This window comes from Archangium sp. Cb G35 (assembly GCF_001896145.1).
GTDB lineage: Bacteria > Myxococcota > Myxococcia > Myxococcales > Myxococcaceae > Archangium > Archangium violaceum.
This window is the reverse complement of the sequence record NZ_MPOI01000009.1, coordinates 287,740-401,541: the sequence shown is the minus strand read 5'-3', so window position 1 is coordinate 401,541 and position 113,802 is coordinate 287,740. Positions and strand designations below refer to the sequence as shown.

The window sequence follows — 113,802 nt, the reverse complement described above, 5'->3', positions numbered from 1 at the left end:
GCCCAGCGGGTGATGCCCTGGATGACGTAGGTGGAGTCCGTGTGGATGTGCAGGGGCCCGGGGGAGCGCTCCAGGTGGCGCAGCGCCTTGCCCACGGCGGTCAGCTCCATCCGGTTGTTGGTGGTGTCCGGCTCGTGGCCTCCGAGCTCCGTCACCATTCCATCGGGAGTGACGATGATGGTGCCCCAGCCTCCCGGGCCGGGGTTGCCGGAACATGCACCATCAGCGAAGACCAGGGTGGGGCGGTTCTCCATGCCGCCACCCTATAGCCGTCACGGCCTCCACCCGCCAGGATGACGTCCGAGACTGCTTCATGCCCCCCGGCGTCCAATGAACCCATTCCTCCTTTTTTCAGGTCAGTTGGTCACAGCCAGCCAGCATCGTCATGTCGCCGCCGTGTGCTTGCTACTGGTGCCGCTCGTGGTTCGAGCAACCCCAATCGAGAGTCCATCGGGATCCATTCTCAAGACCGTCACGGTGCGCGAGTACCACGAGCGTCACGAGCGATTCGGCCTCGAACTCTCGTTTCCCACTCTCGGACCGGATCCGAAGTTGGCGGCCCTGACCATTGAGGAGGCACGGGCGTTGGTAGTGGCCCTGGAGAAGGAATTCGACGCTCCGAAGTCGAGACGAAAACCCTTGACCCTCGCGGCGTGGTCCCTGGGAACGGTGGCAACAGGCCTGCCGGTTACAACTCCCGCGGGCGCGGAACTGACAGGACTGGAGAGGCGTGTCCGTTCGGAGTACCTGAAGTTCTACGGGTCACCCATGCAGGGCTTTCCGTTACCGGACAACCTCGCGAGTGCCAGATGGTTTCAGGCTCTCAAGCTCTCCCCGCGATACATGGGCGAGAGCGTGCATGACGCAGCCGTGGAGTTGTTCTCCTCCCCCACGTTCAGCCTCTCCGTGGGCTTCTCCCTCATGCTGTACGGTCTTGCGTGGGCAGCACCGGAGCCGCTGTTTTCCAAGGCGTTCGCGGCGGCGGTCACGGTGACCCTGCTGATGACCTATACCATCGCGGAGGTCATCAATGTGGGCAGGGCCTGTCTGCAACTGTATCGGGAGGCGGAAGCTGCGCGGAACCTCCTGGAGTTGGAGGAGGCTGCCCGGAACTTCGCGCGGGCCATGAGCGGGGTCGGGTTGCGGGTGCTGGTGACCATGGCGGGGGCAAAGCTGGCGAAAGCACTTCCGGATGTGCCCAAGGGAGGCCTTGGGGGACTGCTCTCGACTCCGCGCTATTCCCTCGGAGGATCCGCGCGCGGGAGCCTCTCGTTCAGCCCCGGTTCCAGTGCACACGTCTCCGTGGCCAATGGAACCGTCGTGCTCATGGGGGTCACGGCGAACACGGCGGCCGCAGCGGCCGGTGTGGCCTTCAATCCACGGACGGCCGGTGCCTGCGCCGAGTCCAAGCAGGACGACAACCAGGCACACCACATCGCCACGAACAAGAATGACACTTCGGAGGTTGCCGGAGGCCCCTGGACGCCACGGTTCAAGAAGCTCTTCGAGCAGGCAGGGATGAGCCTCGACGACCCCGCGAACATCATCTACCTCCAGGGCCACAAAGGTCCTCATCCCGAGGATTACCATGTGGAGGTTTTCAAGCGGCTCCAGGATGCACTCAGGGACTGCGGGACACGGCCCGAGTGCAGACGTAATTTCATGAACGCACTGGATGAGCTCGCAGGTGACATCTGCACGCCCGGCTCGAGGCTCAACAAACTCGCCACGAGGAACCCATGAGTGCCCCGAATCGATATTTCGAGCTCCGGGACGACATGCTCTTTCCTGACCGGTGGGTCTTGGAGCAGACCGGCTTCGATGATCAGGGCCGCCAGTCGGACGTCTGGCAATTCACGAGGGGAACACCCCTTGAGCTGGAGGGAAGGCCCGTTCTGGGCATCGCCCATCCCGGACAGGCACTTGAGTTCAGCCTGACCGCCATGGGCACGCCCGTGGTCGCCCAGCGGGTGGTCTCACTCTTCGAGCCGCTGGGTCTCCAGCATGAGGTCCAGTTCATTCCAGCGCTGCTGGAGGGCCGCCCGGAGCCCTACTTCCTCCTCAACGCCCTGCGGATCATCCGGTGCATCGACGATGCGCGATGCGAGGAGGTCCGGCGCTGGGAGCCCATGCATGGGAATCCCAGGAGGGTAGGGGAGTACCGCAATGTGGTGGGGCTGAGAGTTGACCCGGCGAAGATGGAGGGCGCCCAGGTCCTACGTCCCTGGGGCTGGAGAGGAACGCTCATCGTCTCCGAGCGGATCAAGCAGGTCATGGAGCAGGCGGGCATCACCGGGACGAAGTTCGTCGAGGTCTGATGCCCGGCCAAGAGGTCCATGGTGCTCCCAGGGAGCCGGCCCGGAACTCCAGACCGGCTCTCCGGAAGGTGAATCAGTGCGCGAAGAGCACCGGCCGGTCCAGGCGGCGGATCAAGCACGACTGGTTGGCGGCGCTGTCCAGGTGCTGGGCGCGCTCACGGATCTCGAAGAAGCTGCGCACCTGGCCGCTCACCGGGTCCGTGACGTTGTAGGGCGTGTTCATGTTGGTCATGCCCGTGGCCAGGAAGGGCGAGAGGGCACCCGCGGCGTCCACGTGCGTGAAGTTGGTGGTCGTCTCCCTCGCGTGGCAGCCGTTGCAGGTGTTCAGCGAGAACTTGTGACGCGCGTTGAAGCCGTTGGGCACCGTGCTCAGGCTGGGCGCGTTCCAGTAGAAGCCGTTGTTGGGCATCTGCGGGAAGGCCCCCAGGAAGTTGAGGGTGGCGCCGAAGTCCAGGGGCACGTCGTGTGTGCCGGCGAGGATGGCCGGGTTGTTGGCCGTCAGGAAGTTGGTGATCGTCGCCGTGTTGTTGAACATGTCGAACGGCGTGCGCACGGTGACGTGCTCGACCAGGTGACCCGGCGCCGGGGTGGTGGTGGTGAAGTTGCGCGGGTTGGTCGCCGTCGAGAAGAGGCGGAACTCACGCATCTCCCACCAGGGGGTGGTGAGCATGATCTCGTTGGTGCGCACCTGGTTGATGGCGCTGCCGTTGGGCTTGCCCGGCGCCATGTTGCGCATCACCACCTGCTGGGTGAGGTTCTGCAGCTGCGTGTTGTAGGCGGGGCTGCCCAGGACCAGCGACGAGCTGGACAGGGCTTGCCAGGACTGGGCCCACGTCTTCACCTGGGCGCACTGGTTCTGCGGCACGCCGTACTCGAAGATGACCAGGAAGCCGTTGTAGGGGCGCAGGCAGGTCTGCGAGTTCATCACCGAGAAGACGAAGCGCAGCTCGCCCGCGCCGCTGGAGCCGTACGGGCCCCCGTTGCCCCGGCCCAGATCCAGCCGGTTGACGATGGCCACCAGCTTGAAGGGCGAGCGGTTCAGGTCCAGCTCACCCGTGCTCAGCCGCGGCCAGGCGTTGAGGATCTGCGTGGCCATGGCCCCGCGCGCCGGCACGGTCCGCCCGTTCACCGTCTGGTTGACCAACCACTGCCGCAGCCAGCGCTCGGTGAAGGCCGGCGCGGGGGCCGTGGTGTTGGCCATCTCCGTCATCAGGTGCTTGAACGTCCACACGCCGTTCGGATTGCCCGAGTTGGTGCAGGGATTCCAGGTGCGGGTGGGATCTCCGACCACGGAGGGGTTGTTGATGATGAGGGACTTGCTGGGGTTGACGGCCCGGGAGATGCCCGAGGACGGCAGGGGAATGACCTGGCCCGGCGTGAAGATGCTCACCGGCAGCGGGGTGAGCGCGCTCTCGCGCACCAGCACGCGGTCATTGAAGGTGGCGACGGTGAGCGGCTCGGTGGTCTCCTTCTGGAACGCGGCGATGCGATCCTGCGTGGCGCGGTGCTCGTTGAGGTCCACGATACCGGGGCCGGAGAAGAGGCCGTCGCCGGCCTTCTCGTCGCCGTTGAGGCCGTTGTCGCTCAGGGTCACCGGCTTGCCGTCATCGCCCGTGAGCTGGATGGAGGTGGCCTGCTCACCCTGGGCCAGCCGCGCCCGCAGGAGGCCGGGGGTGGCGGACGAGGGCGTCTGGGATGGGATGAACTCCAGGTTCTCCAGCACGGGGGCGCGCTGGGCCGGCGCCTCCGCCAACTGCTGCAACTGGCCCTCCACCTGCTCCGGGGCCTGTTCCGCACCGCACCCCGCCATCAGGCCGCCCAGCAGCAGGCTTCCCGCCAGCGTTCCAAAACGCTTCTTCATGTCCTTGCCGTTTCCCATGTGTGCCCCCAAGTTCGTGAGAACGGCTCAATTCATATCAATAATTGATGTGTAAGAAAAGGAGGTTTAACCCGTTTTGCGTGTTGTTCCCGTGGCTACAAGTGACAGGGAATGGCCCGGTTGATGTGTCATTGATTGACGGCAAGTGGCCGGAATTCCAGGAGCGGGGCCGTGCGTGTTGCCCGGCGGGCTACAGGCGGTGGTGGACACGGTCCTCGCCTGTAGCCTGTCGGGCAATGCCTCCGCGTCACTTCAGGTCGTTGAGCGACAGCGGATTCTGGAGGTCGACGGGGCCCGTCCACTGCTGGGGCAGCCCGCCCGGGGGACGCTGCAGCTGGGGACGATCGCCCGTGCCTCCACCGTTCTTCCAGTCGTTCAGCTGGCCCACCATGTTCCACTTCCCCGCGGCGTTGTCGTAGTGGGCGAACGCCGTGGCGCCCGTCTCGATTCCGTGCTTCCCCGTGAGGTGCGAGTAGTCGTTCGGCGTGAGGCTCTGCACCAGCTGGAGGTTGTTCTGCTTCAGGAAGCCGTCCAGCTGCTGCTTGCCCGTCTGTGCGCCGTACTTCGAGAAGTCCGCCTGGTGGACGAAGGACAGGGTGTCATTGGCCGGGTTGTGCAGCGCGTGCACGGCGCAGCCGTTGAGAGGCCCCGTCATGACCATGTTCGGCTCCCCCTTGCCGGGGCGGAGGGGCACGTCCGAGATTCCCGCGAACGAGCCATTGGTCTGCGTGTTCTGGCCGGACGAGAGGTAGTGCAGGTAGTTCACCTGCGGCCCGTTTCCTCCGGCGGGCGAGAGCGACAGGTTCGCGTTGCCATGCTGCTGCTGGACGTTCAGGGTCGCGACGGACTGGTTCGCCGGCACCATGGGCTTGTTGGGTGTCGGGAGCGTCACGCCCTGCGGAGGCTTCCCCTCGGGGAACAGCTTGTAGCCGTTCAGGACGTTCTGCGACGAGAACTTCGTGGGGTTGGCGGCGAACGAGTCGGCCTGCGACGGGCCGAACAGCCCGCGGACCGACGAGCTGATCTTGGAGCCCACCGTGTCGAATCCATCCTGGGGCGCGCTCGGCTTGCTGGTCGCGCCCGGCTTGGAGGTCGGGGCCGTCGGGGTGCTCTGCCGCGGGGTATCGAGCTGAGGGGCGCGGGGAGGGGAGAAGCTCTTGGGGCCGCCGATCTTGAAGCTCTTCATGGGGGGTCTCTGTTCTGGAAGGGAGGTCAACCGCTCGCGAGACTCCCTAATGCGCCTTCCATGCCAGCAGGTGAACCACGTGATTCCGGGGGGATGGAGGCACTCCCCGGGCGCGCGGGGTGACGGCTCCCTGGTGACTGCTGTCAGCACTGGTGACTCCAGTCACCAGGATCTGTTCTAGGCTGCCGCGTTTCGCTCGATCAGGGGGTACACCATGGCAGCCGTTGAGTCCGTCCTGCGGTCCGCCCAGCCCGGGCTGATGCTCACCCCGACGCATGGCTTGTTCATCACCGGCTGGCTGAAGGAGCCCCAGTCCAGCAAACCGGTGCTCGCGGCCCTGAAGCAGCTCGTCGCGAGCGCGGATGTCCGCTCGGATCGCCGCCGCATCGTCGCGGCGGTCCAGGGCGCGCTGTGGGGCAGGTGGTCGGGCCGCATCCCTCCGGGTGCGCCCCCGCCGGGCTCGGTGTTGGCCACCAGCACCCATTTCCAGGACTCGGGCGGAGACGTGTGGCTGTACCTGAAGGCGGATTCGGAGGCGGGGGTCGACACGCTCCGGAAGTCGGTCGAGAAGTGGCTGGGGCCCCTGCTCTCGCGCCATGAGGAGACGCGCGCGGCGATGCCTCCGGACCGGAAGATCCTCGACCAGCACTTCGTCGACGGCATCACCAGCCCGAGCGATCCCGCGGGCGTGGTGGAGAACATCCTCCAGACGGGCACGGACACCTCGCCCGGGAGTTGCTGGGTGCTGGCGCAGAAGTTCGAGGTCGCGTGGACGGCGTTCACCGACATGAGCGTCAACGCGCAGCAGAACGTCATTGGCCGCAACGAGCACGCCGTCCTCATTCCCGACCAGGACATCCGCAGCCACATCAAGCGGGTGCGGGTGCTGGCGGAGGATCACTCCAACCGGGAGCTGGTGCGCCAGGCGTTGCCATTCGGCCATGCCCCCAGTGGAGGTGGACGGGAGAAGGGCATCTACTTCGCAGGCTTCGCCCGGGACACGCGGGTCTTCGAGACGATGCTCGGGCGGATGGTGGGTGGAGCGACGGGGGACTCGGACAAGCTGCTGGGAATCATCCACGCGGTCTCGGGCGGCTACTTCTACGTGCCCTCCGCGACGGAGCTGGGGGTAGGGGAGGGGCTGGAGCCTTCCGACTTCAATCCCGCGCCCCTCTGGCAGGTGCGCAGCGCCAACGGGCTGATGTTCTACAACTCGGCGGACTACCTGAACGTGATGGGGACGGGGCAGTACGTGCTCGGGGATCCACCGTCCCAGCGCATCCTCGGGTTGCTGGGGAAGGTGTTCGGGCGCTGGCGCAACAAGTGGTACCGCAAGCTGGACACCCCCCGGGTGCCGCCCCTCTCCGAGTTCCTCGACAAGAGCGAGCGCCATTACCTGAAGGCCTCCGTGGCGGTGCGCCGGGGCCTGTCCATCCAGCGCATGCTGACGCGCGTCTGGACCACCACCGAGTATCCGCTCCGCCGCGACTCGTGGGCGTGGCGGGCCGACCTGTTCCGGATCGATCCGGAGGATGTGCTCGTCGGGGTGATGCCGGAGCTGTCACTCGGCCGGGGCAAGGAGGTCATGCCCTACCTGAACGACGAGGAGCGGCTGGCGGGCTTCCTGGCGCTGCTGGATGAGACGTCGTCCATGGGGCACGTGGTGCCCAACCACCAGAAGGTGTTGCAGCAGGGGTTGGAGGCGCTGCTGAAGGATCTGCGCAAGCGCGAGAAGAAGGCGGGCACGGACGACCAGCGTGCCTTCTACCAGTCAGCCATCCTGTCGCTGGAGGGAGTCCAGGGTTACTGCCGCAACTACGCGCTGCTGGCCGAGCGCATGGCCGAGGACTCCGCCACCCACCCCAAGGAGCGGGAGAACCTGCTGGCGCTGGCCAGGCGCATGCGCAAGCTGGCCACGGACAAGCCCGACACCTTCGTGGAAGCGGCGCAGTGCATCTTCAACCTCCACTGCTGCCTGCACCTGGTGGGCGAGCCGGTGTCCATTGGCCGCCTGGACCAGCTCCTGATGCCCTTCTTCGATCCGCGCAAGGAGGCCGAGGCCCAGGAGGTGCTCGACGCGTTGTGGGTCAAGCTGGGCGAGAAGGCGCTGCACAACCGGCAGAACGCCACGGACCATGTGACCTACGGGACGACGTCGGTGTCCTACGCCGGAGGCAACTTCCCGCAGGGAGATGGCATCAACCAGTGGGTGCAGCAGGTGACGGTGGGCGGGTACCTCCCCACGGACGACGCGAAGCCCCGGCCGGGAGCCAACCGGTTGACCCTGTTGTGCCTGCGCTCGGCACGCCGGTTGCCGCTCAATGCTCCGGTGTTGTCCCTGCGGGTGTACCCGGGCATCGGCGAGGACATCCTCGAGGAGGCGGCGCGCGCGCTGCGCAGCGGCGGCTCCCACCCCATCCTCTTCCAGGAGGATCGGATGGTGGGCGCGCTGTCGGGCTTCTCACGGCTGCCGCTGTCGGCGGCGCGGGACTACGTCTGTGACGGCTGCTACGAGCCGATGATCGCCGGCCAGTGCGAGTTCGCCTTCAGCAACATCATCACCCTGGACGCGCTGGAGCTGGCGCTCAACCAGGGAGCGCGTTTCAACCAGGCCGGGCCCGTGTACCTGCGGGGCTGGAAGGTCAGCTTCCGTTCGCCGCACGCCTCGGAGATCACCAGCTTCGAGCAGCTCCAGACGCTGTACCTCGAGCACCTGCGCTACCTGACGGTGCAGTTCTACACCAGCGTGCTGGGCAACTACGGGGCGCTCTGGAACTACTGCCCCAGCCCGCTGCTTTCCCCGCTGATCGACGGCTGCGTGGAGACGGGGAGGGATCTGTCCAACGGCGGCGCGCGCTACCACCTCATCGCGCCCATGTACCTGGCGATGGCGACGACGATCGACTCGCTCTACGCCATCCAGAAGCTGGTGTTCGATCCGAAGACGGCCGTCGCCACGCTGCCGGAGCTGGTGGAGGCCCTGCACAACGACTGGGGTTTCGGCATGGAGGAGCCCTTCCAGAGCCAGCTCGCGGGCAAGCTGCGCTCGGACGAACGGGCGAAGCGCTTCCAGCAGATCCGCGCCCGGGCGCTGGAGCTGCCGAAGTTCGGCATGGGGAACCCGGAGGTGGACGCGCTCGGGGGCTGGCTGGTGGATCGCATCACCACGCTGGCCCGGGAGACGTTGGACTCGCCGCCGCCGGTGCTGGCCTCCATCCTCCAGAGGCTGAAGAAGACGTATTCGGTGCGGGGCGCGCCGTGGGAGCTGACGCTCCAGGTGGGCGTGGGCACCTTCGAGGCCTACGTGGGCAACGCGCTCTCCAGTGGTGCTTCGCCGGACGGACGGCGCAACATGCAGGCGTTCCCCTCGGACTTCAGCCCCACGCCGGTGCCGGAGGACATGCCGCCCATTGCCCAGGATCCCACGGCGAAGAACCCCGTGGCCGGCACCAACCGCCCCATCTACACGGGCATGAAGAGCTGGAACCAGGAGGCCATCAACCTGAAGCTCTCCAACGCGGCGCCGGTGGACCTGAACGTGCGCGAGGACTTCCCCCAGGAGGATCTGGAGGAGTTCATCCGCCAGTACGCCGCGGGCAACGTGGGCTCCAACCTGCTCACATTGACGATGGCGGATCCGGACACCTACGAGGCGGCGGCGGTGCAGCCGGAGCGCTACGAGTTGGTGCGTGTGCGCACGGGCGGGTGGACTGAGTTCTTCTCCGCGATGTTCCCAGCCCACCACGCACAGCACCGGCGCCGGCCCTACTTCCTGCCGGAGCGCCCGCCCCAGGGACGGCTCGGCTCCAGTGGCCGCGGCAAACGGCGCTGAGCCGAAGTGAGAGCAGAGCTACGGGCCGGAGACGAACCAGTCGTCTTCGGCTCGAGCTCGAGGCTCATGTGTCGGCCTTGGCGAAATGAGCGATCTGGTCGGCGTGGGCCTTCACGAACGCGGGCCGCGCCGTCGCGCGCTTCAGGTAGTCACGCGTCGCGGGATGCGCCGCGAGCCCATCGAAGCGATCGACGAGGCGCAGCACGTCCGCCATGAGGATGTCGGCGACGGAGAAGGAGCCCGCGAGCCACTCGCGCTTCGCGACCACCGGCTCGAGGCGATCGAGGCGCAGCTTCAGGAAGTCGTCGAAGCGCTTCTCGCTCTGCCCCGAGAACTTGAAGAGAGACCACGGGAGGCTCGCCATCTCGACGGAGTTGAGCGCGGCGAAGATCCACTCGATCACCTCCGAGCGCCCCTTCGGATCGCGAGGCATCAGCGCCTCGCTCCGCTCGCCGAGGTGCAGCAGGATCGCGCCGCTCTCGAAGATCGAAATGTCGCCGTCCATCAGCCACGGCACCTGCCCGAACGGCTGGTGCGCAAGGTGCTCGGGGCCGCGTTCCTTGAACGACACGCTCTCGACGCGATACGGGAGCTTCGCCTCCTCCAATGCCCAGCGCGCGCGGATGTCCCGCACGTACCCGCGCGGCGGCGGAGGAACCCAATCGTAGGTGGTGAGAACGAGATCGCCCATGCGCCGCGTCTACCAGGGCGGATCGACGCGTGCCAACGCCGCCACCGGCGCGATCGTCAATCGTTGTCGATGCTGAACACGACACGTGCCGCGGGGGAGCACTCGGGACCGCGCCGACGGCTCCTCGGCCTGTAACAGCTAGCTCCGCTAAACGCGTTTACTCAGAATTCGATTGAATTCAGTATATGGCGGATTTATCCTGTGTGCCTGTAAGGGTCTTTGGGGGACAAGGAGCGCCAGAACATGTGGACGCGATACGTCGTGGCAGCACTCACCTTGGGGCTGTGGGCCTGTGGCCCGAGCGAGCCGGGTGAGGAGGTGTGGAGGGACGAAGGGAGGGTAGGGCTGGAGCTGGTGCAGCAGGTGGGTCCGTTGCAGCAGGCGCGCTACCAGCACAGCTCGACGAAGCTGCTCAATGGCAAGGTGCTCTACGCGGGGGGTGGCACGGGCAACTCGGCCCCCATCCTGGCCTCGGTGGAGCTGTATGACCCGGCGACGGGGATGACGACGCTGGCGGCGCCCATGAATACGGCCCGGCGCTCGCATACGGCGGTGCTGCTGCAGGACGGCTCGGTGCTGGTGGTGGGCGGCATCACCAGCACGACCGTCATCGCCTCGGCGGAGCGCTACGATCCCTCGACCAACACCTGGACCGTGGTGGCGCCCATGCCGCGCGCCTCCTATGGGCACTCGGCCACGCTGCTGGCGGACGGCCGTGTCCTGGTGGCGGGCGGCGTGAGCTATTACACGCCCACGTACCTCTTCGACCCCGCGGCCAACACCTGGACGACGACGGGCTCCCTGGCACTGGGACGCATGCGTGCCGCGACCCTCCGGCTTCCCGACAACCGCGTCCTGATGATTGGGGGCTCCACCGCGGCGACCGCGGATCGGACGACCGTCGAGCTCTATGACCCCGCCACCGGGACGTGGTCCTCCCGGTCGCGTTTTCCCAGCTCCAATGGCGGGCCCTCCGCGGTCCTCCTTCCGAATGGGCGGGTGCTGTTGAACGGCCAGGGCAGCACCCCCGTGGAATACGACGTGGCGGCGGACACCTGGACGCAGAAACCGTCATTCAACCGCTACCATGGCAGCGCCACTCTCGTGCTCGTCGGCGGTGCGCCGGTGGTGATTGGGGGCGGGTTCGACGAGCCGTCCATCGAGCGGTTCAACGCTTCTCTGAACCAGTGGGAGCTCGTGGGCGCGCTGAGCATCACCCGCAATGACATCACCGTGGACGTCGTGTCGAACGACTCGGTGGTCATCGCCGGTGGCTCGCAGACGAACACCTACGTGCCGTACGCGACGATGGACCTGTTCTCGTACACCTGCGTTCCCCTGACGTGCTCCACGGCGGGCGCGCAGTGCGGCGCCCTGTCGGATGGCTGTGGCGGCACCCTCCAGTGTGGCACCTGCACTACCGGCTACACCTGCAACAGCAGCAACCAGTGCACGGCCCCCGATTTCACCCTCTCGGTCAACGTCTCGAGCCGTACCGTCGCCAAGGGCGGCTGGGCCCGCTTCCCCATCACCACCTCCGGGAGCACCTCCGGTGGCGCTCCGATCCACCTCACCATGTCCGGGCAGATGCCCTCTGGCTCCGGGGCCTACTTCGGCTCGATGGATATCGCGGCGGGCAACTCCACCTTCCTGGAGGTGCAGACCTCGGAGACGTTTTCCGCGGCCGGCCGCTACACCCTGACCGTCACGGGGACGGACGGCGTGCGCACGCGCACCGCCACGGTGACCCTGCTCGTCACCTCGGCGGCGGGGACGAACCCCATCGTCAATGGCGGCTTCGAGACGGGGTCGCTCTCCGGCTGGAGCAGCACGGGCGATGTCACCGTGGGCCCCGGGGCCTACTCGGGCAGCTACACGGCGGTGCTCGGCTCGGCGGCCACCCCGCTCGCGGGTGACAGCAAGCTGAGCCAGACCTTCACCGTCCCGGCCAACGGCGCGCTGCTGCGCTACTGGCTCTTCGGCCACGCGGTGGATGCGCCCTCGGACTACGCCTCGGTGCTGCTCACGGACAACACCACCGGCACCACCACCGCGCTCGTCGCTCATACCTATGCCCGTCCGCCCTACCAGGACTGGCTGGACATCCCCCACGACCTGACGCCCTACGCGGGCCGCAGCGTCACACTCACCTTCGTCAACCACGAGGCGGGCTGGGGCAGCCCCACGTATACGTATATCGATGACGTGTCCCTGCTGGTGCCGGGAGACTTCTCGGTGGGCCTCAGCCCCTCCAGCCAGTCAGCGCAGGCGGGCAGTGCGGTGAGCTACACGGTGACGACCGGTGGGCAGGGAACACTCAGCCTCGCCGCCGTGGGCCTGCCCTCGGGTGTCTCGGCGACGTTCAGTCCGTCCACCGTCACCGCGGGCCAGTCCTCCACGCTCACGCTGAGCACCACCTCCTCCACGGCCGTGGGCTTCTACGCCTTCACCGTCGAGGGGACGGACACGAGCATCCAGGTGAGACGTTCGGCCTCCGCGCAGTTGAGCGTCACCGCCCCTCCGCCGCTGCCAGGCGGCTCGTTCACCTACAGCGCCACCAACACCAACAGCGCCCAACAGAGCACCACCAACTACAATGTGTACCTCACCGCCGGGCAGACGCTGAGGGTGGGCACCTGCACGGTGACGGGCTCGGCTGGCACGGGCGACACCTACCTGCGCCTGTATGGCGTCACCGCCACCCAGGTGGCCTACAACGATGACAGCTGCGGCGTGCTCTCGTATCTGAGCTACACGGCCACCACGAGCGGCAGCTATCAAATCCGCGCCGGGTGCTACTCCACTGGGGGCTGCAGCGGCACAGTGGCCTACACCATCCAGTAATGGCGCGGGGTTCTCGCGCCTGCCTCCACTCCGGGGGGACCTCCTGCTCCTTCCGGAGTCTCCTTCCTGTCCGTGAGTGCGTGGTTTGACGCTCAGCCACGGCGTGTGCTGATCTTTTCTTCCATATGTTCCAACGGAACCGGCTGCGAGATGGGCATCGCGAGTATGCCCTTCTCGGGTTCCACGAGCCGCTGCCTTCGGGGCACGAGTTCGTGGCAACAGGGGGAGCAGCACAACTGGAGGGTCGGCTGCGCGTGCTGGCGCAGGACTTCTTCAATCTCCAGACATTGCGCGAGGTGGTTCACGGCCACGCGGCGGCGGAGTTCGGACCGCGGTCCACGGACCAGCTCGTGCGGCAGGTGGCGTCCCTGGTGGCGCTCGGGAGCCTGCGGCTCGTCCGCGTCCCTCGGGCTCCGGAGCCCACGGGACGGTACCTGCGCGACAAGCCGGAGGAGTTGACGCCCGCCGACTTCGTCGAGGAGACGAAGTGGCTGCGGCTGCAGGTCGTCGACGACGTCACGGACGATCCGATCTCCGGACTGAAGCTGAGCATCGTGCTCCCCGATGGTTCCCAGAAGCAGGCCACCACGGACTCCTCGGGCCGCATCGAGCTGTCGAGCGTTCCGCCCGGCTATGCCCAGGTGAACGCGGCCATCGACGGGGCGACGCTGAAGGAGACGCTGGTCTTCGAGAAGTCCGGCATCCTCGCGTCCAAGCAGCCGGCGGGCCGGAGCCGCAAGCGCAAGACTCCCTCGGGGAAATTCCTGGCGCGAGTCGTCGAGCACCATGTGTCCGATGGCGAGACCCTGGAGGGCATCGCCGAGCAGTACGGGCTCACGGTGGACGACATCGCCCGGTTCAACTGGGACACGACGGATCCGGACGAGATTCAGCGGCACCTGTACGTCGACGTGGGATGCACCGCGAAGGATGAGAGTGGGAAGTTCACCTTCACGCGCTATGACGATCCAGGCGTTCTCTACATCCCCCGCCCGTTGGCGATGGGTGGGCTGGCCGTGGAGCAGAGCCACATCCTGCGGGTGCGCAAGCCCGCCCGCTCGGCGGCGTTCCTGTTCTCGGTCTAGAAGAGGCCGTGCCGTATCATGGCCTCATGAAGGAGTGGACCATGAAGAAGATCGCTCCATGGTTCCGGGCCTGGGCCAGCTGCCTGATGGTGCTGGGCTCCGGGATGGCGTGGGCCCAGAACACAGGGCGGGTCTTCATCCAGGGCTCGGAAGTCAATCTGCGTGCCAGGCCCAGCGACAAGGCGGAGGTGGTGACGAAAGTCCCCATCGCCACGGAGTGCCAGCGCCTCGCGGACGCCGCCAAGGGGTGGGTGCGCCTCAAGTGCGGCGAGGTGGAGGGGTTCACGCTGAAGTCATTGGTCGGCGCGGACAAGCCCTCCTTCGACAAGCTGCTGGCGCAGGCGCAGGACACGAAGGCCAGCACCCAGGTGCGCTACGACGCCGCCACTCGGGCGGCTACTCTCGATCCGAAGAACGACAAGGCGCTCGAACTGCTCGCGGATCTCTTCTTCGAGTCCGCGTTCGAGCAACTCGATAAGGAAACGATGAAGGGGGGTCCTCCCGAGGCTGTCTTCATCAAGCGTGAATACAGTAGAGCGCTGGACAGGAAGCGGTCGCTGGAGGAGAGCTTCATCTGGGAGTTGGAGAAGATCGAGTATGACTGGCACCAGCTCCGATTCCGCCGTGGAGGTTTTCGCGGCAGCTTCGTCAGCGCCATGTTCCGTGATGGTTTGCTCTTCGTGTACAGCGGGTTCATTTCCCCGAACGCGGGAAAGGGCAAGTTCGGCAAAGAGCTGGATGAGTTTGGTGTCAATATCAAATTGAGAACCAGTTCTGCGGCCTCCGAAACGCTGAAGCTGGCATTGCAGAAGGGGGCACGTCCTCCCGATACGCGCGACGACAAGTACTCCGATACGAAAGAGGAGTATGCCGGCATGCCGGCGCTGAGTCCCGAGGCCTTCCGGCTCTTCCGCTCGCTGTCTCCGCTCTGGTACCTGCTTCAGGGGAAAAAGGGAGAACGGCACGTCGATCAGTACTGCGGCATGATTTCTGGCATCCTGCTCAGGACCGACATTCATCGCCGGGCGGTCATGGTCGTTGGTTCTATCTATGACTACGGTGATGACCCTCCCAGGGTCATGCGAGTCACCGATGTCTCGAAGAATGGATCCTCCTACCAACTCCAACTCCTTCCCGATGGTGCAAAGCAGTTGGTGGCACTGCTGGCCTGGCCGACGGAAGAACCGAATGTCGGGCGTTGGGGAGGCTTACGAATGTTCATTGATGGCGGCGACTACGCCGTTGCCAACGCCAAGGGCATTCAAATCAAGGACAACGGCTGTACCTCGAACCTGGGACAATAGAGCGCGTTGGGGGGGGAATGGGGATCAAACAGCAGTTCTTCCTGACGGAAGATGCCCGCGGAATAGGCCTGGGTGATCGGGCCAACAATATCTCGGAGCGTGACGCGAAGGGGTCCCTTCTTCGTGTCTTCCCCGTGGATGACTACGCTTTTCCAGAGGAAATCAAGCGACAGGCCAAGGAATGGCATGTGCTCAAGGTTCCTCTCCTTGGCCAGAAGGTGCATGAACATCAAGCGCCGGACTGGTGTGGGCGTACCTCTGCCTCCATGGTCTACAACTATTTCCAGCTCATCAAGGGGAGGGATCCGCGTCCGCACTACATCACCCACTCGAGAGCGGGAGATCCGGAGTGTCTGCTCGATCTTCGCTACCCCAGGGGCGAGCGAGCCTTCTGGCTCCCTGCTGACGAATCCTTGCCCAAGAGAGGTTGGACGGTTTCCCCTCCGAAGGGGGTGAGTTATGAGATCCAATCCGATTACAAGGCTCATGGCCTGACCCTCTACGGTGAGCTTCCCGTCCCCCTCGAGCAAATCTTTCCCGCCCCCCCTCGTGCTCGGCCAACGGGGCTCGGAGGGGTTTTGCGTTACAGCGCGCCTTCTTCCTACGAAGAGGATGTGGGCCACCTGTTACCGGATGGTCTGCGCCACAAGGTCGACGAGATCAGCAAGAGCGAGAAGAACGTCAGGGAGAGGTTCGCGCATCTCATTGACTGTCTGCGAGCCAACAACCCGGTGGTCATCTACACGGGTATTGGAGCCAGGAACGAGCGCGAGCAGATCAACCCTCGGCACATCATCGTCATCTGTGGTTATTGCATCCTCGCGGTAGGTGGTGAGGAACAGCTCTGGATGGTGACCGCTGACCCGTCGACGAAGAAAGGACTTGTCGACGCGAATCTGCTTCAGGCACCTACCAAGGGAAGCGTGGATCTGGGCGCGCGGATCGGACCAGCGGATACGATCTTCCGGATGCGCTCCGGTATCATCGAGAAATACACTGGCCTGCATGCCGTCGCTTCGTTCAACCTGGTGCGGGCGAAGGCCTTCTTCGGCAAGAACAAATCCACGGTCGGTTCGGAGTACGACCTGCTGCTGGATCACCGCGACACCCGCGGCGGGCGCTATCTCTATCGCAAGGAGAAGACCGAGGTCCCGGCCGAAGTGCTCGACAGCAGTTTCAGCCGGCCCAAGTACAGCTTCCCGCTGCGTGGGAACAGTGCCTCGAGCAGCCCCTGGCAGTGCTATTACAACAACGAGTCGCTCGACACCGGGATTGGTGGCTACTACGTGCTGGGCCTGCAGCGGAACCTGCATGGCGGCGTCCATCTGTTCCCGCCGGCTGAGCAGCAGACCACTCCGGTCAGGGCCATCGCTCCTGGCTATGTCGTGGCCGCCCGGCTCCCGGGGGACAAGGCGGAGTGCTGCGATGCGGGGGTCCTGGAGGCCCTCGGCAACTGGCCCGGCTTCGTCCTGCTCCGCCACGAGCTCCAGGAGAACTCCAAGGACGCGCCCCAGAAACCGCACGTGTTCTACACGCTGTACATGCACCTGCGCTCGCCGAGGTTTCCGCAAGCGCAGGGCCAGACTCCCGACAAGGGGCAGGCCGAGGAAGTCGTCGGAGTGGACCAGTACTTCCAGGAGGTGCCCTGGTTCCGGGAGCTGTACAAGCGACGCTTTGGCGCCTGGGTCAACATCGCGGATACGTCGGGGCCTCACAAACTCGGCGCGCTGGTCTGGTCCCAGGAGCCGGTCGGCCCGGCCAGTGAGAAGAGCGGGAACTACAAGGTGCTCGCCGAGGATGGCACTTCCTACAAGATCTCCGTGCGCAACGAAGCGGGAGAGGCCCAGTGGCTCTACAAGGCGCCACCGGCCAATCTGGGGAAGGCCAAGGACGCGCTCGTGAGCGGCAAGGTCGTGACCTTCCCGGAGCCCTTCTTCCCCGTGGCCACTGGCGAGATCCTGGGCTTCGTGGGGCCCTTGCCCGCCGGAGCCTTGCAGGACGCGCCGCCCTTCCCGGTCCGGTTGGATCATCGAAAAGCCGCCGAGAAGAGCAAGAAGGTCGAGTTCCGCTCGGGGTTCCTGCACTTCCAGGTGTTCTCCCCGGAGAAGGAGGAGGACAACGGCATCCAGCTTCTCGCCAGACTGGCGGAGCAGATCGAACTGCCGGAGGAAATCAAGAAGGCAGGCGGCAGCGCTCCCAGGTTCATCCCGGTCAATGAGCGCGCGGAGGACAACTTCCTCGAGGTGGGGGAAATCGAAGAACACCTCAAGGGCAACCTCCCCGAGGAGGATCGGAGCGCCTTCGAGGAGGCGACCCATGAGCACTTCTCCTTATCGAAGGAGTGGGGGCACTTCGGCTATGCCACGGCCGTGGCGACGCTGCTGGACTCGAAGACGTCATTTGCTCCGGAGGCCAAGAACCCGGACTGGAAGTCGTGCACCCACTTCGAGTACCCGCTGACGCTGGAGGTCGAAACCGGCTATCTCCCGCAGCCAGGGAAGAACCGCATGCTCGAGGGGGGAATTTATGAGCTGGAATTGCTCTTCGAGCAGGAGGTTGCCGGAGGCGGCTGGAGGAGGATGGATTGTCCATCCGGCACGTGCGGCGAGATGCTGGAAGGGCGGAGGGTATGCAAGCCCGGGAGTATCAAGCTCGATGCGGGCAAACTCAGTGCCGCCAGGAATGGAGTCGTCCAGATTTCGCTGATGGTGCCCGCCCTCGCCGAGAGGATGACGCTCAAGGCGAAGCAGGGCTTCTTCATCGAGCAGTCCGTCCCCCTGCGAGGGGCCGACGGGTATCTGCTTGCGCAGGGCATCACCCGGCGCTGGCGCAACGTTCGCCTCATCCAGAAGAACGAGTGGGTTCCCGACAACGTCAAGGCGGTACTGCGCAAGGCGAACGAGGCGCTCAAGCCCTCCCGCTTGCAGATGACGGAGCAGGAGGTGGTGCAGATTGCCTGGTGCGACCCCGGCAAGGAGGAGCACGTCCCGCGAGTTCTCGCCAACGGCACCGACAAGAGTGCCAGACTCTTCGACTCGGACGGCTGGCTCCCTCCCAGCAGCCGGCTCGAGAACCTGCACCCCGTCTCGGCCGTCTGGCTGCTCAATGTGCTCGACAAGCAGAACAAGGCCCATGTGCGGAGCGAATGGCCCGTTCCCCGCTTCCGGAAGGACGATCCGAATCCGCTGAGCTGCGGGTGGGTGAAGAAGGCCGGCGAGCGGCTCCCGGGCGAGACGGCCATCGCGGTCGTCGTCGACGAAGACTTTGGCTACGACCTGGAGCATCAGCTCGCGGTGCGCATCAAGCAGGGGGAAACCACTCTCGACCTGACCCGGGGCGCCCTGGCTGGTTCGGGTGGCAACCTCGTGCACGCGGTCCAGGCCGGATTCTGGGGTGAGTGGACCTTGGAGGTCACCGATACCTCGTCGCCGCCGAAGGTATTGAAGCCCAAGAAACAACACGAGCGCCTCGAGCCGGTCCTGTCCGTTCCCCGCCCGAAGCTCGTGGGGGCAGGGGAGGAGCAGGGGGCCGTCATCGTCGAGCAGCCCCGGCGTCAGCCGGACGGCACTTGGCGGTGGCGCCTCGACTTCGAGGGACCGGTGCCGCGCGAACTCCCGGGGTTCATCCTGTTGCGGACGAGCAGGAACCAGGATGGTTCTGGCGCCACATACGCTGATGTGGCGCTCCCGGTCACGGCCCGTCCCATTCAAGCCGGGAAGGGGCTAGGAGTCGATGCCGCGCATTTCGAGCTGGAGGATGACTTCATCGTTGGCTTGACGGAGGCGGGAAGGAAGGTCTGGGAATCGCCGAAGAAGCTCTACGTCATCAGCGGCCTCCTGGGCTTCAAGGAGTGCTTCAACGCGATGGACATCAAGGTGGGATGGGGAGTCGTGAAGGAACTCACCCAGCTCGCCGCGAAAAAGGTCCACTTCGAGCTGGTGGAGCTTGCCGAGGATGGGCTGACCTGCACCCTCCGGAGCGCCAATCCCAGCAAGCTCCTCAAGGAATCCTCCGCGGCGGTGAAGGAGCAGTCCGAAACGGGGGACCTCGTGCTCTCGTTCGAGCCCGCCGAGTGCGAGGACCCGAAGCTGCAGGCCCTGTGGGTCTTCGACGAGGAGCGGAGCGTCATCCTCAACTGCAAGCCCGCCGCGGGCGATGCCAGACTCGGACCGCTTCCGTACAGCAAGTACCGGAAGGCCTACCGCCACTCCAATCCCTTGCGGATCCACGTCGCGCTCGCGTCGGCGCTGGGGCAGGTCGCGACCGCCCTCGACAAGAAGCTTCCCCCCATCGAGCGGTTCGAGGCCGATGGTCTCGGCTGCATCATCAACGCCAGTGGCAAGGGCGTGGTGGACAAGGTGCGGGTGGCCGCCGCATCGGGAATGTTCCACGCAGATGTCGCGGATCCGGCACAGCCGACCCGCCTGCGGATCGGTCCGAACCTGGGCACCAAGGACTCGTTGTTCATCTCGTTCCACCCGGGACGGCTCTTCAGCAGCCTGGCGGCGAGCGAGCTCAATCCCGGTGCCCAGCTCTTCCACTGGTTCGAGTTCGCCGCGTTGAATGGCCTCGGACTGCTGTACCCCTTCGGAGGGGAGACGACCGGGGATGGAGACGGCTCCATCGACCTGAAGCGGTTCGAAGAGCTGAAGGCGAAGACATCCCATCACCTCCATGCCACGCACGCGGAGCCGGGCCGCTACAGGAAGGTGGGCCTGCGCAACATGGCTCCCAAGCAGGAGGGGTCCTCCGAAGAGTCGCCGCCGAAGCACCTTGCCTTCCGGCCCCTGCCCAGGCTGGGCCAGTGCGAGCTGGAGATCTCCGCCCGTGTGTCCGGGGTACCCGAGGATCTGCACAACTATTCCGCCTGCTTCTTCCGCCGCGCCCCAGGAGGCCAGAAATGGGAGCCCATCCGGGGCTTCGACAAGCTGCTGGCCGACAAGCTGGAGATCCGTGATCAGAACGCGGTGGCGGATTGGATCATCTCGGCGCGCGTGCCGTTTCCCCAACCGGATGGCCAGAAGAAGAACCCCCTCGACGGCAAGAACGGTTTCAAGCTGGCCCTCATCGCGCGCAACGAGGACATCGTGCCTCAGCGCCTGGAGCAGGAGGGCGAGTATGACTTCACGCCGCGGTGGGAGGGTGGGCTGAAGGTGCAGCCGAAGGGAGAGCTGCTGGAGATTCGCTGTCACGCCGAGGGCATCGAGGTGCCACTGCCAGGCTCAAGGGACAAGGCCGCCTGGAATGTCGCGCGGGAGTTCGAGCTCGTCATCGAGTCCGAGCCGGTGCAGACGAGCGCCATGGGTCTCTCTCCCAGGCTGGAGGAGCACGTCCGGTACGCCACACCCACCCAGAACGGGCGGCGAGGCGGTTGCGATCTCCAGGGTGATTTCGTCGCCACCCTCGACTCGAGCGTGCTCTCACCCGACGTGTCCTACCGCTTCACGGTCCGGCGTCCGCTCGATCCGAGCAGAAAGCCCAAGCCGGTGCGGCTGACCCCCCTGAGCCCGTGCAGCAGCGAGCCGTTCAAGCGCACGGAGTGATGCCAGAGACAAGAAGGGACGCAGTCATGGCTCAGATTGAAGGCACTTCAGCGCCACATGGCGATTGCCAGATTCCGCTTGGTTACGATGGGGTCGTGAGGATCCGGGCGGTGCCGCGCATCGTCCTCACGCCGCAGAAGCAGACCCAGCCCCCCCTCCAGGAGCTCGACACCTGGGAGGTGGTGGTGGGCGGCGGCTGCGAGAACGTGGTGGGCCTGCTTCCTTGCCGGCTCGAGTGGATCCTCACCAGTGACTGTCTCGCCGAGCGGAGTCGGTCCCACCCGCGTGAGACCTGCATCGTCCCCAGCGGGAATGGCTTCGTGGTACGCGAGAAGGACGGGGACGGTTCGAAACCGCTGCGGGTCTCCGCGTTCGAGCTTGGGCTCATTGGCAAGGGGCGCCTGGGCTTCCGGATCGAGCCAGCGCTCACCGGCAACGAGCCCGTCGAGGTACCGCCCGGGGATTCCCGGGCCATTGCCTTCGAGTTGGAGGCGAGCCTCGACTTCAAGGTCGCGTCCGCGGAGCTGAGGCGTGACTGGATGCCCGACTGGCTCGAGCTGGCAGTGCACGGCAACCGGATCGGTACCCTGATGCAGCTCGCGCCGCGCTTCTCGTCACTCTTCTCCGGACAGCTCGCGACGTTGGACATCTTCCCCGTGGGCTCGGAACAGGACAAGGACGCCGCAGTCCACCTCGAGTGGGAGATTGGCGACACCCACGCGGCCTCACGGTTGCTGTGGAAGGTAGGTTTCGCCGCGGTCCGCGGAGCGCAAGGAGAGGTGCTGAATGACCGTCTGGTGACGATCGGCGGAAATGGGTCCCAGCCGGCGACGGTGGCGTTCAAGTATCAGCTCTCGGTGGCGCGCAAGCCCCCACCCGTCGAGGCCAAGGGTAAGGGCACGAAGAAGCAGGCCAACGCTGCGTCTGGGGAAGCCATTCGAGCGGAGCCCCGGCCCGCGCTCGAGGTCCCAAGGCCACGTCTGGCCGCCTTCGAGGTGCTGCTGCAGAAGGGTAAGCTGCGAGTTCAGGGCCGCTTCGAGGGCTTCAGCGACTCGGTTGTACTCGACATGGTCTTGAAGCCCTACGTGCTGGTGGGGACTGGAGAGACGGCGGAAATCGAGGAGCTGGACAACTACTTCAAGAGCATTCTCCAGAGCGTCCTCCTGCTCCACGAGGACAGCCTTGCCCATGACTACCAGGGACGCGAGTTGCGCGCGCTGTGCTCGCCGCTCGATGTCGAGGCGCGATTGTCTCCGCTCGATTCCATGGCGGTCACGAGCACGAAGAACGTGTTCCAGCGCGAGCTACTCGACCTGAAGGGTCTTCCGCGGGAGTACGTGTCGGCCCTCGAGCAGCTTTCCGGGCTGAAGATCTTCGCCGTGCTGAAGCTCGCGCCGGGAGTCACGGTCAAGGCGGTGCCCTTCGGCGCCATCGTGGATTACAAGGAGAGCGAGCCGGGTCTCAGCGGAGGCCATGCGTCATTCAGCAATGGTGGGTTCGTCTCCAAGGTCTTCGCCTCGGGGGTCTGTACCTCGAACACCATGGAGCTGTCCGGTATCGCCGCCGCCCTCAAATCGCCGCTGCCCGTCGTCCCTCCCTCGCTTCAGGAAGAATTCGAGATCTTCGTCGCCACGGTGTGTGGTGAGGCCATTGGCCAGAGCGAGGGCGCGTGGATGGGCGTTGCCCACACCATCATGAACCGGGTCGCTCGCAAGTATGAGAAATGGAAGGACTGCTTCACGTCGACGGACGTGATCCGGCTGACGGGATTCGAGGCCTACAACAAGAAGATCTTCCTCGCGGCCCGCGAGTACATGAAGGCGCCCGCGACCGCGTCATTCACCGATCGGGACAAGCTGCAGCGGCTCATCACGCTCGTGACGCCCATCTTCATGCGGCAGGGGGACGATGGGGCGGGCGCCGTCTTCTTCTACAGTCCGAAGGCTCAGCGCCAGCTCGCCGAGCGCGAAGCCGCGAACGGAAACAGGTCCCGTTCCATCGTTCCCGCCTTCGTCAACCAGACCGGAGACAAGGAGCTGGTTCGCGTCACCGAGCAGGTTCTTGGCAGTGCTGGGAAGAAGGATGACTTCGAGTTCTTCGCCTTCAAGCATCCCGAGAAATTCCCCAGGTTGTCGGAGGAGGAGGTCGCGAGGGGGCTCGAGACACGTAGGACAGCACCGCGAACCTAGCAACCATACGCGGGCGCTACAGCCCGGACAGAAAGCTGTCGAGCACCGCGTTGAACTTCTCCGGCTGCTCCTGGTTGGGCAGGTGGGCCGCGTCTGGAATCACCTCCAGGCGCGCCCCGGTGACGAGGTCCGCCATCTGCTTCGCCTTCTCCAGCGGCGTCACCGGATCCTTCTCGCCCACCACCACCAGCGCGGGCCCGGCGTAGCGCGCGAGGATGTCCTTGCTGTCCGGCCGCAGCGCCATGCCCCGCTGTGCCGCCGCGAGGCCCGCCGGTGTGGCCGTCCGCATCATCGCCGCCACCTCGCGTCCCACCTCCGAGTCCGGTGCGGCCACCACCTTGGGCAGCAGCGCCCGCACCACGGCCTCGGGCCCCTCCCGTAGCGCTTCCTGGGCCGAGGCCTCCCGCCGGCCGCGTCCCGCCTCGTCATCCGCCGTGGCCTGCGTGTCCACCAGCACCAGTCCCCGCACGCGTCCCGCGTCCTCGCGCAGCAGCGCCATGCTGGCGTACCCGCCCATGGACACTCCGCCCACCACCGCCGAGTCCACCTTCAGCGCGTCCAGCAGCGCCAGCGCGTCCTGGGCGATGCGGGCCATTTCCGTGGGGCCCTCGCCGAGCCCGCTCCGCCCGAAGCCCCGGATGTCCGGGATGATGAAGCGATAGCGCCCTGACAGCGCCTTCAATTGCTTCTCATACGCATCCCCGTTCAGCGGGAAGGCGTGGAACAGCAGCACGGGCAGCCCGTGGCCTTCGTCGCGGTAGTGCAGGGGAATGCCGTCCACGGTGATGGTGAGCATGGGGTCCTCCAGGACTTCAAATCCACCGGTTGCGCTTGAACCAGAACAACAGGGCGATGGGCAGTCCGAAGACGGACACGATCATCACCCAGAAGAACTCCCGATTGGACAGGATGTCGAAGTTCTGTCCGAAGAAGCCCGTGATGAACGACAGCGGCAGGAAGACGGTTGCGATGATGGTGAGCTGTTTGCTGATCTCACTCGTCCGGTTGGCCATCATGGACAGGTAGCCGTCCATCACGTTGCCCACCAGGTCGCGGCCCGCGTCGATCTGCTCGTACAGCCGCACCAGATGGTCATACACGTCGCGGAAGTACAGCGCCGCGCGTTCCTGGATGTTGGGGATGCCCCTCCGGGCCAGGAAGCCCATCACGTCCCGCTGTGGCGACAGCACCCGCCGCAGCGACACCAGCGCCCGCTTCATCTCGAAGATGCGCTGCAACTGCTCCGGCTGCGGGTTCTCGAAGACCGCCGATTCCAGGTCCTCCAGCTCGTCATTGAAGGTGTCCAGGACGGGGAAGTTGCGGTCCACCAGCGCGTCCGCCAGCAGGTACAGCATGAAGTCCACGCCGCGTTCCATCGTCGCCTGGGGCTCGTCCCGCACCCGCTGCCGCACCATCTCGAGCCCATCGAAGGGAAGCTCGTGGACGCTGATGAGCCAGTCCGGTCCCAGGAAGAAGTGGTGCTCGTGCAGCGTCAGATCACACACGTTCTTCGAGCTGGCGGTGAAGCCCTGGAGCACGATGAATTGATGGTTCGGGTACTCCTCCAGCTTGGGCCGCTGGTCCACGTGCAGGCAGTCCTCGATGGCCAGCTTGTGCAGCCCGTAGCGGTCCCCGAGCCGCTTCATCTCCTCCTCGGTCGGCTGGAGGACGTCGACCCACTTCGAGCCGGGCAGCTCGAGCAGATCCTCCCCCCCGAAGAGGGGCTTGCCTCCATTCATGACGACGACCTGGATCATGCGCGCACCCGGCTTCCATCCACCATGAAGTCGAGCACCCGGTCCCACAGCCCGTTGAACTGGGGCGTCCGGAAGTGCGAGCCGGACTTGAGCCAGCCCACGTGCTCGGGTGGATCGTCGAAGTGGCCCAGCACGTCCAGGTGGTCGGCGACGGCCGCGGTGATGAGCTCGCCCCACAGTTGGGTCCGCGTGGGGACGACGCCATCGCTCCGTTGGCGGTACTGCTCGCCGAAGACGTCCCGGAGCAGCCGGTCATGGGTGGGGGAGGGCTCGGGCGTCCGCAGCTCCCGCGAGTCCGGATCGCTCTTCGTGTAGAGGAAGGAGTAGGCGCCGTAGATGACCTCGGGCTGGGGATCCAGCATCCGGAACGACACCAGGTCTCCCATGCCGGGGTCGTTCTTGCCGGTGATGGCGCGGAGCAGGCCCAGGAAGCTCGGAGGCGGCGCGCCGGTGATGACCGAGCCGTAGCGCACGCCCGGCTGGTCCGGGTTGTCCTGGTTGAAGGCCACCATCTTCTCCGGGGTGAGATCCCCGATGATCGACTGATCCTTCCCCACCTGATCGAGGAACTCCTCCAGCGTGGCCTGTTCGGTGGGGGTGAGATGGGCCATCAACCGGGTGACCTGATCGAGCAGGGTGGCCTGGAAGCCGAGCTGATGGCCCGCCTCGCTGAGCGCGTAGAACAGGCGGAAGGCCAGGAACATCATCGGGCGAGGGCCCCGCCGCAGGGCGAACACGGTGAAGAGCCACAGCAGCCGCAGGAGCATCTCGCCCCGGCGATCCCGCAGGAAGAAGCTGGCCATGGGCGCGCCGTGGTGCGGTGTGGCCACGGACACCACCGAGCGCACACGCTCCCGCAGGTGGGGCGCCTGCCTGGGTATCCAGGTGGACACCAGACCTCGCGCGTCCACGCCTCCGGTGGAGTGGCCAATCAGGTGGATGGCCGCGTCATCCTTCGAGGCCGTCTCCTCGATGGTCCGGAGGATGAGCCGGGCCCGGACCTCGAGGCTGGCCGTGGGGTGCCCCGTCACGGACTCCACCTCGGCGGTGTGGCCGCGCTTCCGGAAGCCCTCCAGGAGCGCGTCGCGGACATGCCCGAAGTAGACGATCCGCTCGGCTGGCTTCTCTCCCATATGGGTGAAACCGAAGAAGCCGGGAATGAGGTACACGCGGTGCTTCGCCATCCGGTCAGTCTAGGAGGGCGCGCAACCCTCGCAAGGGAAATGCCCGGATCCATACGTCCGGCAGCCGAAGTGCGCGACGGGGCGCACGGGACCCGATAGAGTGGGTGCGCCGTGGCCGCCGATACCCCTCCGTTCGCTTTGCCCCCCAAGCTCGAAGAGCTGCTCCAGTCCCTGTCCGATCGCGCCTTCGCCGAGCGCTTGCGCTCGGTGTACGTCGCGGCGGGCCAGGCCATCACCCGGCTGAGCGACCTGGACCTGCTGAAGTACGAGACCGCCCACGTGGAGGACAGCCCGGACCTGTCGCTCTGGGAGGAGATGGCGCCCGTCATCCGCGACACGGTGATGGACGTGAACGCGCTGCTCAACGTGGTGCGGGAGCAGTTCGCGTCCAAGCCAGCGGGAGGCGCGGGCTCCGGGGCGCCCCTGGCGGCCACCGTGGAGGCGCGGCGGGCCAAGGACGCCTCCGAGCTCTTGCTGGGGTGGATGCAGCAGCTGGCCCAGGGCATCACCCAGCTGGGCGAGACGATGCGCAACCCCTCGGTGGTGTCGGACCGGTGGACGCTGCTGGCGGAGATCCAGCGCCTGCGCGAGCGCTTCCGCGAGCAGATGGGCAACCTCGTCTTCGAGTCCGCCAGTGCCTTCGGGCCGGTGACGCGGCAGCAGGTGGTGCCCGGCCACGAGGCGGAGGTGAAGGCGGCGGTGATGGTGCGGGCCATCGTGGCGGACCTGTCGCGCATCGTCTCGGCGCGGCTGACCAAGGTGCGCGAGGCCGAGCCCGAGGACGTGCAGTGGAACGCCCAGCAGCTGCAGACGGAGCTGGATGCCTTCGGCCGCACCGCCGCCTACAAGCACCTGCGCGCGCAGGACAAGCGGCACATCATCGAGCTGCGCGTCCGGGCCGGACGCATGGCCATCCAGGACAACCCCAGCAAGCAGGAGGTGCTGTCCGTGGTGGAGGAGCTGGACACCATCGTGCGCTCGCTCAGCCACGTGAACCAGCGGCAGCTCCTCATCGCCCATGACCGCGAGGTCTGGGCGGGCTGTGGGGTGCGGTTGGAGCGCTCCATTGGGCTGCTGGCCGCGGATCCTCCCGCCGCCGCGCGGGCCCTGGCCGAGACGGCCGCCAGTGCCCAGTCCCTCTACGGGCGGGAGCCGCGGCTGGATGCCTTCCTGCGCAAGGCGCGCAAGACGCAGTTGTCCCAGCTCACCGGCGCCGAGCTTCGCGCCAACGTGGAGACCCTCCAGTCCCTGCTGGCCGGACTGGAGATCGGCTGAGTCATCGCCGCGGCGTGTGCCGGGCCACCTTCCGGGCCCCTCCGCCGCGTGTTCCGCCTCGTGTCGTGGGCTGCTCGCGGCGGGCCGTCCGGGAGCGGGGCGCTGGAGCCCGGTGGGCGGCGGGGGCCTCCTCCTCGAACACCATGTCCCGGAGCCAGCTCGCCGGCAGGAAGGCCGGATCGTTGTAGAGCGCCAGCAGCGTCTGGGGCTCCACGGGACCGAGCCGGTGGGCCGCGATCTTCGTGCCGCCGCCTTCCCTCCAGGCGCTCTCCCAGAGCATGGCGAGGCAGAGCGCGCCCCTGGCCATGCAGTCGCACGTGCGCTCCCCGAGCACTTCCCACATGTGCGGAATCCGCTGGCGCCCGGTCTGGGCGTTGTAGGCCTCGATCACCTCCATGGGGGGCAGGGTGTCGATCGTAGCCTGCATGAGCTTCACGACAGCATCCGCCGCCGCGGCTCCGCCCCGGAGCGTGTCCGTGACGTGTTTGCCCCGCACGCGCGCGTTCACGCCGGCGATCAGCTCGGCGGTCCGCAGATCCAACATCTTCGTCTCGTAGACGGCGTGGACGTCTTCCTCGTCGGCATGGCCGGGCCGTCCATGGTGCAGGAACGAGACATGGAGGGGCTGGCAGGCATCCCCCACGTAGTGGGCGAGGATGCCCGCGGCGCACAGATACTCCGCCACCCGCTGCTCCCGGGCGTAGCCCACCATGGCGTCGTAGATCTGCCAGACCCGGAACGGCAGCGCGCCGCGCCCGGCGTTCTGCTTGATACCGAGGCTCTCGTAGAACTCGCTCCACACGGCGGGGGTGCGGCTGGAGGGATCCGTCCGCCACAGCTCGAGCAATGTCTTCCCCTCGAAGCGGCCCTGGCCCGGCTGATCCATGTCGGCGAAGTGGTTGGCCGCGTCCCGTTTGCGCGTGGTGCGCCACACCAGGTCCGCCACGTCCGCGAGCGCCACGAAGTGCTGGGTATCGGCGCGGGGCAGCTCACCCCGGGTGATGGCCTCGTCCCCCACCGCGATGCGCTCGGCGTTGGCGGTCACCAGGTGCGCGAGCCGCCGGTTGGACACGAGCCCGCAGGCCGTGATGCCCACCTTGTAGTGGCCCACCTTCCCCCAGTACTCGCTCAGCCCGATGTCCCAGTCGCGCACGAGCTCCACGTCCAACGCGCGGCAGATGGAGCTCAAGTTGGTGGCGAGCGCGAAGGCATACGTCTCCCCGCCACCCGGGGTCATCAGCCGGTGTCCTCCCCATTGGAGGGCGATCGGACGCCATTGCCGGGCCCGGGCGCCGGTGGGCGGCGTTGCCTTCTCTTCCGGGGCGTCCCTGGGCTCGAAGAACCAGAGGGTTCCCGAGTCGCCGGGCAGGGTGGGCAGGGGGCCCGCGCCCTGGCGGGGGCCGATCATCAGGTCCGCCACGTAGTCGAAGCCCCCCAGGGATTGGTAGCGGTAGAAGAGCCCGTGGATCTCCCCCTCGAGCGGACCCGAGGCGCCACCGAAGGCGCGCACGAAGCAGCCGATGAGATCCAACGAGAGGGTGTCGCAGTGGAGGTCCACCAGGGGACCGAGCTCGCCCATGCCGAACACCTGGGCCGTCCACCCGCTCACGTCATCGAGCCGCACGAGGCCCGCGTCGAGGTTGGCGTACGTCCGGCTCCCGGGCCATCCCGGGTACACCTCCGTGAAGGGCCGTTTGCCCACCTGGCGCTCCTGGCTGACGCCCACGCGGCGCCGTCGGCCCTGGATGAGGGTATGGACCTCGCGGCCCGGCTCACCCACCACGTGCCGGTTGGTGAGGGCATGGACGGAGTCCCCATCCGTGACGAGGCAGCCGAACGTCCCCAGGTGCTGGCGTCCCTGCACATCCGTGAGGGCCGGATAGCCTCCGCCGACCAGCCCCGAGGTGAAGGCGAGCGTCTGGAGTGGCGCGGGGGCTCGCTGCTGCCGTTCGGCGAGGATGACGCAGGTGGGCACCACCCGGCCGTCTGGCAGGTAGAGCAGTGGCGGGACGAGCTGCTCGGGTTGGTGGGTGAGCTCCTCGGGGGTCAACCACTCGTCCACGAACACCAGCACGCAGGGCCAGGACCAGTGCTGGACGACCGTGTTGGAGAGCGTCCGGGGCTCCGTGCTCTTGTGCGCGGGCGGGGCGCTCGGATCCTCCGCGTCGGGATCCCTCCGGCGGATCCGGTAGCGCCCGATAGCCGTCGCCACCACCGAGTCCAGATGCGCGAGATGGACGTGGTACGCCTCGCGCGCCTCCAGCAGATCCTTGATCGACAGCGAGCTGAAATCCCTCGAACTCAGCAGGCCCTTCTTCGCCATGGCCTCACCCCCGACGAGCCAGTTCCACGAGGGGTGGAGTGGGGTGGGGGGAAACGTGACAGGCCCTATCCGAGGCCTCGCTTGCCAGCGGTTTTATCTCTTGCCGTTCAAATGATTTCAGGGCAAAGTGTTGCGATGCCAAGGAGATAGGAGGGTGTCTGGATTCAGGACACCACTGTCTTGATTTGGTACAGCACTTGGGGGATGAATGAAAGCCATTGAAATCAGGCGGCTTTGTCCCTGAAGTGTAAACATCCGATGCAGAGCGGAGCGCGTTGAGGGTGACATCCGCACTCCACTGGATGAGCCGGGTGATGCGTAAAGGCAGGCATTTCCACGGTTTATAGGTTGGCCCGCTTCCTGCTCATGGTTCCTGCGTCCGACGGCACCCCGCCGTTGAACAGGAGGAACCCCCAGTGTTTCGCACTCGCTTCCTTGCTGCCGCGCTGCTCGCCCTTCCCCTCGCCGCTTGCGAGGTCGACAATTCGCAGCTGCCCGAGGGCGCCCCGAAGTCCGACCTGGCCGCTGACTCGCTGGGTGACGTGCAGGCCGCGCTCGCCGCGCTGCCCTCCGCTCAGGTTCTCGGCTCCAACGACGACGGCGTTCCCTTCCTGCTCAAGGGCAACCTGGACAACGCGAGTGGCCTGCAGGGCATCGCCGCGGCCTTCCGCCTCAACGCCTCCGACCTGGTGATGAAGCGCACCACCGTGGACGAGCAGGGCAACACCCACATCCGCTACGGCCAGACCAAGAACGGCCTGCCGGTGTTCGGCGGCGAGCTCATCATCCACAAGGATGCGAGCGGCAAGATCTTCATGGCCAACGGCTCGGCCCGTGACGGCGAGATCGTGCCCTCCGTGGCGCGCATCTCCGGCGAGGCCGCCCGCGCCGCCGCCCTGGACAACACCGTGGGCCGCCACATCGCCTCCGAGGGCGATGCCCGCCTGATGTACATCCGCTCCGAGAAGGACAGCCGCCTCAAGCTGGTCTACGAGGTGGTGGTGACGGGCGAGGGCGCCGACCTCCCCATCCGTGACCACGTGTTCGTCAACGCGCTGACCGGCGGCGTCGAGATGGTGGCCTCGGACATCCACGCGGCGAAGAACCGCGCGGTGTACTCGGCCAACAACGGCACCTCGCTGCCCGGCACGCTCAAGCGCTCCGAGGGTGGCGCGGCCACCGGCGACACCCACGTGGACGACAACTACACCCACCTGGGCACCACCTACGACTGCTACAGCGTGAACTTCGCGCGTGACTCGTACAACGGCTCGGGCGCGCAGCTGCGCAGCACGGTGCACTACAGCACCAACTACACCAACGCCTTCTGGAACGGCAGCCAGATGGTGTACGGCGACAGCAACGGCACGCAGTCCGCGCCGCTGGGCAAGTCGCTGGACGTGACGGTGCACGAGCTGACGCACGCGGTGACCAGCTCCGAGTCCAACCTCACCTACTCCAACGAGTCCGGCGCTCTCAACGAGGGCCTGAGCGACATCTTCGGCGCCTACTGCGAGTCGTGGAGCCGTGGCTGGGTGGTGGACGCGGCGGTGTGGATGGTCGGCGACGACGTGTGGACGCCCAACACCCCGGGTGACGCGCTCCGCTACATGGCCAACCCGACGCAGGACGGCTCGTCCTACGACTACTACCCCACGCGCTACACGGGTACGTCCGACAACGGCGGCGTGCACTGGAACTCGGGCATCGCCAACCTGGCGTTCAAGCTGCTCACCACGGGTGGTACGCACCCGCGCGGCGTGACCACCACCAACGTGACGGGCATCGGCATCCAGAAGGCCGGTCAGATCTTCTACCGCGCCAACCGCGACCTGATGACGGCCTCTACCACCTTCGCCCAGGCGAAGACGTACACGGAGACGGCCGCCACGCAGCTGGGCTACACCACGGCCGAGGTCGCCTCGGTGTCGGCCGCCTGGCAGGCGGTGGGCGTGGGCATCGTGGTTCCGCCGGCTCCGGCCACCGCGCTGACCAACAACGTGGGCCTCACGGGCCAGTCGGGCACCTCGGGCACGAACAAGTTCTACTACCTGGACGTGCCGGCCAGCCGCGCCTCCACCTTCACCATCACCGGTGGCACGGGTGACGCGGACATGTACGTGAGGATCGGCTCGCAGCCGACCACCTCCTCGTACAACTGCCGTCCGTACCTCTCCGGCAACAACGAGACGTGCAACATCGCCGCGCAGAGCACGGCCCAGCGCATGCACGTCATGCTGAACGCCTACACCACCTACTCCGGCGTCACGATCAAGGGCGCGTACACGCCGTGATCGGCTGAACCCGAAGTGAGATGAACGGCCCCTGGGAGGCACTGCCTCCCGGGGGTTTCGTCTTTGCGGGCTTCCCGTGAGGCCGGGAAGGGTGTAGTGGCGCTGCCCATATGGTTGTCCCTCGCCCCCTGCGCCACGCGGACCTCTCCCGGGTGGAAGCGGTCTTCACCGATGTCGACGGTACCCTCACCAGCTCGCACCAGCTGCGCTCCACGACCGTGCGGGCGCTCGAGCGCCTGGTGGAGGCCGGCCTCAAGCTGGTGCTGGTGACGGGCCGCCCGGCCGGTTGGGGCGAGGCGTGGGCCCGTACGCTGCCGGTGGACGGGGTGATCGTCGAGAACGGGGGCCTGTTCTTCCTGCGGGGCCCCGGGGGGAAGCTGCGCAAGGTGTACGCCGAGTCCCCGCGGGTCCGGCTGCCGAACCGCCGGAAGCTGGAGGCGGAGGTGGCGGCCGTGCTGCGGCAGGTGCCCGGGGCGCGCCTGTCCATGGACAGCGCCTTCACGGAGGTGGACCTGGCCGTGGACTACAACGAGGAGGCGCGGCTGGGCGAGCAGGGGGCCGAGCGGATCGAAGCGCTGCTGCGGGCGCGGGGGGTGACGGCGGTGCGCTCGTCGGTGCACATCAACTGCTGGCTGGGGCGCTTCGACAAGCTGTCGGCGGTGAGGCGCTTCCTGAAGCTCGCCTGGGGTTTGCGGCTGGAACCGGGGGATGGGCGCTTCGTGTACGCCGGGGATAGCTTCAATGATGCCCCGATGTTTGGAGGGTTCGCCCTGAGTGTCGGGGTGGCCAACGTGCGGCGGGTGTTGGATCGCATCGACACCCCGCCGGCCTTCATTACCCGGGCGGAGGAGGGGCGGGGCTTCGAGGAGCTCGCCCGTGCCATTGTCGCCCAACGGGCCCGCCGGGCCCCTCGCCGAGGAGTGGGAGCGTGAACGTCGTGAAGTTGGAGCTGGCCCCGGGGCTGGGCCGTCACCTGCGCGCGGGACACCCGTGGGTCTTCCGCAAGGCGCTGGACAAGGTGCCGAAGATTCCTCCCGGCAGCGTGGTGGACCTGGCGGAGAACGGGAAGTTCGTGGCGCGCGGGTATTTCGATCCGCACTCGGCCATCGCGGTGCGGGTGCTGACGCGCAACCCGAAGCAGAACATCGACGCGGCCTTCTTCGCGCAGCGGGTGAAACAGGCGCTGGCCGAGCGGCGCTCGCTGATCGATCTGACGGACACGGACAGCTTCCGGTTGATCCACGGCGAGGGGGATGGGCTGCCCGGCGTGGTGGTGGACCTGTATGGGCGGTACGCGGTGCTGAAGCTGTACTCGGCGGGGCTCACGCCGTACCGGGGGCTGATCGTCGAGGCGCTGAAGGCGGCGGTGCCGGAGCTCAAGGGCATCCTGGGCCGGGACGAGGTGGGCCGGGACGACGTGGAGGAGGACGAGGGCCGGGGCGCGGGGCGGATGCTGTGGGGGGAGAAGGCACCGGAGGTGCTGGAGATCCTCGAGCGGGGGGCGAAGTTCGGGGTGGACGCGTGGCGAGGGCAGAAGACGGGCTTCTTCCTGGACCAGCGGGAGAACCGGTACCTGATCCGGCGGCTGGCGAAGGGCAGGGACGTGCTGAACTGCTTCTGTTTCAGCGGCGGGTTCTCGGTGAACGCGGCGCTGGGCGGGGCGAACAGTGTGTTCTCGGTGGACCTGGATCCGGATGCGATCGCGCTGGCGCGGGAGAACTTCACGCGCAACGGGCTGCCGGCGGAGAAGCACGACTTCCTCGCGGCGGACGTGTTCAAGCTGCTGGCGTCCTTCCGGGAGGAGGGGAGGACGTTCGATATGATCATCCTGGACCCGCCGGCGTTCGCGAAGAGCCAGAAGGCGGTGCAGGCGGCGATCGACGGGTATGCGTCGCTGAACCGTCAGGCATTGGGGCTGCTGCGGCCCGGGGGCCTGCTGGCGACGGCGTCGTGCTCGGCGCGAGTGGGCCCGGATGACTTCATGGGCGCGGTGAAGGAGGCGGCCTTCAAGGCGGGAGTGGATCTGGCGATGGTGGAGGAGCGCTACCAGCCGCCGGATCATCCGATCCGGCTCCAGTTCCCCGAGGGCCGCTACCTGAAGTTCTACGTGATGGTGTCGGTGTAGCTGCCGCCGACTTGGGGCCCGTGCGCGGGCCCTACCACTTCACGAAGCGCGAGATGCGGCGGACGCGGGTGTAATAGCTCCCGTCCGTGCTCAGCCCCATCGCGGAGGCCGTGGTGTAATAGACATGTGGACCGACTCTTCCGTCGTCGGCAGGGGTGTCTCCGTCCGCACCAAGGTTGTAGTACCAGCAGTTGCCATAGTGCTGGGTGACGTACGCGTAAGTGGTTGCGCACTGTCCGGAGTAGAGATCCCCATCGAAGTCGGGTGCGGACCAACCTGCTGCGAATTGCTGAGAATAGATTCCCGAGTGTCCAGACACGTACCGCGGGGAGATGAATTTCATCGAATACAGATCGATCCCACTTACTTCCGCCACCAGTGCGACGACGCTCTTGCCTCGCAGATCCTCGATGACGTCCATGTAGAGGGTGCCGTATCGGTAGAAGCTGCCGTCGTAGAAGAGTGATTCGAGGTTGGGGCGTCCTCGGCGGTTCAGTCTTTCCCAGTGAGGGATGTTCCAGAAGTCGGTTGTGTTGACGCCCAGGTTGCTATTGTAGACGAGCGTCCATCCTCCGCCATTCGTCTCCATGTCACAGTATGCGGTGACGGGGGTCCCGCCAGCGGGCCGGATCCAGTAGGTGCCGGACAGGGCGACTCCTGCCGCCTGCAAGGCCCGGCAGTTCTCGAGTGCCGTCGAGGGCGACGATCCAGGAGTGGCATTCTGTGCCAGCGCGGACGGCGCGGCGAAGAGCAGGACCGCAAGACTTAGAATCTGCGATTTCAATACGCTCATGACAGCCTTTCGGGCAGTGGCCAGAAGAACTCCCGAGAGGATGGGAATGAGTTGTTTCCCGGCAAGTCGTGTATGGACTGCCCCAAAGGCTTGCCTCTTTGTCTGCTGGACGTCTCCGCTGCGTTTCCGGCCGTGTCTGGCCTCACAGCTCGATCCGGTACACCGTGCGGGATGGTTCGACAGTAGAGGGCACGTGGCGGATGCGGAAGCGCTCTTGTGCCGAGAGTCCGATGGTATCCCCGTCCTTCAGCACCGGACCGTGATCGAGCAGGTAGTGGGCGAAGTTGAAGGCCCGGTCCACCAGCGTCGCGGGCTTCTCGCGGAGCGCCACCAGCTCCAGCTCCATGAATCCGAAGGATCTCATGCCCGAGGTGGCGAGCGTGAAGGTGCCGTCCGGGTTGCGCGAGAGTTGGAAGGCCAGCCACAGGTAGAGGGGCAGCCGCTCGCGTGAGGTCCGCTTCGCCTCCTCGACGAAGTCGTCCGGTGCGTTCACCACCGGCCCCTCACCCCAGTACACGCCGTTGGCGTCGGTCGTAGCGGCCACCGCGGCCACCACCCGCGTCAGCAACAGCATCGTCGCGATGCGATCCATCCCCGGGGCGAGCACGGCGACGATGACGTGCGCCAGATGGGCCTTCAGCCTTTCGGCCGCCTCGGGCCAGTGCCAGGCGGCGCGTGCCGGTCCCTCCAGGTCTCTCCAGGGAATGGGGGCGCTCATCAGCGTGAGAGTGACGGCCGCGCCGTCCAGCTCGAAGCTCAGCGTGTCCCCCTCCTGGCGGACCTCCTTCGCGCGTGGAAGCTCCGGCCAGTTGTCCAGCAGAAAGGCCAGCAGCGCGCCCTCGGGCAGTGGCCTTGCACGATCGAGCGTCACCATTGCCAGCCCCAGGTTGCGCTGCGGCTTCGGCGCGTCCACTTCCACCGATTTCTTCCGGAAGAATCCCATCCGTCCTCCTCGTGTTCCGCGCAGCGGGCCTTCTCCGCGGAAACACTCACGGGCCCGGCGTTATAGCCCACCCACGGCGAGGCGCGCTCTGGAGTCGAGGACCCGGGTGACCGCACGGGTGGGGGAGGGCGGCCCCATGTCGGAGGTGGGTGATAGGGAAGGGAGGCGTGGAGGGGAAGGGCGATGGAGCGGAAGGTGTGGGAGAACCTGTCGGCGGCGCGTGTGCTTCTCGAGATCGAGGATCCGTGTCCCAACGCGGCGGCCTCGCGTGCGTACTACGCGGCCTACCATGCGTGCTGGCATGCGATGAACGAAGCGGGTGTCCCTACTCCAGAAGTCAGGCCGGGTGTATATTACTTCCTGCATGAGCCTCTGCCTGGAGATGCAATCGAGGTAGGCGTGCTCGATGGGCAGGCGGGCAAGGCGCTGAGATGGTTGGCCGAGCTGAGAGTTGTCGCGGACTACCTTGGAGATGAGCTGACAGTGGAGCTGGTGAGAAGGGCGCTGGAGAGAGCCACGGCTTTCGTCCAGCGGCTGCTGGGCGAGGAGCCGACATGGTGAGCGAACGGGAAGAGATTCGGCGGAAGGTGATGGAGGCCGTGGGGGGAAGACCCGTGAGGTGGACGGATCATCGGACCACGAAGGGCGACTTCCCAGGGCGCGATTGGGCGCTGGAGATCTTCGACGTGCCCTTTGACGAGCAGGAGGAACTTCATGACCGTCTGTTCGACGAGTTCTACCTGCCCCTCTATCAGCAGAAGCGCCTGGCGCTCACCATCCTGTTCCACACCCCCGAGAACACGGATCGCTACTACGCCTGGGTCCGCGAGGAGCACGCGGCGGAGCGGGCGGGAGTGGCACGCGCCACTCCCTGATGTGATGCGGGGATTCGCGCCTCAGCGCTTGAACACGCGCGAGGCCACGCGGTCCATCACCTCGTCACTCCACACGAGGCTCGCCTGGGTGAGGCGCTTCATGTCCTCGCGGAAGGCCGCCTCCGACGGCACCGAAGCATAGGTGCGGCTCAGGAAGAGGCTGTTGTTCTCGGTTTCGTAGTCCACCGCGCCACCGCCGGTGTCCGTGCCGGACTTCTCCTCGGCGCGGAAGCCCTCGAGCACGCCGGGCTTGGGGGGATCCCGGAACTTGTAGATGAGGGCGCTCGTCTCCAGCGTCTGCTTGTCCGTGTGGTACTCGAAGTAGAGCTGCGCGTTCCCGACCGCCACTCCACCGAATCCCTGCGGGTTGAGGCCCTCGCTCGCCTGACCGAGGGATTTCATGAACGCCTGCACCAGTCGCTGCGCTTCGTCGCGGGTCATGGGTCCTCCGCCTCTCAGGAGGCGTCATTCTTCCGAGTGGACGTTAGCAGCAGCCCGCCCGGCGTCGCGAGGAATGGTGGAGCCGAGAGGGCATCGGGCCCAGGGATGACCGCTGGAGTGGGGGTGTGCGGCCCCATGTCAGAGGTGGGCGGTAGGAAGGAGGCAGGGGGAGGGGAAGGGCGATGGAGAGGAAGGCGTGGGAGAACCTGTCGGCGGCGCGTGTGCTTCTGGACGTTGAGGATCCGTGTCCCAACGCGGCGGCCTCACGGGCGTATTACGCGGCCTACCATGCGTGCTGGCACGCGATGAACGAAGCGGGTATCCCTACTCCAGAAGTCAGGCCGGGTGTATATTACTTCCAGCATGAGCCTCTGGCCTATGCGGTACGCAGGGCGGGTGTGCTCGACACCCGATTGAGTGAGGAGCTGGGTGAGCTGATCGAGTTACGCGTCGACGCGGATTATCTGGAACTGGATGTGACGGTGGAGGAGGCAAGGGATGCGCTGGCGGCTGCCACCGTCATCGTCCGGCATGTGCTGGGGGAGGAGCCGGCATGGTGAATGAGCGGGAGGAGATTCGCAGGCAGGTGAAGGAGATCGTCGGGAATCGGCCGGTGAGATGGACGGATCATCGGATCACGAAGGGCGACTTCCCAGGACGGGACTGGTGTCTGAATGTCTTCGACGTGCCTTCCAAGGAACGGCGGGAACTCCGCCATCGGCTCTGGGAGTTGCTGTCGAGGTTTTATGACGAGAAGGGCCTGGCGCTCCTCGTGCTTTTCCACACCCCCGAGAACACGGATCGGTATTACGCGTGGGTCCGCCAGGAGCATGCGGCGGAGATGGCGGGAGCGACCTGACATGAGAAACCTGGGAATCGCGGTGGTGCTCACCGTGCTCGCCGGTTGTGGCGGCGGAGACGAGATCCGGCGGTACCGCGTGGTGGTGGACCCCGCGCCGCTCTCGGCGCTCCCGAACTCCTGCTACCGCGGCGGAACGCCTCCGTCCCCCCGGGTGGAGGAGCGCAACCTCTACCGGGACTTCATCTGGACGGTCTGGGAGGCCGGCAGCGCGGATCGCGCCTTCCTGGAGCTGGACGCGCCCGAGGGCGGCTGGCCGCTGGGAGATGCCCCTCCTGTGCTGCTCTCGGGAGCCATCGCCGGCACCGGGGACTCCTTCTCGGCCGAGCGGGTGCAGGTGTCGGCCGATGGTCAGGTGCTCGAGTCCACCACCCTGCGCATCGTCTTCGAGGACCTGGACACCATCTCCCGGGGGGTGGTGGAGCTTCGTTCGAGCTGTGCCGCGTGCGCCGGAGGCAGTGCCCTGTCCTGTGACGCCCGGCTGGCGTTTACCGCCCGGCAGGAAATCCTCCAGGAGTGAAGCACGCGGGCACGCTCCGCGTTATCTTGAGCCCCGTCCATGGTCCTCAAAGGTCAGTTCCTCGAGCGCTCCACGCTCATTCCCGTCGGCAGCCAGGTGATGGAGGGAGTCGCGCACCGGGGCGATGAGCGCCCTCCGCTGCTCGTCCTCCCGCCCCGGCCCGAGGACGGCGGTGGCATGGACCATGTCATCGGCGCCGAGCTGGCCTTCGCCGCGGCATCCGCCGGCCACCCGACCCTGCGCTTCAACTACCGGGGCGTGGGCGGCAGCCAGGGAGAGAGGGGCTCGGGCGACGCGCTGGTCGAGGATGCCGGGGCGGCACTGGGGGTGGTGTTGGAGAATGCCCACTCGCCCGCGGCGGCGGTGGCCGCGCTCCATGGCAGTGCCCGGGTCGCCCTCGCGCTCCGGGCGCGCCATCCCGAGGTGGCGGGCCTGTGCCTGGTGAGCCCCAGGGAGGTGTCGGCCCGGGAGCTGGCCGGGCTCGGCCGGGCGCTGCTGGTGGTGGTAGGCGAGCTGGACACCACCCTGTCCCGGGCGGAGCTGGCCGAGGCGGTGGACGCGGCGGGGGGCGAGCTGGCGGTGGTGGAAGGCGCCGGGGCCCATTTCCATCACGCCCTGCCCATGGTGGGAAAAGCCGTACGCACCTGGCTGAAGATGTTGTCGGGCAAATGACCGATGTCACGTAACCCGTTGAATTGACGAAGGTTCCCCACCCCGGAGGGAAGCTTGTCCGCCGGGAGGGGCGCCGAACAGACTCAAGAGACCCAATCGTTCCGCCGTTCGTTCGTAGGGGTCTGCATCAAGGAGCGCTCATGAAGCGTTGGATCCTGACAAGTGCGGTGCTGGCCCTGGCGGCCTGCTCGTCTCCCTCGGACTCCGAGGAGACGGCGCCCAAGGAGGCCCCGGCGGTGGACACCTCGCGGCGCGTCCTGGCCGAGGAGGCCCCCGGCGGCATCGTCGTGGACTTCAAGGACGGCACCACCAAGGCCGAGTTCGATGCCTGGGAGGCCGAGTGGGGCGTCGACCTCGAGTTCAACTCCGTGGAGGGTCAGCGCACCGGCGTGACGATCGCCCAGGGCGTGGAGGACGTGGACGCGGCGCTCGCGCGCATCCTCCAGAACCCGGCCGTCGAGTCCGCCGAGCCGCTGCGGTTCTATTCGGTCCCGCCCGGTGAGCAGGCCGTGATGGACCTGGACTCCTCGCTCGAGGAGGACAGCAAGGACGGCTACACGCCGAACGATCCGGACTACCCCAAGCAGTGGAACCTCCGGATGATCCACATGCCGAGCGCCTGGAAGGAGAGCCGGGGCAAGGGCGTGGTGGTGGCGGTGGTGGACACGGGCATCGCCTACGAGGACCACGACGACTTCAAGCAGGTGCCGGACCTGAAGGGAGCGAAGTTCAAGAAGGGGTATGACTTCGTCAACGACGACGAGCACGCCAATGACGACCACGGGCACGGCACGCACGTGGCGGGCACCATCGCGCAGGTGACCAACAACGGGCAGGGCGTGGCGGGCGTGGCCTTCGAGGCGACGCTGATGCCGGTGAAGGTGCTGAACCACTTCGGTTCCGGCACGTCGGCGGACATCGCCGAGGCCATCCGCTTCGCGGCGGACAACGGCGCCAACGTCATCAACATGTCCCTGGGTGGCGGTGGCTACTCGAAGGTGATGGCGGACGCGGTGGAGTACGCGCGCAAGAAGGGCGTCACCGTGGTGGCCGCGGCGGGCAACGCCGGGCGTCCGCGCGTGGAGTTCCCCGCGGCGTACCCGGGCGCGGTGGCGGTGGCGGCGGTGGGCCCGGGTGGCTCGCGCGCCCCGTACTCGTCCTACGGCAAGGAGCTGGACATCGCGGCCCCGGGTGGCGACAAGCGCCAGGGTGACGCGGGCGGCATCTTGCAGAACACCATCGACCCGAGGGATCCGTCGCGTTCCGTCTACGCCGCCTACCAGGGCACGAGCATGGCGACGCCGCACGTGGCCGCCGTGGCCGCGCTGCTGTACGCCGAGGGCGCCAAGGGGCCGGATGAGGTTGAAAAGGCCCTCTACGCGGGAGCGAAGCGCGTGGGCGAGCAGGCCTGGACGGAGGAGTACGGGCACGGGCTCCTGGATGCCCAGGCGTCGCTGAACGCGCTCGGGGGTGGGATCTCGCGCTGGCCGTCCATGTGGTGGGCCCTGGCCCTGCTGGCGCTGGTGCTGCTGACGATGCGTGGGCGCGAGCGGCCCGGTTACCTCAACGTTCTCGTCCGTCCGAGCTTCCTCGTGCCGCTGGTGCTGGCCACCGTGGGCGTGTTCTTCGCGCGCTCGTGGTTCGGTGGCGCCTCCGGGGTCGCGGGCGACGTGGTGGACGCGGCGTACCTGCCCATCCCCGACTGGCAGCGCATCATCTTCGGCCGGGGCAAGACGGCCAACCCGCTCTTCTACAGCTCGCTCATCCCGCTGCTGCTGTCCTTCCTGGCCATCAAGTTCAAGGGGCTCCGGTCCGCCATCGGCGGGCTCGCCCTGGGCTTCGCGGGCTTCCTCGCCTACGCCGCCTGGTCCAAGGCTCCCTCCCTGGCGTGGATGCCCTTCCACTTCCTCGCGCTGCCCTGGCTGGTGATCAACACGTTCATCTGCCTCATCATCGCGCGGGCCATGCTGCGCAAGGAGACGGCGGCATGAAGCTCACCGGGCGCGTGGTGTTCCGCGACATCGAGACGGGCGTCTGGGTGCTGGAAGGGGATGACGGCCGCACCTACCAGCTCGCCGGTGGCGATCGGAAGATCAAGAAGGACGGTCAGCGCGTGGAAGTCGAGGGCGATGTGGCCCGCGACATGCTGACCGCCGCCATGGTGGGGCCCGTGTTCAACGTGGCCTCCTACCGTTTCATCTGACCCGGGCTACCGGGCCGGGAGTACGGGGACGGGTACCCTCACCCCGTCCCTCTCCCGGGGCTGATCATTAGTCACATCTCCAGCTCCCCCTCGGAGCGCCCCTCTGGAAGATGCTTGGTTGCTTGCTCCTTCCAAGGGGATTCTCCGAGGGAGAAATGAGGGGCAGGCCAGATGTGGCTAATGATCAGCTCCCGGGGGGAGAGGGGAGAGGGGGCCGTACCATCCGCTGCATCAGGTGCTCGAGCGCCTTCGCCGGCTCCTCGCACAGTCCCGCGTGGACCGGTCCCGTCTGGAGCATCGTGCTGCGCGGCGCCACCAGCCAGTGGAAACGCTCCTTCTGCGGCAGCTGGCCGATGGGCCCCGCCGCCTTGCCTCCCGCGCAGATCCGGGGAATCGACTCCAGGTGACTCCTCAGCAGCTCGACGTCCGCGTCCGGCGCGAGCGCCAGCAGCCGCCGCTCGTCCAGCTCCACCCGCGCACCGAGGAACCGGTGGGTGAGGCAGTAGAGGATGACACCCGCGTTGATGAACTCCTCGCGCTCCACGCGCGGCACGATGCGGATGATGGCGTAGTCAAACGAGCTGTGCGCGGGCACGTTGCGCCTCCTCGATGAACGCCGGCGCCGCTTCCAGGCGCTTCAGCAGGTAGGTGACATAGGCCTCCCGGTGCTCGGCCGCCGTCGTGAAGCGGGGCTCCGACGCCGGGCCCAGCCACGCATCGGGCACGCACCCGACGACGTGCCGGATGACGTCCGCCGTCACCCGCTGGCGCAGCGCCGCCGCCGCCTCGGGCAGGGCCGACGCCCAGGGCAGCAACACATGGTCCTTCACCGCTGGGAAGCGGCTCTGGCTGCGCTCCAGGTAGTCGTCCCACGCGTGGTGGAAGTACAGGGACGCCCCGTGGTCGATGAGCCACAGCGCCTTGTGCCAGCTCAGCATGTTCGGGTTCTTCGGCGTGCGGTCCACGTTCGTCACGTAGGCGTCGAAGCAGACGATGGCCGAGGCCTCCTCCGTCTTCGGCGCCGGTCCCACCGTTGGATCGAACGTGATGGAGCCCGGCAGGTAGTCCATACCCAGGTTGATGCCCCCGCTCGCCTTGATCAGATCGCGGATCTCCTGGTCCGGCTCGGCGCGGCCCAGGGCGGGATCCAGCTCCAACAGCACGAGCTCCGGCATCCTCAGGCCCAGGGCCCTCGCCAGCTCGCCCGAGATGATCTCGGCCACGAGCGCCTTGATTCCCTGGCCCGCTCCCCGGAACTTCAGGACGTACATCCCCGAGTCCTCGGCCTCGACGATGGCGGGCACCGAGCCGCCCTCGCGCAGCGGTGTGACATAGCGTGTCGCGGTGATTTTTTTCACGCGTGGACCCTCACCCCAGCCCTCTCCCAGGGGGAGAGGAGGCATACCCGGTCAACGGACATCGGTCTTCTTTTGTTTGGACTGCCTCGCTCGCTCCTGGGCGTACTCCCCGAGCGGGATCTCGCCCCGCCGGGCCTGGACCCGGAGCTCGTACAGGGCCTTGCGCTCGGCGTGCAGCACGTCCGGTGCGTCCTCCGGGACGCTCCGCAGCGGGAAGTCCCTGTCGATCCGGCTCAGCTGGATGCCAAGAGGATCCAGGGCCTTGTAGGTGCCCAGGGTCAGCACGGCGGCGAGCATCCAGGGAACCGCCAGCTGGAGGAGCCGGGGCGCGGGCTCCAGCGGGACGGGGGCCTCCGGGGCCTCGAGCTCCTCGCGCGAACGGGGTGGGCCGAGCAGGGACGGGAAGCGGCGCGTGGCGGCCAGCAGCGCCCAGAGCACCGCGCCGCCGAGGATCACGAGCATCAGCATGCTCTTCGCCTGTTCCTGGGAGCCCGGCTGCTCGGGCATCTCGAGGTGGCGCGCGGAGAAGAACAGCACCATGGAGACGAGGTTGTTGGCCGTATGCGCGAGGATGGCCGGCCAGAGGGAGCCGGTGCGCACCAACAGCCAGCCGAACAGCACTCCCAGCTCCACCCGGGCGAAGAAGCCCACCGGATCCAGGTGGAACATGCTGAAGACGACCGCCGAGAGGAGGACGGCGCGCATGGCGGGTCCTCCGGGAGCCCTCAGGCCCTGGAAGAAGACGCCCCGGAAGAAGAACTCCTCACAGAGGGGCGCCACCACGGTCACGCTCACGACGATGAAGGCCATCTCCAGGGAGGACTGGCCGCGGAACATGTCCGCGACGTCGTAGATCTCCCGCCACGCCGGGGGCAGCAGCGACTGGGCGACGTACTGGATGGGCGCGACGATGGCGAAGAAGTTGACCACGCCGAGCACGAATCCGAAGGCCACCGGTACCAGCCCCGGGAAGGCGAGGCGGGTGTAGCGGACCGGCTCCCTGCCGGTGGCGCGCAGCACGTACCAGCCCAGGCCGAGGAAGACGAAGATCTGGGTGAACCAGATGCCAAAGGCCACGTTGAGGGTCTGCACGAGCAGCCCCGAGGCCAGGAAGGCCACGAACACGGCCGCTGCGGCGCCCACGGCCACGGTGCGGGGATCGCGCAGGTGCGGCGAGGGTGTAGGGGGGCTGGGGCTGACTTCTTCCAACGGCTTTCTCCAACGGCGAGGAATGCGAGGAACGTGCTCGAAACACGACGCACTGGAACGAGGCGCTTCTATAATGCCCCCACTTTGGCGCGCTTCCCGGGACGAACGCAGCGAGGGTTGAACGAGGTGGGCGCTCTGGCGGCGCTCCTGGTATCGGGGACCGCTTCGGCGTCCGCGTTCCAGCTCGAGGCACGCACCGAGGCGCAGATCTACCAGATTCGTGCCTGGAGGGACGCGTCTCCTGGCGAGCCGGTGCTGTTGCCGCGCCGGAGGATCGTCCAGTACCTCGGGATCAACGGCTACGAGCTCGTCACCGGGCAGGACGTGGGTTTCGAGTCCAGCCTGCGCGTCTTCGCGGACCTGGGCCTGCCGCGTGGCGAGGCGGCGAAGATCGACGGGATGCGCGCGGAGGACGCGGACCTGCTCTACGCCTTCGTGCGCTACGGGAGCAACGGCTTCGAGGGCAGGCTGGGGCGGCAGCTCTACGTGGACACCGCGGACATCCTGGCCTTCGATGGCCTGCGGGTGCGCTACGTGAGCCCGCTGGGGCTCGGGGCGGAGGTGTACGGAGGGTTGTGGGTGAAGGGGGCGGGGTTCCTGTCCTCGTCGGTGTACCAGCCCGACGGCACGCGCGAGAGCGACGCGCGGCGGCTGGAGCAGGGCGTGCCCGGAGCGGATCCCACGCTGACGGCGCTCGAGCCGGTGTACGGCGCGAAGCTGCTGCTGGAGGACTTGAAGGGCGTGTCCGCGTCGCTGGGCTACCGCCGGGCGCTGGTGGAGGGGAAGACGGACCTCGAGCGCGCGACGCTGGAGGCGCGGTATGGGCGGGGACTCGGGCTGAGCGCGCTGGCGGGCGTGGACTTCGATGTGCTGGGGCTCCGGCTCGCGCAGGCCCGCGCGCAGGTGCGGTGGGACGGGGAGCAACTGGCGGTGAGCGCCGAGGCGATGCGGCTCTCGCCCGTCTTCTCCGCGGACTCCATCTGGTATTGGTTCGCCTTCGCTCCCCGGGACGAGGCGCGGGTGCGCGTGGACTTCTTCCCGCGAGGCCCGCTGCGCTACTACGTGCAGGGCGTGGGGAGCCTGTACCACACCGAGCTCAACAGCACCCTCGCGCTGGCGGAGGCGGCCAAGGCGCCCGGGGGGCCTCCGTCCCAGACCGTGGGCGGCTCGGCGGGCGCGTCGCTGCGCATGGGGCGCTTCCGCTCGGCGTTGGATCTGTCGTACCGGCAGGGCTTCGGAGGCTCGCAGCTCTGGGCGGATCTCACCGCCGGGTACGGCTTCGGGCAGGGGAACTTCACCCTGGATGGGCGGCTGTCCGCGGCGCACATCGATGATGGCTTCAACCCGCTGCTGGCGGGCAACTTCTTCGGCGCGCAGCTGTGGGCCAGCCAGGCGCTGTCCCGGGCCGCGCGTTTGTCCCTGGTGCTCGAGCAGAACGTGAACCCGTTCACCCGCTGGGACGCCAAGGTGTTCTTCCTCTTCGACTTGAAGGCGAGCCTGTAGATGGAGCGCCGCTTCCGTACAGCCCTGGGCCTCGTTGCCCTGTCCTTCGTGGTGGCGGGCCTCACCTGGGCGGCCACCTCGCGCGAGCGCAGCCTCGCCGTCTACCCGGCCCAGCACATTCCCCTGCGGTTCGATCACGCGCAGCACCTGGCGGGGGGCGCCGAGTGCGTCACCTGTCACGAGGGCGTGACGGCCAGTGACTCGGCGAAGGAGCGCAACCTTCCGGGCCACGCCGAGTGCGAGACCTGCCATGACCTCGACGCGGCGAAGAAGGGGGCGAAGACGGACCCGCCGTCGGCCTGCAACACGTGCCACCCGGGGTTCGATGCCACGGTGCGCGTGGCGCCGGCGAAGGTGGACGTCCCCCCGGCGAACCTGCACTTCAGCCACAAGGTGCACGCGGCGAAGAAGGTGGAGTGCACGTCGTGCCACGGGACCATGACGGACGTGAAGCTCGCCACGCGGCAGCAGCTGCCGAAGATGGCCTCCTGCTTCGAGTGCCATGACGGCAACGTGGCCACGAAGCAGTGCAAGAGCTGTCACCCGGCGGAGCCCTCGGGGCGGTTGCAGCTCTCGTTCCCCTCGGGCGTGCTGCGGCCGATGCAGGGCAACCCGCTGGGCCTGGACCACGGGCCTCGCTACGAGTTCACCCACGGCAACCGCGCGTCGGTGGATCGGCAGACGTGCATGTCCTGCCACGCCGAGTCCTATTGCCAGACGTGCCACGACGCGCTGCAGAAGCCGTTGTCGGTGCACCCCAACGATTTCATCACCCTGCACCCGGTGCAGGCGCGGCAGGACAGCACGCGCTGCTCGAGCTGCCACCGGATGCAGTCCTTCTGCGCCTCGTGCCACGAGCGCACGGGTGTGGGCATGGACGCGGACCGCTCGCTGCGCCCGCGCAACGTGAAGGTGCATCCGGACTACACCGCGTGGGTGGAGACGCCCGGGCCCCAGCACCATGGCGTGGTGGCCTCGCGAGACATCCAGCAGTGCGTGTCCTGCCACCGCGAGGAGTCGTGCATGAGCTGCCACTCGGAGCGCTCGGTGCGCAGGCAGGTGAATCCGCATCCGGATGGCTTCGCCGCGGCGTGCAAGCGGGTGGCGGCGGCCAATGACAGGGCGTGTATCAAGTGCCACACCGAGGAGAGCCTCGTGGCCAAGGGGTGCCGCTGATGCGCCGGTTCCTGCTGATGGGGCTGCTGGGGTGTGCCGCGTGCCTGGAGCCGGGAGATCCCTTCCTCGCCGCGCGCGACACGGATCCGCCCGACGTGGTGTCCACCGAGCCGAGCGCCGGAGGCACGCTGCTCGCGACCGGCACGCTGGAGATCCTCTTCTCCGAGACGATGGACGTCCGCACGCTGCGCCCGGGCATCGCCGTCTTCGAGGGCCGGGTGGAGATTCCGTTGAAGCTGACGGTGCCCCCCGGCTCGGACGCGGGCGAGGACATCGAGCGGGGAGACGTGCCGTATCCCGTCACCGTGGGCACGGAGACGGGGGCCTTCAAGCCGGGCACCGCGTACACGCTGGTGCTGCGCGCGTCGTTGACGGACCAGGAAGGGAACCCGCTCGGGCAGGAGGTGCGGGTGCCCTTCCGGACGTCGCCGTGAGGGCTCAGCCCTGGTGGCGCAGGTAGCGGCGGATCTCCTCGGCGAACTGCTTGCTCGCCGCCACGTCGGGCGCCGCCGGCCCCAGCTTCAGCTTCTTGTCCTCTTCCACCAGGTAGCGCTGCTCCAGCAGGTAGGCCACGGCGTTCTCCAGCGTCACCTTGGCCAGTGACTCGGCCGCGGTGATGCGCCCCGAGTGGTACTCGGCCCGGCCCACATCCATCGCCTGCTTCACGAAGGCCTTGCGATCCTGCGCAGTCCCCGCCGCCACCTCCGGCAGCGTCTGCGCGGCGATCAGGTAGGCCTCCAGGTAGTCGCGCAGCAGGTCCGCGAGGAACTCCAGCTCCGGCCGGGCATGGGGCTCCGGTGCCACGCTCAGCGTGTCCCCCTGGTGGATCACCAGACCCATGCGCACCAGCCGCTCGACCACCTCCGCGAAGATGGTGTCGAAGCTGGCGCCCACCCGGTAGATGAACTCCACCTTGAAGAGCCGCGACAGCCACAGCGCCCGGGCCTTCACCTCGTCGAACGGCGCCGGGGCCCCCACCAGCAGCGCGTTGGCCACGAGGCTGCGCGCCGCCACCAGGTTCATCAGCGTGTTCTTGTAGAAGGACATCTCACCGCGGCGGTCGTCCTCGGCCTGGTAGATGACCTCTCCGTGCGCCTTCTGCGTGCGCACCATGCCGTCCGAGCAGAACGTGCGCATGGCATCCTGGATGGCGCCCATCGCCTCCGGATTGCTCGGAGAGTCCTTGAGCATCGTGGACAGCGGTGCCTTCTCCTCCTCGGCGATGCGGCGCAGGACGGTGATGCGGTCCGTGATCTCGCGGCTCGTCATGCCGCGCCGGCGGTGGGCGAGCAGCGACGCGCTCACCAGCGCATGAGGCGTCACGGTGGACACCTTGCTGATGCCGTACATCACCCGGTTGCCGAGCGCGCGCACGAGGCCCTTCTTCTGCTCGTCCGTGAAGGGCACGGCCGGGTCGAGCCCGCGGCTCTTCATCAGATCCACGAGGGACAGGGGCTCATCGAAGGTGAGGTGGATGCGGCCGTAACGCGCCGCGAGCACCTTGGGCGTGCTGAGCAGGGCCTTGATGTCCTCGGGCTTCTTCTCGCCGCCGGCCAGCTCCTTCGAGTAGCTGCCCGACTCCACGACCTTTTCGTAGTCGATGGACACGGGCACGAAGATGAGATCGTTGCGAGCGCCCTCGAGCACGGCCTCGAGCTGCCAGGTGAACATGCCCAGCTTGGGCTGGAGCAGCTTGCCGGTGCGCGAGCGGCCGCCCTCGGGGAAGAACTCCTGGTGCACGCCGTCGTGCACGAGCTTCTTCACGTAGCCCTTGAAAGAGGCGGCGTAGACCTTGTCGTCCTTGAAGGAGCGGCGCAGGAAGAAGGCGCCGCAGCGGCGCAGGAGGGGCCCGAGCGGGAAGAAGGACAGGTTGGCGCCCGCGGCGACCAGGGGCACGGCGTAGCCGCGGTTCCACAGCACCCAGCTCATCACCAGGTAGTCCACGTGGCTCTTGTGCGAGGGGCACAGGACGAGGGGCGCATTGCTGGCGGCCTTGAGGGCGCGATCGAGCCCGGCCTCGTCCACCTCGATGCCGTCGTAGATGCGGTTGAACACCCAGCCGAGCGCGGGCGCGACGAAGGTCAGGGTGGTGGGGCTGGGCTTGCCGGCGATGGCCTGGAGGTTGCGGCGGGCCTGGCGCAGGACGCTCTCGGGCCGGCGGTTGCTCTCGGCGGCCACGGCGTCGAGCGACTTGCGCAGCGTGCGGTCGCGCAGCGTCTCCTCGATGATGCGCTCGTGCGGCTTCACCGGCGGGCCGAAGACGGCGCGCGTCTCCCGGGCCAGGTGGTGGTTGAGCGCGCTGCGCACCTTGCGGGCGATGAGCTCGTCCGAGTCCTGCGGGTTCTCCTCGATGAAGCGCTTGAGATCGATGGGCTCGCCCACGCGGAACTGCGCGCGGCGGTAGTTGCGGAAGAACGCCACCATCGAATGGACGAAGCCGGGCGCGTCCGGGCTGCCGAAGACGTGATCCAGGACGCTCGGCTTGATGCTCGAGGTGCGCTTCTCCCAGACGAAGAGCTCGGGGACCAGGAAGATGGTCTTGTCGCTCTTGCGCGCCATGGCGACCAGGGCGGGGAAGGGGTTCTCCTCGATGTCCTTGCCCGCGGCGCTCAGCAGGGCCGTCTTCTTGAGGAAGATGAGGCCGCTGCCGGCGTGGCGCCGGGCGTAGGTGAAGCGCACGTCGAAGTCGCCACGCTGGGCCGTCTTGCGGAAGGGGCGGGTGAACCAGGGCCGCAGGTTCACCACCGCCCGCACGGGGGGCAGGGCCCGGCGCACCATGGCCCAGGCCAGGTAGAGGAAGTTGATCCACGCCGTGGTGCGCATGACGTGCACCACGAACCCCTTGGCGTGGAGGGCGCGCAATTCGTCCTCGGCCTCGGCGGGGAACCGCACCCCGTCGAAGTACCGCTCCCCCAATATCCGGGAGATGGGACCGAACTCTTCCTTCAACGCCTCACTGTGACTGACAGCGGGTGTCAATGCGGTTTCCACGTGCGGGCCCCCTTTTTCCACGCGTGCCTCGTTACATGTTCTCGGGAGTAGCGATACCCAGCAGCCTCAGGCCGGAGGCCAGGGCTGCACGGGTCGCATCCGTCAGCGCGAGCCGCGCGGCCTTCACGGGCTCGTTGTCATCGAGCACGATGCGCTTGGTGCGATCCTGGTTGCCCAGCGTGTAGTAGCGGCTGAAATCGGCGGCTAGGTCCAGCAGCCACCGCGCGACGTAGCTCGGCTCGAGCTGCTCGGCGGCCTCCTGCACCACCACGGGCAGCCGGGCGATGGCGCGCAGCACGGCCTGCTCTTCCGGCAGGGTGAGCAGTGACACGTCATAAGAGGCCGGCACCCCGCCACCCTTGCGCAGGACGTTGCAGGTGCGCGCGTGGGCGTACTGGAGGTAGGCACCGGAGTGGCCCTCGAAGGTGAGCACGTCATCCCAGTCGAAGGTGTAGTCCGTGGTCCGGCGGTTCTTCAGGTCGCCGAAGAAGATGGCGCCCATGCCGATCTGCTCGGCCAGCCCCTCGGGGTCATCCGTGTGGATCTTCCCCGCCTTGATGTTCTCCAGAACCTTCTCCAGCGCGCGGGCCTTGGCCTCGTCGAGCACCTGGCTGAGGAGCACCACGGTGCCCTTGCGCGTGCTCATGCCGTGCACGCGGCCGAAGTTGACGTGCACCATGCGCTCCGACCACTCGCGGCCCATGGCCTTGAGCACCCGGAAGAGCTGCCGGAAGTGCAGCGACTGGTCCGTGGCCACCACGTACAGCGCCTTGTCGAAGTGGAAGCGCTCGTACCGGTCGATGGCCGCCGCGAAATCACGCGTGGCGTACAGGGTGCTGCCGTCGTTCTTCTTGAGGAGCACGGGCGGCTCGTTCTCCTCGTAGGGCAGGTCCACGATGGTGGCGCCCTGGGACTCCTTGACGCCGGGCTTGCGGGCGATCTCCTCGATCACCGGCTCCATCTTGCCCTGGTAGAGGCTCTCGCCCTCCATGTGCTCGAACTTCACGCCGAGCCGGGCGTAGATGCGCTCGAAGTCGCGCAGGGACGTCTCGCGGAACTCCTTCCAGAGTGCGAGCGCCTCGGTGTCATTGGCCTCCATGCGCCGGAAGAAGTCGCGGGCGCGCTCGTCGAAGGCGGGCTCGGCCTCCGCGCGCTTGTTGGCCTTGATGTACACCTCCACGAGGTGGGCCATGTCCTGGCGCTTCGCGGGGTCGCCGTACTCCTGGAAGCCCACGGCCACCAGGCCGAACTGCTTGCCCCAGTCGCCCAGGTAGTTGATGCCCTCGACCTTGTAGCCGAGCGCCCGGTGCAGGTTGGCCACGCTGTGGCCGATGACGGTGGAGCGGATGTGGTGGAAGGCGATGGGCTTGGCGATGTTGGGCGACGAGTAGTCGATGACCACCGTCTTGCCGGCGCCCACGTCCCCGCCGCCGTAGCGCGCTCCCTGCGAGCGCACCGCGTCGAGCACCTCGGAGGTGAAGGGCATCAGCGCGAACTTCGCGTTGACGTAGGGGCCGGTGGCCACCACCTCGAGGCCCGGGACCTTGATGCTCTGGGCCAGCGAGGCGGCGATGGCGGGAGGGGCCTTCTTCTGGGCCTTGGCCAGGGGGAAGGTGGGGAAGGAGAAGTCACCGTGAGCCGGGTCGGCCGGCTTCACCTGGGATTCGAGCTCGGAGGCGGGGACGCCCAGGGCCTGGGCGAGCGCCTCGACGAAGGCAGTCCGATAGCGGGAGTAGACGGAAGGATTCATTGGATCGCGCGGATACTAAGCGAAACGGGGCGTATTCCGCGCACCTTCTGTCAACGCATCGGGCCGGAATTCCCTTTCAGGTGACGGCGGGGTTGCGGCGGCTGGGGCGGACCACGGCGGCCACGGTGTCGAGCAGCCGCGGCAATTGCAGTGGCTTCTCGAAAAATCCGTCGATGCGGTCCAGGCCCTGGCCGGCGCCGAGGGTGGAGACCTCGCTGGCGCCGGAGATGATGTAGACGGCCACGTCCGCGAGGGACTCGGTGCCGCGGATGAAGCGCAGCACGGAGCGTCCGTCCTCCTCGCTGAGGCGCAGGTCCAACAGCACCATGGCCGGGCGGATGTGCGAGAGGATGGAGCGGGCCTCGGCGGCGCCCGAGGTGGACATCACCCGGTAGCCCTCCTGCTCGAGCACCTGCTGGAGCACCTCGCGGCAGTCGGCGTCGTCCTCGACGAGGAGGATGCCACCGGCGCGGGGGCCGGCCTGGGCGCTCTCGGGGGTGCTGACGGCGCCGGCGAACATGGGCAGCACCATCTGGAAGGTGGAGCCTTCACCCAGCGTGCTGGAGGCCTCCACACGGCCGCCGTGCAGCGCGAGGATCTTCGCCACCAGGGGCAGGCCGAGGCTGCGGCCCTGACCGCGGGTGGTTTCCGGGCGGTAGAAGGGATCGAAGACGTGCTCCAGGTCCTCGTTGCCGATGCCCGGGCCGGAGTCCTTCACGGTGAGCAGGGCGAGCCCGTCCTCGACGGAGACTCGCAGCTCCACGGTGTCATCGGCCTCGCAGCGGTGGATGCCGCTCTCCACGAGGTTCTGGATGGCCTCGGCGATGCGCTCGCGGTCGCCGCGGACGAAGACCTCGCCGCAGGGGGGCAGGGTGAGCTGCACCTTGGCCTGCTCGGCCATGGGGGTGAGGGTGCGGAGGACTTCCTCGGCCACGGCCTTGAGGCCGAAGGGGCGCTGGTTGAGCTGCATCTTCCCGGCCTGGAGGCGGGACATGAGCAGCAGATCGTTCACCATGCGCAGCATGCGGTCGGCGCTGCGGTCGCACACCTGGACCGCGCGGCGCTGGGCGTCGGAGATGGGCCCGAGCTTCTCACGCCCCATCATGGCCAGGTAGGCCTTGAGGGTGGTGAGGGGGTTCTTCATGTCGTGCGAGACGTTGCCGAGCAGCTCGTCGCGGCTCTGCTCGAGGGCCTTGAGGCCGGCGATGGCCGTCTGGAGGTCCTTGTTGCGCCGGGCGCTGTCGTCGCGCAGGCGGGCCACCTCGTAGGCGGCGGAGAGCTGGCCGGCGAGCGCCATCAGCATGGAGTCGGAGACGGCGCGGCGGGGCGCGAGGATGGCGAGCACGCCGCTGACGCCATGGGGGCTGTCGAGCGGCACGGCGAGGGTCTCCTCGTCGCGCTGGATGGACTTCTCGGCGAAGGCGCGGCCGACCACGCCCTGATCGGGGGTGGCGGCGGTGATGCGGTCGTCGTAGCGGCCGCGCACGTGCTCCACGTGGAGATGGTTGCGCGAGGGCTCGAAGCGGGCCACGTAGCAGGCCTTGGCCTGCATGAGGCCGTGGATGATCTGCAGTTGTGAGCGGAGGGCCTCGGTGGGGCCGGCGCTGGAGGAGATGTGCTGGGCCATCTCCACGAGGGCGCGCTCGGCGGCCTCGCCATCCACGGGGGGCTGGGGCTTGACCATCCGCCGGGGCTTCTTCACCTCGGGACGGAGGGTGACGATCTCTGCCAGATGCGGAACCTTCTTCTTCGGCACGGAGCTACCTCGGCAACCAGGGGGTGGCGCGTCCATCCCCGTTCACGGGTGAGGGCGGCGCGATCACCACTTGGGCCGATCCTGCGCCACCCGGAGCCGGGGTGGGAACCCTTCCCCGAGCCCTCTCGGAACAGGGGACGACCGCAGGACAATTGCCATGTCGGATAGGTGACATCAGGACGGGTGGAGGGCGCCCCACCCGTGGGATTCTGGACGGTTCGTCCGCCGGGCCCGGCGATCAGCCGCGGCGCTGCACGAGGCCGCTGCCGTCGAGGTAGTAGGGCTCGTTCATCACGGCCTCCACCTTCTCGCGGTAGCCCTGGACGCCGAAGCCGCTCTCCTGGAGCGAGGCCAGGGCGGCCGTCTGCACGCGGCGCGCGGTGTCGTTGGCGGTCAGGAGGCGGAGGATGGGCTCGCGCGCCGGCTCGTGCTTCTGGGAACCGAGCGCCTTGAGGGCGGCGATCTTCACCTCGTCCGCCATGTCGTCGAGGTGGGGGAGCACGGCGGGGGCGATGCGCGGATCCTGCTTGCCGGTGACGTAGTGGAGCAGGACGACCTTCTTCTCGGGGTCGCGCATGTACTGGGCGCTCAGGGCGTTGAGCGAGTCCACGATGATGCTGACGACCTCGGGCTCGGGCAGCAGCGACTCGAGGATGCGCAGCGCCCAGGAGGTGGCCTGCTCGTTCTTGCGCAGGAACTCGGTGACGGGGGCCACGGCGTCCTTGTCGAAGCTCTTGATGAGCTCGAAGACGTGCTCCTTCTCGTCGGCGTCCGTGGTGAGGGGCTCCACGGTGATGGTGTAGCGGTGCAGCAGGACGCTGACGGCCTCGGGGATTCGCATCTCCCCGAGCTGCTGGAGGGCCTTCTGGCGGGTGGTGGGGTCCCCGTACTTCTGGGTCACCTTGGACTTGAGCTTGAGGGCTTTTTCGGGGCCGGAGCCGCCGAGGAAATCGAAGATGCCCATGAGAAAGAGGCTCCGAGGGTGATGTGAGTTCTTGGGCGCCGTGTAGGACGCGGCGCAAGCTAACGCAAGAAGCTTGGATGGCCAGTGACCGGCCGTTGATTCGAGATGTGACTAGAGCTGCAGGGAGCCCCGGACATCACCCTGGTAGGCGCGGGCGAGGGCCTCGGCGGCCTTGCGGGCCTCGGTGGAGGGGTGCTCGGGCACCTTGACCTGGAGTGTGAGGTAGAGGTCTCCCGCGGGTCCCCCCTTGAGGGAGGGGGCACCCCGGCCGCGCAGGCGCATGCGGCGGCCGGACTGGGAGCCCTCCGGGACCTTCACGGTCACCTCGCCCTGGAAGGTGGGGACGCGGACCTCGGCGCCCAGCATGGCCTCGGAGACGGTGACGGGCAGGTCCATGTAGAGGTCGTCACCCTCGCGGCGCACCAGGGGGTGCTCGGAGACGATCGTCTCGATGTAGAGGTCCCCTGCAGGACCCCCGCGCGAGCCCGCGGCGCCCTGGCCGGCCAGCCGCACCTTGGAACCGGTGTGGACGCCGGCGGGGATCTTCACGGTGAGCCGGGCCGTCTCGTCCACCACGCCCGAGCCCTGGCAGGAAGGGCAGGGGGGAGCGGCGCGGCCGGAGCCCCGGCAGGTGGGGCAGGTGCCGCTGGTGTTCATGCCCAGCACGCCGCTGCGGCGCATCCGTCCGGTCCCTCCGCAGGTGGAGCACGTGGAGGGAGTCCCCACCTGGCCCGCGCCCTGGCAGCGCTGGCAGCGGCCGGGGCGCTGGAGCGAGATGCTGCGCTCGACGCCGGTGAGGGCCTCGTTGAAGCTGAGGGTGAGGGTGGCGGTGATGTCCCCGCCCGGGGTGGGACCGGCGGCCCGGCCGCCCCCGGCGCGTCCGAACACCTCGCCGAAGTCCACGCCGCCGCCGCCTCCGCCCGAGCGGTTGAAGATGTCGCCGAGGATGTCGCCCAGGTCGAAGTCCACGCCGCCGCCCCCGCCGCCGAAGGGCATGCCGCCGCCGGAGGCCTGGGCGGCCTTGTAGGCGCGGTACTGGGTGGCCTTCTTCTCGTCGAAGCCGAACTGGGCCGCCTCGTCGCCGAACTCGTCGTACAGCTTGCGCTTGCGCTCGTCCGAGAGCACCTCGAAGGCCGCGTTGAGCTGCTTGAACTTCTCCTCGGCCGCCTTGTCGCCCGGGTTGACGTCCGGGTGATACTTGCGGGCGAGCTTGCGGAAGGCCTTCTTGATTTCGTCGGCTGAGGCCGTCCGGGACACGCCGAGAATCTGGTAGTAGTCGTCCGCCATGGGGTTACCGCCCTCCGAAACAGCAACAACGTAACCTGCCATGCGGCGATCGCCAGCAAGGCATGTGAGCCAGGGTCGGGATGTATAAAGTGGCCGGAGGCGCGAGGGAGAGCATGTCAGCGCGGTACCGACAGGGGACGAAGACGGTGCTGGTGGCGGGCTGGCTGGCGCTGGTGCCGGTGGCCGCCGCCCGGCCGCCTGCTCCCGAGCCCCCGTCCGAGCCCTCTTCGGGAGCTCCGGGGGGCGGGAGCCGGGTCATCGACCGGGTGGTGGCGGTCATTGGCACCCAGGTCCTCACCCTGAGCGAGCTGGAGTTCGAGACCCGGGTATCGCTGGTCCAGCGAGGAGCCGTGCGAGCGGCGGAGGCCCCGCTCGACGAGAAGACGCTCCGGGGAGCGCTGGAGCTGGCCATCAACTACCGGCTGCTGGTGGCGGGGGCGGACCGGCTGCAGGCCTTCCAGGCGGAGCGCTCGGAGGTGGAGGCGCGGCTGAGGTCGTTCCGGGACCGCTTCGAGGACGAGACGTCGCTGCTGGCCTTCCTGGCCCGGCACGACGCGGACCTGGAGCAGCTCACGGTGGTGCTGGAGCGGAACGTCCGGGCCGAGCGCATCCTGGACAGCCGGATCCGCCTGCGCGCCCAGGTGAGTGACGCGGACGTCCGGCGGTACTGGGAGGAGCACAAGGGAACGCTGGGGGGTCCGTTCGAGGCGGTGCGGGACACGATCCGGGAGAAGCTGTTCCGGGAGCGTTACACCAGGCTGGCGGGGGAAGAGTTCCAGCAGGTCCGGGAGAGCGCGAGGATCCGGCGGGTGGCGCCCTTCGCACGGCTCCAGGAGGGGGAGCAGCCATGAGACGCATGCGCGAGGATTACCGTCCGGGGAGCAAGCCCAGGCCGGAGTCTCCGTTCCTCATCCGCAGGATGACGCGGGAGGATCTGCCGGCGGTGATGGACCTGGAGAAGGCCTCGTTCCGCAACCCCTGGTCCTTCGAGCTGCTGCAGCGCGAGCTCAGTCACGACTGGTCCGTCATCTTCCTGTTGGAGGAGCCGCTGCCGGAGGGAGGGAAGCGCCTGCTGGGCATCTCCATCTTCTGGATCGTCCACGACGAGGTGCACGTGCTGAACGTGGCGACGGCGCCGGAGCACCGGCGGCGCGGGGTGGGGCGGGAGCTGATGGAGGCCACCCTGGCCGAGGGGCGGGCACGCAAGTGCAGCCTGGCCACGTTGGAGGTGCGCAAGAGCAACGAGGCCGCCATCAACCTCTACAAGTCGTTCGGCTTCCGCGCGGTGGGGGTGAGGCCGAACTACTACGTGGACGAGGGCCAGCCGCCCGAGGACGCGATCGTGATGGTGCTCGACTTCTAGCAGCCAGGGGAGTAGAGGACCGGCCCCGTTGTCAGAGTGTAGGAATGGATGCCCGTGGGGTTCACGGTTCAAGCCGTGGGCCAGCTGTCGCTTGACACAGGGTGCTCCCTCCCTATACTCGCGACCCTTTTTCAAGCGCAGTTGTAGGTTTGTATGCGCCCCCGGGGACACCCCCCCGGAGCAATCGGGAAGGAAGAGGAGTTCAGTGCCGACTATCAGCCAGCTGGTCCGCAAGGGCCGCGAGAAGTTGAACATCAAGGGTAAGAGCCCCGCTCTGAAGGAGTGCCCCCAGAAGCGTGGCGTGTGCACCCGCGTGTACACCACCACTCCGAAGAAGCCGAACTCGGCCCTCCGCAAGGTGGCGCGTGTTCGTCTGACGAACGGGATCGAGGTCACCTCCTACATCCCCGGCGTGGGTCACAACCTCCAGGAGCACTCGGTGGTGATGATCCGCGGTGGCCGTGTGAAGGACCTCCCGGGCGTCCGCTACCACATCGTCCGCGGCACGCTGGACTCGGTGGGCGTGGCCGGCCGCAAGCAGAGCCGCTCGAAGTACGGCGCCAAGCGCCCGAGCTGATTTCCGCTCGAGATCACCTTCGTTTCATTTGATTGGGATGCTTGCCCCGCACCCTGGGGAGCCTTCCTGAGTTCGCCAACGCAGTTCGAAGCCCCCAATTGAGTCTCCCGGGTGCAAGGGAGCGGGGCGTAAGGGATACAGAGCAATGCCTCGTCGTCGCGTAGTAGCCAAGCGCAAGATCCTTCCTGATCCGAAGTTCCAGGACCGCCTCGTCACGAAGTTCGTGAACGACCTGATGCGCAAGGGGAAGAAGTCCATCGCCGAGCGGGTGTGCTACGGCGCCTTCGCCCTCATCGAGGAGCGTGCGAAGGAGGATCCCCTCAAGACGTTCAAGAAGGCCCTGGACAACGTCAAGCCGGTGCTCGAGGTGAAGAGCCGCCGCGTCGGTGGCGCCACCTACCAGGTGCCCGTGGAGGTCCGTCAGGACCGCCGCGTGGCGCTGGGCATGCGCTGGATCATCACCTACGCCAAGGCGCGTGGTGAGAAGACGGCCATGGAGAAGCTGGCCGGCGAGATCATGGACGCCGCCAACAACCGTGGCAACGCGGTGAAGAAGCGCGAGGACACGCACAAGATGGCCGAGGCCAACAAGGCCTTCGCCCACTACCGCTGGTAGTCCTGCGTCTCCTGTAGTATCCGGCACCCGGATGCGGACCCCCGCGTCCGGGTGTTTCCGGTCTTTGACAACCGTTTCGTTGGTTTCGTGGTTGGAAGGGCAGGGGAACCGCCCGTCCTGTTCTGGAGAGGTTCGGAGAAATGCCTCGCGAGTATCCGCTCGAGCGCTATCGCAACATCGGCATCATGGCGCACATCGACGCCGGCAAGACCACGACCACGGAACGGATCCTGTTCTATACGGGAGCCATCCACAAGATGGGCGAGGTGCATGAAGGCACCACGACCACGGACTGGATGCCCCAGGAGCGCGAGCGCGGCATCACGATCACCTCGGCCGCCATCACCGCGTTCTGGAGCAGGAGCGAGCAGAAGTACCGCATCAACATCATCGACACGCCGGGCCACGTGGACTTCACCATCGAGGTGGAGCGCTCGCTGCGCGTGCTGGACGGGGCCATCGCGGTCTTCGACGGCGTGAACGGCGTGGAGCCCCAGTCCGAGACGGTCTGGCGCCAGGCGGACAAGTACAAGGTCCCCCGCATCTGCTTCATCAACAAGATGGACCGGGTGGGCGCGGATTACACCATGTCCGTCAACTCCATCCGCGAGAAGCTGGGTGCGCGCCCGGTGCGCCTGCAGCTGCCGCTCGGGACGGAGGACAAGCTCCGCGGGGTCATCGACCTGGTGCGGATGAAGGCTCTCGTCTTCCACGACTCGGAGCAGGGAAGCCGGTACGACGTGGTGGACATCCCCGGGGAGTTCCTCGAGGAGGCCACCGCGGCACGGAACGAGCTCGTCGAGACGGCGGCGGAGCAGGACGATGCGCTCACCGAGAAGTTCCTCGAGGGCACGGAGCTGACCGAGGCGGAGATCCGCGGCGCCATCCGCAAGGGGTGCCTGGGGCTGAAGATCTTCCCCGTGTTCTGTGGCTCGTCGTTCAAGCACAAGGGTGTGCAGCCGCTGCTGGACGCGGTGGTGGACTACCTGCCCAACCCGCTGGAAGTGCCCCCGGTACACGGCAAGTCGCCCAAGGGCGAGGACGAGACGCGGCCGACGGATGACAAGGCGCCCTTCAGCGCGCTGGCGTTCAAGATCATGAACGACCCGCAGTTCCCGTCGCAGACGCTGACGTTCCTCCGCATCTACTCGGGCAAGCTGGAGGCGGGCTCGGCGGCGTGGAACTCGGTGAAGGGCAAGCGCGAGCGCATCAGCCGTCTGGTGCAGATGCGCGCGGACAAGAAGGACGAGGTCCAGGAGTGCTACGCCGGTGACATCTGCGCGGTGGTGGGCCTGAAGCTGGCCACCACGGGCGACACGCTCTGCGACGACAAGCACCCCATCATCCTGGAGCGGATGGAGTTCCCCGAGCCCGTCATCGACGTGGCCATCGAGCCGAAGTCCACGGCGGACCAGGACAAGATCATCACGAGCCTCGCGCGCCTGGCGATGGAGGACCCGTCCTTCCGCGTGAAGACGAACGAGGAGACGGGGCAGACCATCATCGCCGGCATGGGCGAGTTGCACCTGGACATCATCGTCGACCGGCTCCTGCGGGAGTTCAAGGTGGACGCCAACGTGGGCAAGCCCCAGGTGGCCTACCGCGAGACGATCACCCAGGCGGTGGAATCCGAGGGCAAGTACATCCGCCAGACGGGTGGCAAGGGCATGTACGGCCACATCAACCTGCGGGTGGCCCCCAACGACCCGGGTGCCGGCTTCGCCTTCGAGAACAAGATCGTCGGCGGCACGGTGTCCAAGGAGTTCGTCGAGGCGGCGAAGCAGGGCATCCAGGAGGCCATGCAGAGTGGTCCCATCGCGGGCTACCCCATGCTGGACGTGAAGGTGGAGGCCTATGACGGCTCCATGCACGACGTGGACTCCAACGAGATGGCCTTCAAGATCGCCGGCTCGATGGCCTTCCGCGATGCCGTGCGCTCCGCCGCCCCGACGCTCCTCGAGCCCATCATGGACTGCGAGATCGTCACCCCGGACGACTTCACGGGTGACGTCATTGGCGACCTGAACGGCCGCCGCGGGAAGATCCTGGGCATGGAGCCCCGGCCGGGAGGCGTGCAGGCGATCAACGCCCAGGTGCCGCTCGCCAAGATGTTCGGGTACTCGACCGACCTGCGGAGCCGCAGCCAGGGAAGAGCCACCTACACCATGCGGTTCAGCCACTACGCGCCGGCACCCAAGGACGTGCTGAACCGTTGATGCACCCGGCCCCTCGCATGGGGGGCAGGCGATTTAGATTGACGTTTCCGCGGGTTTGGAGCACGACGCAGCACCTTTTCTCGATTCGGCCGGAATCCGGTCTGCGAGGAGCAGCAATGAGTAAGGAAAAATTCGATAGAAGCTTGCCGCACGTCAACATCGGCACCATCGGCCACGTTGACCACGGCAAGACGTCCCTGACGGCGGCCATCACCAAGGTGCTGGCGAAGACGGGCGGCGCGACCTTCCTCGCGTACGACCAGATCGACAAGGCCCCCGAGGAGCGCGAGCGCGGCATCACCATCTCCACSGCCCACGTGGAGTACAAGACGAAGAACCGTCACTACGCGCACGTYGATTGCCCGGGCCACGCCGACTACGTGAAGAACATGATCACGGGCGCGGCGCAGATGGACGGCGCCATCCTCGTGGTGTCGGCCGCCGACGGCCCGATGCCCCAGACGCGTGAGCACATCCTGCTCGCCCGCCAGGTCGGCGTCCCCTACATCGTGGTCTTCCTGAACAAGGTCGACATGCTGGACGACCCCGAGCTGCGCGAGCTCGTGGAGATGGAAGTCCGCGACCTGCTCAAGAAGTACGAGTTCCCCGGCGACACCATCCCCATCGTCCCGGGCTCGGCCCTCAAGGCGCTGGAGGGTGACACCTCGGACATCGGCGAGCCGGCCATCCTCAAGCTGATGGAGGCGGTGGACAGCTACATCCCCACCCCGCAGCGCGCCACGGACAAGCCCTTCCTGATGCCGGTGGAGGACGTGTTCTCCATCGCCGGCCGCGGTACGGTGGCCACCGGCCGCGTGGAGCGCGGCATCATCAAGGTGGGCGAGGAAATCGAGATCGTGGGAATCCGCCCCACGCAGAAGACGGTCGTCACGGGCGTGGAAATGTTCCGCAAGCTGCTGGACGAGGGCCGCGCGGGCGATAACATTGGCGCGCTGCTGCGTGGTCTGAAGCGTGAGGACCTCGAGCGCGGCCAGGTGCTGGCCAAGCCGGGCAGCATCACGCCGCACACCAAGTTCAAGGCCCAGATCTACGTGCTCTCGAAGGAGGAGGGTGGTCGTCACACCCCGTTCTTCAAGGGCTACCGTCCGCAGTTCTACTTCCGCACCACGGACGTGACGGGTACGGTGAAGCTGCCGGACAACGTCGAGATGGTGATGCCCGGTGACAACATCGCCATTGAGGTGGAGCTGATCACCCCTGTGGCCATGGAGAAGGAGCTGCGCTTCGCCGTTCGCGAGGGTGGCCGTACCGTGGGCGCCGGCGTCGTGGCCGAGATCATCGCGTAGTTTCGTCGTACCGCTTCCCCGGGCTTTTGTTCAGAAAAGTTCGGGGAAGTCGGAATAAGGTTGCATCCACCAGGGGCCGGTGGTACATGCCGCGCCCCTTCGTTCGAAGAAATGGCTCTGTGACATCCAGGGGACGTTGGTCGTAGCGCCTCCCGAAGGCAGAGGCCGTTTAAAGAGGTTTTTGCGAATGGCGACACAGAAGATCCGCATCCGGCTGAAGGCGTACGACTCCAAGCTCCTGGATCAGAGCGCTGGCGAGATCGTGGAGACGGCTCGGCGCACGGGCGCCAAGGTGGCCGGTCCGATCCCCCTGCCCACGCGCATCAACAAGTTCACGGTTCTGCGCTCGCCGCACGTGGACAAGAAGAGCCGCGAGCAGTTCGAGATCCGTACTCACAAGCGCCTGCTCGATATCCTCGAGCCGACCCAGCAGACGCTGGACGCGCTGATGAAGCTGGATCTCTCGGCCGGCGTTGACGTGGAGATCAAGTCCTGAGGAAGCGGGGCTGAGCCCTCGCGGTTCCACTCCGTTCCCCAGAGGAAAGAGCCATGGCGAAGTTCGACGTAGTCGACTTGGATTTGAAGAAGGTGTCGGAGCTCGAGCTCTCCGACGAGGTTTTCGGCGCCGAGCCGAACGCGCACCTCTTTTACGAGGTGGCGAAGATGCAGCAGATCAACCGGCGCCGGGGTACGGTGGGTGTGAAGAACACCTCCCTGGTGAGCGGCGGTGGCAAGAAGCCCTGGAAGCAGAAGGGCACTGGCCGCGCTCGTCAGGGTTCCATCCGCGCCTCCCACTGGGTGGGTGGCGGTAAGGCGATGGCCCCGAAGCAGCGGGACTACTTCTACCGTCCTCCGAAGAAGGTCCGCCGCGGTGCGCTCAAGGCGGCCCTGTCTCTGCGCGCTCGTGAGAAGACGCTCATCATCGTGAGTGACTTCAGCCTGTCCGCTCCCAAGAGCAAGCAGGCCTTCGAGGCTCTGACCAAGCGCCTGAAGCTGTCTGGCGCGCTGGTCATCGACGCCAAGACCAACACCAACCTGCACCGCAGCGTGCGCAACCTGGCGAAGTTCGACGTTCTGCCCCCCGAGGGCCTGAACCTCGAGTCCGTGCTCCGCCACAAGCACCTGGTGCTCACTTCCGCGGCCGCGAAGGCCATCGAGGGGGCGCTCTCGTGAATATCAACGACGTCATCAAGGGACCGCTCATCACCGAGAAGCTGGACGCGGCCCGCGAGAAGTTCCGGCAGTACTCGTTCATCGTCGACAAGAAGGCCAGCAAGTACGACGTGGCCAACGCCGTCGAGAAGCTCTTCAAGGTGAGCGTCGAGGGAGTGCGGACCAACATCGTGCGCGGCAAGACCAAGCGCGTGGGTCGCTCGATTGGCAAGCGGCCGAACTTCAAGAAGGCGGTCGTGACCCTGAAGGAAGGGGACAAGATCGAGCTCTTCGAGGGAGGCGCGGTCTAGCGCACAGCGCTGACCGTCGTTGAGGAACCACCATGGGCATCAAGAAGTACAAGCCGACCTCCGCCGCCCGCCGTCTGATGACCGCGTCTGACTTCGCGGACATCACCAAGGGCAAGCCGGAGAAGAAGCTCACCGAGTCCCTGAAGAAGTCCGGCGGCCGTAACGTCCACGGCCACATCACCCGCCGCCACCAGGGCGGTGGTCACAAGCGCCGCTACCGCGTCATCGACTTCAAGCGTCGGGACAAGGACGGCGTGCCGGCCAAGGTCGCCGCGGTCGAGTACGACCCGAACCGCTCCGCCAACATCGCCCTCCTGCACTACGCGGATGGCGAGAAGCGCTACATCCTCGCCCCGGTCGACCTCAAGGTCGGTGACACCGTTATGGCGGGTGAGGGCGCGGACATCCGTCCGGGCAACAGCCTCCCGCTGATCAACATCCCGATCGGTACCATCATCCACAACGTGGAGCTGAAGCCGGGCCGTGGCGCCCAGATCATCCGCTCCGCCGGTTCCTCCGGCCAGCTGATGGCCAAGGAGGGCCGCTACGCCCAGGTTCGTCTGCCCTCGGGCGCCGTGCGCATGGTCCTCATCGAGTGCCGGGCGACCGTGGGCCAGGTGGGCAACCTGGAGCACGAGATCATCCGGATCGGCAAGGCCGGTCGCAGCCGCTGGCTGGGCATCCGGCCCACCGTCCGCGGTCTGGCCATGAACCCTGTCGACCACCCGCACGGTGGTGGTGAGGGTAAGTCCGGCCAGGGTAATCCGCACCCGGTGTCGCCGTGGGGCCAGAAGACCAAGGGTCTCAGCACGCGCACCAACAAGCGTACTGACAAGTTCATCGTGAGCGTCCGCCGCCCGGGCGCGCGCAGCCAGTAGTCGAGGGTTCACACAATGGCGCGTTCGATTAAGAAGGGTCCGTTCGTCGATGGTTACCTCGTGAAGAAGATCGAGGACATGATCAAGACGAGCAAGAAGAGTGTTGTGAAGACGTGGTCCCGGCGTTCCACCATCCTGCCGGAGTTCGTGGGCCACACCTTCGCGGTGCACAACGGCCGCAAGTTCATCCCCGTCTTCGTGACCGAGAACATGGTGGGCCACAAGCTCGGCGAGTTCGCCCCGACGCGTACGTTCGGCGGTCACTCGGCGGAGAAGAAGGTCGCCAAGGGCAAGTAGCCGGCCCCGCTGACCAGCGGCGTCCGCCAGAGGAGATGACATGGAGTCGAAGGCACATCTGAGGTACCTGCGCATGTCGCCCCGGAAGGTTTCCACCGTGGCGGCGCTTGTCCGGGGCAAGCCGGTGGGGCAGGCCCTGAACATCCTGCGCTTCACCAGCCGCGCCGCGGCTGTTCCGGTGGCCAAGCTCATCAAGAGCGCCGTGGCCAACGCCACCGACCTGTCCAAGGGCCAGGTCGATGTGGACCGCCTGATCGTGAAGACGATCTCGGTGGATCAGGGTCCGACCCAGCGCCGCTACATGCCGCGCGCCATGGGCCGCGCCACGCGCATCAACAAGAAGACCAGCCACATTCACGTGGTGCTGGAGGAGGCGGCCAAGAAGTAAGGCCGCCCCCTGGCGCCCCACGCAACCGATTCGAAGGAGAAGCACGTTGGGCCAGAAAGTCCATCCCATTGGGTTCCGCCTCGGGGTCATCAAGACCTGGGACTCCAAGTGGTTCGAGCACAAGAACTACGCGCAGTGGCTGCATGAAGACATCCGCATCCGCGAGTTCGTGAAGAAGTCGCTCGCCCACGCGGGTGTCTCCAAGGTGGAGATCGAGCGCGCGGCGAACAAGGTGAAGGTCAACGTGCACACCGCGCGCCCGGGCATCGTCATCGGCAAGCGCGGTGCCGGCATCGAGACGGTGAAGAAGGACCTCCAGCAGTTCACCAAGAACGAGGTCTTCCTCAACATCGTCGAGGTCCGCAAGGCCGAGACGGACGCCCAGCTGGTTGCCGAGAACATCGCCACCCAGCTCGAGCGCCGTATCGCCTTCCGCCGCGCCATGAAGAAGGCGCTGCAGACGGCGATGAAGTTCGGCGCCAAGGGCATCCGTGTCTCCTGCTCCGGCCGTCTCGGCGGCGCGGAGATGGCCCGCTACGAGTGGTACCGCGAGGGCCGCGTGCCCCTGCACACCCTTCGTGCGGACATCGACTACGGCTTCGCCGAGGCCAAGACCACCTACGGCAAGATTGGCTGCAAGGTCTGGATCTGCCGCGGCGAGGTGCTGCCCACCAAGGGTGGCCAGGCCGCGCCGGCTGCCAACCGCTAACTCCCCGGGAGCCGCCCCGTGAGGGGCGGCTTGCTCGGGCTTGAAGGACACCGACGATGCTTCAGCCTGCTCGTACGAAATTCCGCAAGATGCACAAGGGCCGCATGCCCGGCCAGGCCCACCGTGGCAGCGACCTGACCTATGGTCAGTACGGCCTCATGTCCCTGCAGCCGGGGTGGATCACCTCGCGGCAGATCGAGGCGGCCCGTATCGCGATGACGCGTCACATCAAGCGTGGCGGCAAGATCTGGATCCGCGTGTTTCCGGACAAGCCGATCACCAAGAAGCCCGCCGAGACTCGAATGGGTACCGGTAAGGGTGGCGTGGAGTACTACGTGGCGGTGGTCAAGCCCGGCCGCATCCTCTACGAGATGGAGGGTATGACGCCCGAGGTTGCCACGGCCGCCATGAAGCTGGCCCAGGCGAAGTTGCCGGTGCTGACGAAGATCGTCAGCCGCAACGAGCTGGCCCTCTAGTTTTCTGCCTCCGGGCGGCCCACCTGGTGTAGAGGGGCCGCCCGCTGGCTTGAAGGAGATTTGAAGATGGCGACTGCGAAGGAACTCAAGGAGCTCTCGGCGGACGACCTGAAGCGGCGCGCGGCCGAGCTGCGCGAGACGCTGTTCCAGGACCAGCTCAAGCGGGCCACCGGCTCGCTCGACAACCCGCCCGAGCGCACCCAGCACAAGCGCGATCTGGCGCGCATCCTGACCGTCCTGGGGGAGAAGTCCCGGGCGGAGAAGAAGGCTTAGGAGCTTTTCTCATGGCTGAAGCGACTCAATCCACCTCTGCCAAGATCTCCACCCGCGGCCGTCCCAAGACCCGCGTGGGGATCGTGACCTCCAACAAGATGCAGAAGACGGTGGTCGTCACCGTCTCGCGCCGCGCGTCTCACCCGAAGTACGGGAAGATCATGAGCATGCGCGAGAAGTACAAGGCGCACGTCGAGGACCACGACTACCCGGCGAAGATCACCATCAACGAGGGTGACCGGGTGCGTATCGCCGAGACCCGTCCTGCTTCCAAGGACAAGCGCTGGCGCGTGGTCGAGGTGTTGGAGAAGAGCAAGAACGTCTGAGCCGTCCGAGCTCGCGCAGCCCACAGGCGCGCGAGGCCGTGGCTCGAGCCGCGCGGTGCCCGTCCTCGCCGGATGGGCCTGCCGTAGCTGAGATAGGAGATTCCAGATGATTCAGATGACGAGCGTGCTCGACGTGGCCGACAACTCGGGCGCCAAGAAGGTGTTCTGCATCAAGGTGCTTGGTGGTTCGAAGCGCAAGTACGCGTCCATCGGCGATGTGATCGTCGTGTCGGTGCGCGAGGCGCTGCCGAACTCCAAGGTGAAGAAGGGTGACGTGGCCAAGGCGGTCATCGTGCGCACCGCGCGCGGGGTGGGCCGTCCGGATGGCAGCTACATCAAGTTCGATGGCAACTCCGCCGTCCTCATCAACAAGGACATGGAGCCCATCGGGACGCGCATCTTCGGGCCGGTGGCCCGCGAGCTCCGCGCCCGCAAGTTCATGAAGATCATCTCGCTCGCTCCCGAGGTCCTCTAGTAGGGCATCAGGCGGTCCGCGAGGAGGGAGAGGAACCATGGAGAAGCTCAAGGTTGGAGACACCGTCCAGGTCATCGCCGGCGCCGAGCGCTCGGAGAAGACCCCGGCGACCAAGCGCGGCAAGGTGCTGAAGATCGACCGCGAGGCCCAGCGCGTGACCGTCGAGGGACTGCGCCTGGTCAAGCGGCACCTCCGCAAGACGCCCCAGCAGCCCGAGGGCGGCATCGTGGAGAAGCCGGGCACCATCCAGATCTCGGACGTGCAGGTGGTTTGCGCCAAGTGCGACAAGCCGACCCGCGTGGGTATCCGGGCTGATGGGGACAAGAAGAAGCGGTTCTGCAAGAACTGCGACGCCCTGATTGACTAGGGGTGCCGGTTCGGGCATGTATGCGCGCCCTTTGCCCTACCTCGGGTGAGGGGAGGGCGGGCGAGCATACCCGGGGCCCCGAAGGACCCGTGGGGGCTCCGGTGTTTCCAGTTTCCACGCAGTACTGATCGGCGCGCTGGGTCCACGGCGGCGCTCCGAAGCAGAGGACAAGGCGATGGCTGAAGAGAAGAAGGACGCGGCGAAGAAGGAAAAGAAGGGCCGCAAGAAGGAAGAAGTCAAGAAGGCTGGCTTCGCGGCGAACATCGAGGAGGGTCTGACGGCTGGCCCGGCGCGTCTGAAGCTGCGCTTCCGCAAGGAAGGCATCCCGGCGCTGATGAAGGATCTGTCGCTCAAGAACCCGATGGAGGTTCCCCGCCTCGAGAAGATCGTCGTCAACATGGGTCTGGGCGAGGCGCTCGCCAACAACAAGATCCTCGAGTCCGCAGTGGACCAGCTGGGTGCCATCACCGGCCAGAAGCCCGTGGTGACCCGCGCCCGCAAGTCCATCGCGAACTTCAAGCTGCGCCAGGGCCAGGCCATTGGCTGCGCCGTCACGCTGCGCGGCGATCGCATGTACGAGTTCCTGGACCGCCTCATCACCGTGGCGCTGCCGCGCGTGCGTGACTTCAAGGGCGTGTCCCCCAAGGCTTTCGACGGGAAGGGCAACTACACGCTCGGCGTCCGCGAGCAGATCATCTTCCCGGAAATCAACTACGACCAGATCGAGAAGGTGAAGGGGCTCAACATCAGCTTCGTCACCACCGCCGCGAACGATGAGCAGGGGCTGGCGCTGATGCGTCACTTCGGCATGCCGTTCCGCACGTAACGAGGAATTCGCATCCATGGCCAAGCTCTCGAAGATCGCCCAGGCGAAGCGCAAGCCGAAGTTCTCCGTCCGCGCGTACAACCGCTGCCCGCTCTGCGGCCGGCCCCGCGCGTTCCTGCGGAAGTTCAACATGTGCCGTATCTGCTTCCGGCACCGCGCGCTCCGCGGTGAGATCACCGGCGTCACCAAGTCGTCCTGGTAGTCGGACGCGGGCTTCCGGACCCCGAGCAGGGGTCCGGGTGCCTGGCTGGCCTCTGAAGAGGCGGGCCGAAGCAGTTCTCATGCATGGCAATCGTGGCGAACCCCCGGGATGGGCCCGGCAGGCGCGGCGGTTGCGAGCGCGGACGCGGCGAAACCGCTCCGCACGGAAGGTACTTTCATGTCGGTTGTCAACGATCCCATTGGCGACATGCTGACCCGCCTGCGCAACGGTTCGCGCGCGCGTCACGACAAGGTCGTCATGCCCCACTCGAACCTCAAGCTCGAGATCATCAAGGTTCTCAAGTCCGAGGGTTTCATCGGGGACTACACCGTCCACGAGCGCGCCCCGCAGAACGAGATCTCGGTCCAGCTGAAGTATGGCCCGGATCGCGCTCCGGCCATCACCGGCATCCGCCGCGTGTCCAAGCCCGGCCTGCGCCGCTACGTGAACGTGCGTGAGATTCCGCAGGTGCTCGGCGGCCTGGGCATCTCGATCCTGTCCACCTCCAAGGGCGTGATGGTGGACTCCGAGGCTCGCAAGCAGAAGGTCGGCGGCGAGCTGCTCTGCACCGTCTACTAGCCAGCTCCCCGGGTGCCGCGGCGTGAGCCGCGACCTGGACTGACTGCACTGAGGAAATCATGAGTCGGATTGGAAAGCTTCCGGTCAAGCTGGCGGACAAGACGAAGGCCACGGTGTCGGGCCGCCAGGTCAGTTTCGAAGGTCCCAAGGGCAAGATGGTCGTTCAGCTTCCCGCCAAGGGCGTGAAGGTGACGGTCGCGGGCGGTGAGGTCCGGGTGGAGCGCGAGGATGAGTCGCGCGAGGCCCGCAGCCTGCACGGCCTGACGCGCACGCTGCTGGCCAACGCGGCCAAGGGCGTGTCCACGGGCTTCGAGCGTCGCCTGGACATCCGCGGCGTCGGTTTCCGCGCCGAGGTGAAGGGCAAGACGATCAACATGTCGCTGGGCTACTCGCACCCGGTGGTGTTCAACCTGCCCGAGGGCGTGACGGCCGAGGTCGACAAGGCCGCCCGCACCGAGGATGGTCTGCCCACCCTGGGTCTGACGCTCCGGTCCGCGGACAAGGAGGCCCTCGGGGCCGCCGCCGTGAAGATCCGCGCGCTGCGCCCGCCCGAGCCGTACAAGGGCAAGGGCATCAAGTACTCGACCGAGAAGATCCGTCGCAAGGAAGGCAAGACGGGCACCGCCTAGTCGGAGTGAACACCCAACCGCGCGGCGCCACCTGGTGCCGCGCAATCATCCGGCGGTGGAAGTCCCCATCACCGCCGGACGGAGAAGGAATCATCCATGTCGAAGAAACTCGATCCGCGCCTCAAGAGGAAGGACCGCATCCGCCGGAAGCTCTCGGGTACCACCGAGCGCCCGCGTCTGTCGGTCTACAAGAGCCTCAAGCACATCTACGCCCAGGTGGTGGACGACACCACGGGCCGCACCCTGGCGTTCGCCTCGTCGCTCTCCAAGGAGCTCAAGGGCAATACCGAGGGCGACAAGAAGGCCGAGGCCAAGCGCGTGGGCGCCCTGATCGCCCAGAAGTGCAAGGCGGCCAATGTCGATGCGGTGGTGTTCGATCGCAACGGCTTCCCCTACCACGGCCGTATCGCCGCCGTGGCCGATGCCGCGCGTGAGGGCGGGCTGAAGTTCTAGAAACCTTTCGAATAAGGAAGTTCCCAAGTGGCAACTCCGATCAATCCAAACGATCTCGACCTCACCGACCGGGTGGTGAACATCAACCGCGTCGCCAAGGTGGTGAAGGGCGGCCGGCGGTTCTCGTTCGCCGCGCTGGTGGTGGTGGGCGATGGTGCCGGCCACGTCGGCATCGGCCTGGGCAAGGCCAACGAGGTCCCCGAGGCCATCCGCAAGGGTGGCGAGAACGCGAAGAAGAACCTGTTCCGCGTCCCGCTGCAGGGCCACACCATTCCGCACGAGGTGCTCGGTCACTTCGGCGCGGGCTGGGTGCTCCTGAAGCCGGCCGGTGAGGGTACGGGCGTCATCGCCGGTGGTGCGGTGCGCGCGGTCCTCGAGGCGGCGGGTATCCGCAACATCCTGACCAAGAGCCAGGGCTCGCGGAATCCCCACAACGTGCTGAAGGCCACGGTGGCCGGTCTGAAGACGCTGCGTTCGCCGGAGCAGGTGTCTCGCCTGCGCGGCAAGGACGTGGGTCCCCAGAAGTCCGAAGAGGCGAGGGGTTAAATCATGGCGCTCAAGGTCAAGCTGACGAAGAGCTTCGCGGGTTCGTCCGTGGACCAGCTCGCGACCATCCGGAGCCTCGGGCTGAAGAAGTTCGGCGACGAGCGGCTCCTCCAGGACACGCCGGCGATCCGCGGCATGGTGAACAAGGTGCGTCACCTGGTGACGTCCGAGACGGTGAAGGGCGACGCCCCGAAGACCACCCGTCGCAAGCCCCGGCACATCCGGGAGCGGGACGCCGCGCGCGCCAGCCAGGCCTCCAAGGCCTAGGAAGAAGGTTCAGACAATGACTACGCTCAACAACCTGAAGCGCCCGGCGAACTCGTGGCACCGCAAGAAGCGGGTGGGCCGTGGCCAGGGTAGCGGTCTGGGCAAGACGGCCGGCCGCGGTGGCAAGGGCCAGAAGGCTCGTTCCGGTAACATGCGGTTCGAGGGCTTCGAGGGCGGTCAGAGCCCGCTGCAGCGCCGGCTGCCGAAGTTCGGCTTCATCTCCCCCAACCGCACCATCTACGCGGTGGTGAACCTGGCGGACCTCGAGGCGTTCGACGCGGGCGCCACGGTGGACGAGGCGGCGCTGAAGGCGCGCGGCCTGGTGAAGGGCCGGTACGACGGCGTGAAGGTGCTCGGCAACGGCAAGCTCTCCAAGAAGCTGACCGTCCGGGCGCACAAGCTCTCGGCCACGGCTCGCGAGGCGGTCGAGAAGGCGGGCGGTTCCGTCGAGGAGCTGCCGCTCGTGGCCCACAAGCCCGAGTCCGCCGCCAAGGCCCACAGCGGCAAGGGCGTCAAGCAGGCCAAGTCGTGAGGGTAGGGCGCATCACACTCTTAGTGGTGCGCGCTGCTCCAACCGTGTAGGATTCCGCGCCCCTTTCCGAATTCGGACGGGGGCGCTGTTGTTCTCGCTGAAACCTTTCTGGGGGATGGTTCCCACGTGGCTCTGAACGCCTTCGCCAACGTCTTCCGCATCGCGGAGCTGCGCAGCCGGCTCATCTATACGCTGGGGCTGCTCGCGGTGTACCGCATCGGTATCTTCATCAACACGCCCGGCGTCGACCGAGCGGCGATGAACGCGTTCATGGACGCTCAGCGCCAGTCGGGCGGTCTGTTCTCGCTCTTCAACCTCTTCTCCGGCGGCGCCCTGGACCAGATGTCCATCTTCGGTCTGGGCATCATGCCGTACGTGTCCGCCTCCATCATCATCCAGCTGCTGGCGGTGGTGGTGCCCAGCCTGGAGCGCCTCCAGAAGGAGGGCGCTGGTGGACGGCAGAAGATCAACCAGTACACCCGCTACGGCACGATCCTCCTGTCCGTCATCCAGGGCATCGGCATCTCGCGCTGGCTGGCCTCGCTCGGCCGCTCCGACGCGGGCCAGAGCGGCTTCAACCAGATCGTCGTCCCCAACGACAACGCCTGGTTCACCTTCATGACCGTCATCTCCCTGACGGCGGGCACCGCGTTCATCATGTGGCTGGGTGAGCGCATCACCGAGCGCGGCATCGGCAACGGCATCTCCATCATCATCTTCGCGGGTATCGTGGCCGGTCTGCTCCCCAGCGGTAAGACGCTGCTGGACATGATTGCCCAGGAGATCATCAGCGTGGCCGCCGTGGGCGCCCTGCTGGCGTTCATGGTGCTGGTGGTGGGTGTGGTTTGCTACGTCGAGCGCGGCATGCGGCGGATTCCGGTGCAGTACGCCAAGCGCATGGCGGGGCGGCGGATGTTCGCGGGCCAGGCCACCTACTTCCCGATGAAGGTCAACACCGCGGGCGTGATTCCTCCCATCTTCGCCGGCGCGCTGCTGTCCTTCCCGGCCACCCTGGGCACTTGGTTCCCGGCGCTGCAGACGGTGCAGCGCAGCATCGAGGGCAGCCCCTGGGTCTACAACGGCATCTTCGTGCTGCTCATCATCTTCTTCGCGTTCTTCTACACGGCGCTGACCTTCCGGCCGGACGACGTGGCGGACAACATCAAGAAGCAGGGCGGCTACATCCCGGGCATCCGTCCGGGTCGGCAGACGGCGGACTTCATCGAGGGCGTGCTCAACCGCATCACCTTCGGTGGCGCGCTCTACCTGGCCGCCATCTGCGTGATTCCGTCCATCATCAGCAACGTGCTGGGCGTGCGCTTCACCTTCGGCGGTACGGCCCTGCTCATCGTCGTGGGCGTGGCGCTGGACACGGTGCAGCAGATCGAGGGTCACCTCATCAGCCGCAACTACGAGGGCTTCGCCGGTCCTCGCGGTCCGCGCATCCGCGGCCGGGCCCCCCGCGTGGCGGCCTAGTCGATTCAGCAGTTTCCCTGGCGCTCCTCCCCTTCACCCCGGGGAGGAGCGCCTCGTCGTTCCAGGGGTGTCGTGAGCAGTGGGAGGAGGTTCGCGCCGTGGCCCTCCCATGCTCCTTCCTGACGAGCTGAGAGGAACCCAATGAACCTCATCCTGTTTGGCCCGCCCTTCGTAGGGAAGGGGACGCAGGCGAAGAATCTGTACGCGGAGTTCAAGATTCCGCAGATCTCCACCGGCGACATCCTCCGCAAGGCGGTCCGCGAGGGCACCGAGCTGGGCAAGATGGCCGGGCCGTTGATGGCCGCCGGTGCCTACGTGCCGGACGACATCGTCATCGGCATCGTGGAGGAGCGCCTCAAGGAGCCGGACTGCGCCAATGGCTTCGTCCTGGACGGCTTCCCGCGTACGCCTCCCCAGGCCGAGGCGCTCGAGCGCATGCTCGCCCGGCTGGGCAAGAAGCTCGACGCCGTGGTGTCCCTCAAGGTGCCCCACGAGAAGCTCATCGAGCGTGGCTCGGGCCGGCGCTCGTGCCCCACCTGCGGCTCCGTCTACCACGTCTACCAGAACCCCCCGAAGCGGGCGGGCTTCTGCGACAAGGATGGCGCCGGCCTGGTGCAGCGCGATGACGACAAGGCGGATGTCATCGAGAAGCGCCTGAAGAAGTACGACGCGGAGACCGCGGCCCTGGAGCCGTTCTACGCGCAGCGCGGTCTGCTCAAGACGATCGACGGTGTCGGCTCGCCCGAGGGCGTGTACGCCGACATCAAGAAGGCCCTGGGCAAGGGCTGAGCGGGCGGACAGGGGCAGCCGTGGGCCAGGTCGCGATCAAGAGCCGGGAGGAGATCGCCCTCATGCGCGAAGCCGGGCGCATCGTGAGCGAGATCCTGGACGAGCTCGAGAAGGCCGTGGCCCCGGGTGTCACCACCTGGGACCTGGATGCCCTGTCCGAGAAGCTCATCTACCAGAAGGGGGCCAGGCCAGCCTTCAAGGGCTACCACGGCTTCCCCGCCTGCCTGTGCGCCTCCGTCAACGACGAGGTGGTGCACGGCATCCCCTCCAAGCGGCGCAAGCTGCGGGAGGGAGACCTGATGAAACTGGACTTCGGGGTCGCCTACCGGGGCTACTTCGGGGACTCGGCCCGGACGGTGCCGGTGGGGAAGGTGAGCGCCGAGGCCCAGGCCCTGGTCAACACCACCCGGGAGGCCCTCCACAAGGGCATCCAGGCCATGGTGCCCGGCAACCGGCTCGGGGACATCGGCCACGCCGTCCAGCGCCACGTGGAGGCCCGGGGCTTCTCCGTGGTCCGGCTCTTCAGCGGCCATGGCATCGGCCGCCGCCTCCACGAGGAGCCGGATGTGCCCAATTACGGCCAGCCGGGCAGTGGCCTGAAGCTTCGTCCAGGAATGGTCCTCGCGGTCGAGCCCATGGTGAACCAGGGCACGGATGAGGTGATGGTCCTCGAGGATCAGTGGACAGCCGTAACGCGCGACAGCAAGCTTTCCGCTCACTTCGAGCACACCGTGCTCATCACCGAAGGGGGGCCCGAAGTCCTCACCCGGCAGCGGACCGGGTAGGCGAGCGGAATAGAGTGGGGTACACGGGGGTTCGTAGAAATTCGGTTTTACTGCGCGAGGATGCTTGCCACTTCTGGACCAAAGTGTTATCCCGCCGCGCTTCCAGAGTTCCGGTGGTCCGCAAGAGGGTTATCTGATTGCCGAAGGATGATTCCATCGAAGTCGAGGGGACGGTAATGGAGCCCCTCCCGAACGCGATGTTCCGTGTGGTGCTGGACAATGGCCACAAGGTGCTCGCGCACATCTCGGGCAAGATGCGGATGCACTTCATCCGAATCCTCCCGGGCGACAAGGTCAAGGTCGAGCTGTCCCCGTACGATCTGTCCCGGGGCCGGATCACCTACCGGGCGAAGTAGCAAGGGCTCGGTTCCGCGGAATGGCGGACCGGCCCTCGAGGCTTTTCTTTTCTAAAGCGAAGGAAGGGAAGTACCGCCATGAAGGTTCGGGCGTCCGTCAAGAAGATCTGCGACAAGTGCAAGGTTGTCCGCCGCAAGGGCATCGTGCGCGTCATCTGCGCCTCCAACCCGCGGCACAAGCAGCGCCAGGGCTAGGCCCCTCAGGGACCGAGCTCCAGACCAACTCACCAGAAGGAACGACTCAAGATGGCTCGTATCGCCGGCATCGACCTCCCGCCCAACAAGCGCGCGGTGATCTCGCTGCAGTACATCTACGGGATCGGCAACAAGTCCGCCCACGACATCATCACCGCGGCGGGTATCGACCTCGCCACCCGGACCAAGGACCTCACCGAGGAGCAGACGCGCAAGATCCGCGAGATCCTCGAGGCGACCTACAAGGTCGAGGGTGACCTCCGTCGCGAGGTGACCATGAACATCAAGCGGCTGATGGACCTGGGTTGCTACCGGGGTCTGCGTCACCGCAAGGGTCTGCCGGTCCGTGGCCAGCGGACGCACACCAACGCGCGCACCCGCAAGGGTCCGAAGCGCGGCATCGTGCGCGCCAAGCCGGCGGCGGGCGCTCGCTAGTTCTTCCACCTGCGCCGGCCCCCCTGAGGAGCCGGCGTCGATCACCTACCTCACGGAGCAACGAGTTCCATGGCTGAAGAGACCAACGCGCCTGCGGCCCCGGCCGCTGCGGCCCCTGCGACGGGCGACGCCGCCGCCGCTGCGCGCAAGAAGGGCAAGAAGGGCAAGAAGAGCATCCTCAATGGCGTGGTCCACATCCAGTCCACGTTCAACAACACCATCATCACGATCACGGACGTGTCCGGGAACGTGATCTCCTGGTCCTCCGCTGGCGCCCGCGGCTTCCGCGGCAGCCGCAAGTCGACGCCGTTCGCCGCCCAGGTGGCCGCCGGTGACGCCGCGGCCAAGGCCATGGAGCACGGCCTGAAGAACGTGACGGTGCTGGTGAAGGGTCCTGGCGCGGGCCGTGAGTCCGCCCTGCGCGCGCTCGCCGCCGCCGGCCTGAAGATCGCGCTCATCCGCGACGTGACGCCCATCCCGCACAACGGCTGCCGTCAGCCCAAGCGCCGCCGCGTCTAGTTCCATCCCGGGCCGCTCTCCTCGTGGAGAGCGGTCCAGACCACCTCTACACGGAGAAGCATCGTGGCCCGTTATACCGCCTCCGCCTGCCGTATCTGCCGGCGTGAGAACCTGAAGATGTACCTGAAGGGTGACCGCTGCTACACGGACAAGTGTGCCATCGAGCGGCGTCCCTATCCCCCCGGTCAGCACGGCCAGGGCCGCGTGAAGTTCTCCGGCTACGGCGTGCAGCTGCGCGAGAAGCAGAAGGTCAAGCGCATGTACGGCCTGCTGGAGAGCCAGTTCCGCGGCTACTACCACCGCGCCTCCGCCGCCAAGGGCAAGACCGGTGAGAACCTCCTGCAGCAGCTGGAGCTCCGCCTGGACAACGTGGTGTTCCGCATGGGCTTCGCGGACACCCGCGCCGAGGCCCGCCAGCTGGTGCGTCACGGCCACTTCACGGTGAACGGCAAGCGGGTGAACATCCCGTCGTTCGCGGTGAAGCCCGGCACCACCATCGAGGTGGCCGAGAAGAGCCGGAAGATCCTCCGCATCTCCGAGGCGCTGGAGACCGTGGATCGCCGCGGCGTGCCGCAGTGGATCGACCTGGACAAGAAGTCCTTCAAGGCGACGGTGAAGACCGCCCCGAACCGCGAGGACCTCACCATGCCGATCCAGGAGCAGCTCATCGTCGAGCTCTACTCGAAGTAATCGGCCTGGCCCGCCCTCCGTGGGCGGGTTCATTCCGCTGGAGCTGTCGTACGCGCCCTGGCCTCACCGCCGGGGCGTCGTGCTTCTACCGGCCCCTCCGTGCAGCCCCCCGGGGCCGGCCGTTATTCAAAAAACCCCGCGTGCCCATCCTCCCGCCACCCCGGTGGGTAAGTCGGTGGTGGCGCACGTTCCCAGGAGCAGAAGAACATGGCTGACTCTTTCCTCGCGAAGAACTGGCGTGATCTCATCAAGCCCCGCCGGCTCGAGGTCGATCAGGACTCGCTGACCCCCACGTACGGCAAGTTCGTCGCCGAGCCGCTCGAGCGCGGTTTCGGCACCACGCTGGGCAACTCGCTGCGCCGCGTCCTGCTGTCGTCCCTGCAGGGTGCCGCCATCACCACGGTGAAGATCGAGGGTGTGGACCACGAGTTCACCACCATCCCCGAGGTGGCCGAGGACGTCACGGACATCGTGCTGAACCTGAAGGAGGTCCTCCTCCGGATGCACACGAACGAGCCCAAGACGATCCGCATCGAGGCCGAGGGCCCCAAGGAGATCAAGGCCGGTGACATCATCGCCGACCAGGACGTGGAGATCCTCAACCCCGGTCACCACATCTGCACCGTCTCCGAGGGTGGCAAGGTCCGTATGGAGCTGACGTGCCGCCGCGGCCGTGGCTACGTGCCTGCCTCCGCCAACAAGGTGGCCGGTTCGCCCATCGGCACCATCCCCATCGACTCGCTGTTCTCGCCCACCCGCAAGGTGAACTACCAGGTGACCAACGCCCGCGTCGGCCAGGTCACCGACTACGACAAGCTCTCCCTCGAGGTGTGGACGGACGGCTCCGTCACCCCGCAGGACGCTGTCGCCTACGCGGCCAAGATCATCAAGGAGCAGCTCACCGTCTTCGTCAACTTCGACGAGACCGAGGAGCCCGTGGCGGTCGAGGCCCCGAAGGAGGAGGCCAAGCTCAACGAGAACCTCTTCCGCTCGGTGGACGAGCTGGAGCTCTCCGTGCGCTCGGCCAACTGCCTGCAGCAGGCCAACATCAAGACCATCGGCGACCTGGTGCAGCGCACCGAGGCCGAGATGCTCAAGACCAAGAACTTCGGCCGCAAGTCCTTGAAGGAAATCAAGGAGATCCTCGCGGAGATGGGCCTGTCGCTCGGCATGAAGCTGGAGAACTGGCCTCCGAAGACCCCGCCCCCGCCCGCTCCGGGTGCGGCGGCGGCGGCTGCTGCCGCTGCGGCGACGGCGGGTGGCGCGGTGCCCCCCGGCGCTCCCAAGGCCTAGTAGACTCTCGCAGTACCTCGTCCCTCGGGGTGGCATGGCCGTATGCCCCGGGGGAGGAGGGGGCCTTCCCAGGCCCGATACAGCAACGGTGGAGCCAGTGCCGGTTCCATCCTTCCCACCCGGTACCTCGTACGGCCGGAGTGGTGGGCCCCAAAAGGGCCCGAGGTCAGCACCATGCGTCACAAGGTAGGCCAGAGGAAGCTCCACCGCACCACGAGCCACCGGCTCGCGATGCTCCACAACATGGTCACCTCGCTGCTCGAGCACGAGGCCATCCGCACCACGCTGCCCAAGGCCAAGGAGGCCCGGGCGATCGCCGAGCGCATCATCACCCTCGGCAAGCGCGGTGGTCTGGCCAACGTGCGCCTCGCGGAGCGGACGGTTCGCAACCGCGTCATCCTCCAGAAGGTGTTCAGCGAGTACAAGGACCGTTACGCCAACCGCCCGGGCGGGTACACCCGCATCGTGCGCCTCGGATTCCGTCGTGGTGACGGCGCCGAGATGGCCCTGCTGGAGCTGGTGGATCGTCCCGCCAAGGCCGCTCCGGTCGACACCGAGGCCGCCGCTGGCGCCACGGAGACCAAGGCGGAGTAGCCAGCCGTCCGAAGGGTAGTGCACGGGAGCGTCCTTCCCCTCGGGGAAGGGCGCTCTCGCGCTTTCCGGGCTCCGGATTACTGCGCGTCGGTGAGGTTCTTGCCGTTCTCGAGCAGCACGGCGTTGCCGTCCTCGGTCCGCATCTCGACGCCGACGATCCGGATGTCCGAGGGCGCCGCCTGACCGCTCGCGTTCAGCAACTGCTTGGGCGTGATGGTGATGTCCCGGCCCGCCTCCACGCGCGGCACGAAGGCATTCCACTCCACGCGCTGGCTGTCCGTGACGACGATGTGGACCTTCTCCCAGGCGTCCTCGCTCTTGTTCATGATCGTCAGCGAGGCCCGGCTGGTGACGGGCACCAGCTTCGCGCCGAAGTCACCCGTCTCCTTCACGCTGCCCCGGGCACACGTGACGCCGAACGTGCTGATGGACAGGAACACCCAGCCCGCCACGATGAAGGCCTTGTACTTGAAGAAGCTGTCCTGCTCGCGGAACTCCTCCACCTTCTCCTTCACGATGGAGAGGGCGTTGAGGGCCACGTTGGCGGACTCGGCCTTCAGCTTCTGGCTCAACGCTGCCTGCTGCTGCTCCTTGGGCAGGGGGGCCGCACGCGCGGCGCTCATCACGCGCGGATTGTTCGTCTGCGAGACGCGGGGCATGCTCGTCGACGACGGCGTTCCGCGCGGCGGCTGCTGGGGCTGGTTGGCACCTTCACTCATCGAGTCCCCAGTGTAGAAGGCCCGGGCTCCCGCTGGCTACTGGGCCCTGGGACTCTTGAGCTGCTGCAGCGCCCTCGAGGCCACCGCGTTCTCCGGCTGGGCCTCCAGCACCTTGCGCAGCCAGTGCTCCGCCTTCCCGGCCGCCTCCCTCCGCTCCTCCGGCCTCGAGGACTGCTTCGCCTGCTCGGCGAAGAGGATGCCCAGCCGCAGCGTGAACTCCACGTTGTCCGGATTCTTGTCCACCACGTGCAGCAGCTCCCGCTCGGCGCCCGCCCAGTCGCCCTCCAGCTGACGCACCAGCGCCAGCTTGCCCCTCGGCGCCTCCTCGTCCGGCAACAGGTACGTCAGCACCCGGAAGGCCTCGCCCGCCGCCTTCAGGTTCCGCTGCTCCAGGTGGATGTCCCCCAGCCGGAACCACGCCACGTCCTGCAGCGGGTTGAGCTCCACCGCCTTCTCCAGGTGCGGCTTCGCCGCCTCCGGCCTCTGCCTCCCCAGGTACAGCTCGCCCAGGTAGAAGTGGTTCTTGCCGTCCTCCGGCGCCAGCTCGATGGCCCGCTTGAACTCCTCCACCGCCCGGCCCGCGTCGTCCAACCGCTGCCACGCCAGCCCCATCAGCGCGTGCACCACCGCCAGGTCCGGGTAGTCCCGCAGAATCTCCTCGAACGCCACGATCGCCGGGTGCGGTGCGTCCAGCTCCCTCAGGTAGCGCAGGCCCTCCTCCAGCTTGGGCTCGGCCGCCTTCGGGAAGCGCGCGAATGGATCCGAGATCTGCTCCATCAGCGCCCGCGCCGTGGCCACCTCCGCGGGGCTCGGGCTCATCCGCACCAGCGCTCCCAGCGACGCCACCGCCCCCGCCGCGTCCCCCGTCCGGTGCAGCGCCTTGGCCAACGGCAGGCGGAAACCCGCCCGCTCCGGAGCCAGCTCGACCGCGCGCCGCAGCGGACCCACCGCCTCCGCGTACTGCTCGGACTCCAGCCGGGCGAGCCCCAGCCGGTAGTGGAGCTCGGGCTCGTCCGGCTTCAGCTCCACCGCCCGCTCGAAGGCCGCCACCGCCGGCGCTCCCGCGTCCGACGCCCGCGAGAAGTACGCCAGCCCCAGCATGTAGTGGTTCGCCGCCCGTTCCGCCTGCGCGTTGCGGCGCTGCAGCTCGGCGATCCACGCGTCCGTGTGGCCCGCCTTCACCTGGGCCTCCGTCAGCAGCCGCGCCAGCTCCAGATCCTCCGGCGCCCCGGCATACTCGGCCTCCAGCAGCGGCAGGGCCCGCTCGGGCTGTTTCTTCGCCAGGTACTCGCGGGCCTGCGCTCGCGCGTCCAGGGGACGCTCGGCGGCGGCGCCATGGCGGCAGCCAGTGACCAGGCCCAGTCCGAGCACGGCCACACCCGCCCAGGTGCGCAGCCGACGGGCATGACTTCGGGAGTCGGGGGAGGGGAGGCGCACGATGGGATGATCTCCTCAGGAGGCGTTGCGACGGGAGTGCCGGCGGGAGGGCGCGTTCCCCTCGACTCCGGCTTCGGCGGTGGCCTTCTCGGCATCGCCCCCCTTGCCGCCCAGCTCGAGGCTCTGCTGGATGATGACGTCACGCACCGCCCGGGCCAGCCCCTCACGGTCATCCTCGGCGAAGCCCGTGGTGTCGATGGGCTTGCCAATCTTCACGTACACGGGGCCCGGCTTGATGTTCCACGAGTTCTTCGGCATCACCGTGCCCGAGCCCTCGATGGTGATGGGCACCACCGGCACCCGGGACTTGAGCGCCAGCGCGAAGGGGCCCTTCTTGAAGGGCAGCACGCTGCCGTCGTCCGAGCGCGTGCCCTCGGGGTAGAGGAACACGCTCGTGCCGCTGCGGATCTTCTGCGCCGCGGCGTCCAGCGAGGCGATGGCCTTCTCGCGCCGGCCCCGGTTGACGAAGATGTGCCCCGCGAACCACAGGTACCAGCCGATCAGCGGCACGTACTTGAGCTGGTGCTTGGCCACGTACCGGAAGTTCACCGGCACCGTCACGAAGTGGATGGGGATGTCCAGCGTGGACTGGTGGTTGGACACGTAGATGGCGGGCCGCTTCGGATCCACGTTCTCCTGGCCCGTCACCACCACCTTCGCCCCACCCGTCGCGATGAGGATGGGCGACCACAGCCGGCGGCACACCCACACCGTCGCCCCCGGGTCGAGGGTGATCAGTGCCACCAGCACCGTCACCGGAAAGAAGATGGCGGTGGCGACCACCGCGACCACCATGCACAACAAGTTACGGAGCATCCTGGAGACCTCGTCAGCGTCCTGCGGAGAGCCCACCACGGCGCGCTGCCCGGTGTCCCGCCAAAAACGCCCGAACAGCGGGACCGCCCACACCTCTTCCGGGTGCCAGCGACCGCCCGCACGCTCGCGCGCCCAGCGATGGAGTGGGGTGGGGTGGGGGAGACATGAAGGCCCGTATCTAGCATGCCACCTTGTTTCTGGTGTGTGCCGTCCGGTGGGGGTACAAGCGCGGTGCTTTGGCCAAGAAGAAGTTCATCGCGATCGCGGGCAATATCGGGGCTGGAAAGACGGAGCTCACGTCATTCCTCTGCCGGAAGTACGGCCTCACCCCCTTCTTCGAGCCCAACGAGGAGAATCCCTACCTCGCTGACTTCTATAAGGACATGAAGACCTGGGCCTTCCGCTCCCAGCTCTTCTTCCTCACCGCCAAGTTCCGCCTCCAGCGCGAGCTCGAGCGCTCGCCCGGCACCGCCCTCCAGGACCGGACCCTCTACGAGGACGCGGAGATCTTCGCCAAGAACCTCCATCGCCAGCGCTACATCGACAAGCGCGACTGGCAGATGTACTGCAGCCTCTACGAGACCTTCGCCCAGACGCTCGCCCCGCCGGATCTGATGATCTACCTGCGCTGCCCGGTGAAGACCCTCCGCCAGCGCATCCGCCTGCGCGGCCGGGAGATGGAGCAGGACATCCCCACCGCCTACCTCAACCGGCTGAACGCCCTGTACGAGGAATGGTTCAGTGGTTACAAGATGTCCCCCGTCCTGGTTCTCCCGACGGATAAGCTGGACTATCTGACGAACCTGGTGGACCGCGTGGACCTCTTCCGACAGATCGAGAAGCACCTGTGATGGAGGTCTACCTCGTCGCCATCTCGCGCGCCGCGCCCGTCCCGCTCGACGACCTGCGCACCGCCTTCGAGTCCGAGGACATGGGCTTCACCGCCGCCTCCGATGGGCACGGCTTCACCGTGGAGGCCGAGGAGTCCCGGATAGAGGTCGTCTTCGAGCAGCGGCCCGCTCCCACCGAGTGGACCCCGGACATGTTCTCCGGCAGCGAGCCCGCCCTGGAGGCCCTCACCCGCGCCCAGTCCTTCTACCGCTTCGCCTTCGAGACCAGCTCCACCCAGCCCACCGTGCCCGTCTTCGTGGCCCTCATGTGCGCCCGCATCGTCCTGGCCCATGTGGAGGGGGTGCTCGTGGACATCACCTCGTCCAAGGTCCACGAGTCCGAGGACGTAGCCGAAATCACCGAGCTGGACTTCGACATCCGCGACCACGTCAACCTCCACGCCGTGGAGGTCATCGAGGGCGAAACCCCCCTGTGGGTGCACTCGCACGGGATGGAGAAGTTCGGCGCCCGCGATCTGGAGATCTTCCACCTGGGCGAGCAGGACCTGCTGCCCGCCGAGGCCTTCCTCCACGAGCTGTGCACCGATCTGGCGTTCGGCCAGGGGCCGCCGCTGCGCAAGGAGATGGGGACCAGCGAGGGGCAGACCTTCATGATGGTGCCCTCGGAGGAGGCGCGCACCAACCTGCTCGGCGTCCCCTTGGAGGCCTTCGAGGGCCATGAGGGCCTCTTCCTCACGGTGGTGTCGCCCCAGGGCCGGCACAACACCGCGGAGCTGCTGCGCCCCTTCCGCGAGCGCTTCGCCCAGGAGCCCACCGAGCAGACCGAGTCCATGCACCGGGAGGCCCAGGCCCACCTGCCCGCCTTCAAGGCGCGCTTCCTGCGCCGCGGCCTCATGGAGCCGCTCACCTTCGTCGTGCGCGCCCCCTTCGAGACCCACCCCGAGGGCAACACCGTCACCGAGCAGCTCTGGTCCGAGGTGCTCTCCTGGGAGGAGGGCGTCATCGTCGGCCGGCTCGTGGATGGCGCCGTCCACACCACCGAGTGGCGCAAGGGCGCCCATGTGGAGGTCGCCGAGGCGGATGTGAACGCGCTCGCCCTCAGCCGCGAGGGCCGCACCCTGGAGGAGGACGAGGTTCGCGCGCTCCTCAACGCCGAGCGCCCGATGTGAGCAGGGCGGTGGTACCATCCGCCGCCCGCCATGCCCGCCCTGCTGCTCCTCTCCGGCCCCTCCGCCGGCCTGCGTTTCGAGATCAAGGCCGAGGCGACGATCGGCCGCAGCCCCTCGTGTGAGATTCCCCTCCCCGAGGACGACCACGTGTCCCGCCGCCATGCACGCTTCTTCGTGCAGGAGGGACAGCTGCACCTGGCCGACCTGGGCTCGCGCAATGGCACCTCCGTCAATGGCGAGCGCGTCTCCGGCGAGGTGCCGATCCACCCCGGCGACCGCGTCCAGGTGGGGAAGACGACCGTGCTCGTCGAGCCGCTCGGCGCCGCCTCGCTCGCGGGCACCGTCCCCGAGGGCACCAGTCTCCTCCATGTCGAGGAGGTGCTGCCCCACGTGGGCGCCGAAGCCGCCCTGTACTCGGCAGGCGCGGCGCTCCTGGGCGCCACCAGCGAGGCCATGGTGCTGCGGCGCATCGCCGATGCCTCGCTCCACGCGCTGAATGCCGACGCGGCCGCGGCGCTCCTCGGCGACACCAAGGGGCTGCTCACCGCGGCCGTGGTGGGCAAGCCCTCCGTGGAGGTGCCTCGCGACCTGGCCCGCGCCACGCTCGAGCACTCCGAGCAGGGCCGCTCCGCGGGTGTCCTGTGCTCGCCCCTCGTGGCCTCGGGAGGGCTGCCCTTCGGCGTGCTCTACGTGGAGCGCGAGGAGCCGGACTTCACCGATGCCGACGCACGGCTCGCCGCCATGCTCGGGCGGCTCGGGGGCGAGGCCTATGCCGCCGTGCGCTCTCGCGCGGGGAGCCAGACCCAGCAGGCGGGGCCGGGCCGCGTGGACATGGCCGGCAACTCGCGCCCCTTCCGCAAGGTCGTGGAGCAGGCCCGCCGCGCCGCCGCCAGCGCCGCCCCCGTGGTGCTCTCCGGCCCGCCAGGCTCCGGCAAGTCCCTCTGCGCCAGCTACATCCACGCGCGCTCACCGCGTGCCCTCGGGCCGCTCGTCCGCGTGGACTGCCGCGACCCGGCTTCCTCCCTGGAGGAGGTGCTGCTCGGGCGCTCCAGCGTGCCCGGACAGCCTCCCGTGGCCTCGGCCCTGCTGCGCGCCGATGGGGGCACGCTCCTGCTGCACCATGTGGAGCTGCTCCAGCGCCCCCTCGCCGAGAAGCTCGCCCGGCTGATCGCCCGCAAAACGGCCCCGGCCCTCCAGGGCGGCGAGGAGCCCGTGGACGTCCGCCTCATCGTCACAGCGAATGTCCCGCTCCAGGCGCTCGTCATGAAGGGCGAGGTGGATGCCTCGTTCCTCCGGCAGCTCGCCGGGCTCGAACTGGTCATTCCTCCCTTGCGCGAGCGGCGCGCCGACATCCCCATCCTCTTCGAGCTCTTCGCCTCCCGCGGGGCCCGCGCAGCACGCAGGGAGCCTCCCGTGCTCGACCCCGACGCCCGCCAGCTCCTCCGGGACTACGAGTGGCCCCACAACGTCCACGAACTGGAGCTGCTCGCGGAACGGCTCGCGCTGGTGCACGCCGGCACGCAGGTCCATGCGCTGGCGCTGCCACCGGAGATCCAGGCCGGGAGTGCCTCGCCTCCCCAGCTCACCCTGCAGGAGCGCGTCTCCCGCCTGGAGCGCGACGCCATCGCCGAGGCCCTGCGCACCGCCGGGGGAAAGAAGATCGTCGCCGCGAAGCTGCTCGGCATCAGCCGCCCCACGCTGGACAAGAAGATCGAGGACTACGGCATCACCGTGTCGCGGCGGCGCGTGTGAGGTTCAGCGCCGCCGGCTCACCAGCACTCCGGAGATGACGAGCAGCGCGCCCAATGCCTGCATCCACGTGGGCCGCTCGCCTCGCACCAGCCATGCGGTGAGCGCCGCCACCACCGGCGTCCCGCTGTTGTAGATGGCCGTCCGGCTGCTCCCCACCGCCTGCACGCTGCGGCTCCACACCACGTACGCCAGCACCAGCGGGATGAGCGCCGAGTACACCACGCCGAACCACGCCCCCGCGCTGATGGTCTCCACCTTCAGCGCCATCACCGACGGCAACCCCATCAGCACCACTCCGGGCGCTCCGGTGATCATCGAGAGCGCGGTGATGCGCAGCGCCGACACCTCGGGGCCAATCGAGCGGATGCCCACCGTGTAGAAAGCCCAGCACAGCGAGGCTCCCAGAATCAGGAAGTCTCCCTGGCGCGTGGACGCGTCCAGCTCGGGCCCTCGGGCGCTGACGATGAGCAACATGCCCGGCACCGCGAGCAGCAGCCCCATCGCCAGCGGCCGGCGGAGGCGGTCCACTCCCAGCGCCGCGCCCAGCAGCGCCGTCACCACCGGCGTGCCCGAGGCGAGCATCCCGCTGTTCGCCGCCGTGGTATGCGCCAGGCCCATCACGAAACAGAACTGGTAGAGCGTGTTGCCCACCAGCCCGAGCACCACGAGCTTGATCATCGTGGCCCGGGGCAGGGGCTTCCAGCCCTCGCGCGTGTGCAACACCACCGCCATGGCCACCGCCGCCAGCCCGAAGCGCAACGCCATGAAGGCCATCGGCGGGAGGGTGCTCAGCGACTCCTTCACCACCGTGTAGTTGGTGCCCCAAATGATGACGACCAGGACGAGGGCGAGATCCGAAAGGGAGAACGCGCGAGGGGCGGCCGGGGAGGGCACGGCGGTGCTGGTGGTGCTCAAGGCAAGGGCGGCATACCGCCAGCGACGCGTGCTGGCAATGCTCCTACGCTCCCGGGCTCAGTGGCCTCGCCGTAACAACACGGCGCGTCCGTCCACGTTGAGCACCTGTGCTCCTCCCGCCAGCTCCGCCAGCGGCTCGTTCCAGTGGCTGTGGCCGCAGATGACGAGCAGCTCCTCCCGCCCCTCCAGCTCCGCGCGGATGGCCGGACTACCCCTCCGTTCGCTCGCCGGCTCGTCCGGACCCTGGTGCAGCACCAATACCTCGGGGCCCGGGCGGAGCACCTCCCTCAGCGCCTCGAGGTAGTCCTCCTCCTCGCGCCGCCAGAGCTTCCCCGCCTGGCCGATGATGCCGCTCAGCCCTCCCACCCGGAGCCCATCCAGCGCTCGCACCTCGCCATCCAGCAGGTGCAGGCCCGGACGCTGTTGCAGGCGCTCCCGTTCTCGCGGCGTCCCGAAGGTGTCGTGGTTGCCCGCTACACCCGCCACCCAGCGGAACCGTTCGGCGAAGGCGCTCCAGACGCTCCGCACGTCCCCCGATGCCCCTCGCACCGCCGCCGAGGCGTCCGAGTACAGGTCTCCCGCGAGCAGGATGCCCATGTGGTTGGGATGGGGCAGCTCTCCCAGCTCCGCGAGGATCGCCAGCTCCTCGGCCAGCACCTCGCCCAGCAGCGTGGCCGCGCCCTCGTACTCGGCGCTGGTGGCCACTCCCTGGAGATCCGAGGTGACGACGAGGGCCTCCAGGTCTGGAGGGAGGGTGTCCACTGCCGCGGAGAGCAGGGGGAGATGCTGGAGCTCGCTCCCTCCGCGCGGGGAGGCGGACAGGTACGTCCACTCGTGAAGGGGGGTTGTCTCGATGGAAAGGATTCGCATGGCGTCCTCCGTCGAACGAGCACCCCCCTGCCTGACCGGCGCCGAACGCTCCCCGGGACGCACCGTGTCTCCGTGCTTGTCCTACCCTCGGGCCCGTGGCGTATATGCCCCCCATGGAACTGCATTACTCCGAAGAGGTCCGGCGCGCGAAGGAGCAGGGCGTGCCGCTGGTGGCGTTGGAGACGAGTGTGGTGGCGCAAGGGCTGCCGTACCCGGACAACCTCGGGGCCGCGCGCGCCTGCGAGGAGGCCGTGCGCCGCGCCGGTGCCGTGCCCGCTCCCATCGCCGTGGTGGACGGACAGGTGTTCATCGGGCTCGAGGAGCCCCAGATGCGCCGGCTCGCCGAGGGCAAGGAGCGGCTGTTGAAGCTGGCCTCCAGGGATCTGCCCGTGGCCATCGCCCAGGGCGCCACCGGAGGCACCACCGTGAGTGCCACCTGCGAGCTGGCCGCCGCCGCGGGCATCCGCGTCTTCTCCACCGGTGGCATCGGCGGCGTTCACCGCGGTGTCGCCGAGCACATGGACATCTCCCAGGACCTCTGGGCCCTGGGGCGCTTCCCGGTGGCCGTGGTGTGCGCCGGCGCCAAGTCCGTGTTGGACCTCCCCAAGACCCTGGAGGCACTGGAGACCGCCGCAGTGCCCGTCATCGGCGTTGGCACCGATGAGCTGCCGTCCTTCTACAGCAGCTCGTCCGGGCTGAAGCTGGAGCACCGGGTGGACGACGCCACGGCGGGCGCGCGCATCCTCCGGGCCCGCTTCGACACGCTGGGGCAGGGGGGCATCCTCTTCACGGTGCCTCCTCCCGAGGAGACCTCGCTGCCTCGCGCCGATGTGGAGCTGCACATCGCCTCCGCGATGGCCGAGGCTGATCGGCAGGGCATCCGTGGCAAGGCCGTGACGCCCTTCCTGCTCTCCGAGATGGCCCGCCGCACCAGTGGGAAGACGCTGCGCGCCAACCTCGCGCTGCTCACCAACAATGCCCGTTTCGCCGGGCAGCTCGCCGTGGCCTACTCCCAGGGCACTCGGGGCTGAGCTCGTGCCCCTTCGAGCGGGTGGCACAGCTCCCAGTGTCATCCGTTCGCACGTGGCACACGGCGCCGTGCCATTTCGTGCCGTTCCGCCCGCCTCGCGTGCTCCGGCGCGCGCGGTTCGTGGGGCCTCACTGCAATGCGCACGGTGTCACTGCACCCCCGGCCACGGCACGGGGGTTGCTCTTGCCTCGGAGCACGGTGGCTGGCCGGTGGCCACCGCGAATCCATCCGAGGAGAGTCACACCATGAAGCGCTCGTCACGACTGCTGGGAACCCTTGCTCCGCTGATGCTGGCCGCCGGCTGCGGCCCCGAAACCATCGCGGAATCCGGGCCCGGCGCCATGGGCGTCACCCAGCGCGCCCTCGTGCTCGACAGCCAGAAGTTCAAGGTCAACACCAGCATCGCCTCCGCCGAGCGCTGCCGCGTGCCGCAGAGCCTCCAGGCGGATTTCCCTTCCGACCGGCAGCTCCTCATCCGCCGCGGCGCCGTCCTGAAGGGCCTGTGCACCGTCGAGACCACCGCGAGCGCCTCGGGTGACTTCGAGATGAGCCAGGAGGGCTACGACAAACGGGTGAAGAGCTCCGGCGATGCCGACACGGAGAGCACCGCCACCGTCCAGGTGTCCAATCAGTACGCCTCGGGCATGGCCCCCGCGATTGCCGAGCCCGCCAGCTCGCTCGACGATGCCAACACGAACTCGCTCGGCAAGGTGAAGGAGTACACCGTGCGTCCGGCGGGCGCCGTGGTGGCCTACACCGTGCCGCACCCGTTCGAGAAGGGCACCTTCGAGCAGGGCGCGCTCATCCACTCCGCCGATCCGCAGCGCAACGCCATCTGGGCCGCCTCCATCAACAACAACCAGCGCGGCACCCTCGGCCAATTCCACATCACCTCCACGGAGATCAGCGGCGCGAGCTTCCCCGGGCTGGGCTCGTTCCTCACGAACCGGATTCCCTACGCCGTCTCCTTCCACGGCGAGACGAGCTGCACCACCAGCGAGGTCAAGGTCGGTGGACGCATCGAGCTGCCCTTCCGCCAGGGCGTGGCGGAGATCATCCGCGAGGCGCTCAATGACTCCAGCCTGCGCGTGCACTGGAACTCCGGTGTCTGCTTCGAGGGCAGTGACCAGGACAACTTCGTCAACGCCATGAGCGTCGACCTCCGCGGCGTGCAGCTGGAGCAGGACAGCAACAGCATCCTCTCCGACACCTCGCGGCGCGAGAAGGTCGCCAACGCCGTGAAGTCCGTCTTCGACTGCCTCATCGACGATGCCGACAACACGCCCACCACCACCAGCGCCACCACCTGGTCGGCGGACTCGGGCGGCACCGGTTACGCCTCCGTTGGTGCCTGCAAGCGATACATCGCGGAGATCGAGCTGCCCAACGTGGCCGGCGGCCACACGCTCTCCGCCGGTGCCTCCACCTGCGTGGATGGACACTCGGCCCATGTCGACTACTACCGCTGGAAGGTGGGCTCGGGCGGCGTGGGCTACTGGGTGCGCATCGGTGGCGGCAACCTCACCTACGCGGGCAGCGGCGCGGCGTGCGCCCCGGTCTTCTCGGCCGAGCCCGGCTACACCTACGTCCACCCCGGCGCGCAGGGCAGTGGCTCGAGCGGCACCACCCGGTTGCGCGCCGTGATCCGCGCCTCCGACGCGAGTGGCGCCTCCGTGCCCGCCTTCTTCACCGTGCAGTGAGAATGGAATTCAAGGGGGGCCAAGGAGCCGCGGGCGGAGTGAGGGAGTCCACGGATGGACCCCGGTGAGGGGATGCGGCTAGCGTCCCGGGGTCCGCTCCATCCTGGGAGCGGACCACACCAACGAGGGGGAAATACCATGGGTCTTCTGAGCATGTTCCGCAGCGACAAGCCGGCCAAGAAGGCGTCGGATGACGTGTTGCTGCTCCACACGATGCTCCTGATGGCCGGCGCGGACGGGTACCTGGACCAGGCCGAGGTGGAGACGGTCGAGGCCTACTTCACCCAGCTGCCGGAGTTCGAGGGCAAGGCGTTCCAGGACATCTACGGCGAGGCCAAGAAGCTGGTGGCGCGCTTCCCGAACCTGCGCGAGTCGGTGAAGGCGCTCAGCGGCCTGTCGAACGAGAAGGTGCGCAAGAAGGCATTCGTGCTCGCGGCGGACCTGGCGATGGCGTCGGGTGACGTGGACGAGAACGAGGACGAGCTGCTCACCGCCATGCAGCGCATCCTGGAGATCGACGACGGCACCGCGCAGAAGGTGCTCGAGGTGCTCTCCATGAAGTACGCGCGTTAGACAGGAGACACGCCATGGCGACCGTGAATCCGGGCTTCTTTCAATCGACACTCGACCGCCGGCTGCGCACCGAGTTGATGGCCGACAAGGACGTCAAGTGGGCGCTGCAGCGCGTGGACAAGGTGACCACGGGGCTCGGCTTCACGGCGCGGAGGCGGCTGCTGTCCAACGCGCTGAGGCTGACGCGCTCCATGGCACCGGGGGTCGCCAATGCGCTGGCGGCCTGCAAGGAGGTGCTCGGCTACGACAAGCCGGTGGAGGTGTTCGTCAAGCCGGACCCGATGATCAACGCGGCGGCGGTATACAACCCGCCGGGAAATCCCATCATCGTGTTGTCCTCGCGGCTCATCGAGGTGTTCACCGAGGCGGAGCTGCGCTTCGTGATGGGACACGAGCTGGGCCACCTGACGTTCGAGCACTTCGCCATTCCCATGCCGGCCACGGCGATCGTCGAGGACGCGGCGGGAGTGATCGTCCCGCGCCACACGGCCCTCAAGCTGTACATGTGGTGCCGGGCGGCCGAGGTCAGCGCGGATCGCGCGGGCCTGCTGTGCGGAAAGGATCCCGAGGCCGCCGCGAGTGGCTTCTTCAAACTGGCCAGCGGACTGTCCTCGGGCTTCGTGAAGCCGGACCTGGAGGCGTACGCGCGCCAGGTGGACTCACTCGTCTCGGCGCCCTCGGCCCGGGCGAAGCCGCGCGAGGACGATGACTCGCTGGACTGCTTCAGCACGCACCCGTTCAGCCCGCTGCGCGTGCGGGCCGTGGTGGCCTTCTCGAAGTCGAGGAAGTACCGCGAGCTGACGGGGCTCGCCGCGAGCGGCGAGGGCCTGTCGGACGAGGAGATGGACTCCATCATCGAGCGGGACTTCCGGGAGATGGACCCGTCCTACCTGGAGGAGAAGTCGCCGCACGCCGAGCTGCTGCGGCGGGCGCTCTTCCTGGGCGGGCTGCTGGTGGCGCACGCGCACGAGGGTGTGTCCGAGCGGGAGTTGCAGGCGCTGTCCGCGCTGCTCGGCTCGGAGAACGTGGGGGCGATGCCCTCCGTGGACGCCGCCCGGCGCGAGCTGAAGGACGTGGTGGCGCGGGTGCGGCAGGACGCGCCCACCCTGGAGCGGGCCCGGTTGCTGCAGCACCTCACGCTGGTGGCGGCCGCGGACGGCAACGTGGCGGAGGAAGAGTTCACGGAGCTGCAGGCGATAGCCGAGGCCCTCTCCGTTCCGCTGTCGCTCGTCGACGAGACGCTGCGCGGGGCGGCCTACCCGCTGGATTGAAGTCACTCACTGGAGCCGTCCTCGCCTGGAGCACTCGGGAGGACGGCTCGTGAGGTGGTGGTTGCAGGGTTAGCATTGCCCTTGCACTTTCCGTACGGCCTCCTCCTGCCGCTGTATGCGATGGGGGCCGATCTTCCCGGCATGGTGAGCTGCTCCCGAGCACGCTGACGCGTCAATGACACGTCAATGACGTGCCAGCCGGAGCGCGCTGTCGGGAGTTCCCGAGGATTCCCAGGCATTTCCGAATGGCATGGGCCGTGCTGTCTGGCGGCATGTCTCAGCCACCGCGCTGACTCGGAGAGGGAAGGCCCCATGCAGAAGCCGGGCGGGTCCTTGGTCGCTCTCCGAGCTCCATGAGGGTTTGACCTTGTCCGCACACTCCGTCGTTGTTCCCGAAAGGCCCATGAAGCAGGCGGCCGGAGCTTCGCAGTCCCTTCATCCAGAGAGATGGCGCCTGACGCGAGCCGAAGGCGGGTTGTGCCTGGAGGGGAAGCCGCTCTCGAGCCTCGTGGAGCGCTGGGGGAGCCCTCTCTTCGTCGTCCACGCCGACCGGCTCGCCGAGAACGTCCGGCGCTTCCAGCAGGTGCCGCCGGGCCAGCAGCGGGGGGCCGAGGTCTTCTATTCCTACAAGACCAATCCGATCCCGGCCGTGCTCCAGAGGCTGTCGCAGCTCGGCGTCGGAGCCGAGGTGGTCTCTCCGTACGAACTGTGGCTCGCCATGCGGCTAGGGGTCGCGCCCGGAAGGATCATCTACAATGGCCCGGGCAAGACGCCGAGCGTCGCGCGCTCTCTCGTCGAGAGCGATCTCTTTCTCACCAACCTGAATCATCGCGAGGAGATCGCGCTCGTCGCACAGGCCGCCGCGGAGCTCGGCAAGCGGCCCACCGTGGGCCTGCGCGTGGCCACCTCCGATAGCTGGTCGGGCAAGTTTGGCATCCCAATCGCCGGAGGGCAGGCGCTGGCGGCCTACGAGGAGGCGCTGTCGCATTCCTCCCTCCGGGTCGTCGGGTTGCACGCGCACCGGGGTGTGGCCATCGAGGATGCCGATACCCTGGAGCGCTTCGTTCGAGAGGTGCTGGAGTTCTGCGACACGCTCCACGCCCGGCTCGGGCTCGACGTGGAATTGCTCGACCTCGGCGGGAGCCTGGCGGTCCCCACGGTCCTGCCGCTCAACGACTCGCCGCTCCCGCTCGACGAGCGGGTCAGCCGCAGGCTCTCGATCGACGGCTACCTCGCGCTGCTCGTCGAGCGGGTCGAGGACCACTTCCGTCGCGCCGGCCGTCCGGCACCTCGCATCCTGCTGGAGCCCGGACGTGCGATGACCGGGAACACCCAGATGCTGCTGTGCCGGGTGAGCAGCCTCAACGAGGCCGGCGAAGGGCCCGCGCACGCGATCCTGGACGCTGGCGAGAACATCGCTCACATCCTGCACCGCGAGTATCACGAGCTCTTCCACGCCGAGCGGTGGGGCGAATCCTCGACTGAGACGTACACCCTCGACGGCCCCACCTGCAGCCCGATGGACCGCCTGCGGACCACGATCGATCTCCCCCGGCTCAGGCTCGGAGACACGCTCGCGATCATGGACGCGGGTGCCTATCTGGTCTCCTTCTCGAACTCCTTCTGCTTCCCGCAGCCGGGCATCGTGGTCCTGGACCAGGGCCGCGAGACGCTCGTCCGTCGGGCGGAGACCTACGAGGACATGATCGCCAGGGATCTCCACGCGAGCGAGGCCTCCCGATGAGGGCGCATGCGAGGTTCGCATATCCGCCGTGGGATGAGCCGTCCGGCGTGGTGCGCGGTGATGCCGTCGAGATCTCGCTCGGGCGCATCGAGGTGACGTATCCCGCGCCCGGGCAGCCGCCGCGGATCGCCGTCGCCGGGCAGCCGCTGTCGATCGAGAACGCGCTGCCGGCCATGGATACGGCGGTGTTCGCGCTGGCCGCGGGCTCGGACAGCATCCTGATCTCGGATCGCGATGAGAGGCTGGCGATGCTCGTCCCTCGTGACGGCTCGTCACTGCGGGAGGCGCAGGCTCCGCTCTATGTCACGGGTCCGGATCCCAGGCACGAGGGCCAGTTCCGCGTGACGGTCCATGGCGCGCCGGTTCCGCCGGGCGTGATGTATGTCGCGCAAGCCTTCGGGCACACGACGGGCTGGGTCCCGGCCGTGCACGGAGCCCTCGCCAGACTCCCGGACCCGGTGCCGTTCACCGCGGCGATCCGGCGGCAGGAGGACGCGGCAACCGCTCGCCGGAAGGCCGGGAACCCGGCGGGGTTCCACGTGGTTCCGCTCCACTACAGCGACTCGGAGTCGGCGACGATCACGCCTGCGGATGTCACCAACATCTCGCGCCCGGCGCTGCTGAACCGCGAGGCGGCCCTCCTGTGGATCGCGGACAACCGCGAGCTCGCCCGGGTCAGCGCGGGCGCGGCCGCCATCGTGAACGACTGCCGGCCGGAGACCTGGATCCTGCACCAGCTCGCCGAGCATGCGCGGCGGAAGGAAGTCCCGCTGCATGCCGTGCGCTATGCGTTCGAGGAGTTCGAGTGGCTCAGGCGGCTGTCGCGCCAGGCCGGGTCGACGACGGTGGCACCGGGGCTGGCCGAACTCCTGGCCGCGTCCGCGCCAGCGATCCACACGCGGCGCGAGCTCGAGGACGCGCTGAGCGCATCGGGGATCGATCCGCGGCACAACCCCTCGGTCGACTTCGAGGCCGCGAGCCGGGAGCTCATGGCGGGTGTGCCGGAGAGCGGCACGATCTGGTATCAGGCCGTCAACTGGCGTGACTGGCAGTCGTTGGAAGCGGGCAAGCGGCCCTACGTGGTCATCCCGCCGCTCGGCCAGCCCAGCGCGCTCTCTCCGGAAGAGGCCGCGGAGCGGGCCGGAGCCCTCCTGGCCCGGCACTCGCCGGAGCTCCAGCACCTCTTCACCCCGCGGGATCCGCGAGGCGTCGTGCTCGTGTCGCAGGGCAACGGCTACTCCGCCTATAGCCGCCGGCACTGGAGCTCGATGCTGGCGTTGGCGGCACGGATGGAGGAGACGCACTTCCTGTTCGCGGGTGGGAGCGCGGAGGATCGGGCGTGGCTGTCGCTCGAGCTCGAGCGCTCGCGGCTCACGAACGTGACGTTGCTCGGATGGATTAACGAGGACTGGAGCACGTTCCTCCGGGCCCTCAGTGCCAAACCACGGGCGACCTTCGTCTGCCGCCCGGGCCTGAGCAGCATCGGCGCCGCGCTCGTGAACGGCATTCCTCCGCTCCTCATGCCGCCCGATCCGTTGGAGGGGCCGGATGGAGCCGTGGACGCGATCGCCGCGGAGGTGGCCATGGAGCGCGCGGTCTACGCGTTCCAGCTCGATCGGCTGTATGCCACCGAGTGCGCCACGCACCGGGATTCGCCGCTGCCGATCCTCGTCGACACACTCGGCGGAGATCAGGAGCGGGCGCTGGCCACGCTGCGCCGTGCGGTGGATCCAGCCGTCCAGTTGCTCCAGCGGGAGGCGATCAACGGGTATTGCGACTGGTCGCGCGTCGCACATCTCATCGCGAGCGTGCTCGCGCGTGAGGCGGTCTCCGGTGCGCTGCCGATCCAGATCAAGCGCCAGGTACGTGACCAGGAACTCTCGGTCCAGCGCGAGCCGTCCGGCGCGCTCCCACCTCCCATGCGGCTGGTTCCGCTCGATCGCTGAGGAAGATCATGCCCCAACATTTCGTGGTGCCTCGAGACTTCTACGAGCTGCGGCTATGGCAGATCTGGTCAGGAGTCCTGAACCGGGACGACTTCGGGGTGAAGGATGACTTCTTCGCCGCCGGGGGTGACCGTGGCACGGCGGAGGCCGTCCGCGCCGCGATCGTGGCGCAGCTCGACAGCCCACTCTCGATGGAGACGTTCCTCGAGGAGCCGACGATCGAGCGGATCGGCTGTCACCTGCGCGCACACTCGAGGAAGCTCAACGCGCAGCCCGTCGTCCCGCTCCAGCCGCACGGCTCGAAGCGCCCCTTCTTCTTCCTGCCGAGCGGGGAGGGGAACGTCTTCAACTTCCATGCACTCGCGCGCCGGATGGCGCCGGATCAGCCCTTCTATGGCCTCCAGACCCGAGGCCTCCATGGAGATCACCCGCCGTTCGAGCGCGTCGAGGACATGGCGGCCGATCACATCGAGTCCATGCGCGCCGTGCAGCCGCACGGGCCGTATCTCCTCGGGGCTCACTGCATTGGCGCCATGGTCGCACTGGAGATGGCGCTGCAACTGCAGCGCAGCGGAGAGCGCGTGGCCTTGATTGCCGCCATCGATGGTCTGGCGCCCGCTCCCTTCTATCTCGATGAAGTCATCACCTTCGTGGACGACCCCGCCGACTACTTCGTCTTCCTCTCGAAGGGGTTCAAGTACTGGTTCGGCGAGGACGTGCCGCTGGAGCGCGAGGAGCTGAGAGGCCTCGAGCCGGCCCGGCAAGCCGCGCGCTTCATGGAAGTCTCCAGGAAGCACGGCATCTACACGCCGGACGCGCCCGATGATCGCGCGAACCGGATCCTGGCCCTCGGCCGTCACATCTGCCGCAATACCTACGTGCCCGGAGATCGCTTCACGGGCACGCTCGCCTTCTTTCGCGGCAGTGACTCCTTGTTGTGCGTCACGCCCACGGGAGGCTGGGAAGAAGTCTCGGCGCAGCCGCCTCTCACCCGGGAGCTCCCGGGCAACCACGTCACACTCGTCACCGAGCCTTACGTGGATCGCCTGGCCCGCGAGCTCCGGGCCGCGATCGCAGAGGCGCAGGTGTGAGCCCCCAACCGAAACACGTGAGAACGATGATGCCCCAGCGTTTTATCCCCCCTCGAGACGCCTACGAGCTGCGCCTGTCGCGAATCTGGGCGGACATCCTGCACAGAGACTCCCTCGGAATCGGGATGAAGAATGACTTCTTCGAGCTCGGCGGCGACCGCGGCACGGCGGAGGCCGTCCGCGCCGCGACCGTGGCTCGGTTCGACGCCCCGCTCTCGATGGAGACGTTCCTCGAGGAGCCGACGATCGAGCGCATCGGCTGTCACCTGCGCGCACGCTCGAGGAGGCTCAACGAGGACCCCATCGTCCCGCTCCAGCCGCACGGCTCGAAGCGCCCCTTCTTCTTCCTGCCGGGAGGCGAGGGGAACGTGCTCAACTCCTATGCGCTGGCGCGCTGGATGGCGCCGGATCAGCCCGTCTACGGCCTTCAGACGCGAGGGCTTCATGGCACTCGCCCCCCGTTCGAGCGCGTCGAGGACATGGCGGCCGACCACATCGAGTCCATGCGGGCCGTGCAGCCGCGCGGCCCCTACCTCCTGGGGGGCCACTGCTCTGGCGGCGTGGTCGCGCTGGAGATGGCCCTGCAACTGCAGCGCCGCGGGGAACGGGTGGCCGTGCTCGCCGTGTGCGACGCCTGGTCGCCCGCCAACGTCCTCCTCCGCCTGCCGAACGAGACCTTCCTGGACGACCTCGTCGAGTTCTACTCCATCATCGGGGCTGGCTTCCGGTACTGGTTCGATGTGGACATCGGGCTGAAGAGCGACGACATGCGCGCCCTCGATCCACGACAGCGAATCGCGCACTTCATGGACCTCGCCAGGAAGCACGGTGTCTATGCGCCGGACGAGCCAGACGAGCGTATCGAGCGCATCCTGGCGCTCTTTCGCAGCGTCAGCTATTCCGGCTACGAGCCGGCGGAGCGCTTCCATGGCCCGATCACCTTCCTGCGCGCGCTCGACAGCAAGTTCTGCGAGACGCTCACCGAGGGTTGGGAGGACCTCTCGCTGCAACCGCTGCGCCTGCGCATGGTTCCGGGCAACCATGTCTCGTTGCTGACCGAGCCGCACGTGAAGGTGGTGGCGAACGAGATCCGCATCGCCATCGCCGAGGCACAGGTGTCATGAGCGGGGGGTCCACCCCCGGGTGAACTGCCCCTTTCCGTTGATATGGCACTGACGCGTCAGGGGCAGCTTCGGACCCGAGAGTTGCTCAAGAGAGGCTCTCCTGGAGCGGCGCTCCAAACCACCATTGCAACCACGCATAGATGCGCTGCCTCCATTTGGAGCCTTCATGAAGCTCTTTCACCCACTCGTACACCTTGGGCGTCTGGTCCCATTGCTCGCGCCACTCCGCCGCGGTTCGTAGTCGAGGCTCTCTCAACCACTCCGCGATCTGCCATGCGGTGGCGTCATGGGCCAGCACTGCGGACGCGGGTCCTGCTCGTGTGGGCTTGCCAACCCTCGCTGCCCCCAGCACCAGGAACGTTGCCTTCTCCTCTCGATGCTCCTGAGCGCCTTCCAAGAGCAGCCGGCATTCACTCCAGGCTCGCTCGCCCAGGAACCCCAGAACGACCCACGCCATGGCGGCGAGAGTCTCTTGCGGGTGTGTGGCCACGGACAAGATCGGCGCCATGTCCACGGACTCTCCGACCCCTGGATGACGGAGAATGTGTTTCACCAGGCCGAGCATCACGCGGATGCGAAACTTCAGCGCATTGGGGTTTATCGCCGAGGGTTCCATTGATGCAGGCCGCGTCAGGACTCTCGAGCTGGGAGTACTGCCCAGGCGCTTCAGCAGGTCAGTCAAGACGCTTGGCAGTTCTGGGAGACGCAGCGGGACCAGCAGATCGAGGAGCTGCGTATGGACATCAACGTCCACGTTCGCATCAAGCCCCTTGCGTACAAATTCGATCAAGCCAACGAGGATCCGATCGGGCAACACCTCATAGGATTGCAAGGCCTTCGCGGCGGCTCTAGCGACATGGTGATCGACGTTCTCGTCCGACCAACCGTATTCGCGATTGCGCGAGTCCCCGAGCAGGGAGTACAGCACATCAAGTCCCTCTGCCCAGACCCCCTCCCGGATGGCATCGACGCACGCCTCCTTCACAGGCGCACTGCCGTCCTGAGTCAGCGCGAGAATGGCCTGCCGCTCTTGCGCATCCGCCTGGGCGGCGAGTCCTTGAATCGCGAGGACTCGGCATTTGTAATGCTCATCCTCGAGGGAGCGCCTCAACAAGGCTCGGGCACTTGGATCACTGCGGCAACGCAGCGCCCTGATGGCTGCCTCTCTGTGCTCCTCATTCTTGGACTGAAGCGCGGCCAGGATGGCGGCCCCAACCTCCTCACCAAGTGCCGCCAGCACCACCAGAGCGGAACGTCCAAGCCGGGAGTCAGCCTCGTGGCTCCACGCCCTCATGGCCTGGCGGTCCATGGTGCCAAGAACCTTCAGTGTCTCAGCCGCTGGTTCTCCCGTCTCCTCCACTTCCTTGCACGCCGCGAACGCCAGCGGAGCCGGGCAGGGGATGGTCTCATGGAGGAGTGTGCGGAAGTTCTGGCCCAGCTCGGGAAATTTCTTGTGTCCCAGTTCTTGGCATTGGCTCTGAAACAAGATTTCGGCACGCCGCGAGTTCGTGCCTTGAGCGCTCTTGGTGGCCATCTGTTCACGGAAGCCCTCGGACGTGGACATCCATCTGAGGGCGTCCAGGCATTTTTCGAGGTGTCTCGCCGGACCTGTCCAAAGCAGAGCGAGGAGCTCTGGGCGAAGTTCGACAGCATGCGTTCTTTCGAAGAAGCTCCAGAGCACATGGGGCGTATCGGCAAGACAGACTTCGAACAAGGCGCGAAGCTCTTCCAATGTCACAGGCTGCACGCGCTTGCGCGAGATCTTCTTCCACTGCTCGCTCTTATCTTCCATTCGCTCGAGGTTCAGGAAGATGGGGTGCTGAGGCATCTGTTCCACGAGCGCATGTACCCATCCATAGAGGAGCTTCTTTCGGCGGGGATGTTGGAGCAACCAGCCGTAACCCTGCTGGTGCCTCCGTTCGCTCACGGCGGCATCGAGCGCTTCGGTGATTCCGTATTGCTCTCGGCTGGCCTCCGTCACGATATCGGCATCCAGGGGGCTCAACATCTCCTGCCGTGCTCTCCGCAGTACCGCGGATTGCGCTTGGTCCTTCAGGTCCTGCTCATCCGAAGCCCGTAGGAGGGCTTCCAGGAGCTGTTCGTGGTCAAGGGCTTGTGCCATCAGCGCGCCATGGACCGCCTCGCCCAAGCCGAAGTCAGGTGATCGAAGTCCTGTGTTCACCGCCTCCAGAAAATCACTGCTCAGATCCCAGCCAATCCCCCAAAGCCATGAGGCCAGAGCTCCAGAGCAGCTGTGCCCGTCGGAAGGGAGCCGCCACCGGATGTAGCGCCTCGCGATTTCACGAGCGTCTGACGAGGCCGTGACTCGTGATTGCTGTTCCTCCGTCCATTCAGGCGGATGAAAGCTACCGAGCCGATACCATCTCGTTGGTGACCTATCGCGCGATCTGGTGATTCCGGCCACGAGGAGGGACACAGGTTCATCTTCAGTGAGTAGCGCCTGAGTCACGTCGAACAGCTCCGCGAAGTCCTTCTCTGCGGCCGTCAGGAGCTGCATCCGGAAGTGGTCGCGGATCGCGGACCAACAGGGAGCGGGAACCGTCCTTTTGGGATCAGGCACCACGCTGGCCAGAGTGAAGGCATCCTTCGAGTGCCCCGCGCTTGCGAGCCCTGTCAGCAACGCTTCCAGGACGTCCTGGGCCTGTTCCTTCTCCGCATGCACCAATCTCGCGAGTCCCTCTTGGGTCGTGGGGTGGACGCGATAGTGCTCCTCGTCTTGGAGCATCCAGCTGCCTGCGCTCATCCATTGGACGAGCTTGTTTAGGAGGATCGGATTGGACCGCGGGAGCTGCTTCCGGAGCATGTGCGACCAGTCATCCAGCTCCTCCTGGCTGAAGCTCAGGGACAGGGCCAGGAGGCCCCATAGCCCGATCGCCGCAGGGACCGCGTCCCAGTCGAGGGCTTTCAACTCGTTCAAGAAGTGATCCGCCAGTTGGTCGACGGCGGAGTTCTTCAGCATCTCCTCGAGCCGGAACTCCTCGACGGTCTTGGCCTCCTCCACGCGTTTGGCGAACCGATGAATGGACAGAGGCGCTCTCAGCTCTCCGAGGATGCGCTCCTCGTACGCGGAGACCAGCTCTCGTTGCCAGGGACTGGCTTTGACCAGCTTGTTGTAGAGGATCTGCCGCCGGGCCGGCTGAGCATAATCATCGTACGCCAGTGTTACGGCGTGACGTTGGAACCACTTGTCCGCCATCTCCTTCTCCCCGAGTTGGTGGAGCAAGGAGTCTCGCGTCGTGATGACAATCTTCTTGTCTGTCGAGGCGAGTTCCAGAAGCTGGGGGAGTTTGCCATACCAGTGGCGCGCCTCAGGTCTCTTCTCGAAATAGCCGAACGGGTCCACCACCTCGAAGAAGATGCGCCCATCTCGCAGCAGCCCTTCCTCGAGCTGTTCAGGAGTTTGTGGCCGGATGACCTCGAATGGGTCTTCCTCCGTCTGATGCTCATGCTTCAGGGCGTGGGCAACCAGGGTCTTTCCCACCCCTGGCTGGCCTCGGAGGACAAGTACATGCTTGTGAGCGAGACGAGCCTTGATCTCGGCATAGCTGGCAGGCGGGACGAATGCCTGGAGTTCGGGGCTTCGAAACAACCTGCCGCCAAACTGCGCAACGTCTCGTTGTAGCTCCTCGCGAGTCAAGCTCCGGGGAAGCCGGTTCATGAGCCGGTCTCGCACACGCTTTCGAAGGAGGGTCGCGCACTCATCGACCTTGGTGGATGGGACGAAGAGGGCTTGAGACAGCAGTTTGCGAATCCGTCCGGAGACAATCTCGTCCACGAACTTCTCGAGGATCTCGATCTTTCCGCCGAGGAGTCCTCGGTCGATGCCGGAGGGGACGAGCAACGCCTGTGGCAAGGATGCCTCAGGTGCCTGGGCTCGCAATGTCGGCACGCACAATGGCCGCAACTCACTGTTGACCATCGCATCCGTAATCAGAAGGTAGCGATCCTCCCGGTGCGTGCTGAGCTGCTCCCAGAGGGACCACCGCTGTCCCCCCGAGAGCATTCGATCCCTGAGTATCGCCCCAAAGCTAGCGGCAGACCAGGCTTTGGTGGAACGACGCTTGATTTGGATGAAGATCCTCGGTGGCGCTGTCTCTATCGGTAATTGCCGCGCGGTGACCGGATGGAGGATGAGCTCGAGATCTTCTTCGGAGTCAGGCTCGATTTCGACGCACTCCGTCATCTCCCGAAGGGCGCCGAAGAAGGCCTCAAGGACCACCCACACGCTCACATCGAGCTGGTACTCGAACCCCTGATAGCTCCGAGTGGCTCCAGTCTCCGCTGCTGGAGCCTCCGGCGTGTCTACCCGTCCCGTGCTGTCATCCGAGGAGGTCATGGCTGGAAAGTCATTCTGGATACCTGGTTGAGCATGCTCGTAGGCCTCTCACGGATCCACGAGGGAGGCGTCGAGGAGGTTCGCATTCACCGAGCAGGCGGCCTTCACGGCCCCGTCATTCGCGGAGAGGACCACGTCCAGGATCTCTAGCCGGTAGTTGCGGTCCGCCAGGAGCATGTCCGTGACGAAGTCGTTCGGGAGCTCGGGGAAGTGGAGGGAGTTGGGCGACGCGTGGAGTTCGATCCACGTGTCCCAGATTTCCTTTGGGAACGGATCGCTCAGGTGGTCGTTCCGGCGGAAGTACTCCTCGAGCCTGGCCAGCTTGACGAGGTAGTCGTCGAAGAACTCCGCCTCGGTGAGGACGCGGCCCCTGCCGTAGCGCTCCCACGCTCGATCGAAGTTCGCCAGGACCTTGGCTTCGTCGTAGTCGCGCACGTACTCGTAATACGGGCGCGCGAACTTCAATTCGTCGGGGAGGGCGTCGAGGTTGTCGAGCGAAGCTTGTCCGCCGCTGAGCTGCGCCAGGACCTGGTCGACGGTCGCCTGGAGCCCTCGCCACACCATGAGCTCTCCCGTGTCCGCCTCGAAGAGGCCGGCGGTGCTGCTGGAGAGCCACGCGTTCAAGCTATAGGCACCGATATAGCTCTGGTAGATGCGGTACCCCTGGCCGCGAGGGAGCTGCTCGACGGTGAAGACGTGGTCCTCCGTGCCCGTGTGGCGCACGTGGTAGATGACCGTCTCCGCTCGACGCGCGTGGCTCTGGAAGAACCCATGGAGCTCGTCGCCTCGGAAGACACGGTATCCGGCCTGGGAGCCGTCGATGCCGTTGTCGTGTTTGTACTCGGAGTACTGGAGCTCGAGGCCCTCGAACACCTCGGTGACCCACGCACGGGTCAACCCGCAGGCGAACGCCTCGCCATCTTCCCTGGAGCCGAGCATGGCCGAGACGAATTCCTCGGAGCTTTGAGCCGCCTGCGCGGCCTGCCTTTTGTGATCCGCCCGGCTGGAGAGCTCGCGGTCATGGACGGAGAGTTCCCGGATGCGCTCGTAACAGGTGGGGGTCTCACTGGGCGGCGTGGCCGGGTCCGGCGGGGTATTGCACGCGACAAGGCTGAAACAGAGCGGCATGGCCGCGATCGTGAGGACGGTCAGCGCTCGTCCCGGCTCCCACTTCTCGTACAGCTCCCGCGTGCTCATCAGGGACTTCCTCCCACTCTCGCCGCGGGAATCCTGCGGGCTGACGACTCCATCTCGCAAGCCAGGGTGGGGCCCACCTCAACTTCGCCAGCGCTTCATTCCACTCATCGTGCTAGTCTCGCTTTCCAGGAGGAAAGTGGAATGAGCGTTTTTCGCGTTGTCTCGCGAGCCTGCGTGACCGCCATGCTGCTGGTGCTCGGCGCGTGCACGGAAGATCCCCCGAAGGGGCCGGACGCCTCGGACGGTGGGAGTGACGGCGGAACTTCTCCCTCCGCCGCGTGCCAGGTGCTTGAGACGCTGCAGACACGATGCAGCGGATGTCACGGAGCCACACCGACCGGAGGGGCTCCCATGGCGCTCACTTCGCTCGATGACTTGCGCCGGCCCTCTTCGAAGGATGCCTCGCAGACGACGGCTCAGCGCAGTCTGGCGCGAATGCAGGACACCGCGTTGCCGATGCCTCCCGCGCCCGCGCCCGTCGCCACTGGAGACGAAGTGGCCAGCCTGTCCGCCTGGATCGGGGCGGGAATGCCCGCCTGTTCCGAATCCGATGGCGGAACCAGCGGCCCCGTGAGCTCCCCGAACCTGATTCCCCAGGAGGAGCTCTTCGCCTGCCAGGGGGCCTCCTCCGACGCGACCACACGCCTTCGCCGCATCAGCCGCTGGCAGTGGACCCGCAACGTCGGTGGCTCCGTGACGCGCGGGTGGACTGGCTTCAGCTTCTACGACAACCCGCTCGATCCGAATCCGCGCTCTCCCTACGGCACCTACGCCGCCGACGACACGGTCGACGAATCCATGGTGGAGATCATCCTCCCCATCGTGGACGAGTACGGCGCGACCTGGGCCGGGCCGTACACCGGCTCGAACAGGCTCGATCTGCTCCGCGAGGATCGGTCGTTGCGGTGCATGTGGGAGCAGGCGCGGCCGACTTCCGCGTGCATCCGCAACTACCTCGCCACGCTGCTCGAGCGGGGCGTGCTGTACCGGCCGGCTCGCGCGGATGAGCTGGATCGCCTGGCCGCCTTCACCGAGTCGGTGCTTGCGCAGGAAGTCAGCGATGGAGGCCAGGGTCCACGCACCCACAGCCTCTCGCGTGTCGTCACCGCGGCGTCGTTGTCGGCCGGCGCGTTGTTCCGCGAGGAGATGGGCAAGCCGCTCGACAACGGCCGGGTCGAGCTCGGTGAATGGGAGCTCGCGCAGCAGCTCGCCTATGCGCTGGGCGATCGGGGCCCGGGCGCGGTTCCCACCTGGAGGTGGCCCTACACGTCAGCCCCCTCCATCGGTCACTACGGGGACATCGCGAACGCGGCGCGAGATGGAGGGATTCGCTCGCCGGAGGTGGTGGGCTCGCTGATCGAGCAGCACGTCGGCGGTGTGGATGCCACGCGCTTCGATCTGGTCCAGGACTTCGGTGACGAGGATCGTCCCCGCCGGGGCGAGTACTGGCTCTCGGATGGCGTGGCGAACTTCTTCCGCCAGTGGCTCGGCTACACGGAGGTGGAGGCCATCTTCAAGGAGCGTCCGGAGGCGACCAGTGCCTACGATGATGGGGAGCTGAGCGGCTACCGCGCGCAGGCATCGGCCTGGGAGAATCTGCTCACCGGTTACTACGGCTACGAGTCGACGCTGATCCAGCAGATGGACGACTTCGTCGCGCGTGCGGTGGTGGGTGATACCGAGGTTCTCAAGACGCTGCTGACGTCCCGGCGGTTCTTCCTCGCCGCGACGCAGGACTCGGGCTTCGACGGCAACGCCACGCGGTACACGGGCCAGCCCTACGGGACCACCGCGGAGATCGCCGCGACCCACGAGGCGCGCTGGCGGATGCTGCCGGACAAGGAGCGCGCGGGTGTGCTGACCCATCCGGCGTGGTTGGCCTCGCATGGCGGAAACTTCGAGGACGATCCCTCGGCGGTGCACCGGGGCAAGTGGGTGCGGGAGAACCTGCTCTGCGGCTATGTGCCACCGCTCAGCGAGGTGCGTGTGATGGCGCAGGTGGGGCCTCACGCGCCCAACAAGAACGCACGCGCGCGGCTCGAGGAGGCGACCGGCAAGAACGAATGCCAGGGCTGTCACTCGCTGATGAACCCGCTCGGCTACACCTTCGAGATCTACAACCATGCCGGCTATCTGCGGACGAGGGACCACTCCCCCGAAGGGGGATGGATGGCGCCCACCGGGCAGGTGTCGTTGATCAATCTGCCGGACCCGGCCTTGAACGGACCGGTGCGGGATGCGGTGGAGCTCAGTGAGAAGCTCGCCGCCTCGGGCTACGTGAAGCGCTGCTTCATCCGGCACGCCTTCCGCTACTTCATGGGCCGCGACGAGAACCGGAGCGACGCCTGCACGCTGGCGCGGATGGAACAGGCCTATGACCAGAAGAATGGCTCGTTCAAGGCCCTGCTGTCGGCCCTGATGACCAGCGACACCTGGACGACGCGCCGCCAGCCGGCGCAGGGAGAGTGACCATGCTGACCCGACGCGCGTTGCTCAAGTCCGCCGTGGCGGCCGGATTGTTCGCACCGTTCTACCGCGAGGTGCTCGCCCAGACGGTGAAACCCATGCGGCTGGTGCTGGTGCTGGAGTGCAATGGCATCTATCCCCAGACGTTCCTGTCCAGCGGGACCCGCACGGCCCTCGGTCCGAGGATCGGCACGAGGCACAACTTCCTCGACGTGTATCCGGAGACGGCGCTGCTCCGCACGGGTGATGACCTCTCCAGCGCACTGTGCCTGGGGCCGCTCGCCGGAGGCAGTGGCGTACAGTCCCTCGTGAACCGGTCGGCGGTGCTGCTCGGTTTGTCGTCGACGATCGCCGGAGGAGGGCACTCGTCGGGGTCGGGGGCGCTGAGCTGCGCGGTGCATGGCTCGGCCGCCACCCTGGATGCGGTGCTGGCGCCGAGGCTCAAGCGCACCGCGCCCTTCGACGCCATCCGGCTCGGCACCAGCTCCGCGCGCACCCCGATCGTCTACGAGACGTGTGCGTATGGTCCGCGCAAGCCCGCAGGCATCCTGGTGAACCCGATGCTCGCGTACGACACGATCTTCGGTTCGCTCTCGTCTGGCGCGGCGGTGGGACAGGAGCGCCGGATGCTCTTCGATTTCGCACGCGGGGACACGAAGGCCGCGTTGGCGACCTTCAAGGGCAACTCCAACGAGCGCGCGAAGCTGGAGCGGTATCTGGCCTCGCTCGAGACGCTGCGGGCGAGGGAGACGCAGTTGCAGGGAATGGCGGATCAGGTGAGGCCACTGCTGCCCCCCCATCCGTCCGTGAACCCGCTGCTCCAGGGAGGCACTACGCCGCCCGACTCACTCAAGTGGCTGGAGGCGCAATTCCAGATCGCCACCACCGCGCTGCTGGGCGGATTGACGAACCTGGTGGTGCTGGCGGCGGGGACGTCGGGATTCGACGTGGCCTACGATTCGAGCATCGCGAACGTCGGGCGGCATGATCTCCAGCACGGCATCGACACCGCGGCCAACTGGACCGGCATCGCGGCGGTGACCCGGCAACACGTGGCACTGGTGGCGAAGCTCGCGCGGGCGCTGGCGGCGACGCCGGAGATCAGCGCGTCCGGCTCGATGCTGGACCATACGGCGATTGTCTTCATGTCAGACAATGGAGAGCAGCACCACTCGGAGGCACGGGAGTGGCCCAAGCTCGTCATTGGTGGCAATGCGCTGGGGCTGAAGACGGATGGACGGACCGTGGTGTATCCGGCCGAGGGCAAGGCACGGAACCGTCAGGTGTCGAACCTGTTCAACACCCTGGGCCACGCGGCGGGCGATCCCGACTTCAACACCTTCGGGTCGGAGGGACCGACAAGGATTGCTCCGGGCCCCTTGTCGGAGCTGTTCGGCTGAAAGTCTGTACAGAGGGGTCTGCCTTCAGCTCACGAGCAGGAGGCGCCCCTCCGGGCACGGTTCCGCCAGACTTGTCCAACAGTTGGACAAGTTCGTGAAGAGCGCGGCCGGGAGGCGGGCAGAACCCGAGGGCATGACTTACGTGGACGGTGTGGACACACCCACCCCTGAAAAGACTTTGTTCCGACCGGGGGCGGAATCACTCTCGATCCAGGGCTTCGAGCTGGTCGCAGAGATTCTTGGTCTGCTCGAGGAGCTTCGACATCCGTTCCTGCCAGTCTCTCAATTCGGCGGGAGGCGGCGTCCGAGGGGCTTCCTCCATGGCGGCGATTACCTCTCGGCCCGCGCGCACCAGGGCTGCCCGGTTCTCTAGCGAGGCATTCTCGAAGGGCTGGAGGAGGAGGTGGATGCGCTCGGCATGGCTCAGCCATGCGAGGCGGTTGAATGACTCCGGTTGCCAAGGGCTCGTCCTGGCCGCCAGCCGGCACGATTCCGCCATCCGCGCGAATTCCCAGCACTTCTCCGGACCATCCGGCAGTTCCCGTATCCCCTTCAGCCGCATGCCCAAGAAGTACCAACTCGCCATGGCGCGGTGCTCGGGTGGGGCTGTGCGCAGGCGTGACAGGAAGTCAGGGAGTACATCGTCTGGCGCGAAGGCCATGAGGAGAGATGTCTCCGCCTGTACCTCGAGGTCGATGTGGCGGAGCCCCTCGGTGTCGGCGATCCGTTCCATGCTTGCGAGATTGCCGGCGATCTGCTGGATGAAGGCCAGCAGATCGGCCCAGTCCATTCCCGCGGCGCGGACCAGTCCACTCCAGACGATGTCGTTCTCCTTGGGCGCGATCTCCCTCAGGATGTGCCGTCCCCAGCCCGAATGACACCCGAGCAGGATGATCTCGCCATGTACCTGCGTCAGGAATTCCTCGGGGTAGGTGCGGAGGCGGGCGATGTGTATCCACAGCGAACGTGTGAGCCGGTGGAAGGCCAGGCCGAGTTGCTCCAGCTGCTTGCGGCCGATGCAGGCCTCCAGGGGGCGGGCCACCTTGGACAGCAGCCGCAGACCGCGTAGAAGGATGCGGGCGGGCGTAGTGTCCTTGGTCGTCCCGGTCTGCTTCACCACGAGATCGACGATCTCCTCGAGCCGCAGCGCGGGAGGCAGCTCGCGGCCGCCGAGCCATTTGTCCAAGGCCTGCTTGCTGACGCCGAGCTTCCTGGCGAACTCATCCCGGGTGAGCCCGGTGAGCTTGACCAACTCGCGAAGCACTTGTCCGAGGACATTCTCCTCGAGCGCGGGCGTGTGCTCCGAGGCCTCCGATGCCGTTCGCTCCTGGGGGGTCTGAAGGTCTTTCTGGCGCACGAAGAGCACCGCGGCTCGCAGGGCCAGATCAATGATGGCGAGGCGGAGGGCGATGATGGTGAGCAGCGGAACCGCCTTCGGAGAGGCGCCCGCCGGGAGTTGGGCCCGGATGTCGTCCCAGTGCCTAGCCTGGGCCATGAGGACGTCCCGGAAGCCCTGGATGACCGCATCCGCTGGAGCGACCCGCCCATCGGGGAGCGGGACGTCACCCGTCGGTACTGCCGGCCCCAGCAAGGCGCGAATCAAGGCCTCGAAGATGGCTTCCCGGGTCTTCTCGCTCACCGGCTTTCCGGTGATGTAGTTGCGCCAGGTCCGCTCCTTGATGTCGGGGTCCAGGTCCACTTCCAGCGTCTTCACGAGGAAGCCGATGATCTCGGCGCTGGTGGGGAGGGGGTTGGCCTCGGAAGAAGCCGAAGGGTCAGGCATGGCCTGGGCGTTCATGAGGGGTTCTCCTTCGAATCGTACCTCCAGAATCCTGGCGCGGGTGCGTTGGGGGCGCAGCCAACCTGCAGCGGCAAGTCCGCATGTCCGTGGAGGTGGGAGGGGGCGGAGTCAGGCGGCTTCGAGCACCAATCCCTCACGGCGAAGGACGCGGCGGACGCTGGTCAGCACGGTCCGGGTCACATCGGCGCCAGGGTGGTCGATGACGATGGGGAAGCTCTGTCCGCCTGGCGTCACCCACTTCTGGTGTGAACCCCCATGGGGAGCAAGTGGGCGGCAACCGAGGCGTCTGAGAAGGCGCGTCAGGTCTCGAATCTTGGGGCGGCGGCGCATGAGAGGGCTCCAGGGTCAGGAGCCCTCACTTGTGAATCATTGCGTCGCGCTTTTCCGCCAACCTCAGTCGGCAAGCGAATCCCAGATGTCTGGGGAGTCTTTAGAAGCTCACGCCCTCGGTGGCGGGGGAGGGGACGGTGAGGGACAGCCGCTGCGTGGCGGCCTCCTTCCCGTAGAAGGCCTGGTAGAGGTACAGGTCCGCCAGCACCTGCTTCACGTACCCGCGCGTCTCTCGGAACGGAATCTCCTCGACGAACAGGTCCAGGGGCAGCGTGCCCTTCTCCTTCACCCACTTCACCGCCGCGTCCGGGCCCGCGTTGTACGCCGCTGCCGCGAGCGCCGGGTGCGAGAAGCGCTTCATCAGCTGCGACAGGTACCACGACCCGTAACGGATGCTCAGCGAGGGCGAGAACAGCTCCGCGGGCGCCGGCTCCGGCTCCGACAGCTTCTTCGCGATGGCCCGCGCCGTGGGCGGAATCACCTGCATCAGCCCGCGTGCATCCGCGGCGCTCGCCACCTCCGGACGGAAGGCGCTCTCACGCCGCATGATGGCCCACACGAGGAACGGGCTCACCTGGTAGCGCGTGGCCTCGCTCTCCACCGCGTTGGCGAAGGCACGCGGATAGAAGGCCGCGAGCGCCTCGGGCACCCGCGCCCCGAAAGCCCGGCCCCACAGGTGCCTCGCCGCCACCGCGTGTGCGTGCCCGTACTCTCCCAGCCGCAACAGCGCGTGCGCGAAGGCCAGCGCCTGCTCCTGGTTGCGGATGCGCGAGGTGCGCGACTGCACCTCCTCGGCCGCGTCGCTGAACAGTCCCGCTCCCGTGAGCGCCACCGCCAGCTTCAGCTCCGGCGGCACCTCGCCCGACTCCAACTGCTTGGGCGCCTCGGGGAACTTCGCGGGCGGCTGGCGGCCCAGCGCCTGGAGCCGCTCCGAGGCCAGCAGCGCGTAGTACGAGTTGGGCGCGCTGGTGATGACGGCCTCGTACGCCGGCCCGGTGACGTCCGCCTTGGCGCCTTCCAGCTCGTGGCTGCGCGCGGACCAGTAGCGCGCCTGCGGCACCAGGCTGCTGCGCGAGAACTTCTCCACCAGCGTGTCCAGCACCTCGCGAGACTTGCCGTACTGCTCCAGCCGGATGTGCGCCAGCGCCCGGTACCACAGCGCCTCGTCCCGCTTCCGCGAGCCCGCGTGCCGCTGGTCGAACGCCGTGAAGGACTTCACCGCCTCCTCGAAGCGCCCGGCCTGCAAGTCCAACCAGCCCACGTAGAAGCCCGCCTCGTCGGCCACCTTCTCCTTGGGCCAGGTCTTCTCCACCGACGCCATCAGCTCGCGGGCCTTGTCGTTGGCGTCGCTCTTGAGCGCGCGGCGTGCGGTGACGAAGGCGGCCTCGGCGGCCACCGAGGGAGGCCCCTGGCGCGCCACGGCCAGCGCCTGCTCCGCCTCCTCGCGCTTCCCCGTGGCGTACAGCGCCTGGGCCCGCACCAGCGCCACCTGCGCCTTGTCCTGCTTCGTGCGCGCCAGCTTCGCCGCCTCGGCCTTCTCCAGCTCCGCCAGCGTGCGCTTCGCTTCATTGGCGTCCAACAGCCCGCGCGCCCGCTGCAGGTGCTCGGCCAGCGTCAGCTTCAGCGCCGGCTTCTGCGCCTCGAGCTTCGCCAGTGCCTCGTCCCCGTACGGGTGCGCGGGGTAGCGCAGCGCCACCGTCTTCAGGTCCGCCTTCTCGCCCGCGGCATTGCCCGTGGCCTTCCGGGCCTGGGCCCGCTGGTAGAGCAGCTCCGCCGAGGGCTCCTCGGTGGCGGCGAGCTCCAGCGCGGGAGCGGCCTCCTTCGCCTTGCCCGAGGCCAGCAGCGCCTCACCCAGCCGGGCCCGCGAGCGGGACACCAGGGCCGGCGTCCCCTTGTCCACCGCGCGCTGGAAGGCCTCCGCGGCCGCCGCCGGGTCTCCCGCGTAGAAGTGCGCCTGGCCCTGGTAGTAGGCGAGGTAGGGCTGGAGCGGCTCGGACACGGACGCGCCCGTCAGCAGGGTGCGCGCCTCCGCCACATCCCCCTCGGCGAGGGCGAGCGTCCCGGCGAGCAGGGAGATGCGGCCCGCATCGGCGCACTTGCTGCTCCTGCAACCTTCCAGGTCCTGGCGGGCCAGGGCGCGCGCCTCGGCGCGGTGCAACCGGACAGCCTCCAGTGTCCCCGGGGACTGTGCCCACGCACCCGTACCCACCACCACCGAGAGGAGCCCCGCTCCAGTCCACCGCCGCATTCGCATCTCCTTTTTCGCCTCCTTCGAGAGAGCGAAGGGGCGGAGAACCTCGGGCTTGCCGCGCCTATTCCCACCCTACATCCACTCACCAGGTCAGAAAGCGCTTGCACAGGGTGCGGTTTGACAGACGGGCCGACAAGCCCTAGATCGGCCCCCGCGACGACAGGACCAGCTGTTCGGCAGCTGTCAATTCATTCGCTGCCGGTATTCGTGAAATGAGTGTTTCTGGTCGTAGTCGGTCCTGGCCAGTTGCGAAAAAGGGGGCGCTTCTTAGGTTGTGCGGCCGTTTCATCCGCACGGCCTGGAAGGTTGCCGAAGCAGGTAACCGCGCGTTCCGGGCCGATGTTGGCTCCATGCGTTCGGGGGGGAAACAGCTGTAGAGGGAGGGCTCCGTTCCATGCTGAAGCCGTGTCCGACTGATCTGCCGCAGACCATCAACCCCGAGGCTGGCCCGAAGCGGGCTGGTGTCGAGACGCACCGCAATCTCAACTGCAACTACTACGACAACTGCCTCGACGAGGCGGTGCGCCGTGGGTGGCAGTCCTTCACCTGCGTGAAGTGCCAGATGAACCAGCAGGTGGCCCCGCCGCAGATGGGCATCGAGGCGTACGCCACGCAGCGCCGCGCCATCTGAGGCGGCGAGCCGTCACTGTCACCGCGCATGGGGCTCCCGGCGGCTGGCCGGGAGCCACGCTCAGCGGGTGGCGGCGTAGATGATGACCATCCAGTACTGCCCCGGCCCGTAGGTTCGCGAGTCTCCGCGGACGGCACCCACGCCGAACTGCGTGTTCTTGCGGTCTCCCAGACTCTTGGAATCCGGGAGCGTGGAGGGGCTCTCCGCCACATAGAAATCCACCGAGGCGCTCTTCACCGATTGCAGGGTGGAGAAGACGCGGTCGTGCACCTTGGAGCCGGGCAGTTGCACGCGGGGCTGGTCCAGCTCGAGCGCGCGCCGGGCATGGTCCAGGGCGATCTGCTCCAGCACGGGGTTGCGCTCCAGGGCGGGCAGGCCGCGCGAGGCGCGGTGGGTGGCGAGGACCTGGTAGGCCTCCTCGCGCGGGTTCTGCGAGGCGGCGGGGGTGGCGGCGGCGGTGACGGTGATGGGAGGGGTGGAGGAGAAGACCTCGGTGAGCAGGGCCTGGTTGCGTCCGTCCACCTTCTGGAAGGTGACGCCGATGCCGGCATGGGTGAACTGGGTGCCGAGCAGGTTGCTGCGGTGGCCGGGGCTGTGTTCGATGCCGAAGTGGGCGGCGAGGGGGCCGGAGGCCAGGCCGAGGTTCTCGCCGGCGGTGCGGTACTGGGCGCCGGCGGCGGTGAGGCGGCCGCGCAGGTCCGAGCCATCCGGGGCCACGTGGGCGAAGAAGCCCTCGCGTGCCATGCGATCGCTGTAGGCCTGGGCCACGTCGTTGAGGGTGTCCTCGAGGGTGAGTGGCTGCACGCCATGGGCGCGGCGCAGGGCGTTGATGCGCGCGAGCACGGCCTCGCGGGCGTCCTCCACGGTGGTGGGCTCGACGATGCGCTCGCGCTTGCCCTTCGCGCGGGACCTGCCCACGTCCACGAGGAAGAGCGAGGTCACCTCGGGCCCGCGCTCGCCGCGGCCGACGATCTCCACCGTGTAGCGGCCCTCGGAGGGGAAAGCGAGGCGGGTGCAGAAGGAGGGGCCGGACTCGCGGGTGAGGGGAGGGCGCTCCACGCGGCCATCGGGGAGGGTGACGTAGACCTCGGACGTGCGCAGCGGGGGCTCGAGCTGGCCGCAGAGGCTCTGGCCGTTGCCAGGCTTGTCGAAGGTGCGGGGGAAGCGCTGGAGGGAGGCCTTGCGCTCGGCGAGCAGCACGACGAGGGCGGCGCGCTCCTCGTCCACCGCCACGCCGACGCCCACATGGGAGGCGGGCTCCTGGTTGAGGTCCTTGCGGTCGAGCAGGGTGCCCACGGCGTGCTCCCGCACGGAGGCGCGGACGACGTAGGAGCGGGGGGAGGGGTCGGCACCGCCGGCGTCGCTGACGGCCTCGGTGAGGGCGAGCAGCTCCACGGCGCCGGAGGGGCTGTCGTGGAGGGCCGCGCGCGCGAGCCGGCGAGCGGCCTGGGTGAGGGAGGGATCGGCCTGGGGGACGCGCCGGCCCACGCGCTCGAATTCCTGGCGGACGTGGCGCGCGGCCTGCTGCTCCATGTCGGTGGGCGAGGGAGAAGTGGCCAGGAGGACGCTGAGGGCGAGTGCGAGCATCGCTAGTCGAGGCGGAAGACGAGGGCGGAGACGCTGCCGGCGCCGAGCCGGGAGTTGAGCTGCTCGAGCAGGGAGGACTGCTGGCGGGAGAGGGTATGCGCCCACTCGGCGCTGGCCACGGTGACCACGAGGGTGCCTCCTTCGAGGGAGTGGGGCCGGGAGTGCTTGGAGATGTGGGGCCCCACCGTGGCGTTCCAAACCGGAGCGAGGGCCCGTCCCTTCCCGGACTGTTCGGCCAGGCGGGCCAGGACACGGGGGAGGAGCTGGTCGAGGGTCTGGGGATCGCGCCGGGCCATGGGAGGCAATCATCGGCCGGGGAGAGGGGGGCTGCCAACGGGGAATGCAGGGCGGCGGTGTCGTGGGTTGGAGGGGGGACGGACGTGCAACCACGCGGAATCCGGGCCCGGCATGAAGCTGGCTAGACAGTGGGAGGCGGCCCCGCTTGACAGTCCCAGGGGGAGCCGCTTCCCTGGCCCTGACTGGAGCCGCCGATGAACCCCCCCCTTCGTCTGGCGCTATGCGCCGTCCTCTTGTCCTTCTCGAGTCTCTGGACCGCCTGCGGTGATACCGGGCTTCAGCCCGATAAGCCGTTCGACACCCCGCGCTCGGACGCGTGCCAGGTGGATCAGGACTGCCCGAATCCCGGGCTCTTCTTCTGCGACACGGTGACGTCTACCTGCAAGGCGGCCTGCAAGACCCAGGAGGACTGCACGGCGGCGAAGCGGGGCGAGTACCGGCTCGCGGAGTG

The 113,802-nt window shown here is 67.3% G+C and carries 105 protein-coding genes (2 of these 105 cut by a window edge); 74 read left to right on the top strand and 31 right to left on the bottom strand.

From position 1 onward, the window contains the following. Positions 1-254 carry the 5' end (the start) of a viroplasmin family protein gene (locus BO221_RS27940; RefSeq protein ID WP_073563555.1) on the bottom strand. It extends 514 nt beyond the left edge of the window, so the window shows 254 of its 768 coding nt (coding positions 1-254); its start codon is at positions 252-254; its stop codon lies beyond the left edge, outside the window. Between the two features lie 166 nt (positions 255-420). Between BO221_RS27940 and BO221_RS27935 the strand changes: the two genes are divergently transcribed. Together BO221_RS27935 and BO221_RS56435 are read left to right on the top strand one after the other, a co-directional pair. Next, positions 421-1,743: an AHH domain-containing protein gene (locus BO221_RS27935; protein ID WP_233166289.1), complete on the top strand. Its 1,323-nt coding sequence runs from the start codon at positions 421-423 to the stop codon at positions 1,741-1,743. Then, a complete protein-coding gene (locus BO221_RS56435; RefSeq protein ID WP_073563553.1) occupies positions 1,740-2,318 on the top strand; it encodes an imm11 family protein in 579 nt (192 codons plus the stop codon). Before BO221_RS27935 ends, BO221_RS56435 begins: the two co-directional genes overlap by 4 nt. 73 nt (positions 2,319-2,391) lie before the next feature. On the opposite strand, the gene BO221_RS27925 is transcribed toward BO221_RS56435, so the two are convergent. After that, positions 2,392-4,179: a hypothetical protein gene (locus BO221_RS27925; protein WP_158079918.1), complete on the bottom strand. Its 1,788-nt coding sequence runs from the start codon at positions 4,177-4,179 to the stop codon at positions 2,392-2,394. A gap of 265 nt (positions 4,180-4,444) precedes the next feature. Next, positions 4,445-5,383, bottom strand: a complete 939-nt coding sequence (locus tag BO221_RS27920; protein WP_073563551.1) for a hypothetical protein — start codon at positions 5,381-5,383, stop codon at positions 4,445-4,447. Between the two features lie 214 nt (positions 5,384-5,597). Here BO221_RS27920 and BO221_RS27915 point away from each other — a divergent pair, with 214 nt between their 5' ends. Continuing rightward, complete coding sequence (locus tag BO221_RS27915) at positions 5,598-9,215, top strand: Dyp-type peroxidase (RefSeq protein ID WP_073563550.1); 3,618 nt, start codon at positions 5,598-5,600, stop codon at positions 9,213-9,215. Positions 9,216-9,279: 64 nt separating this feature from the next. Here BO221_RS27915 and BO221_RS27910 read toward each other — a convergent pair whose 3' ends face one another. Beyond that, positions 9,280-9,906 carry a glutathione S-transferase family protein gene (locus BO221_RS27910; protein WP_073563549.1) on the bottom strand — a complete coding sequence of 209 codons (627 nt, stop codon included), beginning with the start codon at positions 9,904-9,906 and terminating at the stop codon, positions 9,280-9,282. Positions 9,907-10,149: 243 nt separating this feature from the next. On the opposite strand from BO221_RS27910, the gene BO221_RS27905 reads away from it, so the two are divergent. The 5 genes from BO221_RS27905 to BO221_RS27885 all read left to right on the top strand — a co-directional run bounded on the left by BO221_RS27905 (position 10,150) and on the right by BO221_RS27885 (position 22,871). Next, positions 10,150-12,750 (top strand): kelch repeat-containing protein, encoded by a 2,601-nt coding sequence (locus BO221_RS27905; RefSeq protein WP_073563548.1) that lies wholly within the window; start codon positions 10,150-10,152, stop codon positions 12,748-12,750. A 125-nt stretch (positions 12,751-12,875) separates the two neighbouring features. Beyond that, positions 12,876-13,835 (top strand): LysM domain-containing protein, encoded by a 960-nt coding sequence (locus BO221_RS27900; RefSeq protein WP_073563547.1) that lies wholly within the window; start codon positions 12,876-12,878, stop codon positions 13,833-13,835. A 41-nt stretch (positions 13,836-13,876) separates the two neighbouring features. Beyond that, entirely contained in the window at positions 13,877-15,139 is a 1,263-nt protein-coding gene (locus BO221_RS27895; protein ID WP_143195716.1) for a hypothetical protein, read from the top strand. A 578-nt stretch (positions 15,140-15,717) separates the two neighbouring features. Further along, positions 15,718-20,682, top strand: coding sequence for a M23 family metallopeptidase (locus BO221_RS27890; RefSeq protein WP_143195715.1), 4,965 nt, complete (start codon positions 15,718-15,720; stop codon positions 20,680-20,682). 95 nt (positions 20,683-20,777) lie between these two features. Continuing rightward, positions 20,778-22,871, top strand: coding sequence for a hypothetical protein (locus BO221_RS27885; protein WP_143195714.1), 2,094 nt, complete (start codon positions 20,778-20,780; stop codon positions 22,869-22,871). 16 nt (positions 22,872-22,887) lie between these two features. Here the strand turns inward: BO221_RS27885 and BO221_RS27880 are convergent, their stop codons facing one another. Genes BO221_RS27880 through BO221_RS27870 form a run of 3 tightly spaced genes read right to left on the bottom strand, consistent with a single transcriptional unit; the run spans position 22,888 to position 25,812 of the window. After that, positions 22,888-23,667 (bottom strand): alpha/beta fold hydrolase, encoded by a 780-nt coding sequence (locus BO221_RS27880; protein ID WP_073563543.1) that lies wholly within the window; start codon positions 23,665-23,667, stop codon positions 22,888-22,890. Positions 23,668-23,683: 16 nt separating this feature from the next. After that, positions 23,684-24,628 (bottom strand): magnesium/cobalt transporter CorA, encoded by a 945-nt coding sequence (gene corA, locus BO221_RS27875; protein WP_073563542.1) that lies wholly within the window; start codon positions 24,626-24,628, stop codon positions 23,684-23,686. After that, positions 24,625-25,812 carry a triacylglycerol lipase gene (locus tag BO221_RS27870; protein WP_073563541.1) on the bottom strand — a complete coding sequence of 396 codons (1,188 nt, stop codon included), beginning with the start codon at positions 25,810-25,812 and terminating at the stop codon, positions 24,625-24,627. The genes corA and BO221_RS27870 overlap by 4 nt, the downstream gene beginning before the upstream one ends. Before the next feature lie 111 nt (positions 25,813-25,923). On the opposite strand from BO221_RS27870, the gene BO221_RS27865 reads away from it, so the two are divergent. After that, positions 25,924-27,087 (top strand): hypothetical protein, encoded by a 1,164-nt coding sequence (locus BO221_RS27865; protein ID WP_073563540.1) that lies wholly within the window; start codon positions 25,924-25,926, stop codon positions 27,085-27,087. A gap of 1 nt (position 27,088) precedes the next feature. On the opposite strand, the gene BO221_RS27860 is transcribed toward BO221_RS27865, so the two are convergent. After that, a complete protein-coding gene (locus tag BO221_RS27860; protein ID WP_073563539.1) occupies positions 27,089-29,410 on the bottom strand; it encodes a hypothetical protein in 2,322 nt (773 codons plus the stop codon). Between the two features lie 416 nt (positions 29,411-29,826). Here BO221_RS27860 and BO221_RS27855 point away from each other — a divergent pair, with 416 nt between their 5' ends. The 3 genes from BO221_RS27855 (at position 29,827) to BO221_RS27845 (ending at position 33,829) form a co-directional block, all read left to right on the top strand. Continuing rightward, positions 29,827-31,704, top strand: coding sequence for a M4 family metallopeptidase (locus BO221_RS27855; RefSeq protein ID WP_073563538.1), 1,878 nt, complete (start codon positions 29,827-29,829; stop codon positions 31,702-31,704). 110 nt (positions 31,705-31,814) lie between these two features. Next, positions 31,815-32,636: an HAD-IIB family hydrolase gene (locus BO221_RS27850; protein ID WP_073563537.1), complete on the top strand. Its 822-nt coding sequence runs from the start codon at positions 31,815-31,817 to the stop codon at positions 32,634-32,636. Continuing rightward, entirely contained in the window at positions 32,633-33,829 is a 1,197-nt protein-coding gene (locus BO221_RS27845) for a class I SAM-dependent rRNA methyltransferase (RefSeq protein WP_073563536.1), read from the top strand. Before BO221_RS27850 ends, BO221_RS27845 begins: the two co-directional genes overlap by 4 nt. A 31-nt stretch (positions 33,830-33,860) precedes the next feature. On the opposite strand, the gene BO221_RS27840 is transcribed toward BO221_RS27845, so the two are convergent. Continuing rightward, a complete protein-coding gene (locus BO221_RS27840) occupies positions 33,861-34,622 on the bottom strand; it encodes a fibrinogen-like YCDxxxxGGGW domain-containing protein (protein ID WP_083681427.1) in 762 nt (253 codons plus the stop codon). A gap of 142 nt (positions 34,623-34,764) precedes the next feature. Further along, a complete protein-coding gene (locus BO221_RS27835) occupies positions 34,765-35,565 on the bottom strand; it encodes a DUF4261 domain-containing protein (RefSeq protein WP_073563534.1) in 801 nt (266 codons plus the stop codon). Positions 35,566-35,748: 183 nt separating this feature from the next. Between BO221_RS27835 and BO221_RS27830 the strand changes: the two genes are divergently transcribed. Together BO221_RS27830 and BO221_RS27825 are read left to right on the top strand one after the other, a co-directional pair. Next, positions 35,749-36,126: a hypothetical protein gene (locus tag BO221_RS27830; RefSeq protein ID WP_073563533.1), complete on the top strand. Its 378-nt coding sequence runs from the start codon at positions 35,749-35,751 to the stop codon at positions 36,124-36,126. After that, positions 36,120-36,440 carry a hypothetical protein gene (locus tag BO221_RS27825; RefSeq protein ID WP_073563532.1) on the top strand — a complete coding sequence of 107 codons (321 nt, stop codon included), beginning with the start codon at positions 36,120-36,122 and terminating at the stop codon, positions 36,438-36,440. The genes BO221_RS27830 and BO221_RS27825 overlap by 7 nt, the downstream gene beginning before the upstream one ends. Before the next feature lie 21 nt (positions 36,441-36,461). Here BO221_RS27825 and BO221_RS27820 read toward each other — a convergent pair whose 3' ends face one another. Then, positions 36,462-36,881, bottom strand: coding sequence for a type III secretion system chaperone (locus tag BO221_RS27820; RefSeq protein WP_073563531.1), 420 nt, complete (start codon positions 36,879-36,881; stop codon positions 36,462-36,464). Between the two features lie 182 nt (positions 36,882-37,063). Here BO221_RS27820 and BO221_RS27815 point away from each other — a divergent pair, with 182 nt between their 5' ends. From BO221_RS27815 to BO221_RS27790, 6 genes are all read left to right on the top strand, one after another. Next, positions 37,064-37,441: a HEPN domain-containing protein gene (locus BO221_RS27815; RefSeq protein WP_073563530.1), complete on the top strand. Its 378-nt coding sequence runs from the start codon at positions 37,064-37,066 to the stop codon at positions 37,439-37,441. Beyond that, positions 37,435-37,740 (top strand): hypothetical protein, encoded by a 306-nt coding sequence (locus BO221_RS27810; protein ID WP_073563529.1) that lies wholly within the window; start codon positions 37,435-37,437, stop codon positions 37,738-37,740. Before BO221_RS27815 ends, BO221_RS27810 begins: the two co-directional genes overlap by 7 nt. 1 nt (position 37,741) lies before the next feature. After that, a complete protein-coding gene (locus BO221_RS27805) occupies positions 37,742-38,260 on the top strand; it encodes a hypothetical protein (protein WP_073563528.1) in 519 nt (172 codons plus the stop codon). Positions 38,261-38,299: 39 nt separating this feature from the next. Next, entirely contained in the window at positions 38,300-38,932 is a 633-nt protein-coding gene (locus tag BO221_RS27800) for an alpha/beta hydrolase (RefSeq protein WP_073563527.1), read from the top strand. Positions 38,933-39,072: 140 nt separating this feature from the next. Continuing rightward, positions 39,073-40,923 (top strand): S8 family serine peptidase, encoded by a 1,851-nt coding sequence (locus BO221_RS27795; protein WP_073563526.1) that lies wholly within the window; start codon positions 39,073-39,075, stop codon positions 40,921-40,923. Next, positions 40,920-41,135: a DUF5818 domain-containing protein gene (locus BO221_RS27790; RefSeq protein WP_073563525.1), complete on the top strand. Its 216-nt coding sequence runs from the start codon at positions 40,920-40,922 to the stop codon at positions 41,133-41,135. Before BO221_RS27795 ends, BO221_RS27790 begins: the two co-directional genes overlap by 4 nt. A 184-nt stretch (positions 41,136-41,319) precedes the next feature. Here the strand turns inward: BO221_RS27790 and BO221_RS27785 are convergent, their stop codons facing one another. The 3 genes from BO221_RS27785 to BO221_RS27775 are packed head-to-tail and all read right to left on the bottom strand — an operon-like array spanning position 41,320 to position 43,702. After that, on the bottom strand, positions 41,320-41,730 hold the full coding sequence (locus BO221_RS27785) for a DUF3037 domain-containing protein (RefSeq protein ID WP_073563524.1): 411 nt from the start codon (positions 41,728-41,730) through the stop codon (positions 41,320-41,322). Continuing rightward, positions 41,708-42,493 carry a HipA family kinase gene (locus BO221_RS27780; RefSeq protein ID WP_073563739.1) on the bottom strand — a complete coding sequence of 262 codons (786 nt, stop codon included), beginning with the start codon at positions 42,491-42,493 and terminating at the stop codon, positions 41,708-41,710. Before BO221_RS27780 ends, BO221_RS27785 begins: the two co-directional genes overlap by 23 nt. Before the next feature lie 51 nt (positions 42,494-42,544). Further along, positions 42,545-43,702, bottom strand: coding sequence for a type II CAAX endopeptidase family protein (locus BO221_RS27775; RefSeq protein WP_083681426.1), 1,158 nt, complete (start codon positions 43,700-43,702; stop codon positions 42,545-42,547). Positions 43,703-43,828: 126 nt separating this feature from the next. Between BO221_RS27775 and BO221_RS27770 the strand changes: the two genes are divergently transcribed. Genes BO221_RS27770 through BO221_RS27760 form a run of 3 tightly spaced genes read left to right on the top strand, consistent with a single transcriptional unit; the run spans position 43,829 to position 46,815 of the window. Further along, entirely contained in the window at positions 43,829-45,205 is a 1,377-nt protein-coding gene (locus BO221_RS27770; protein WP_198956202.1) for a hypothetical protein, read from the top strand. Next, positions 45,206-46,381, top strand: a complete 1,176-nt coding sequence (locus BO221_RS27765; protein WP_073563522.1) for a cytochrome c3 family protein — start codon at positions 45,206-45,208, stop codon at positions 46,379-46,381. After that, on the top strand, positions 46,381-46,815 hold the full coding sequence (locus BO221_RS27760; RefSeq protein ID WP_073563735.1) for an Ig-like domain-containing protein: 435 nt from the start codon (positions 46,381-46,383) through the stop codon (positions 46,813-46,815). The genes BO221_RS27765 and BO221_RS27760 overlap by 1 nt, the downstream gene beginning before the upstream one ends. Before the next feature lie 4 nt (positions 46,816-46,819). Here the strand turns inward: BO221_RS27760 and BO221_RS27755 are convergent, their stop codons facing one another. The 5 genes from BO221_RS27755 to BO221_RS27735 all read right to left on the bottom strand — a co-directional run bounded on the left by BO221_RS27755 (position 46,820) and on the right by BO221_RS27735 (position 55,129). Then, entirely contained in the window at positions 46,820-49,372 is a 2,553-nt protein-coding gene (locus tag BO221_RS27755) for a 1-acyl-sn-glycerol-3-phosphate acyltransferase (RefSeq protein ID WP_073563521.1), read from the bottom strand. Between the two features lie 31 nt (positions 49,373-49,403). Beyond that, positions 49,404-51,122 carry an arginine--tRNA ligase gene (gene argS / locus BO221_RS27750; RefSeq protein ID WP_073563520.1) on the bottom strand — a complete coding sequence of 573 codons (1,719 nt, stop codon included), beginning with the start codon at positions 51,120-51,122 and terminating at the stop codon, positions 49,404-49,406. A 76-nt stretch (positions 51,123-51,198) separates the two neighbouring features. Next, complete coding sequence (locus BO221_RS27745; RefSeq protein ID WP_369865709.1) at positions 51,199-52,878, bottom strand: ATP-binding protein; 1,680 nt, start codon at positions 52,876-52,878, stop codon at positions 51,199-51,201. A 238-nt stretch (positions 52,879-53,116) separates the two neighbouring features. Beyond that, complete coding sequence (locus BO221_RS27740) at positions 53,117-53,842, bottom strand: HEAT repeat domain-containing protein (RefSeq protein ID WP_073563518.1); 726 nt, start codon at positions 53,840-53,842, stop codon at positions 53,117-53,119. Positions 53,843-53,953: 111 nt separating this feature from the next. Next, entirely contained in the window at positions 53,954-55,129 is a 1,176-nt protein-coding gene (locus BO221_RS27735; protein ID WP_073563517.1) for a DnaJ C-terminal domain-containing protein, read from the bottom strand. 113 nt (positions 55,130-55,242) lie between these two features. On the opposite strand from BO221_RS27735, the gene BO221_RS27730 reads away from it, so the two are divergent. From BO221_RS27730 to rplQ, 36 genes are all read left to right on the top strand, one after another. Further along, positions 55,243-55,980 (top strand): hypothetical protein, encoded by a 738-nt coding sequence (locus BO221_RS27730; RefSeq protein WP_073563516.1) that lies wholly within the window; start codon positions 55,243-55,245, stop codon positions 55,978-55,980. Continuing rightward, positions 55,977-56,492 carry a ribosomal protein S18-alanine N-acetyltransferase gene (rimI, locus tag BO221_RS27725; protein WP_073563515.1) on the top strand — a complete coding sequence of 172 codons (516 nt, stop codon included), beginning with the start codon at positions 55,977-55,979 and terminating at the stop codon, positions 56,490-56,492. The genes BO221_RS27730 and rimI overlap by 4 nt, the downstream gene beginning before the upstream one ends. 205 nt (positions 56,493-56,697) lie before the next feature. Beyond that, positions 56,698-57,069, top strand: coding sequence for a 30S ribosomal protein S12 (rpsL, locus tag BO221_RS27720; RefSeq protein WP_043408969.1), 372 nt, complete (start codon positions 56,698-56,700; stop codon positions 57,067-57,069). Between the two features lie 145 nt (positions 57,070-57,214). Beyond that, positions 57,215-57,685 (top strand): 30S ribosomal protein S7, encoded by a 471-nt coding sequence (gene rpsG, locus BO221_RS27715; RefSeq protein WP_043408972.1) that lies wholly within the window; start codon positions 57,215-57,217, stop codon positions 57,683-57,685. Positions 57,686-57,825: 140 nt separating this feature from the next. After that, the gene (fusA, locus tag BO221_RS27710) at positions 57,826-59,901 is read left to right on the top strand and encodes an elongation factor G (protein ID WP_073563514.1); all 2,076 of its coding nucleotides are present in this window, start codon (positions 57,826-57,828) and stop codon (positions 59,899-59,901) included. A gap of 116 nt (positions 59,902-60,017) precedes the next feature. Then, entirely contained in the window at positions 60,018-61,208 is a 1,191-nt protein-coding gene (gene tuf / locus BO221_RS27705; protein WP_073563513.1) for an elongation factor Tu, read from the top strand. Between the two features lie 187 nt (positions 61,209-61,395). Further along, the gene (gene rpsJ, locus BO221_RS27700) at positions 61,396-61,704 is read left to right on the top strand and encodes a 30S ribosomal protein S10 (protein WP_002625389.1); all 309 of its coding nucleotides are present in this window, start codon (positions 61,396-61,398) and stop codon (positions 61,702-61,704) included. A 53-nt stretch (positions 61,705-61,757) separates the two neighbouring features. Continuing rightward, positions 61,758-62,381, top strand: coding sequence for a 50S ribosomal protein L4 (gene rplD / locus BO221_RS27695; protein ID WP_073563512.1), 624 nt, complete (start codon positions 61,758-61,760; stop codon positions 62,379-62,381). Then, positions 62,378-62,671, top strand: coding sequence for a 50S ribosomal protein L23 (locus BO221_RS27690; RefSeq protein ID WP_043408997.1), 294 nt, complete (start codon positions 62,378-62,380; stop codon positions 62,669-62,671). Before rplD ends, BO221_RS27690 begins: the two co-directional genes overlap by 4 nt. Before the next feature lie 32 nt (positions 62,672-62,703). After that, positions 62,704-63,549, top strand: a complete 846-nt coding sequence (rplB, locus tag BO221_RS27685) for a 50S ribosomal protein L2 (RefSeq protein WP_073563511.1) — start codon at positions 62,704-62,706, stop codon at positions 63,547-63,549. Positions 63,550-63,564: 15 nt separating this feature from the next. Then, the gene (rpsS, locus tag BO221_RS27680) at positions 63,565-63,846 is read left to right on the top strand and encodes a 30S ribosomal protein S19 (RefSeq protein WP_073563510.1); all 282 of its coding nucleotides are present in this window, start codon (positions 63,565-63,567) and stop codon (positions 63,844-63,846) included. 40 nt (positions 63,847-63,886) lie between these two features. Beyond that, positions 63,887-64,234: a 50S ribosomal protein L22 gene (rplV, locus tag BO221_RS27675; RefSeq protein ID WP_043409005.1), complete on the top strand. Its 348-nt coding sequence runs from the start codon at positions 63,887-63,889 to the stop codon at positions 64,232-64,234. 46 nt (positions 64,235-64,280) lie between these two features. Continuing rightward, the gene (gene rpsC, locus BO221_RS27670; RefSeq protein WP_043409008.1) at positions 64,281-64,943 is read left to right on the top strand and encodes a 30S ribosomal protein S3; all 663 of its coding nucleotides are present in this window, start codon (positions 64,281-64,283) and stop codon (positions 64,941-64,943) included. Between the two features lie 56 nt (positions 64,944-64,999). Next, on the top strand, positions 65,000-65,419 hold the full coding sequence (rplP, locus tag BO221_RS27665) for a 50S ribosomal protein L16 (RefSeq protein WP_043409010.1): 420 nt from the start codon (positions 65,000-65,002) through the stop codon (positions 65,417-65,419). Between the two features lie 66 nt (positions 65,420-65,485). After that, positions 65,486-65,692: a 50S ribosomal protein L29 gene (gene rpmC / locus BO221_RS27660; RefSeq protein ID WP_073563509.1), complete on the top strand. Its 207-nt coding sequence runs from the start codon at positions 65,486-65,488 to the stop codon at positions 65,690-65,692. Positions 65,693-65,703: 11 nt separating this feature from the next. Next, entirely contained in the window at positions 65,704-66,018 is a 315-nt protein-coding gene (gene rpsQ, locus BO221_RS27655) for a 30S ribosomal protein S17 (RefSeq protein ID WP_043409017.1), read from the top strand. Between the two features lie 106 nt (positions 66,019-66,124). Then, the gene (rplN, locus tag BO221_RS27650) at positions 66,125-66,493 is read left to right on the top strand and encodes a 50S ribosomal protein L14 (protein ID WP_073563508.1); all 369 of its coding nucleotides are present in this window, start codon (positions 66,125-66,127) and stop codon (positions 66,491-66,493) included. A gap of 37 nt (positions 66,494-66,530) precedes the next feature. Continuing rightward, positions 66,531-66,860, top strand: a complete 330-nt coding sequence (gene rplX, locus BO221_RS27645) for a 50S ribosomal protein L24 (RefSeq protein ID WP_073563507.1) — start codon at positions 66,531-66,533, stop codon at positions 66,858-66,860. A gap of 175 nt (positions 66,861-67,035) precedes the next feature. Then, on the top strand, positions 67,036-67,686 hold the full coding sequence (rplE, locus tag BO221_RS27640; RefSeq protein ID WP_073563506.1) for a 50S ribosomal protein L5: 651 nt from the start codon (positions 67,036-67,038) through the stop codon (positions 67,684-67,686). A gap of 16 nt (positions 67,687-67,702) precedes the next feature. Then, a complete protein-coding gene (locus BO221_RS27635; RefSeq protein WP_043409024.1) occupies positions 67,703-67,888 on the top strand; it encodes a type Z 30S ribosomal protein S14 in 186 nt (61 codons plus the stop codon). Positions 67,889-68,065: 177 nt separating this feature from the next. Then, positions 68,066-68,467 carry a 30S ribosomal protein S8 gene (gene rpsH, locus BO221_RS27630; protein WP_047857265.1) on the top strand — a complete coding sequence of 134 codons (402 nt, stop codon included), beginning with the start codon at positions 68,066-68,068 and terminating at the stop codon, positions 68,465-68,467. Positions 68,468-68,526: 59 nt separating this feature from the next. Continuing rightward, on the top strand, positions 68,527-69,096 hold the full coding sequence (rplF, locus tag BO221_RS27625; RefSeq protein WP_047857266.1) for a 50S ribosomal protein L6: 570 nt from the start codon (positions 68,527-68,529) through the stop codon (positions 69,094-69,096). A gap of 96 nt (positions 69,097-69,192) precedes the next feature. Beyond that, positions 69,193-69,549, top strand: a complete 357-nt coding sequence (rplR, locus tag BO221_RS27620; RefSeq protein ID WP_043409034.1) for a 50S ribosomal protein L18 — start codon at positions 69,193-69,195, stop codon at positions 69,547-69,549. Between the two features lie 27 nt (positions 69,550-69,576). Continuing rightward, on the top strand, positions 69,577-70,095 hold the full coding sequence (gene rpsE / locus BO221_RS27615; RefSeq protein ID WP_043409036.1) for a 30S ribosomal protein S5: 519 nt from the start codon (positions 69,577-69,579) through the stop codon (positions 70,093-70,095). A 3-nt stretch (positions 70,096-70,098) separates the two neighbouring features. Beyond that, positions 70,099-70,362: a 50S ribosomal protein L30 gene (rpmD, locus tag BO221_RS27610; protein WP_073563505.1), complete on the top strand. Its 264-nt coding sequence runs from the start codon at positions 70,099-70,101 to the stop codon at positions 70,360-70,362. A gap of 16 nt (positions 70,363-70,378) precedes the next feature. Next, the gene (gene rplO, locus BO221_RS27605; protein ID WP_073563504.1) at positions 70,379-70,894 is read left to right on the top strand and encodes a 50S ribosomal protein L15; all 516 of its coding nucleotides are present in this window, start codon (positions 70,379-70,381) and stop codon (positions 70,892-70,894) included. A 126-nt stretch (positions 70,895-71,020) separates the two neighbouring features. Further along, complete coding sequence (secY, locus tag BO221_RS27600) at positions 71,021-72,370, top strand: preprotein translocase subunit SecY (RefSeq protein WP_043409041.1); 1,350 nt, start codon at positions 71,021-71,023, stop codon at positions 72,368-72,370. A 141-nt stretch (positions 72,371-72,511) separates the two neighbouring features. After that, a complete protein-coding gene (locus BO221_RS27595) occupies positions 72,512-73,159 on the top strand; it encodes an adenylate kinase (RefSeq protein ID WP_073563503.1) in 648 nt (215 codons plus the stop codon). Positions 73,160-73,179: 20 nt separating this feature from the next. Beyond that, positions 73,180-73,944, top strand: a complete 765-nt coding sequence (gene map / locus BO221_RS27590; protein WP_073563502.1) for a type I methionyl aminopeptidase — start codon at positions 73,180-73,182, stop codon at positions 73,942-73,944. A gap of 137 nt (positions 73,945-74,081) precedes the next feature. Continuing rightward, complete coding sequence (infA, locus tag BO221_RS27585) at positions 74,082-74,300, top strand: translation initiation factor IF-1 (protein WP_043409051.1); 219 nt, start codon at positions 74,082-74,084, stop codon at positions 74,298-74,300. Between the two features lie 78 nt (positions 74,301-74,378). Next, complete coding sequence (rpmJ, locus tag BO221_RS27580; protein WP_002633586.1) at positions 74,379-74,495, top strand: 50S ribosomal protein L36; 117 nt, start codon at positions 74,379-74,381, stop codon at positions 74,493-74,495. A gap of 51 nt (positions 74,496-74,546) precedes the next feature. Continuing rightward, positions 74,547-74,930, top strand: coding sequence for a 30S ribosomal protein S13 (gene rpsM / locus BO221_RS27575; RefSeq protein ID WP_043409053.1), 384 nt, complete (start codon positions 74,547-74,549; stop codon positions 74,928-74,930). 69 nt (positions 74,931-74,999) lie between these two features. Continuing rightward, positions 75,000-75,449, top strand: coding sequence for a 30S ribosomal protein S11 (gene rpsK / locus BO221_RS27570; protein ID WP_053066623.1), 450 nt, complete (start codon positions 75,000-75,002; stop codon positions 75,447-75,449). A 63-nt stretch (positions 75,450-75,512) separates the two neighbouring features. Next, on the top strand, positions 75,513-76,139 hold the full coding sequence (rpsD, locus tag BO221_RS27565; RefSeq protein WP_073563501.1) for a 30S ribosomal protein S4: 627 nt from the start codon (positions 75,513-75,515) through the stop codon (positions 76,137-76,139). 207 nt (positions 76,140-76,346) lie between these two features. After that, a complete protein-coding gene (locus BO221_RS27560) occupies positions 76,347-77,432 on the top strand; it encodes a DNA-directed RNA polymerase subunit alpha (protein ID WP_052519278.1) in 1,086 nt (361 codons plus the stop codon). Between the two features lie 174 nt (positions 77,433-77,606). Then, positions 77,607-78,026 carry a 50S ribosomal protein L17 gene (gene rplQ / locus BO221_RS27555; protein ID WP_043409059.1) on the top strand — a complete coding sequence of 140 codons (420 nt, stop codon included), beginning with the start codon at positions 77,607-77,609 and terminating at the stop codon, positions 78,024-78,026. Positions 78,027-78,103: 77 nt separating this feature from the next. On the opposite strand, the gene BO221_RS27550 is transcribed toward rplQ, so the two are convergent. The 3 genes from BO221_RS27550 to BO221_RS27540 are packed head-to-tail and all read right to left on the bottom strand — an operon-like array spanning position 78,104 to position 80,998. Beyond that, positions 78,104-78,745 carry a hypothetical protein gene (locus BO221_RS27550; protein WP_073563500.1) on the bottom strand — a complete coding sequence of 214 codons (642 nt, stop codon included), beginning with the start codon at positions 78,743-78,745 and terminating at the stop codon, positions 78,104-78,106. 36 nt (positions 78,746-78,781) lie between these two features. Next, positions 78,782-80,182 carry a tetratricopeptide repeat protein gene (locus BO221_RS27545; protein ID WP_083681422.1) on the bottom strand — a complete coding sequence of 467 codons (1,401 nt, stop codon included), beginning with the start codon at positions 80,180-80,182 and terminating at the stop codon, positions 78,782-78,784. Between the two features lie 15 nt (positions 80,183-80,197). Beyond that, positions 80,198-80,998, bottom strand: coding sequence for a 1-acyl-sn-glycerol-3-phosphate acyltransferase (locus tag BO221_RS27540; protein WP_073563731.1), 801 nt, complete (start codon positions 80,996-80,998; stop codon positions 80,198-80,200). Positions 80,999-81,234: 236 nt separating this feature from the next. Between BO221_RS27540 and BO221_RS27535 the strand changes: the two genes are divergently transcribed. From BO221_RS27535 to BO221_RS27525, 3 genes are read left to right on the top strand one after another with little or no spacing between them, the layout of a single operon-like run. Beyond that, positions 81,235-81,849, top strand: a complete 615-nt coding sequence (locus BO221_RS27535) for a deoxynucleoside kinase (protein ID WP_073563499.1) — start codon at positions 81,235-81,237, stop codon at positions 81,847-81,849. Next, complete coding sequence (locus BO221_RS27530; protein ID WP_198956194.1) at positions 81,846-83,018, top strand: hypothetical protein; 1,173 nt, start codon at positions 81,846-81,848, stop codon at positions 83,016-83,018. Before BO221_RS27535 ends, BO221_RS27530 begins: the two co-directional genes overlap by 4 nt. 30 nt (positions 83,019-83,048) lie before the next feature. Then, a complete protein-coding gene (locus BO221_RS27525) occupies positions 83,049-84,770 on the top strand; it encodes an FHA domain-containing protein (protein WP_073563497.1) in 1,722 nt (573 codons plus the stop codon). Between the two features lie 3 nt (positions 84,771-84,773). Here BO221_RS27525 and BO221_RS27520 read toward each other — a convergent pair whose 3' ends face one another. Together BO221_RS27520 and BO221_RS27515 are read right to left on the bottom strand one after the other, a co-directional pair. After that, positions 84,774-85,685: a DMT family transporter gene (locus tag BO221_RS27520; protein ID WP_073563496.1), complete on the bottom strand. Its 912-nt coding sequence runs from the start codon at positions 85,683-85,685 to the stop codon at positions 84,774-84,776. Positions 85,686-85,742: 57 nt separating this feature from the next. Continuing rightward, on the bottom strand, positions 85,743-86,555 hold the full coding sequence (locus tag BO221_RS27515; protein ID WP_073563495.1) for a metallophosphoesterase: 813 nt from the start codon (positions 86,553-86,555) through the stop codon (positions 85,743-85,745). A gap of 113 nt (positions 86,556-86,668) precedes the next feature. On the opposite strand from BO221_RS27515, the gene BO221_RS27510 reads away from it, so the two are divergent. The 8 genes from BO221_RS27510 (at position 86,669) to BO221_RS27475 (ending at position 97,034) form a co-directional block, all read left to right on the top strand. Continuing rightward, complete coding sequence (locus BO221_RS27510; RefSeq protein ID WP_073563729.1) at positions 86,669-87,586, top strand: pseudouridine-5'-phosphate glycosidase; 918 nt, start codon at positions 86,669-86,671, stop codon at positions 87,584-87,586. Between the two features lie 244 nt (positions 87,587-87,830). Next, the gene (locus tag BO221_RS27505) at positions 87,831-89,285 is read left to right on the top strand and encodes a hypothetical protein (protein ID WP_073563494.1); all 1,455 of its coding nucleotides are present in this window, start codon (positions 87,831-87,833) and stop codon (positions 89,283-89,285) included. A gap of 138 nt (positions 89,286-89,423) precedes the next feature. Next, complete coding sequence (locus BO221_RS27500) at positions 89,424-89,858, top strand: tellurite resistance TerB family protein (RefSeq protein WP_073563493.1); 435 nt, start codon at positions 89,424-89,426, stop codon at positions 89,856-89,858. 14 nt (positions 89,859-89,872) lie between these two features. Beyond that, on the top strand, positions 89,873-91,129 hold the full coding sequence (locus tag BO221_RS27495; protein ID WP_073563492.1) for a M48 family metallopeptidase: 1,257 nt from the start codon (positions 89,873-89,875) through the stop codon (positions 91,127-91,129). 403 nt (positions 91,130-91,532) lie between these two features. Then, complete coding sequence (locus BO221_RS27490) at positions 91,533-92,873, top strand: alanine racemase (protein ID WP_073563491.1); 1,341 nt, start codon at positions 91,533-91,535, stop codon at positions 92,871-92,873. After that, positions 92,870-94,819, top strand: a complete 1,950-nt coding sequence (locus BO221_RS27485) for a hypothetical protein (protein WP_073563490.1) — start codon at positions 92,870-92,872, stop codon at positions 94,817-94,819. Before BO221_RS27490 ends, BO221_RS27485 begins: the two co-directional genes overlap by 4 nt. An 8-nt stretch (positions 94,820-94,827) precedes the next feature. Next, on the top strand, positions 94,828-95,910 hold the full coding sequence (locus tag BO221_RS27480; protein WP_073563489.1) for a non-ribosomal peptide synthetase: 1,083 nt from the start codon (positions 94,828-94,830) through the stop codon (positions 95,908-95,910). A 26-nt stretch (positions 95,911-95,936) separates the two neighbouring features. Then, on the top strand, positions 95,937-97,034 hold the full coding sequence (locus BO221_RS27475; RefSeq protein ID WP_369865686.1) for an alpha/beta fold hydrolase: 1,098 nt from the start codon (positions 95,937-95,939) through the stop codon (positions 97,032-97,034). 85 nt (positions 97,035-97,119) lie between these two features. Here the strand turns inward: BO221_RS27475 and BO221_RS27470 are convergent, their stop codons facing one another. Continuing rightward, entirely contained in the window at positions 97,120-101,391 is a 4,272-nt protein-coding gene (locus BO221_RS27470) for a HEAT repeat domain-containing protein (RefSeq protein ID WP_073563488.1), read from the bottom strand. Between the two features lie 48 nt (positions 101,392-101,439). Continuing rightward, a complete protein-coding gene (locus BO221_RS27465; protein ID WP_073563487.1) occupies positions 101,440-102,588 on the bottom strand; it encodes a hypothetical protein in 1,149 nt (382 codons plus the stop codon). 351 nt (positions 102,589-102,939) lie between these two features. Between BO221_RS27465 and BO221_RS27460 the strand changes: the two genes are divergently transcribed. Both BO221_RS27460 and BO221_RS27455 read left to right on the top strand, forming a co-directional pair. After that, entirely contained in the window at positions 102,940-105,057 is a 2,118-nt protein-coding gene (locus tag BO221_RS27460) for a DUF1588 domain-containing protein (protein WP_233166287.1), read from the top strand. Positions 105,058-105,059: 2 nt separating this feature from the next. Next, a complete protein-coding gene (locus tag BO221_RS27455; RefSeq protein WP_073563485.1) occupies positions 105,060-106,454 on the top strand; it encodes a DUF1552 domain-containing protein in 1,395 nt (464 codons plus the stop codon). Between the two features lie 199 nt (positions 106,455-106,653). Here BO221_RS27455 and BO221_RS27450 read toward each other — a convergent pair whose 3' ends face one another. The 3 genes from BO221_RS27450 to BO221_RS27440 form a co-directional block, all read right to left on the bottom strand. Beyond that, a complete protein-coding gene (locus BO221_RS27450; RefSeq protein WP_073563484.1) occupies positions 106,654-108,252 on the bottom strand; it encodes a helix-turn-helix transcriptional regulator in 1,599 nt (532 codons plus the stop codon). Between the two features lie 111 nt (positions 108,253-108,363). Then, entirely contained in the window at positions 108,364-108,585 is a 222-nt protein-coding gene (locus BO221_RS57665; RefSeq protein WP_073563483.1) for a type II toxin-antitoxin system HicA family toxin, read from the bottom strand. Positions 108,586-108,685: 100 nt separating this feature from the next. Then, positions 108,686-110,833 (bottom strand): transglycosylase SLT domain-containing protein, encoded by a 2,148-nt coding sequence (locus tag BO221_RS27440; protein ID WP_073563482.1) that lies wholly within the window; start codon positions 110,831-110,833, stop codon positions 108,686-108,688. Positions 110,834-111,233: 400 nt separating this feature from the next. Between BO221_RS27440 and BO221_RS27435 the strand changes: the two genes are divergently transcribed. Further along, on the top strand, positions 111,234-111,467 hold the full coding sequence (locus tag BO221_RS27435; protein WP_043409150.1) for a hypothetical protein: 234 nt from the start codon (positions 111,234-111,236) through the stop codon (positions 111,465-111,467). 60 nt (positions 111,468-111,527) lie between these two features. Here the strand turns inward: BO221_RS27435 and BO221_RS27430 are convergent, their stop codons facing one another. Both BO221_RS27430 and BO221_RS27425 read right to left on the bottom strand, forming a co-directional pair. Next, on the bottom strand, positions 111,528-113,054 hold the full coding sequence (locus BO221_RS27430; protein WP_073563481.1) for a CAP domain-containing protein: 1,527 nt from the start codon (positions 113,052-113,054) through the stop codon (positions 111,528-111,530). A gap of 2 nt (positions 113,055-113,056) precedes the next feature. After that, positions 113,057-113,350, bottom strand: coding sequence for a DciA family protein (locus BO221_RS27425; protein ID WP_073563480.1), 294 nt, complete (start codon positions 113,348-113,350; stop codon positions 113,057-113,059). 195 nt (positions 113,351-113,545) lie between these two features. Between BO221_RS27425 and BO221_RS57410 the strand changes: the two genes are divergently transcribed. Continuing rightward, positions 113,546-113,802, top strand: the 5' end (the start) of a protein-coding gene (locus tag BO221_RS57410; RefSeq protein WP_073563479.1) for a carboxypeptidase regulatory-like domain-containing protein. It continues 2,368 nt past the right edge of the window; the window shows 257 of its 2,625 coding nt (coding positions 1-257); the start codon lies at positions 113,546-113,548; its stop codon lies off the right edge, out of view.

What these genes read in the sequence shown, in the direction of transcription:
- BO221_RS56435 (WP_073563553.1), top strand. Translation starts at nt 1,740, where the DNA reads ATGAGTGCCCCGAATCGATATTTCGAGCTCCGGGACGACATGCTCTTT.
- BO221_RS27925 (WP_158079918.1), bottom strand. Translation starts at nt 4,179, where the DNA reads ATGAAGAAGCGTTTTGGAACGCTGGCGGGAAGCCTGCTGCTGGGCGGC.
- BO221_RS27920 (WP_073563551.1), bottom strand. Translation starts at nt 5,383, where the DNA reads ATGAAGAGCTTCAAGATCGGCGGCCCCAAGAGCTTCTCCCCTCCCCGC.
- BO221_RS27915 (WP_073563550.1), top strand. Translation starts at nt 5,598, where the DNA reads ATGGCAGCCGTTGAGTCCGTCCTGCGGTCCGCCCAGCCCGGGCTGATG.
- BO221_RS27910 (WP_073563549.1), bottom strand. Translation starts at nt 9,906, where the DNA reads ATGGGCGATCTCGTTCTCACCACCTACGATTGGGTTCCTCCGCCGCCG.
- BO221_RS27905 (WP_073563548.1), top strand. Translation starts at nt 10,150, where the DNA reads ATGTGGACGCGATACGTCGTGGCAGCACTCACCTTGGGGCTGTGGGCC.
- BO221_RS27900 (WP_073563547.1), top strand. Translation starts at nt 12,876, where the DNA reads ATGTTCCAACGGAACCGGCTGCGAGATGGGCATCGCGAGTATGCCCTT.
- BO221_RS27895 (WP_143195716.1), top strand. Translation starts at nt 13,877, where the DNA reads ATGAAGAAGATCGCTCCATGGTTCCGGGCCTGGGCCAGCTGCCTGATG.
- BO221_RS27880 (WP_073563543.1), bottom strand. Translation starts at nt 23,667, where the DNA reads ATGCTCACCATCACCGTGGACGGCATTCCCCTGCACTACCGCGACGAA.
- corA (WP_073563542.1), bottom strand. Translation starts at nt 24,628, where the DNA reads ATGATCCAGGTCGTCGTCATGAATGGAGGCAAGCCCCTCTTCGGGGGG.
- BO221_RS27870 (WP_073563541.1), bottom strand. Translation starts at nt 25,812, where the DNA reads ATGGCGAAGCACCGCGTGTACCTCATTCCCGGCTTCTTCGGTTTCACC.
- BO221_RS27860 (WP_073563539.1), bottom strand. Translation starts at nt 29,410, where the DNA reads ATGGCGAAGAAGGGCCTGCTGAGTTCGAGGGATTTCAGCTCGCTGTCG.
- BO221_RS27850 (WP_073563537.1), top strand. Translation starts at nt 31,815, where the DNA reads ATGGTTGTCCCTCGCCCCCTGCGCCACGCGGACCTCTCCCGGGTGGAA.
- BO221_RS27840 (WP_083681427.1), bottom strand. Translation starts at nt 34,622, where the DNA reads ATGAGCGTATTGAAATCGCAGATTCTAAGTCTTGCGGTCCTGCTCTTC.
- BO221_RS27835 (WP_073563534.1), bottom strand. Translation starts at nt 35,565, where the DNA reads ATGGGATTCTTCCGGAAGAAATCGGTGGAAGTGGACGCGCCGAAGCCG.
- BO221_RS27830 (WP_073563533.1), top strand. Translation starts at nt 35,749, where the DNA reads ATGGAGCGGAAGGTGTGGGAGAACCTGTCGGCGGCGCGTGTGCTTCTC.
- BO221_RS27825 (WP_073563532.1), top strand. Translation starts at nt 36,120, where the DNA reads ATGGTGAGCGAACGGGAAGAGATTCGGCGGAAGGTGATGGAGGCCGTG.
- BO221_RS27820 (WP_073563531.1), bottom strand. Translation starts at nt 36,881, where the DNA reads ATGACCCGCGACGAAGCGCAGCGACTGGTGCAGGCGTTCATGAAATCC.
- BO221_RS27815 (WP_073563530.1), top strand. Translation starts at nt 37,064, where the DNA reads ATGGAGAGGAAGGCGTGGGAGAACCTGTCGGCGGCGCGTGTGCTTCTG.
- BO221_RS27810 (WP_073563529.1), top strand. Translation starts at nt 37,435, where the DNA reads ATGGTGAATGAGCGGGAGGAGATTCGCAGGCAGGTGAAGGAGATCGTC.
- BO221_RS27805 (WP_073563528.1), top strand. Translation starts at nt 37,742, where the DNA reads ATGAGAAACCTGGGAATCGCGGTGGTGCTCACCGTGCTCGCCGGTTGT.
- BO221_RS27800 (WP_073563527.1), top strand. Translation starts at nt 38,300, where the DNA reads ATGGTCCTCAAAGGTCAGTTCCTCGAGCGCTCCACGCTCATTCCCGTC.
- BO221_RS27795 (WP_073563526.1), top strand. Translation starts at nt 39,073, where the DNA reads ATGAAGCGTTGGATCCTGACAAGTGCGGTGCTGGCCCTGGCGGCCTGC.
- BO221_RS27790 (WP_073563525.1), top strand. Translation starts at nt 40,920, where the DNA reads ATGAAGCTCACCGGGCGCGTGGTGTTCCGCGACATCGAGACGGGCGTC.
- BO221_RS27765 (WP_073563522.1), top strand. Translation starts at nt 45,206, where the DNA reads ATGGAGCGCCGCTTCCGTACAGCCCTGGGCCTCGTTGCCCTGTCCTTC.
- BO221_RS27760 (WP_073563735.1), top strand. Translation starts at nt 46,381, where the DNA reads ATGCGCCGGTTCCTGCTGATGGGGCTGCTGGGGTGTGCCGCGTGCCTG.
- argS (WP_073563520.1), bottom strand. Translation starts at nt 51,122, where the DNA reads ATGAATCCTTCCGTCTACTCCCGCTATCGGACTGCCTTCGTCGAGGCG.
- BO221_RS27740 (WP_073563518.1), bottom strand. Translation starts at nt 53,842, where the DNA reads ATGGGCATCTTCGATTTCCTCGGCGGCTCCGGCCCCGAAAAAGCCCTC.
- BO221_RS27735 (WP_073563517.1), bottom strand. Translation starts at nt 55,129, where the DNA reads ATGGCGGACGACTACTACCAGATTCTCGGCGTGTCCCGGACGGCCTCA.
- BO221_RS27730 (WP_073563516.1), top strand. Translation starts at nt 55,243, where the DNA reads ATGTCAGCGCGGTACCGACAGGGGACGAAGACGGTGCTGGTGGCGGGC.
- rimI (WP_073563515.1), top strand. Translation starts at nt 55,977, where the DNA reads ATGAGACGCATGCGCGAGGATTACCGTCCGGGGAGCAAGCCCAGGCCG.
- rpsG (WP_043408972.1), top strand. Translation starts at nt 57,215, where the DNA reads ATGCCTCGTCGTCGCGTAGTAGCCAAGCGCAAGATCCTTCCTGATCCG.
- fusA (WP_073563514.1), top strand. Translation starts at nt 57,826, where the DNA reads ATGCCTCGCGAGTATCCGCTCGAGCGCTATCGCAACATCGGCATCATG.
- rpsJ (WP_002625389.1), top strand. Translation starts at nt 61,396, where the DNA reads ATGGCGACACAGAAGATCCGCATCCGGCTGAAGGCGTACGACTCCAAG.
- rplD (WP_073563512.1), top strand. Translation starts at nt 61,758, where the DNA reads ATGGCGAAGTTCGACGTAGTCGACTTGGATTTGAAGAAGGTGTCGGAG.
- rplB (WP_073563511.1), top strand. Translation starts at nt 62,704, where the DNA reads ATGGGCATCAAGAAGTACAAGCCGACCTCCGCCGCCCGCCGTCTGATG.
- rpsS (WP_073563510.1), top strand. Translation starts at nt 63,565, where the DNA reads ATGGCGCGTTCGATTAAGAAGGGTCCGTTCGTCGATGGTTACCTCGTG.
- rplV (WP_043409005.1), top strand. Translation starts at nt 63,887, where the DNA reads ATGGAGTCGAAGGCACATCTGAGGTACCTGCGCATGTCGCCCCGGAAG.
- rplP (WP_043409010.1), top strand. Translation starts at nt 65,000, where the DNA reads ATGCTTCAGCCTGCTCGTACGAAATTCCGCAAGATGCACAAGGGCCGC.
- rpmC (WP_073563509.1), top strand. Translation starts at nt 65,486, where the DNA reads ATGGCGACTGCGAAGGAACTCAAGGAGCTCTCGGCGGACGACCTGAAG.
- rpsQ (WP_043409017.1), top strand. Translation starts at nt 65,704, where the DNA reads ATGGCTGAAGCGACTCAATCCACCTCTGCCAAGATCTCCACCCGCGGC.
- rplN (WP_073563508.1), top strand. Translation starts at nt 66,125, where the DNA reads ATGATTCAGATGACGAGCGTGCTCGACGTGGCCGACAACTCGGGCGCC.
- rplX (WP_073563507.1), top strand. Translation starts at nt 66,531, where the DNA reads ATGGAGAAGCTCAAGGTTGGAGACACCGTCCAGGTCATCGCCGGCGCC.
- rplE (WP_073563506.1), top strand. Translation starts at nt 67,036, where the DNA reads ATGGCTGAAGAGAAGAAGGACGCGGCGAAGAAGGAAAAGAAGGGCCGC.
- BO221_RS27635 (WP_043409024.1), top strand. Translation starts at nt 67,703, where the DNA reads ATGGCCAAGCTCTCGAAGATCGCCCAGGCGAAGCGCAAGCCGAAGTTC.
- rpsH (WP_047857265.1), top strand. Translation starts at nt 68,066, where the DNA reads ATGTCGGTTGTCAACGATCCCATTGGCGACATGCTGACCCGCCTGCGC.
- rplF (WP_047857266.1), top strand. Translation starts at nt 68,527, where the DNA reads ATGAGTCGGATTGGAAAGCTTCCGGTCAAGCTGGCGGACAAGACGAAG.
- rplR (WP_043409034.1), top strand. Translation starts at nt 69,193, where the DNA reads ATGTCGAAGAAACTCGATCCGCGCCTCAAGAGGAAGGACCGCATCCGC.
- rpmD (WP_073563505.1), top strand. Translation starts at nt 70,099, where the DNA reads ATGGCGCTCAAGGTCAAGCTGACGAAGAGCTTCGCGGGTTCGTCCGTG.
- rplO (WP_073563504.1), top strand. Translation starts at nt 70,379, where the DNA reads ATGACTACGCTCAACAACCTGAAGCGCCCGGCGAACTCGTGGCACCGC.
- BO221_RS27595 (WP_073563503.1), top strand. Translation starts at nt 72,512, where the DNA reads ATGAACCTCATCCTGTTTGGCCCGCCCTTCGTAGGGAAGGGGACGCAG.
- rpmJ (WP_002633586.1), top strand. Translation starts at nt 74,379, where the DNA reads ATGAAGGTTCGGGCGTCCGTCAAGAAGATCTGCGACAAGTGCAAGGTT.
- rpsM (WP_043409053.1), top strand. Translation starts at nt 74,547, where the DNA reads ATGGCTCGTATCGCCGGCATCGACCTCCCGCCCAACAAGCGCGCGGTG.
- rpsK (WP_053066623.1), top strand. Translation starts at nt 75,000, where the DNA reads ATGGCTGAAGAGACCAACGCGCCTGCGGCCCCGGCCGCTGCGGCCCCT.
- BO221_RS27560 (WP_052519278.1), top strand. Translation starts at nt 76,347, where the DNA reads ATGGCTGACTCTTTCCTCGCGAAGAACTGGCGTGATCTCATCAAGCCC.
- rplQ (WP_043409059.1), top strand. Translation starts at nt 77,607, where the DNA reads ATGCGTCACAAGGTAGGCCAGAGGAAGCTCCACCGCACCACGAGCCAC.
- BO221_RS27550 (WP_073563500.1), bottom strand. Translation starts at nt 78,745, where the DNA reads ATGAGTGAAGGTGCCAACCAGCCCCAGCAGCCGCCGCGCGGAACGCCG.
- BO221_RS27540 (WP_073563731.1), bottom strand. Translation starts at nt 80,998, where the DNA reads ATGCTCCGTAACTTGTTGTGCATGGTGGTCGCGGTGGTCGCCACCGCC.
- BO221_RS27525 (WP_073563497.1), top strand. Translation starts at nt 83,049, where the DNA reads ATGCCCGCCCTGCTGCTCCTCTCCGGCCCCTCCGCCGGCCTGCGTTTC.
- BO221_RS27515 (WP_073563495.1), bottom strand. Translation starts at nt 86,555, where the DNA reads ATGCGAATCCTTTCCATCGAGACAACCCCCCTTCACGAGTGGACGTAC.
- BO221_RS27510 (WP_073563729.1), top strand. Translation starts at nt 86,669, where the DNA reads ATGGAACTGCATTACTCCGAAGAGGTCCGGCGCGCGAAGGAGCAGGGC.
- BO221_RS27505 (WP_073563494.1), top strand. Translation starts at nt 87,831, where the DNA reads ATGAAGCGCTCGTCACGACTGCTGGGAACCCTTGCTCCGCTGATGCTG.
- BO221_RS27500 (WP_073563493.1), top strand. Translation starts at nt 89,424, where the DNA reads ATGGGTCTTCTGAGCATGTTCCGCAGCGACAAGCCGGCCAAGAAGGCG.
- BO221_RS27495 (WP_073563492.1), top strand. Translation starts at nt 89,873, where the DNA reads ATGGCGACCGTGAATCCGGGCTTCTTTCAATCGACACTCGACCGCCGG.
- BO221_RS27490 (WP_073563491.1), top strand. Translation starts at nt 91,533, where the DNA reads ATGAAGCAGGCGGCCGGAGCTTCGCAGTCCCTTCATCCAGAGAGATGG.
- BO221_RS27485 (WP_073563490.1), top strand. Translation starts at nt 92,870, where the DNA reads ATGAGGGCGCATGCGAGGTTCGCATATCCGCCGTGGGATGAGCCGTCC.
- BO221_RS27480 (WP_073563489.1), top strand. Translation starts at nt 94,828, where the DNA reads ATGCCCCAACATTTCGTGGTGCCTCGAGACTTCTACGAGCTGCGGCTA.
- BO221_RS27475 (WP_369865686.1), top strand. Translation starts at nt 95,937, where the DNA reads ATGATGCCCCAGCGTTTTATCCCCCCTCGAGACGCCTACGAGCTGCGC.
- BO221_RS27470 (WP_073563488.1), bottom strand. Translation starts at nt 101,391, where the DNA reads ATGACCTCCTCGGATGACAGCACGGGACGGGTAGACACGCCGGAGGCT.
- BO221_RS27465 (WP_073563487.1), bottom strand. Translation starts at nt 102,588, where the DNA reads ATGAGCACGCGGGAGCTGTACGAGAAGTGGGAGCCGGGACGAGCGCTG.
- BO221_RS27460 (WP_233166287.1), top strand. Translation starts at nt 102,940, where the DNA reads ATGGCGCTCACTTCGCTCGATGACTTGCGCCGGCCCTCTTCGAAGGAT.
- BO221_RS27455 (WP_073563485.1), top strand. Translation starts at nt 105,060, where the DNA reads ATGCTGACCCGACGCGCGTTGCTCAAGTCCGCCGTGGCGGCCGGATTG.
- BO221_RS27450 (WP_073563484.1), bottom strand. Translation starts at nt 108,252, where the DNA reads ATGAACGCCCAGGCCATGCCTGACCCTTCGGCTTCTTCCGAGGCCAAC.
- BO221_RS57665 (WP_073563483.1), bottom strand. Translation starts at nt 108,585, where the DNA reads ATGCGCCGCCGCCCCAAGATTCGAGACCTGACGCGCCTTCTCAGACGC.
- BO221_RS27440 (WP_073563482.1), bottom strand. Translation starts at nt 110,833, where the DNA reads ATGCGGCGGTGGACTGGAGCGGGGCTCCTCTCGGTGGTGGTGGGTACG.
- BO221_RS27430 (WP_073563481.1), bottom strand. Translation starts at nt 113,054, where the DNA reads ATGCTCGCACTCGCCCTCAGCGTCCTCCTGGCCACTTCTCCCTCGCCC.
- BO221_RS27425 (WP_073563480.1), bottom strand. Translation starts at nt 113,350, where the DNA reads ATGGCCCGGCGCGATCCCCAGACCCTCGACCAGCTCCTCCCCCGTGTC.